Origin of the sequence: Methanomethylovorans sp., from assembly GCF_041447285.1 — an archaeon.
Classification (GTDB): Archaea; Halobacteriota; Methanosarcinia; order Methanosarcinales; family Methanosarcinaceae; genus Methanomethylovorans.
Genome location: NZ_JBGMEB010000016.1, coordinates 1 through 112,732 on the forward strand (window position 1 = coordinate 1; position 112,732 = coordinate 112,732).

General features: G+C 40.0%; 105 protein-coding genes, 1 tRNA gene and 1 pseudogene. 69 read left to right on the top strand and 38 right to left on the bottom strand.

Annotation, left to right across the window (positions count from 1 at the left end; translation table 11 throughout):
- Nucleotides 1–152 precede the first annotated feature (152 nt).
- Entirely contained in the window at nucleotides 153–512 is a 360-nt protein-coding gene (locus tag ACC612_RS09815) for a VOC family protein (protein ID WP_371854352.1), read from the top strand.
- Between the two features lie 719 nt (nucleotides 513–1,231).
- On the opposite strand, the gene ACC612_RS09820 is transcribed toward ACC612_RS09815, so the two are convergent.
- Both ACC612_RS09820 and ACC612_RS09825 read right to left on the bottom strand, forming a co-directional pair.
- Entirely contained in the window at nucleotides 1,232–2,041 is an 810-nt protein-coding gene (locus ACC612_RS09820; RefSeq protein ID WP_371854353.1) for a formylglycine-generating enzyme family protein, read from the bottom strand.
- Nucleotides 2,042–2,206: 165 nt separating this feature from the next.
- On the bottom strand, nucleotides 2,207–2,371 hold the full coding sequence (locus ACC612_RS09825) for a hypothetical protein (RefSeq protein ID WP_371854354.1): 165 nt from the start codon (nucleotides 2,369–2,371) through the stop codon (nucleotides 2,207–2,209).
- Between the two features lie 397 nt (nucleotides 2,372–2,768).
- Between ACC612_RS09825 and ACC612_RS09830 the strand changes: the two genes are divergently transcribed.
- The 17 genes and pseudogenes from ACC612_RS09830 to ACC612_RS09910 all read left to right on the top strand — a co-directional run bounded on the left by ACC612_RS09830 (nucleotide 2,769) and on the right by ACC612_RS09910 (nucleotide 21,503).
- Nucleotides 2,769–3,728 carry a PhoU domain-containing protein gene (locus ACC612_RS09830; RefSeq protein ID WP_371854355.1) on the top strand — a complete coding sequence of 320 codons (960 nt, stop codon included), beginning with the start codon at nucleotides 2,769–2,771 and terminating at the stop codon, nucleotides 3,726–3,728.
- Nucleotides 3,682–4,122 (top strand): hypothetical protein, encoded by a 441-nt coding sequence (locus ACC612_RS09835; protein ID WP_371854356.1) that lies wholly within the window; start codon nucleotides 3,682–3,684, stop codon nucleotides 4,120–4,122. The genes ACC612_RS09830 and ACC612_RS09835 overlap by 47 nt, the downstream gene beginning before the upstream one ends.
- Nucleotides 4,123–4,218: 96 nt before the next feature.
- Complete coding sequence (locus ACC612_RS09840) at nucleotides 4,219–4,437, top strand: hypothetical protein (RefSeq protein WP_371854357.1); 219 nt, start codon at nucleotides 4,219–4,221, stop codon at nucleotides 4,435–4,437.
- Nucleotides 4,438–4,450: 13 nt separating this feature from the next.
- On the top strand, nucleotides 4,451–6,445 hold the full coding sequence (locus ACC612_RS09845; protein ID WP_371854358.1) for a hypothetical protein: 1,995 nt from the start codon (nucleotides 4,451–4,453) through the stop codon (nucleotides 6,443–6,445).
- Nucleotides 6,446–6,596: 151 nt separating this feature from the next.
- Nucleotides 6,597–7,469 (top strand): ribonuclease HI family protein, encoded by an 873-nt coding sequence (locus ACC612_RS09850; RefSeq protein ID WP_371854359.1) that lies wholly within the window; start codon nucleotides 6,597–6,599, stop codon nucleotides 7,467–7,469.
- Between the two features lie 127 nt (nucleotides 7,470–7,596).
- The gene (locus ACC612_RS09855; RefSeq protein ID WP_371854360.1) at nucleotides 7,597–7,746 is read left to right on the top strand and encodes a hypothetical protein; all 150 of its coding nucleotides are present in this window, start codon (nucleotides 7,597–7,599) and stop codon (nucleotides 7,744–7,746) included.
- A gap of 953 nt (nucleotides 7,747–8,699) precedes the next feature.
- Nucleotides 8,700–9,626 carry a PhnD/SsuA/transferrin family substrate-binding protein gene (locus ACC612_RS09860; RefSeq protein ID WP_371854361.1) on the top strand — a complete coding sequence of 309 codons (927 nt, stop codon included), beginning with the start codon at nucleotides 8,700–8,702 and terminating at the stop codon, nucleotides 9,624–9,626.
- A gap of 22 nt (nucleotides 9,627–9,648) precedes the next feature.
- On the top strand, nucleotides 9,649–11,478 hold the full coding sequence (locus ACC612_RS09865) for an ATP-binding protein (protein ID WP_371854362.1): 1,830 nt from the start codon (nucleotides 9,649–9,651) through the stop codon (nucleotides 11,476–11,478).
- A 1,189-nt stretch (nucleotides 11,479–12,667) separates the two neighbouring features.
- Nucleotides 12,668–13,657, top strand: a complete 990-nt coding sequence (locus tag ACC612_RS09870) for a PstS family phosphate ABC transporter substrate-binding protein (protein ID WP_371854363.1) — start codon at nucleotides 12,668–12,670, stop codon at nucleotides 13,655–13,657.
- Nucleotides 13,658–13,744: 87 nt separating this feature from the next.
- Nucleotides 13,745–14,659, top strand: coding sequence for a phosphate ABC transporter permease subunit PstC (gene pstC, locus ACC612_RS09875; RefSeq protein WP_371854364.1), 915 nt, complete (start codon nucleotides 13,745–13,747; stop codon nucleotides 14,657–14,659).
- The gene (pstA, locus tag ACC612_RS09880; RefSeq protein ID WP_371854365.1) at nucleotides 14,656–15,549 is read left to right on the top strand and encodes a phosphate ABC transporter permease PstA; all 894 of its coding nucleotides are present in this window, start codon (nucleotides 14,656–14,658) and stop codon (nucleotides 15,547–15,549) included. Before pstC ends, pstA begins: the two co-directional genes overlap by 4 nt.
- Nucleotides 15,542–17,653 carry a type II/IV secretion system ATPase subunit gene (locus ACC612_RS09885; protein WP_371854366.1) on the top strand — a complete coding sequence of 704 codons (2,112 nt, stop codon included), beginning with the start codon at nucleotides 15,542–15,544 and terminating at the stop codon, nucleotides 17,651–17,653. Before pstA ends, ACC612_RS09885 begins: the two co-directional genes overlap by 8 nt.
- On the top strand, nucleotides 17,650–18,570 hold the full coding sequence (locus tag ACC612_RS09890) for a type II secretion system F family protein (RefSeq protein ID WP_371854367.1): 921 nt from the start codon (nucleotides 17,650–17,652) through the stop codon (nucleotides 18,568–18,570). Before ACC612_RS09885 ends, ACC612_RS09890 begins: the two co-directional genes overlap by 4 nt.
- Nucleotides 18,567–19,946: a type II secretion system F family protein gene (locus tag ACC612_RS09895; protein WP_371854368.1), complete on the top strand. Its 1,380-nt coding sequence runs from the start codon at nucleotides 18,567–18,569 to the stop codon at nucleotides 19,944–19,946. Before ACC612_RS09890 ends, ACC612_RS09895 begins: the two co-directional genes overlap by 4 nt.
- Nucleotides 19,947–20,165: 219 nt before the next feature.
- The gene (locus ACC612_RS09900; RefSeq protein WP_371854369.1) at nucleotides 20,166–20,399 is read left to right on the top strand and encodes a hypothetical protein; all 234 of its coding nucleotides are present in this window, start codon (nucleotides 20,166–20,168) and stop codon (nucleotides 20,397–20,399) included.
- Nucleotides 20,400–20,409: 10 nt separating this feature from the next.
- Nucleotides 20,410–20,580: pseudogene (locus ACC612_RS09905) on the top strand (type II toxin-antitoxin system RelE/ParE family toxin); the annotation flags it as partial.
- A 596-nt stretch (nucleotides 20,581–21,176) separates the two neighbouring features.
- Nucleotides 21,177–21,503: a hypothetical protein gene (locus ACC612_RS09910; protein ID WP_371854370.1), complete on the top strand. Its 327-nt coding sequence runs from the start codon at nucleotides 21,177–21,179 to the stop codon at nucleotides 21,501–21,503.
- Nucleotides 21,504–21,632: 129 nt separating this feature from the next.
- Here the strand turns inward: ACC612_RS09910 and ACC612_RS09915 are convergent, their stop codons facing one another.
- Together ACC612_RS09915 and ACC612_RS09920 are read right to left on the bottom strand one after the other, a co-directional pair.
- The gene (locus tag ACC612_RS09915; RefSeq protein WP_371854371.1) at nucleotides 21,633–22,055 is read right to left on the bottom strand and encodes an EamA family transporter; all 423 of its coding nucleotides are present in this window, start codon (nucleotides 22,053–22,055) and stop codon (nucleotides 21,633–21,635) included.
- Between the two features lie 31 nt (nucleotides 22,056–22,086).
- Complete coding sequence (locus ACC612_RS09920; protein ID WP_371854372.1) at nucleotides 22,087–22,761, bottom strand: RAD55 family ATPase; 675 nt, start codon at nucleotides 22,759–22,761, stop codon at nucleotides 22,087–22,089.
- Between the two features lie 91 nt (nucleotides 22,762–22,852).
- Between ACC612_RS09920 and ACC612_RS09925 the strand changes: the two genes are divergently transcribed.
- Both ACC612_RS09925 and ACC612_RS09930 read left to right on the top strand, forming a co-directional pair.
- Nucleotides 22,853–24,007 carry a hypothetical protein gene (locus tag ACC612_RS09925; RefSeq protein ID WP_371854373.1) on the top strand — a complete coding sequence of 385 codons (1,155 nt, stop codon included), beginning with the start codon at nucleotides 22,853–22,855 and terminating at the stop codon, nucleotides 24,005–24,007.
- 101 nt (nucleotides 24,008–24,108) lie between these two features.
- Nucleotides 24,109–25,131, top strand: a complete 1,023-nt coding sequence (locus tag ACC612_RS09930; RefSeq protein WP_371854374.1) for a PhoU domain-containing protein — start codon at nucleotides 24,109–24,111, stop codon at nucleotides 25,129–25,131.
- Nucleotides 25,132–25,270: 139 nt separating this feature from the next.
- On the opposite strand, the gene ACC612_RS09935 is transcribed toward ACC612_RS09930, so the two are convergent.
- Entirely contained in the window at nucleotides 25,271–28,246 is a 2,976-nt protein-coding gene (locus tag ACC612_RS09935; protein WP_371854375.1) for a disaggregatase related repeat-containing protein, read from the bottom strand.
- 692 nt (nucleotides 28,247–28,938) lie between these two features.
- Here ACC612_RS09935 and ACC612_RS09940 point away from each other — a divergent pair.
- Both ACC612_RS09940 and ACC612_RS09945 read left to right on the top strand, forming a co-directional pair.
- A complete protein-coding gene (locus ACC612_RS09940) occupies nucleotides 28,939–29,772 on the top strand; it encodes a hypothetical protein (protein WP_371854376.1) in 834 nt (277 codons plus the stop codon).
- A 52-nt stretch (nucleotides 29,773–29,824) separates the two neighbouring features.
- On the top strand, nucleotides 29,825–30,022 hold the full coding sequence (locus ACC612_RS09945; protein ID WP_371854377.1) for a hypothetical protein: 198 nt from the start codon (nucleotides 29,825–29,827) through the stop codon (nucleotides 30,020–30,022).
- Nucleotides 30,023–30,464: 442 nt separating this feature from the next.
- On the opposite strand, the gene ACC612_RS09950 is transcribed toward ACC612_RS09945, so the two are convergent.
- Nucleotides 30,465–32,492: an ATP-binding protein gene (locus tag ACC612_RS09950; RefSeq protein WP_371854378.1), complete on the bottom strand. Its 2,028-nt coding sequence runs from the start codon at nucleotides 32,490–32,492 to the stop codon at nucleotides 30,465–30,467.
- A gap of 728 nt (nucleotides 32,493–33,220) precedes the next feature.
- Here ACC612_RS09950 and ACC612_RS09955 point away from each other — a divergent pair.
- The 6 genes from ACC612_RS09955 to ACC612_RS09980 all read left to right on the top strand — a co-directional run bounded on the left by ACC612_RS09955 (nucleotide 33,221) and on the right by ACC612_RS09980 (nucleotide 41,875).
- Nucleotides 33,221–33,508 carry a hypothetical protein gene (locus ACC612_RS09955; protein WP_371854379.1) on the top strand — a complete coding sequence of 96 codons (288 nt, stop codon included), beginning with the start codon at nucleotides 33,221–33,223 and terminating at the stop codon, nucleotides 33,506–33,508.
- A 243-nt stretch (nucleotides 33,509–33,751) separates the two neighbouring features.
- On the top strand, nucleotides 33,752–35,584 hold the full coding sequence (locus ACC612_RS09960; RefSeq protein ID WP_371854380.1) for a CHAD domain-containing protein: 1,833 nt from the start codon (nucleotides 33,752–33,754) through the stop codon (nucleotides 35,582–35,584).
- Between the two features lie 202 nt (nucleotides 35,585–35,786).
- Nucleotides 35,787–37,871, top strand: a complete 2,085-nt coding sequence (ppk1, locus tag ACC612_RS09965) for a polyphosphate kinase 1 (RefSeq protein ID WP_371854381.1) — start codon at nucleotides 35,787–35,789, stop codon at nucleotides 37,869–37,871.
- Nucleotides 37,872–37,921: 50 nt separating this feature from the next.
- Entirely contained in the window at nucleotides 37,922–38,983 is a 1,062-nt protein-coding gene (locus tag ACC612_RS09970; protein WP_371854382.1) for a hypothetical protein, read from the top strand.
- A 1,572-nt stretch (nucleotides 38,984–40,555) separates the two neighbouring features.
- On the top strand, nucleotides 40,556–41,380 hold the full coding sequence (gene nadC, locus ACC612_RS09975) for a carboxylating nicotinate-nucleotide diphosphorylase (RefSeq protein ID WP_371854383.1): 825 nt from the start codon (nucleotides 40,556–40,558) through the stop codon (nucleotides 41,378–41,380).
- A 57-nt stretch (nucleotides 41,381–41,437) separates the two neighbouring features.
- A complete protein-coding gene (locus ACC612_RS09980) occupies nucleotides 41,438–41,875 on the top strand; it encodes a PPC domain-containing DNA-binding protein (RefSeq protein ID WP_371854384.1) in 438 nt (145 codons plus the stop codon).
- A gap of 39 nt (nucleotides 41,876–41,914) precedes the next feature.
- Here ACC612_RS09980 and ACC612_RS09985 read toward each other — a convergent pair whose 3' ends face one another.
- Nucleotides 41,915–42,295 carry a transcriptional regulator gene (locus ACC612_RS09985; protein WP_371854385.1) on the bottom strand — a complete coding sequence of 127 codons (381 nt, stop codon included), beginning with the start codon at nucleotides 42,293–42,295 and terminating at the stop codon, nucleotides 41,915–41,917.
- A gap of 131 nt (nucleotides 42,296–42,426) precedes the next feature.
- Between ACC612_RS09985 and eno the strand changes: the two genes are divergently transcribed.
- The 9 genes from eno to ACC612_RS10030 all read left to right on the top strand — a co-directional run bounded on the left by eno (nucleotide 42,427) and on the right by ACC612_RS10030 (nucleotide 53,782).
- Complete coding sequence (eno, locus tag ACC612_RS09990) at nucleotides 42,427–43,704, top strand: phosphopyruvate hydratase (protein WP_371854386.1); 1,278 nt, start codon at nucleotides 42,427–42,429, stop codon at nucleotides 43,702–43,704.
- A 57-nt stretch (nucleotides 43,705–43,761) separates the two neighbouring features.
- Nucleotides 43,762–44,388 (top strand): LysE family translocator, encoded by a 627-nt coding sequence (locus ACC612_RS09995; RefSeq protein WP_371854387.1) that lies wholly within the window; start codon nucleotides 43,762–43,764, stop codon nucleotides 44,386–44,388.
- Nucleotides 44,389–44,445: 57 nt separating this feature from the next.
- Nucleotides 44,446–44,859, top strand: a complete 414-nt coding sequence (locus ACC612_RS10000; protein WP_371854388.1) for an inorganic diphosphatase — start codon at nucleotides 44,446–44,448, stop codon at nucleotides 44,857–44,859.
- Nucleotides 44,860–45,061: 202 nt separating this feature from the next.
- Entirely contained in the window at nucleotides 45,062–46,390 is a 1,329-nt protein-coding gene (locus ACC612_RS10005; protein ID WP_371854389.1) for an ATP-binding protein, read from the top strand.
- A gap of 362 nt (nucleotides 46,391–46,752) precedes the next feature.
- On the top strand, nucleotides 46,753–48,450 hold the full coding sequence (gene kdpA / locus ACC612_RS10010) for a potassium-transporting ATPase subunit KdpA (protein WP_371854390.1): 1,698 nt from the start codon (nucleotides 46,753–46,755) through the stop codon (nucleotides 48,448–48,450).
- Nucleotides 48,451–48,473: 23 nt separating this feature from the next.
- Nucleotides 48,474–50,525 carry a potassium-transporting ATPase subunit KdpB gene (gene kdpB / locus ACC612_RS10015; RefSeq protein ID WP_371854391.1) on the top strand — a complete coding sequence of 684 codons (2,052 nt, stop codon included), beginning with the start codon at nucleotides 48,474–48,476 and terminating at the stop codon, nucleotides 50,523–50,525.
- Nucleotides 50,526–50,529: 4 nt separating this feature from the next.
- Nucleotides 50,530–51,093, top strand: coding sequence for a K(+)-transporting ATPase subunit C (gene kdpC / locus ACC612_RS10020; protein WP_371854392.1), 564 nt, complete (start codon nucleotides 50,530–50,532; stop codon nucleotides 51,091–51,093).
- 2 nt (nucleotides 51,094–51,095) lie between these two features.
- A complete protein-coding gene (locus ACC612_RS10025) occupies nucleotides 51,096–53,066 on the top strand; it encodes a DUF4118 domain-containing protein (protein ID WP_371854393.1) in 1,971 nt (656 codons plus the stop codon).
- An 8-nt stretch (nucleotides 53,067–53,074) separates the two neighbouring features.
- Nucleotides 53,075–53,782, top strand: a complete 708-nt coding sequence (locus tag ACC612_RS10030) for a DNA alkylation repair protein (RefSeq protein ID WP_371854394.1) — start codon at nucleotides 53,075–53,077, stop codon at nucleotides 53,780–53,782.
- A gap of 69 nt (nucleotides 53,783–53,851) precedes the next feature.
- On the opposite strand, the gene ACC612_RS10035 is transcribed toward ACC612_RS10030, so the two are convergent.
- The 6 genes from ACC612_RS10035 to ACC612_RS10060 all read right to left on the bottom strand — a co-directional run bounded on the left by ACC612_RS10035 (nucleotide 53,852) and on the right by ACC612_RS10060 (nucleotide 58,705).
- Nucleotides 53,852–54,274, bottom strand: coding sequence for a GNAT family N-acetyltransferase (locus tag ACC612_RS10035; protein ID WP_371854395.1), 423 nt, complete (start codon nucleotides 54,272–54,274; stop codon nucleotides 53,852–53,854).
- 30 nt (nucleotides 54,275–54,304) lie between these two features.
- Nucleotides 54,305–55,480, bottom strand: coding sequence for an ABC transporter permease (locus ACC612_RS10040; RefSeq protein WP_371854396.1), 1,176 nt, complete (start codon nucleotides 55,478–55,480; stop codon nucleotides 54,305–54,307).
- Entirely contained in the window at nucleotides 55,455–56,141 is a 687-nt protein-coding gene (locus tag ACC612_RS10045; RefSeq protein ID WP_371854397.1) for an ABC transporter ATP-binding protein, read from the bottom strand. The genes ACC612_RS10040 and ACC612_RS10045 overlap by 26 nt, the downstream gene beginning before the upstream one ends.
- 11 nt (nucleotides 56,142–56,152) lie before the next feature.
- Nucleotides 56,153–57,355, bottom strand: a complete 1,203-nt coding sequence (locus tag ACC612_RS10050; protein ID WP_371854398.1) for a COG1361 S-layer family protein — start codon at nucleotides 57,353–57,355, stop codon at nucleotides 56,153–56,155.
- Nucleotides 57,356–57,378: 23 nt separating this feature from the next.
- Complete coding sequence (locus tag ACC612_RS10055; protein ID WP_371854399.1) at nucleotides 57,379–58,002, bottom strand: YIP1 family protein; 624 nt, start codon at nucleotides 58,000–58,002, stop codon at nucleotides 57,379–57,381.
- Nucleotides 58,003–58,072: 70 nt separating this feature from the next.
- Nucleotides 58,073–58,705: a YIP1 family protein gene (locus ACC612_RS10060; RefSeq protein ID WP_371854400.1), complete on the bottom strand. Its 633-nt coding sequence runs from the start codon at nucleotides 58,703–58,705 to the stop codon at nucleotides 58,073–58,075.
- A gap of 152 nt (nucleotides 58,706–58,857) precedes the next feature.
- Here ACC612_RS10060 and ACC612_RS10065 point away from each other — a divergent pair, with 152 nt between their 5' ends.
- The 5 genes from ACC612_RS10065 to ACC612_RS10085 all read left to right on the top strand — a co-directional run bounded on the left by ACC612_RS10065 (nucleotide 58,858) and on the right by ACC612_RS10085 (nucleotide 63,599).
- Nucleotides 58,858–59,553 carry an ABC transporter ATP-binding protein gene (locus ACC612_RS10065; protein WP_371854401.1) on the top strand — a complete coding sequence of 232 codons (696 nt, stop codon included), beginning with the start codon at nucleotides 58,858–58,860 and terminating at the stop codon, nucleotides 59,551–59,553.
- Between the two features lie 65 nt (nucleotides 59,554–59,618).
- On the top strand, nucleotides 59,619–60,785 hold the full coding sequence (locus ACC612_RS10070; RefSeq protein WP_371854402.1) for a COG1361 S-layer family protein: 1,167 nt from the start codon (nucleotides 59,619–59,621) through the stop codon (nucleotides 60,783–60,785).
- A gap of 8 nt (nucleotides 60,786–60,793) precedes the next feature.
- Complete coding sequence (locus ACC612_RS10075) at nucleotides 60,794–62,008, top strand: ABC transporter permease (RefSeq protein WP_371854403.1); 1,215 nt, start codon at nucleotides 60,794–60,796, stop codon at nucleotides 62,006–62,008.
- Nucleotides 62,009–62,019: 11 nt separating this feature from the next.
- On the top strand, nucleotides 62,020–63,234 hold the full coding sequence (locus tag ACC612_RS10080; protein ID WP_371854404.1) for an ABC transporter permease: 1,215 nt from the start codon (nucleotides 62,020–62,022) through the stop codon (nucleotides 63,232–63,234).
- A gap of 23 nt (nucleotides 63,235–63,257) precedes the next feature.
- Nucleotides 63,258–63,599 carry a YbjQ family protein gene (locus tag ACC612_RS10085; RefSeq protein WP_371854405.1) on the top strand — a complete coding sequence of 114 codons (342 nt, stop codon included), beginning with the start codon at nucleotides 63,258–63,260 and terminating at the stop codon, nucleotides 63,597–63,599.
- Nucleotides 63,600–63,631: 32 nt separating this feature from the next.
- Here the strand turns inward: ACC612_RS10085 and ACC612_RS10090 are convergent, their stop codons facing one another.
- A complete protein-coding gene (locus ACC612_RS10090; RefSeq protein ID WP_371854406.1) occupies nucleotides 63,632–64,810 on the bottom strand; it encodes a type III PLP-dependent enzyme in 1,179 nt (392 codons plus the stop codon).
- Between the two features lie 8 nt (nucleotides 64,811–64,818).
- A complete protein-coding gene (locus ACC612_RS10095; protein WP_371854407.1) occupies nucleotides 64,819–65,829 on the bottom strand; it encodes a DMT family transporter in 1,011 nt (336 codons plus the stop codon).
- Nucleotides 65,830–66,201: 372 nt separating this feature from the next.
- On the opposite strand from ACC612_RS10095, the gene ACC612_RS10100 reads away from it, so the two are divergent.
- The 5 genes from ACC612_RS10100 to ACC612_RS10120 all read left to right on the top strand — a co-directional run bounded on the left by ACC612_RS10100 (nucleotide 66,202) and on the right by ACC612_RS10120 (nucleotide 70,038).
- A complete protein-coding gene (locus ACC612_RS10100) occupies nucleotides 66,202–66,435 on the top strand; it encodes a ferrous iron transport protein A (protein ID WP_371854408.1) in 234 nt (77 codons plus the stop codon).
- Nucleotides 66,436–66,474: 39 nt separating this feature from the next.
- Nucleotides 66,475–68,499 carry a ferrous iron transport protein B gene (feoB, locus tag ACC612_RS10105; protein WP_371854409.1) on the top strand — a complete coding sequence of 675 codons (2,025 nt, stop codon included), beginning with the start codon at nucleotides 66,475–66,477 and terminating at the stop codon, nucleotides 68,497–68,499.
- Between the two features lie 13 nt (nucleotides 68,500–68,512).
- The gene (locus ACC612_RS10110) at nucleotides 68,513–68,959 is read left to right on the top strand and encodes a hypothetical protein (RefSeq protein WP_371854410.1); all 447 of its coding nucleotides are present in this window, start codon (nucleotides 68,513–68,515) and stop codon (nucleotides 68,957–68,959) included.
- Nucleotides 68,960–68,988: 29 nt separating this feature from the next.
- The gene (locus ACC612_RS10115) at nucleotides 68,989–69,333 is read left to right on the top strand and encodes a hypothetical protein (protein ID WP_371854411.1); all 345 of its coding nucleotides are present in this window, start codon (nucleotides 68,989–68,991) and stop codon (nucleotides 69,331–69,333) included.
- A gap of 213 nt (nucleotides 69,334–69,546) precedes the next feature.
- Nucleotides 69,547–70,038 carry an META domain-containing protein gene (locus tag ACC612_RS10120; RefSeq protein ID WP_371854412.1) on the top strand — a complete coding sequence of 164 codons (492 nt, stop codon included), beginning with the start codon at nucleotides 69,547–69,549 and terminating at the stop codon, nucleotides 70,036–70,038.
- A gap of 215 nt (nucleotides 70,039–70,253) precedes the next feature.
- Here ACC612_RS10120 and ACC612_RS10125 read toward each other — a convergent pair whose 3' ends face one another.
- From ACC612_RS10125 to priS, 11 genes are all read right to left on the bottom strand, one after another.
- A complete protein-coding gene (locus tag ACC612_RS10125; RefSeq protein ID WP_371854413.1) occupies nucleotides 70,254–76,448 on the bottom strand; it encodes a PAS domain S-box protein in 6,195 nt (2,064 codons plus the stop codon).
- A gap of 226 nt (nucleotides 76,449–76,674) precedes the next feature.
- Nucleotides 76,675–76,944 carry a hypothetical protein gene (locus ACC612_RS10130; RefSeq protein ID WP_371854414.1) on the bottom strand — a complete coding sequence of 90 codons (270 nt, stop codon included), beginning with the start codon at nucleotides 76,942–76,944 and terminating at the stop codon, nucleotides 76,675–76,677.
- 51 nt (nucleotides 76,945–76,995) lie between these two features.
- A tRNA-Ser gene (locus tag ACC612_RS10135) sits at nucleotides 76,996–77,111 on the bottom strand.
- A gap of 49 nt (nucleotides 77,112–77,160) precedes the next feature.
- Nucleotides 77,161–78,405 (bottom strand): endonuclease Q family protein, encoded by a 1,245-nt coding sequence (locus ACC612_RS10140; RefSeq protein ID WP_371854415.1) that lies wholly within the window; start codon nucleotides 78,403–78,405, stop codon nucleotides 77,161–77,163.
- 4 nt (nucleotides 78,406–78,409) lie between these two features.
- Nucleotides 78,410–79,192, bottom strand: a complete 783-nt coding sequence (locus ACC612_RS10145) for a proteasome assembly chaperone family protein (RefSeq protein WP_371854416.1) — start codon at nucleotides 79,190–79,192, stop codon at nucleotides 78,410–78,412.
- Nucleotides 79,146–79,352 carry an RNA-protein complex protein Nop10 gene (locus ACC612_RS10150; protein WP_371854417.1) on the bottom strand — a complete coding sequence of 69 codons (207 nt, stop codon included), beginning with the start codon at nucleotides 79,350–79,352 and terminating at the stop codon, nucleotides 79,146–79,148. Before ACC612_RS10150 ends, ACC612_RS10145 begins: the two co-directional genes overlap by 47 nt.
- A 7-nt stretch (nucleotides 79,353–79,359) precedes the next feature.
- Nucleotides 79,360–80,157, bottom strand: coding sequence for a translation initiation factor IF-2 subunit alpha (locus ACC612_RS10155; protein ID WP_371854418.1), 798 nt, complete (start codon nucleotides 80,155–80,157; stop codon nucleotides 79,360–79,362).
- Between the two features lie 19 nt (nucleotides 80,158–80,176).
- Nucleotides 80,177–80,353, bottom strand: a complete 177-nt coding sequence (locus tag ACC612_RS10160; RefSeq protein ID WP_333787928.1) for a 30S ribosomal protein S27e — start codon at nucleotides 80,351–80,353, stop codon at nucleotides 80,177–80,179.
- Nucleotides 80,354–80,359: 6 nt separating this feature from the next.
- Entirely contained in the window at nucleotides 80,360–80,638 is a 279-nt protein-coding gene (locus ACC612_RS10165) for a 50S ribosomal protein L44e (protein WP_371854419.1), read from the bottom strand.
- A 24-nt stretch (nucleotides 80,639–80,662) separates the two neighbouring features.
- Nucleotides 80,663–81,409 (bottom strand): hypothetical protein, encoded by a 747-nt coding sequence (locus ACC612_RS10170; RefSeq protein ID WP_371854420.1) that lies wholly within the window; start codon nucleotides 81,407–81,409, stop codon nucleotides 80,663–80,665.
- A 347-nt stretch (nucleotides 81,410–81,756) separates the two neighbouring features.
- Nucleotides 81,757–82,947: a DNA primase catalytic subunit PriS gene (gene priS / locus ACC612_RS10175; RefSeq protein WP_371854421.1), complete on the bottom strand. Its 1,191-nt coding sequence runs from the start codon at nucleotides 82,945–82,947 to the stop codon at nucleotides 81,757–81,759.
- 112 nt (nucleotides 82,948–83,059) lie between these two features.
- Here priS and rqcH point away from each other — a divergent pair, with 112 nt between their 5' ends.
- From rqcH to ACC612_RS10190, 3 genes are all read left to right on the top strand, one after another.
- Nucleotides 83,060–85,051, top strand: coding sequence for a ribosome rescue protein RqcH (gene rqcH, locus ACC612_RS10180; protein WP_371854422.1), 1,992 nt, complete (start codon nucleotides 83,060–83,062; stop codon nucleotides 85,049–85,051).
- An 18-nt stretch (nucleotides 85,052–85,069) separates the two neighbouring features.
- Nucleotides 85,070–86,110: an mRNA surveillance protein pelota gene (locus ACC612_RS10185; protein ID WP_371854423.1), complete on the top strand. Its 1,041-nt coding sequence runs from the start codon at nucleotides 85,070–85,072 to the stop codon at nucleotides 86,108–86,110.
- 483 nt (nucleotides 86,111–86,593) lie between these two features.
- The gene (locus tag ACC612_RS10190; RefSeq protein WP_371854424.1) at nucleotides 86,594–87,166 is read left to right on the top strand and encodes an acetate uptake transporter; all 573 of its coding nucleotides are present in this window, start codon (nucleotides 86,594–86,596) and stop codon (nucleotides 87,164–87,166) included.
- Nucleotides 87,167–87,228: 62 nt separating this feature from the next.
- Here ACC612_RS10190 and ACC612_RS10195 read toward each other — a convergent pair whose 3' ends face one another.
- Nucleotides 87,229–88,164, bottom strand: coding sequence for a DNA integrity scanning protein DisA nucleotide-binding domain protein (locus ACC612_RS10195; RefSeq protein ID WP_371854425.1), 936 nt, complete (start codon nucleotides 88,162–88,164; stop codon nucleotides 87,229–87,231).
- A 114-nt stretch (nucleotides 88,165–88,278) separates the two neighbouring features.
- On the opposite strand from ACC612_RS10195, the gene thpR reads away from it, so the two are divergent.
- Nucleotides 88,279–88,824: an RNA 2',3'-cyclic phosphodiesterase gene (thpR, locus tag ACC612_RS10200; protein ID WP_371854426.1), complete on the top strand. Its 546-nt coding sequence runs from the start codon at nucleotides 88,279–88,281 to the stop codon at nucleotides 88,822–88,824.
- Nucleotides 88,825–88,840: 16 nt separating this feature from the next.
- On the opposite strand, the gene ACC612_RS10205 is transcribed toward thpR, so the two are convergent.
- Complete coding sequence (locus tag ACC612_RS10205) at nucleotides 88,841–89,872, bottom strand: FAD:protein FMN transferase (RefSeq protein ID WP_371854427.1); 1,032 nt, start codon at nucleotides 89,870–89,872, stop codon at nucleotides 88,841–88,843.
- 266 nt (nucleotides 89,873–90,138) lie between these two features.
- Between ACC612_RS10205 and ACC612_RS10210 the strand changes: the two genes are divergently transcribed.
- The 11 genes from ACC612_RS10210 to ACC612_RS10260 all read left to right on the top strand — a co-directional run bounded on the left by ACC612_RS10210 (nucleotide 90,139) and on the right by ACC612_RS10260 (nucleotide 98,951).
- Entirely contained in the window at nucleotides 90,139–90,561 is a 423-nt protein-coding gene (locus ACC612_RS10210) for a hypothetical protein (protein WP_371854428.1), read from the top strand.
- An 11-nt stretch (nucleotides 90,562–90,572) separates the two neighbouring features.
- Complete coding sequence (mmcA, locus tag ACC612_RS10215; RefSeq protein WP_371854429.1) at nucleotides 90,573–92,057, top strand: methanogenesis multiheme c-type cytochrome; 1,485 nt, start codon at nucleotides 90,573–90,575, stop codon at nucleotides 92,055–92,057.
- A gap of 12 nt (nucleotides 92,058–92,069) precedes the next feature.
- A complete protein-coding gene (rnfC, locus tag ACC612_RS10220; protein ID WP_371854430.1) occupies nucleotides 92,070–93,419 on the top strand; it encodes an Rnf electron transport complex subunit RnfC in 1,350 nt (449 codons plus the stop codon).
- Complete coding sequence (gene rnfD, locus ACC612_RS10225) at nucleotides 93,420–94,436, top strand: Rnf electron transport complex subunit RnfD (RefSeq protein ID WP_371854431.1); 1,017 nt, start codon at nucleotides 93,420–93,422, stop codon at nucleotides 94,434–94,436. It abuts the gene before it with no gap.
- Entirely contained in the window at nucleotides 94,429–94,998 is a 570-nt protein-coding gene (gene rnfG / locus ACC612_RS10230; protein WP_371854432.1) for an Rnf electron transport complex subunit RnfG, read from the top strand. Before rnfD ends, rnfG begins: the two co-directional genes overlap by 8 nt.
- Nucleotides 94,999–95,006: 8 nt before the next feature.
- Complete coding sequence (rnfE, locus tag ACC612_RS10235) at nucleotides 95,007–95,621, top strand: Rnf electron transport complex subunit RnfE (RefSeq protein ID WP_371854433.1); 615 nt, start codon at nucleotides 95,007–95,009, stop codon at nucleotides 95,619–95,621.
- Nucleotide 95,622: 1 nt separating this feature from the next.
- Entirely contained in the window at nucleotides 95,623–96,210 is a 588-nt protein-coding gene (rnfA, locus tag ACC612_RS10240) for an Rnf electron transport complex subunit RnfA (protein WP_371854434.1), read from the top strand.
- Nucleotides 96,207–97,013: an Rnf electron transport complex subunit RnfB gene (gene rnfB, locus ACC612_RS10245; RefSeq protein ID WP_371854435.1), complete on the top strand. Its 807-nt coding sequence runs from the start codon at nucleotides 96,207–96,209 to the stop codon at nucleotides 97,011–97,013. The genes rnfA and rnfB overlap by 4 nt, the downstream gene beginning before the upstream one ends.
- Nucleotides 97,010–97,348 carry a DUF4870 domain-containing protein gene (locus ACC612_RS10250; RefSeq protein WP_371854436.1) on the top strand — a complete coding sequence of 113 codons (339 nt, stop codon included), beginning with the start codon at nucleotides 97,010–97,012 and terminating at the stop codon, nucleotides 97,346–97,348. The genes rnfB and ACC612_RS10250 overlap by 4 nt, the downstream gene beginning before the upstream one ends.
- 138 nt (nucleotides 97,349–97,486) lie before the next feature.
- Nucleotides 97,487–98,443 (top strand): replication factor C small subunit, encoded by a 957-nt coding sequence (locus ACC612_RS10255; RefSeq protein WP_371854454.1) that lies wholly within the window; start codon nucleotides 97,487–97,489, stop codon nucleotides 98,441–98,443.
- A gap of 1 nt (nucleotide 98,444) precedes the next feature.
- Complete coding sequence (locus tag ACC612_RS10260) at nucleotides 98,445–98,951, top strand: COG2426 family protein (RefSeq protein WP_371854437.1); 507 nt, start codon at nucleotides 98,445–98,447, stop codon at nucleotides 98,949–98,951.
- Between the two features lie 29 nt (nucleotides 98,952–98,980).
- On the opposite strand, the gene ACC612_RS10265 is transcribed toward ACC612_RS10260, so the two are convergent.
- The 3 genes from ACC612_RS10265 to ACC612_RS10275 all read right to left on the bottom strand — a co-directional run bounded on the left by ACC612_RS10265 (nucleotide 98,981) and on the right by ACC612_RS10275 (nucleotide 100,017).
- Complete coding sequence (locus ACC612_RS10265) at nucleotides 98,981–99,205, bottom strand: histone family protein (RefSeq protein ID WP_321419338.1); 225 nt, start codon at nucleotides 99,203–99,205, stop codon at nucleotides 98,981–98,983.
- A 222-nt stretch (nucleotides 99,206–99,427) separates the two neighbouring features.
- Nucleotides 99,428–99,871 (bottom strand): flavodoxin domain-containing protein, encoded by a 444-nt coding sequence (locus ACC612_RS10270; RefSeq protein WP_371854438.1) that lies wholly within the window; start codon nucleotides 99,869–99,871, stop codon nucleotides 99,428–99,430.
- Between the two features lie 5 nt (nucleotides 99,872–99,876).
- Nucleotides 99,877–100,017, bottom strand: coding sequence for a hypothetical protein (locus tag ACC612_RS10275; protein ID WP_371854439.1), 141 nt, complete (start codon nucleotides 100,015–100,017; stop codon nucleotides 99,877–99,879).
- Between the two features lie 33 nt (nucleotides 100,018–100,050).
- Between ACC612_RS10275 and ACC612_RS10280 the strand changes: the two genes are divergently transcribed.
- The gene (locus ACC612_RS10280; protein WP_371854440.1) at nucleotides 100,051–101,352 is read left to right on the top strand and encodes a Single-stranded DNA binding protein; all 1,302 of its coding nucleotides are present in this window, start codon (nucleotides 100,051–100,053) and stop codon (nucleotides 101,350–101,352) included.
- A gap of 4 nt (nucleotides 101,353–101,356) precedes the next feature.
- Nucleotides 101,357–102,229 (top strand): RPA family protein, encoded by an 873-nt coding sequence (locus ACC612_RS10285; RefSeq protein ID WP_371854441.1) that lies wholly within the window; start codon nucleotides 101,357–101,359, stop codon nucleotides 102,227–102,229.
- A gap of 8 nt (nucleotides 102,230–102,237) precedes the next feature.
- On the opposite strand, the gene ACC612_RS10290 is transcribed toward ACC612_RS10285, so the two are convergent.
- On the bottom strand, nucleotides 102,238–102,558 hold the full coding sequence (locus ACC612_RS10290) for a hypothetical protein (RefSeq protein ID WP_371854442.1): 321 nt from the start codon (nucleotides 102,556–102,558) through the stop codon (nucleotides 102,238–102,240).
- Between the two features lie 153 nt (nucleotides 102,559–102,711).
- Between ACC612_RS10290 and ACC612_RS10295 the strand changes: the two genes are divergently transcribed.
- A complete protein-coding gene (locus ACC612_RS10295) occupies nucleotides 102,712–103,302 on the top strand; it encodes a hypothetical protein (protein ID WP_371854443.1) in 591 nt (196 codons plus the stop codon).
- Nucleotides 103,303–103,361: 59 nt separating this feature from the next.
- Here ACC612_RS10295 and ACC612_RS10300 read toward each other — a convergent pair whose 3' ends face one another.
- Together ACC612_RS10300 and ACC612_RS10305 are read right to left on the bottom strand one after the other, a co-directional pair.
- On the bottom strand, nucleotides 103,362–104,285 hold the full coding sequence (locus ACC612_RS10300) for an aldolase (protein WP_371854444.1): 924 nt from the start codon (nucleotides 104,283–104,285) through the stop codon (nucleotides 103,362–103,364).
- A 64-nt stretch (nucleotides 104,286–104,349) separates the two neighbouring features.
- Complete coding sequence (locus tag ACC612_RS10305; RefSeq protein WP_371854445.1) at nucleotides 104,350–106,596, bottom strand: amino acid permease; 2,247 nt, start codon at nucleotides 106,594–106,596, stop codon at nucleotides 104,350–104,352.
- A 247-nt stretch (nucleotides 106,597–106,843) separates the two neighbouring features.
- Between ACC612_RS10305 and ACC612_RS10310 the strand changes: the two genes are divergently transcribed.
- From ACC612_RS10310 to ACC612_RS10320, 3 genes are all read left to right on the top strand, one after another.
- Nucleotides 106,844–108,091 carry a replication protein A gene (locus tag ACC612_RS10310; protein WP_371854446.1) on the top strand — a complete coding sequence of 416 codons (1,248 nt, stop codon included), beginning with the start codon at nucleotides 106,844–106,846 and terminating at the stop codon, nucleotides 108,089–108,091.
- The gene (locus tag ACC612_RS10315; RefSeq protein WP_371854447.1) at nucleotides 108,092–108,658 is read left to right on the top strand and encodes an RPA family protein; all 567 of its coding nucleotides are present in this window, start codon (nucleotides 108,092–108,094) and stop codon (nucleotides 108,656–108,658) included.
- A gap of 101 nt (nucleotides 108,659–108,759) precedes the next feature.
- Entirely contained in the window at nucleotides 108,760–108,990 is a 231-nt protein-coding gene (locus ACC612_RS10320; RefSeq protein ID WP_371854448.1) for a hypothetical protein, read from the top strand.
- Nucleotides 108,991–108,996: 6 nt separating this feature from the next.
- Here the strand turns inward: ACC612_RS10320 and ACC612_RS10325 are convergent, their stop codons facing one another.
- The 4 genes from ACC612_RS10325 to ACC612_RS10340 form a co-directional block, all read right to left on the bottom strand.
- Nucleotides 108,997–109,527 carry a metallophosphoesterase gene (locus ACC612_RS10325; RefSeq protein WP_371854449.1) on the bottom strand — a complete coding sequence of 177 codons (531 nt, stop codon included), beginning with the start codon at nucleotides 109,525–109,527 and terminating at the stop codon, nucleotides 108,997–108,999.
- Between the two features lie 18 nt (nucleotides 109,528–109,545).
- Nucleotides 109,546–110,334, bottom strand: coding sequence for a winged helix-turn-helix transcriptional regulator (locus tag ACC612_RS10330; RefSeq protein ID WP_371854450.1), 789 nt, complete (start codon nucleotides 110,332–110,334; stop codon nucleotides 109,546–109,548).
- Nucleotides 110,331–110,840 (bottom strand): ArsR family transcriptional regulator, encoded by a 510-nt coding sequence (locus tag ACC612_RS10335; RefSeq protein WP_371854451.1) that lies wholly within the window; start codon nucleotides 110,838–110,840, stop codon nucleotides 110,331–110,333. The genes ACC612_RS10330 and ACC612_RS10335 overlap by 4 nt, the downstream gene beginning before the upstream one ends.
- A gap of 150 nt (nucleotides 110,841–110,990) precedes the next feature.
- Complete coding sequence (locus ACC612_RS10340) at nucleotides 110,991–112,040, bottom strand: deoxyhypusine synthase (RefSeq protein WP_371854452.1); 1,050 nt, start codon at nucleotides 112,038–112,040, stop codon at nucleotides 110,991–110,993.
- 256 nt (nucleotides 112,041–112,296) lie between these two features.
- On the opposite strand from ACC612_RS10340, the gene ACC612_RS10345 reads away from it, so the two are divergent.
- Nucleotides 112,297–112,560: a hypothetical protein gene (locus ACC612_RS10345; protein WP_371854453.1), complete on the top strand. Its 264-nt coding sequence runs from the start codon at nucleotides 112,297–112,299 to the stop codon at nucleotides 112,558–112,560.
- The last annotated feature ends 172 nt before the right edge of the window (nucleotides 112,561–112,732 follow it).

A 112,732-nucleotide genomic window follows, 5' to 3' on the forward strand; every position in this document is an offset into this window, starting at 1 on the left:
TCTGCTTTAATTCTGATTTAAAAATCAGATGGACTGTACTTTTATAAGGGGAGGCATTATACACCTATGAGGTCATAAAAAAGGATGATTATTGCTGTAATAGAGAGGGAATCTCAGAGGACCCTATAACTTACATAGTAAGGAGTGGTTAAATGTCAATACTAGTCCATATCGACATTCCTGCAGATAATCTAGAAAAGGCAAACGATTTCTATTTGAAACTTTTTGGCAGGAAGGTAGAAAAGGTTATGGGCCATGTCGAAGGTCCAGATGAAGACATAGGAAATATAAGTGGCAGTAAAGATATATCATCATATATCGGAGTGCATTCGATAGAAGAATATATACAGAAAATAGAGTCTTTAGGCGGAAAAGCCCTTACCCCAAAAATGGTAGTTCAGGGGTGGGGATATCTTGCCATCTGTATGGATAATGCGAATAACATTTTCAATCTCTGGGAGAAAAGCCTCATTCCAGACAGCCAGCCCGAATGGTTATCAAGCAGTCCATAAAGAAGCAACCATATATAAGTTCATCTTGTTTTTTGATCTCCTATATTTACTTTCATCAGTTTTTGCTCAAACACAAGTTATCCTCAATTGCAAGTATGATTGTGCTGGCATAGAGGCTGTTTCGATGAATGTTGAATGATTAATCGCCAATTGAAGTTATAATATAAATCAAATATATGTGGGCAATCTTAATAGCCCATTAATACACATGCCGGTTCATCAGGAAGTGATGTGTATATGGAGGTTGAAAAAACTAGTGCATCCTTTCTTACAGCTATCTTTGGGTTCTGGGTACTTACTTCTGCTGCTTCAAAGTTTCAATTTTTTAAATTTAGATGTATGCTATCAATGGAAGTCAAATGATGAATGAATTTAGAGAAAAAGAGTATCTACTAAATTGTATTAAGCGTTTGAATAGGGTTCCTGAAAAAATTCTGCAAAATGGTCAGTATATACCAATTTCAAAAACACGAATCCTCAATCAAAATAAACAATTAATAAAATATATTATATTAAATGCATCACCTGAAGTGCTACTTAAGTATGGATACCAAAATTAATACACAGGCAAATCAATCAAGAAGCAAGACATGTTTATTGAGTAGAAAAAATAATCTTGGATTGAGCATTTCTGATTCTGAATTTATAACATCTGTGTACGGTATTCTAAGCAATGTCCTTTAACTGAAAAACAATTGGTTCCTTTGTATAGTCAATGATTATACATCCATTACGACACGGAAACCCAACACATTAACTCCTGTATCAGCATCAAGTTCTCCACGGAAAGAACTCTGGCAGATGTTTGGTCCATCGATCCAGCTACCGCCTCTTCCAACTCTCAGAGTGGTGTTTCCTTCTTCCCAGGCGCTTCCATCCTCTGGTGCACCTTCATAGCTGCTGTGCCATAAGTCCTGTGTCCATTCCCATACATTTCCGTGCATATCATATAATCCCCATGCATTGGGTTTTTTCTCTCCGACCGTATGAGTGCTATCATTGGAATTAATAGCACACCAACCGTAGTCATCAGACCATCCATACCTGTCTAAAACAGCAGTATCATTAGTGAATGAAAACTCAGAGGTAGTTCCAGCTCTGCAGGCATACTCCCATTCTGCTTCCGTCGGTAGCCTATATTTATTCACTTTTTCCTTTTGATTAAGCGCTAATATGAAGGCCTGTGCATCTTCCCATGTTACCTGTTCCACAGGCAAATTGATTCCTTCAAAATAAGAAGGATTTGTTCCCATCAGCGCATTCCACTCTTCCTGTGTGACTTCATATTTAGCCATATAGAATGGTTTTGATATTGTTACCTTGTGCAGCGGATCGTCGAAGCCTACCATCGCTGTTGAATTTGAACCCATATTGAATTCTCCGGCGGGAATGAGCACAAATTGCATGCCTATGGAATTGTTATAAGCGAGAGGAATATCTGATTCATTCTCTATACAGCCTGACAGTAGTGTAATAGATAAAAGTAAAAAAGTGCAGAACCATATTTTTTTGATTGAATACGGAAGCATTATTATTTCTCCGCAGATTTAGCAACAGTGACATTATAAAAAATCTGTTTTTAATTAAATACTCAATAACTACGAAATATATAACAAACCGGCTTCAATGTACCATGAATTAAACATCGTAAGGGATTTTTACTGGAAATAATCTATATGTTTTAAGCTGAGTTTTTAATCAACTTCCATACTTCCTTCGATCTTAGCTCCATCATAATTGCAGCGAGTGTTTATTATTCCCTGAAGCATAGGTTTATAGTCTGCATCATCATCCTTCGAAAATACAAAAGAACCATGGTATTCAGACTCATTTTTTGTCATGTTCTTTAATGATTTCATGCTATCCCTTCATTTGACGGATTTCTATTATTGATGGAAGAAGGATACACATTGAAGGATATATATTTTGTACAAATACTATTAATAGATAACTGCAAGATATAGTGTTCTATATAGGCAATTATCGTGTAGATTTTTTGTTAAAATCTGTTGATACTTTTCTGGCATTCTCTTCCACATAGGCGATATTTCGAAATTTAAGAAATGATCAGTTTCATAGCATAATCTGGGGAGTTGTTAGAGAGCTCTTTATGTATCCATGCATCTAAACGCCCCTCTTAGCTCCTATATAGTCATATATGAGGTATATGTTTCACATGGAAATATTGTGACAAGAGATATACATTACATAAGATATCTTTCCCAGCACTGATTATATGATCTCAGGAGAAAATGTATGGAATCCCGAAAGGTTCAGGTTACAGGCAAGTCAACATATATAGTTACCCTACCAAAGAAATGGGCAAAGAAAGCAAAGCTGGAGGGAGGAGAAACTGTTTCTATGTCGTATCTTGATGACGGCTCTCTGGTGATCGCCCCGCCGGACTGGAAACATGCGGATCGTAACGTAAAGATTAGTTTTGACGATAATGTAAAGAGACTTAAACGTGAGATAGTTGGCATTTACATTCTTGATGAGTATACTTCCATTGAGATTATTGGAAAAAATCTCGACAAAGAAATGAAAAAGGAAATAAAACATCTCTGTAAAGGCCTGATAGGATTTGAAGTGGTAGAAGATATTGATGACAGGATGATTATCAACGATTTTCTTGAAAAGGAAGAACTAACCATATCACGTGCTCTTAAACGGATGTCTTCTATTGTTTATCTTATGATGGATGAGCTTGTAATTGCGATGCAGGAACAAAATGAGGATTTTTTCAATGATGTCATTTCCAGAGATGACGATGTAGATCGAATGTATCTTTTAATATCCAAACAGTATATCAGCAGACTTCACTTGCATCCACCATCTAAAAAAGATAAGCTGAGTCTTATCGAGTCTTTTTATTACCGTATGGCAGCAGAGGATGTAGAAAGTATCGCAGACCACGTGACAAAGATCTCAGCAATCTGCAAGGAATTATCTCTTAACGAAGAACAGAGGTCACTGATCTGCCAGCTTGTTCAGAGTTCACAGCGATATTTCGTGGATATCATCGACATTTTCAGGCATGTTGAAAAGGAAAAAGCTCATTCGGTACTTGACAGCGAAATATCCAGTTCGAATGATCTGCTGGAACTGAGGGATAATGCAGAGCCGGAAATAAAAATAGTAATTGATAGCATTAAAAGGATAAGGGAATATGCAAAGAAAATCACTGAATATACAATCGATCTATCACAATTATAAAATCATTCCTTTATTCCTTTGCATTGCTCTGTTGATAGATTACTCCCTTACTTTCCACTTTGCAGGCAGTTCTGAGAACATATTGAAATATGAGTTCAGTCCCTTGCTCGTCTATGCCCTGGAAAATGATTTTGTGATTCCTTATATGCTAATTACTGCTTCATTCTACTACTTTGCCGCTTATGCCGTTCTGGGTCTGCTTCACGGCAATGAAGTATACCCTATAGGAGTTGCTGTTATTCTGCTCATGAGCATTACTCATGTTCTGGGAGGTCTTTCCTGGTACGTGCTGAAAGAAACTTACTCCAGTGCTGTACTGACCCTTTCACTTATATCTGTGATAATGACCATTACCCTTTTTGCATACGAGGTAATTCGTAGTGGAAATCGATGATATGATTTCCCTGTTCTACCCCTTGCTATATAGTGTCTATTAGGCTATGTATTTCCTTTGTGCAAAGGTTTTATGGTGGCAGGCCTAGGTTCATTCATGAAGAAGATGATCAGTTTGCTGCTGGCATGCGTGTTATCCTTGTTCACATTCTATTCAACATGCTGGTTTTCACCTAACGGTTATTTCAATTTCATCATACCTATTGTATACGTTGCCATATTTGCTTACATCCTTTTCATGTACTTGCTGTATCACCGCCTCAGGAACTTACCTGTAAAAATAGAGACCTGTAAAAAGCAAGATAGTAACATCTGATGAACTGCCATAAATGAAATTGCAGGATATGTATATCATGAAAAACGCCGGGCTTTGTATCAGAGCTATCCCTCTTTTGTTGTTGATTGCTATATTCCTTTCCATGATGCCTCTGGCAATGGCTTCATACGTTTCTCCTAACAGTAGTCTGGAAACAGATACTCAATGGGTGAGCAAAGAGAGTCTTTCATTGCAATGGGGAAAAGCACAAAGAGTTGACATTAATGGTGTAACCTATACTTTAAGAGCCGATGATTTTGATGTTGGCATGAAGGCTGCAAGTATATCCATCGAAAAAGAAGGAGAGATTATAAGAGAGTTTCTTTTTGCAGACCTTGAGTCTGAGAGTTATCTTATCTGGGATTATGAATTTAAAGTAGAACTTACTGATGTGACTGAAGACGGCTCCAAAACCCCTTCTGCAAGTGTTACTGTGTACGAACGTGGGCTGCCTGAATTGAAAGTTGCTCTTTCTACAGAGTCTCAGACTTTTGGAGTGGTTTCTGTGTCTGAAACACAGTATGCCCCAGAAGAAGATAGACTGATCAATGTGGACGTGGAGAATATAGGAGATGCCTGGGCGGAGAACCTGCTTCTTACTATCGATGTCGGTGAAGTTGACCTTAAATCCTACAAAGATTTCGAGTTACGTGATGGAGTCCTTAAAAAGCGTCTTGAATGGATGGACAAGGGAGAATCACAAAGTTATAATTTTACGGTTATTTTCCCGGAGTGGGACGGCGTCACATCACCTTATGCAATCAATTATACAATAAGTGCGATATTATCGGGCAATGATATTAAAGATGAAGCGTGTGAAGGCAATGCATCTTTGAACTTTACATGTACGGACCCAGTGCTTAAGGTAGTTTCCTTTGTGTCTAAAGAAGAGCTCAATATGACTCCATGGTATATTGAGGACGTGACCGTTCATGATGCGTGGGAAACCACTACTTTCAGAGTGGATATTTATAACCAGGGATTCTATACTGTAAACAACCTGGATGTTACTTTTCCTGAAATCCCCAATGAGTTTCTGGTGGACAATATATTTGAGAGTGGTAATCCACAGGTGATATCTAAAAAGGACCCATACTATATCTCCAAAAAGCTCGTGCCCATTCGTCAGGGTAGTTTCAATATCAACACAACTGTTGCAAAGGTTAATTTCTTTGGTAAGAACTTTACCTGGGAATCTGAAAGTAAGGCTATCAACGTACATGGTGCTTATGTGACCTTAGATAAATCCCTTGTGCAGAATGGTTCTGGATATGATGTGGTGCTCACATTGAAAGATGACGGAGACCGGGCTGCCTGGGTGAACATTAAAGATTATGTACCCTCTGTGGTAAACTATGTTGAGGGAAGCTTTGAGAAGAGTCTCCCTGATAGCAATAGGACTTTGAGCGATTGGGACCTTACCGCCACGATTTCTTCTGATGGTTCCCATTCCATTGGCGTTCAGGGTGTGCTGCTATCTCCGGGAGAATCCCTCGACTTTAGTTATCGTATCGAGCCTGATGAGGCTCCTGATCTTCCATATGCAGAATGTGATTTCAAATCTCTTGAAGGTTACAAGGGAACAATACGCTCTGCGTTCTTTGTAGCCGGTGCTCGAGTAGAGCAGAATTATGATGTCGTGACCGGGGAATGGATCGCAGGGCAGGCATCAGCGCCCGAAGCAACTGATATAACAGAGGAAACTGCCTATTCTCCTACTGACTTTTCAAATACATCAGAAGATGATCCTTTTGAGATTATATCTGTAGAAGAATCAACTCCTGAGCCTTCGTTTTTTGGAAGTGTCCTGGAAAAGATAAGCGGAATGTTTGATTCTGTGGAATCGGGATTAAAAAGTGTCTTTGCAGGTGTAAACAGCACGGTTGGACCTGCTATTTCCACTGTGGAATCTGTTGCGGTTGATGCTGTAGAAAATTATCTGTATATAGTGATCGCTGTTGTCGCTATAGGTGCTTTTTTAATAGTTGTCACTTTGATGCAAAGGTGAAACGCCATTCTTTTAACCGATTCTATATATATGTATATAGTACTATTAAATCTGCATTCATTGGCTTTATGTATCCTCAAATTATATTATTAATTCGAAGGATGCATATCCTGAGTACGGCTGAACGAATATCACAACCTGTACGATAAACATGGATACAATGGCCTTTGATGGCTCATGCAACCCTAATCCGGGTGGTTGTATGGGGATGGGATGGGTAGTTACACTACATGACAGTTCATTTTCAATACTCGGAAACGACCGCCATGAGAAAAGCGATTATAACAATGCTCTTTTTGCAGAATATCTTGCTCTTAAAAAAGGTATGCTTGAATATGTCAGGGCTGAGGGTCAAGGTCCTCTTAAAGTCCTTGGCGACAGCCAGACCGTGATATACCAGATGCGGGGCATTTATGCTGTAATGGATGATGAAATCAGGGAAATCCATCACGAGATAAAGAATCTTATTAGAGAGCATGAGCTTGATATTTATTTTCAATGGATACCCAGGGCACAGAATCATAAAGCAGATAAGTTATCTAAAACCAAACATAAGGTCAAACTTGTTTGTCCCAATAGCAGAACATGTATTGCTGAAGTTGGCAGCATAAGGATATCCAAAAACCTCAAAGCAAAGATTTCTGACCTTAACTCCTGCAAAACGCCAACCTCTCTGATGTTCAGGAAACTGCATCCCGGATCAAAGGACATGTTTTCTGAAACACGATTCCATGAACTGCAGGAAATGGCAGGAGCGCATGCTACAAGTATAGCATTAAGGGAATTTCCCGGTGTCAGCAGGAAGAGTAAGCATTGCCAGGCGGAAGCACTGAGGTGGATGCTCAGAGGGCTTGCTGTAGATCTTGCCATCGAGAAGGTAAGATCAGATATCCTAAGAAAGGATAACAGAAAGAAGAACAAGTCTAAGAGAAATAAGGATTCAGAGCAAAAAAGAAGTAAACAAGCTAGCAATGCCAGATCAAAGTACTATTTCAATGTCAAAAGACGCATGTATTACCAGTAAGTGTGTTGCTATGGTCAAGAAAAGATATATATGCTATATATTTTTAGTTGATTACTATACTTTATTTTCATAAAATAAATATACCAATGTGGCTTCTTATCACCTGACGAAAGATAAGGAGTAAAAAATGAGAAAAAATGTATACAACAATGAAAATGAACATCATAAAAGAACATGCGGTTTTCATGATGTAACCAAGGGCCGTATAGATAGATCCTGCACTCCTGAAGAGCTGGAGATCTATTGCTTTATGATGGGAGGAATTCTAGGGAAATAAGATAAAGAGTCTCTTCATTGGGTTTTTACTCAATGGGATACTACGTGCAGTTTTTTATAGAGGCTCTTCGGATTATTCTCTGTGAATAATTTTATGAGAGAAAAATAGCCGGATGAGCTTTTTAACGCTAAGTAGTTAAAATCAGTTTTATGTTTAAGCATATCGCAGCAAAAGTATTCAGTATGATAATTGTGGGTACGCCTACACCTCAAAATGAAACAACAAAAGTCGGTTATTATTACCCGAACTTCGGTATCGATTTATCGTTATACCAAGAAAATAATCGGCGCCTATTACAAATCATACGCTACAAGCAGGCTTGCAGAAGGAGAAAATACAAATGGGGATTGAGAATGAACATAATTGTAACCTGCTACAATTGCAAGCATGATTTTTTTGCAACTATTGGAATAAACCAACATGTCAAGAGATGTCCCAATTGTTTCAAGTCAAACCGAGTGAGAACAATAATTGATGGAAAGGCTTTAGGTGAATACAACTGTTCTGCTGCTAAATTTGAATCTTGTTATGAGCATAACGTCGTTTTTAAATGACAAAGAAGTCAAAATGTTATTCTCTGATTCATTCACTATACCTCCATACAAATTATCAGGGGATCTCAGAGCCCCGCCTCTCGCTACAATATATTCTTTGATAGGTCTACTTTTGATTACCTGATGCGCTTTCATCTAAAATATCATTATCCTTATACAATTATGGGCAGATGGATCGCAGTAGACCAAAACTACTCAGTCTTTAGCTGAACGGTAGTTCACTTTTTACCAGAAACTATTGAAACTGGTGGATATTTCTTGTTTTTTAAAAACTATACATAGAAATACGCATTATTAACTAGTTAAATAGTAAAATATATATCCTATCTCATATAATAGTGCAGTGAACTAAAATGATCCAAATTAGGAATTACTTAGCGTTTTTTAGGTGAAAGAGGAATGAGAAGCAGGCATAGAACAATTTTGATTATTTTTTTCACAATTGCGATTACAATGGTATCAATCTTGTCATGCGGTTGTCTGCTTTTAGAGAAAGAAAAGGCAGTAAAAATATCTCTTGAATCTACCGGCAATGTAATGTCATCCAATGAAACGACACAGCCTTTGCGCTTGGGAGTTTTTTCAGTGGCTTCTCCTAAGACAACGATGGAGTATTATGAAGGACTTAGAGATTATCTCTCTAAAGCCACAGGAAGAGAAGTTGAACTTGTGCAGCGGGATAATCCCCGCGAGATCAACTATTTGCTGGGAAGCGGTAATCTTGATATTGCTTTTGTCAGGGAGGACGCATATTATGACAGCGTGCAAAAGTTTGACATGAATATCATGGCAATACCAATCATTCAGGGGAACACTTACTACCAATCCTATGTGATAGTCCATTCAGGAACCAATATAGAGTCAATAGATGATCTTCGGGGTAAAAAATTCATTTTTAATGATTTCAGGTTCACGAAAGAGAAAGTGAAACCTGATTATATCGAAGTGGCCCTGTCTGAAATGAACGAAACACCATCGACTTTTTTTTCCAGTTATTCGTATAGTGAAAGCCAGGACCGTCTTATTGAGATGGTATCAAAGAAAACCGTAGATGGTGCTGAAGTAGATAGCTTCTTCTGGGCGTACATGAAGCAAAATTGCCCCCTAAATATCTTCAATCTCACAATAATTGATATTTCCCCTGCAAAAAAATCTCCTGCCATGGTGTATAATTCACAGATGGCTCCGGATGAATTGGGACTAATAAAAAACAGTATAGTTTCAATGCACAGGAATAAGGAAGGAAAGCAGATACTTGAAAGTATGGGATTTGACATGTTCATCCCGATGGACAATGCCACATATGAGACACTTGTATATGAATAAGTATGTCCGACTCCCCGGAAACATGTACACCTCAATATCAGGGGTTACAAAGAATAAGAGCATTCGTACTAAAATGATAATGCATTTTGTCATTATTACTCTTATTCTTGGCTTACTTATGGGGGTATATCTCAATTTTGTACAGAGCGGGATACTTCATGATGAACTTGAAAGAAATGGGGTCAACCTCGTGGTCCAGCTTTCTGAAAGCAGTATAAACCCCATGCTTACTGACAACTACGTGAATCTCCAGTGGCTGGTGGAAAATGTTGTCATCACAGAAAAAGACGTACTCTACGTGTTCATATTAGATGAAAATAAGAATGTAGTGGCGCATACTTTTCAGAAAGGGTTTCCTTATCAACTCCAGTACATTAACAGTCCGTCCTATGAAGCAGAGACACTACTTATGGATACGGAATATGGAATGGTGACAGATGTCTCCTATCCCATCTTAGGCGGAAAAAGTGGAGAAGTCCATGTGGGTATGTCACATGCACGTGTGAATGCATCTCTATTTAAGTCAAATGTTTTTCTGTTATTTTTTATTTTATTGCTGCTATTTGTTGGTACATGGGGTTCATATTATTCTGCTGCCAAGCTTTATTCTCCAATTGCTGCCTTAGAGCGAGGCGTAGTGGAATTTGGAAAAGGAAACCTTGAGCAAAATGTAGCTGTCAGCTCTGAAGATGAGATTGGTAATCTGTCACGTTCTTTTAATGAAATGGCGGGTCGTATCAGATCGTTGATAGCAGACAAAGAGCAGTATTCGAACGAAATACTGGAAACCAGGAACTATCTAAATACAATAATCTCAGGAAGCCGTGATGGGATCGTTGTCCTGGACTCAGGAACAAAGATCGAGTTCTGTAATGAAGCTTTCTTTGCTATTTCAGGCTTTACGAAAAATGAAGTGTTGGGGGACTGTATCTCATATTATATTCCTGCCTTCAAAAAACATCTCAGTACTTCATCTGTCGCAAACAAGGTAGGTCAACTAGCTGAAGCTAACATTATTACCAGGGATGGGTCTGTCACTCCTCTTTTTCTGAGTATTCAAAACATAGACTATCAAGGTGATCTGAAATATGTGCTTATAGCCAGGGACATAAGTGAACAGAAAGAGTTCGAATCCCTGAAGAATAATATTGTTTCAAATATCTCTCATGAGCTCAGAACCCCTCTCAATATCATGAGGGGTTTTATGGAGATCGCAATTGCCGAGGATGATAAGGAAAAACGAAATACTTTCCTTGCAAGAGCCATCGAAGCTGCAGACAGGCAGAACTGGATGATACAGGACCTTTTGGAAGTTTCTTCCATTTTGAATGGTACTGATAAGATCTGCCTTGCCGAGGTAAGCGTCAATAGCATAATACATGCTTCTCTTGACACCTTGAGGTCTAAGATCACATTTGCTGGTATCAAGGTCATTAATAACACCGAAAAAGATTACATGGCACATGTTGACCCGGAAAAATTGAAATATGCACTGCTAAAGATATTAGATAACGCGATCAAGTTCAACATAAAGAATGGAACCATAGAGGTTGGTACTAATTCGTATGGGGAGTTCGTGGAAATATATGTCCGTGATACTGGAATAGGCATCGATAAAAAGTATATTGGACGGATATTTGAAAGATTCTATCAAATAGACAGCAGTTCCACGCGTAAATATGGAGGTAATGGACTTGGGCTTTCCATTGCAAGAGATATTGTTCTGTGCCATGGAGGAAATATATGGGTGGAATCTGAACCCGGAAAAGGTAGTACATTCCATATTACTATCAAAAGGTATGTTAGCTCTCCTGCAATGGAAGTAACTGCTCTGCAGCCAGCAATCAATTGAACTTCAGGGATGTTTACGGGATAGATTGTTGATTTTAATAAATGATCTTAATAGTCCATATATAGGGATGACCAAAATACGATTGCCTATATATTTTCCTTTACGTATATACACTATTTGTGAAATCTTAATATAGCATCTCTCCTATGTACAGGTTGAGCGGTACAATCCGATGGCATGACTTGTAATCGCTCAAAAAACAGAAAGGAACGTAAACAAACTAGGACAACAACAACACAAAACCTCTGGGACAAGCTCCACTGAATGAAAGAAGTCTGGATAAGCAAGAGCCTTTGATATAGAAGCGGACCCTGGATACACAGAACATAAAAAACCCCTTTTCCAAAAGCGCCAATTCTATTTGTATTCAGGGAATATCCTTGCAGCGGAAAAAGGCTCTGGCCAGAGTCAACCCACCACTCTGGCAATAATCCTTACTTCTTTCAGATGGAGCTTTTCGGAGACTTTTTTAAACATGGGATTTGCTTCATGGTATTGTTTCTACAAGCAACTGAGTCGGTCTGATGGCTTCTTATATTGCTCTCTATACTGCCCTATATTTGTATTTCAGGTATATACTTTCTATGTGCAAACTTGATATAATTTATTCACCTCTTAACGATATGTGGACTTCGAAACAAGTTCGCTTTCAAACATGTGTACTTCTCGGAAAAATAGTAGGATAGACCTGTGGTACAAAACCACAGGTAGCACTACAACCCTGAATTGATGGTCAGACATAAACACATCTTTAATTGCTTCTGTACTTATCAGCCAGAGAATGTCTTTTTTTTATAATGATATTTGTTAGGAATAATCTGTCCTCTTCGTATTTTGAATACACGTGGAAAACATGCAGCTACTTTGATATTTATCTACACTGGGCGAAAAGTGCAAGGTCACACTCAGACAAGGTTTTTTCAGGATTTCGCATCACTTTTAGGGTTTATTTTTCGGCATCCTATGCTGTTATTATCTCTCCTATTTGTATGCAATTTAAAAATATAATATTAACTCACGGCGATTTATTTGAAATGCACTATGCACTGCCCTATATATCAACTATGCAATCTATAGATATATCTTAAATATATACATCCGTTGTGCAAAATTCATATAACATTCTTGCCCTCTACAGATTGAGCGGTACAAACCTAAGGAGTAACTAGGTATCGCTCAGGTGAATTAAATGATCAGAGAAATGATAAAGAAGTTATTTAATGACGATGCTGGTGTTTCACCCATCATTGCAACCCTCGTTCTTATCGTGGTTGCAATCGCCGGTGCAGCAGCAGTTGGTGTGCTCATGGGATCATTCTCAAGCGATGTTTCCAGCAGTTCCAGCTCCGAAGGTGCAGCAAATGGTGCATCAACCGAGCTCCTCATTGCAGGTTCAACAACAGTCCAACCTGTATCTGAAGTCCTCGCAGAGGCATTCATGAGAGAGAACCAAGGTGTAAAAGTAACTGTACAGGGTGGCGGTTCCGGTGCAGGTATCTCCTCAACCGAAATGGACATTGTAGACATTGGTGCAGCATCCGAGGATGTTGACACAGTCACAACACACCCAAAACTCCAGCAACACCAGATCGGTGCAAGTGGAGTTGTGCTCATTGCAAAAGGTGTAACCTCTACTACAGTTGTCACACCACAGGAAGTAAAGAATCTTTATAACAATGTATCCTCAACCGGTACAGTCAGTGCAGCAACTGCCAACACAGCAGCCGGTTTGACAGCAGCAGCACCAATAACAGTCTACCAGAGAGAAGAATCAAGCGGCACTGAGGAGACCTTCTCCAAGTGGGCAAGCAATTCCAAGACCTGGATGGATGATACAAACGCAACTGGTGCAAGTGGCAATGCAGGTGTTCTTAAAGCAGTAGAGGGCTCAAGCTGTGCTATCGGATTCGTAGACTTCGGCTTCGCTGAGGGCTCCACCAGCGCAACACTCCTCGATGTCGGTGCAGGAACTTCTGCTACAACCGTAAAGGCTGAGATTCTAAAAGCTCTGAAGGGAGAATCCAGCACTTTCCCAGCGGGTCTGACTAGGCCACTCAACTACCTGACCAACGGTGCCCCATCCACTCTAGAGCAGTCCTTCATAGACTTCGCAAGGCAGCCAGCTCAGGATGCACTCTTTGATGAAGTAGGCTACTTCTCAATGATCGATATATCCTAAACGTAAGTCAATGAGAACTATGATTTGTGTGTGAACACAGATCATACCCTTTTTCATTTATTCAAGAAAACGGAACATAAGAATAACATGAGCCGCAAATCAAAATCAGAATCCTTAACGCCCCAATATGTGTTCAGTTCCTGTACAGTTCTAACGGCTTTGATCACTATATACTTTATAGGTTTTATCTTCTATTTTGCTTATCCTACCTTTGCAAGCCAGGGTTTCATCAATTTTATAACAGGCTCCGAATGGAACTATTCTGAAAATATCTACGGAATAAGGATATTTCTTGGAGGAACTGTTGTCCTTACACTGATTACCCTTATGCTTGCTGTGCCAGTGGGTATTTTCACCGGTGTGTTCCTCTCCGAATTTGCCTCACCAAAAGTAGTTTCAATAATGAGACCCCTCATCGAATTATTGGTTGGCATACCTTCAGTGGTATATGGCGTAGTTGGTCTTTTTGTGCTGGGCCCGATATTCGGTAGCTATGTAGCTTCTATCACAGTTTCCATATTAGGTTTCCTCCCTTTTTTCCAGGACCCTGGATCAGAACGGGGAGTAGGACTGGCACTTGCTTCCACAGTACTTGCCATTATGATCCTGCCAACAATAATCTCTATATCCGAGGACTCCATCCGTTCTGTTAAGAGAGAATACAGGGAAGCATCTTTTGCTTTGGGTGCCACTCATTGGGAAACAATAAGTAAAGTTGTATTGCCAGCAGCATCAAAAGGTATACTCTCGGCTGTGGTTTTAGGCATGATGCGAGCCATGGGTGAAACTATGGCTGTGGTAATGCTATTTGGCAGTGCCAAACAGATACCAACTACCTTTTTCGGTTCCGGTTATGCTATGACCTCCAAGATCCTGAATGATATCGGTCTGCATATAGCCGAGGAAACATCCCGAAGTGCTTTGTTCGCCATCGCTGCAGTGCTTTTTGCAACAGAGATATTATTTGTAGGGCTTGCACGGGTCATAGGGGGAAAACTATGAACATAAGGCATCTGAAAGGCAGATTCTTTATATCCCTGTCATACTTATGTGCAATTTTCGTATTATTTGCACTTGTATTCATTCTGGGCAACATCACAATAAAAGCACTCCCAAGCCTGAACCTGCATTTTATATTTACTTCGGAATCAACTGAACCTGGTTATGGTGGTGCCATCGGTAATGCCGTAGTGGGTACAATTATCATTTCATTGTTTTCTACACTGCTGGCAACGCCTGTAGCTGTAGGCACAGCAATATACCTGAAAAGATATGCAAACGAAGGTCCTCTTGTAAGGATATTCAGGTTCATGATAGATGTACTTTCAGGAACTCCTTCAATAGTCCTGGGAGTTTTTGGTTTGATGCTGCTTGTTTTTGTTATGAGGGAGATTACAGGAGGCTTTTCACTTATTTCAGGTTCAATTGCGCTTGCAATACTCATATTGCCAGTTATTGAACGTGCTTCTGAAGAGGCTATCGACAGGGTCCACAGAGACCTTGAAGATGCAAGCTATGCGCTTGGTGCCACAAAATGGGATACCATAAAACATATCACTATCCCCTCCGCCCTTTCAGGGATTTTGACAGGTATAGTTTTAGGAACAGGGCGTGCTGCGGAAGAATCTGCTGTAGTGATCCTTACCGCAGGCTACACTCAGTTCTTCCCAGAATATAAGGTTGCAGCAAGTGAAAAATTATTATTTGGGATTAAGGTCTATCCTTTCCAGGACCTTGTAGCAACTTTGCCACTTGCTGTTTATCATTCTTTTGAATTCCCTCATCTTGTATCTGTTTCAGAAGGTTTTGCGGCAGCTTTCGTGCTGATATTCATAGTCATGATAATAAACGCCGTTACACGGCTAATCGTCTGGAGGCGCAGAATTGGCTGAAATACGTGTGAAATTGAAGGAAAAAGGTGCGCTTGATCTTGAGAAAGACTCTGAGATGGAAGAGTACCTCGCCGAGATAGAAGAGTTTGCCAGGACACACCGTCCAGTTTCTGAGGAAGAGGAAGTAAAGCCGGAAGGGACTTTATCTTCGTCAGACAGTGATGAACATATTGTATTGGATAAATCCTACTTCACACAGAACGAATCACCCGAATCGGAGGAGGATTCAGAAGAGAAAAAAGGTTTCCTTAGACTTAAAAAGGGCGGAAATAAGAAAAAAGACGATGCTGAAAAAAAAGCCGCAAGGGAAGAAGAAAGGAAAAAGAAAAGAGAAGAAAGGCAGGAAAAACGGAAAAATAAAGATAAAGATAAAAAATCTAAAAAAAGCAAAGAGCCTCAGGAAATCGCTGAAGTTATCGAAGATGGCTTGGAAGAAGGTATAATCATACCTGATGAGCCGGGAAAAAAGCCAAAGTCAAAGAGAAAGAAAAAAGAAAGACCTAAAAAAGCAAAGAAGAAGGATGGAAAGCCATCCAAGCTAAATGAAGCCATAGAAAAGATCAAACAGGTCATTTCTCCTGTCATCGACTATGTCGAAGAGCTGCCCTTTGAAGTAGGAGAGGTGCGGGTACCCGTTCCCGGAGTACCCCAGCGCAAGGTGAACATCACATACCTTGTTAAGGCACCTTTCCAGTACGTGCATGTCGAATATATGGTCGAGGAGCTACGCTACACATGTATGGAACCCCCTTTAAGTGAGGGTGAGCAGCAAAACCTCGCTATCGTGGAGAATGCCTTTGACAAGATGGCGCACTCCGAAATTCTGCTGGTGGCCGAGGAAGACCGTGCAGCGGCTCTCAGGGATCGTTTCAACCTTATTCTTGAAATATACAAGATGAAGCTTACAGAGTCTCAGACTGAGAAGTTCTTCTACTACCTTTTTAAGAAATACATGGGTTTTGGTAAGGTCGATATCCTCATGAACGACCCTTATATCGAGGATGTCACCTGCAACGGTCCTCATACTCCTATCTACGTGAACCACAGGGTGTACGGCTCAGTGGCAACAGATGTTGTATTTGAAGAAATAGAGCTTAATAACTTCGTTATGAGGATGGCACAGGCAGCAGGCAGGCACATTTCGGTGCTTCAGCCCATCAGGGATGCTACTCTCATAGATGGTAGTCGTGCCAACCTCACCCTTGGTAAGGAGGTTACTAAAAAAGGTTCCACTTTCACCATCAGGCGGTTCAGGTCCAACCCCGTGTCATGTATCGACCTTCTCAGGTACAACACCTTCGACGCCACTGTGCTCGCGTATTTCTGGCTCATGGTGGAGTATAAGCGCTCCATCCTGGCAGCCGGAGGAACCGCATCCGGTAAAACGACAACTCTCAACGCCCTGGGCGTGTTCATTCCTCATGAATACAAGATCGTCTCCATCGAGGATACTGCAGAAATGAACCTCATGCACCCTAACTGGACCCAGTCCATCACAAGAGCAGGTTTCGGTGGAGGAGGCGAAGGTAACATCGAACTCTACGACCTACTCAAGGCAGCTTTAAGGCAGCGTCCCGAATACATAGTGGTAGGTGAGGTAAGAGGTGCCGAAGCAGGTACGCTTTTCCAGGCCATTTCCGTAGGCCATCCATGTATGGGCACCATCCACGCCGGTTCCATACATGAACTGGTATCCAGGGTGGAATCCGAGCCCATGAACGTGCCACGTAACCTCTTTGCAAGTCTTGACATTGTTATATTCAATGCTATGATCAAGGTAGGTGAGCATTTCCTCCGAAGAGCCCTGCGTATCGTGGAAATAGTGGAACTTGATCCAGAGAGGGGGGATCTTATCACCAACCCCATCTTCAAGTGGGATCCTGTCACTGATACTTATGAGTTCGGTGGTAATAGTTCCATGTTCGATGACATAAGTGAAGAGTTCGGTATCGATCCCAACAGTCTTACGCAGGAGATGCACCAGAGAGCAGATTTTCTGGCAGCTCTTGCAAGGGAGGGGATAACAGACTATAAGGATGTGGCAAGGGCTATCAGACGCTACTCCAAGGATAAAGATGCGCAGATGGAGGAAGCTCAAACATGAGCCCAAAGGCTACTGGTCCCGGTGTGCTGGGGAAGTTACAGCACAATGCTTCCAATAAGTATGTGGAGAAGTATAAAATGTTCTGCTATGGTTTTGGTAAGTATATAGACCGCAATCCTCAGCCGGATATTGCTAAATCCCTTTACCAGGCAGATATGGTGATGACTCCCGGCATGTTCATCTCTCTTGCCCTGGTAACGGCCGTTATTGCCTCCGTTGCAATTTTTGTGATCTCTGTGCTGCTTTTCAGGAATTCGGCCTCTCCCCTGGTATACATAAGCGTGCTTACTTTCCTCACTTTTGGTCTAACTGTAAGTGGTTTTCCCTTTATTCTCTATAACCAGATATCGAACAAGAACATGAATATCCAGCAGGAACTTCCATTTGCTTTAGGTTACATGTCCATTCTTGCAAGTGCAGGTTCTTCTCCCATGGATGTAATACGTACAGTTGCCATAGAAGACTACGGCGATATCTCCAGCGAGTTCGGCAAGGTCATGTACAGGGTGGACGTTCTGGGAGAAGATGGTGTTTCTGCCCTGAATCACCTGACGCGCAATACCTCTTCAGAGATATTCAGAGCAATATGTATCGATCTTGCCAATTCCATGCAGTCGGGAGGCGGTTTACGCACATATCTGGAAATGAAGACAAAAGAATTCATAGAAATGCGCTGGAGGACCCAGAAAGAGTTCGTTGAATCACTGGCAGTATATGGTGAAGGCTATCTCAGCGGAGTGGTAATGAGCGTGGTGCTGGTGGTGCTGCTCATTGTCGTGGGCAGTGCCCTGGGTATTGAACTTGGCATAGCAACTCCGCGCCAGCTGTTTGACATGTTCATTTATTTCTTACTTCCTTTCATTAACATATTTTTCCTGGTATTGCTTGGGATGAAGTACTCAAGGAGCACAATATGACATCCCCTGATCTCAAAGGTTTCAAGGCTCTCAATATTGAGAAGTATCGTCTGATGGCTAAAAGGCATGTTCAGGTCCTTACTGTCAGATACAATCTGAAACGCGAGTATATCACCCTGGGCATTCCTGTATTCCTGGCAATATGCATCGTACTTGCAGGAGTGCTGACCGGTCACACCTTGACCACAAAGGATACAGGTCAATCCACAGAAGTAGATTCTAAGAAAGATGCCTATCAACAGCTTTTAGAGGACATGGCAGCTGAAGATGCTGCAAAAAATGGAAATGTAACGCCAATCGAAGAGCCTGTGGCAGAGGCGGAGGATGAGAAGGACAAAGCGAAGGATGATCTTGATCATATAATGATATATGCAGTGCTTATAGCTATCATTCCTTATTCGATAGATTCTTATATCCAGAAAAAATTGCTGAAAAGAAGGGAAGTCGCATTCAGCGAGTTTCTGTACAAGCTTTCGGAGCTAATGCGTGGCGGTATAGACCCTGTCAAGGGTGTGGTAACTCTTTCAAGGACCACGAATCTGGGTGCAATCACTCCAAATGTGCAGGAAGCAGCATCAGCCATGCTGCTTGGCAGTTCTTTTGAGGATGCCATGCACAGGATGGCAAGGTCCATCAACAGTAAGCTTGTGTCAAAATACATCAACATCGTAGTACAGGCAGCATATACCGGTGGTAATGTAGCAGATCTGCTGTTCAGGACATCCGAAGACATGCGTACGGTAATAGCCATAGAAAAAGACAAGGAAGCAAATCTCAAACAGTATATAGTGATCTTCTACCTGGCACAAGGTATAATCGTAGCTCTTGCATACATTCTATCAACATCGCTGCTTCCTCTCATTCAGGGTGTGGGGCTGGAAATGCTGGGTGGTGGAAATGGTCTTTCAGATATCAACTTTGAACGTGGTTTCTTTCATATGATAGTCCTCAATGCTCTTTTCGGTGGTTTGATAGTAGGTATGATCACCGAAGGAGAGATGAAACATGGTTTGAAACATTCAGCTATACTCATAGCTTTTAGTTATGTTGCCTGTGTTACGCTGATACTATCTGCTGGCGGTGGAATGTATACTCTAAAACTTGTTTCGGGGGATGGACAACAGGCTCTTGGTGGTCTTCCTGTACAGGAACCCATAGTGTTCAATGTTACTGATTTTTCTGGCAAGCAAACTCCTGGCGTTTATGTGGAGATGACAATCACTCCTTCTGGTATAATCTCAGGTGTCATGTCAGGAAAAAACGGAACAGTAGAAGTTACGCCGACTCCGGGAGAAACACCCGGAAACTATACAGTAACGGCAACAACAGGTAAAAGTTCAGCTACAGCGACTATCGAAGTTATGGGTGGCTCATGAGCAGTATAGACACACATAGAAAAGAGAGGTTTGAAAGTAACCTAAACCCTAACTAAAGGAAAAGCTTCCAACAAGCTTTTCAAAAAACCTCTTTTTCTTTATGTTCTATCTCGGTTTTACTCTGCTTCCTGCCAGCATGGAAAAATCTTTCGGGTAAGCTGCATAATCGGAAATGCAAAAAATAAATTCTTATATATCAACAACTTAAGATTAGATACTATGAGTAACACTCATGCCCTTAAAACTCCTCGCGGGTTTAGCGGTAAAAAACCATCCGGCACTTCTAAAACAGTCTACCCTTCTGAAGAATCTTTTAATCCGGAATTCATCAAAGAAGTAGAGCAGAGTATACAAGAAGTTAAAGATGGAAAAGGATCAAATACAATTCATTTGAAGACCTGTTTGCCAGCTACGAGAAATGACCTATTGAGTAGTTGCAACTTCAAATTTTGAAAAAGAGGCAAGTTTCCTCTTCAAGAAAGATCCTGCTCTTTTAGACCGCTTCAAGAAAGCATCTATTGGTATCCGTGAAAATCCGGAATGTGGTGAACCCCTGTGTAATGTACTCAAAGAGTATCGAGGGGTTCATGTAGGCCATTTCGTTTTGATCTATGAAGTAGATGATATGGATTAAGTCATTACCTTTGTAAGCTTCACTCATCACGACAATGCTTACTATTGAAATTTATATCTCCAGATCTTCCTTGGCAGATCTTCCAGCTCGACCCTCTACAAAGGCCAAGATCTGCAAGGTTCCAAGGTAAAATGTTCTCTTTTTTTGAAAAATGGTTTTATTCTTAAGCTGAGTAATTTCTTTTTATATGTCTTCTTTGTGCACTGTGGACATTATTTGCTCTCAATACAAAAAAGAGAGTAATAAGAATGGTCGTAGAAATTGAGTAAATAGCAATATATTGATTTTGAAAATGCTATAATTGTATATACGGGTATTTGGCCTATATTTAATAGAGAGGTTTATTTTTTCTACTGTTATAACAATTAAACTAAGGGAACAAATGGCTTTCCTCTTGCCTTCAGATGGCGTCCTCACAACACAAGTATAGCAAGTTATGGGATTGTCTCGTGGGCTATTGTATGTACAGGTTCTACAATTATCTATGATTTCGGCTTGAACCGTTATTTGATAGATATTTTGAAGACCTTGAATTTGTAATAAAAAATGCGCCAGTTGAAGAAAAAATCATAAAAAAAGATTGAAAGGATGACACAATGCCAATTGAAGACCTTAATGAATTCGATAGAATGCTATTAAGAGATATGATAAAAAAGATCTATACAGATTCTGATAAAATTATAACTATTTTAGAGAATCTGGAAAAAATCCCCCAATATGTTCCAAGTGGTAAAGATATGAAATATATTAATGAATGGGCTCAAAGGGAGGAGGAAAATTCACATAAGAGTGCAAGAGCATTAGTTTTTGTTATATTCAAATGTTTTGAATCCAGAAATCCAAAACTCAGAGAAAAATTGTGCAAGTACGATGATGAATACAGATATGTGAGATATGATCTTCAAACCACTGTTGTCTTTTAGGGGTATATTAGTACATTTTGTAATACGCATGGTTAGGGAGTAAATCTCATTATTTCAGCACATAACAACAATTAAAGCAAATGTAAAATATCTAGAAAGAAGGAATCAAAAACATAATTTCTATTTAGCTTAATACTTCATTAGAACAACTCCTCCTACAATTAAAAATGAGGCAGCAACTTTGTAAAGGGTGATCTTTTCTCCTAATACAATAATGCCTAAAAGTAGTGCAATCAATGGAAATGCTGCAACAAGAGGGGAAATCTGGCTGACCTCACCATACTTCAAGGCATAATAGTAGGCAAACTGCCCTAACAAGGCAGCACAAATACCTTCAATTGCAATATATGTAGCATTCTTTGATGTCACACCTAGAATGTTTTCCCATTGTCCTGACACAGTTACAGTTATTAACAGGATCATACTGATAATTAAACTTCGAATAGTAAGTGCAACCAAAGGCTGTGTGTTACCTAGTCCAAGTTTTCCAAAGATAGGAGCAATACCCCAAAATAGCATTGCAATACCAGCAAACAAATAGGCACTGAACATTTTATCTCCCCTCCCATGTTTAAAAAGCATTTCAACCTACTCGTTCTCTAGTATCGATAGTAATACCCTTTCCGTTAACATTGAAAGGTATCATCCTGTTAAGTGGGGGACTGCCAGGCATTTTTGGAATATTTATATAACGATTTATTTTACTTCCCATATATTCTGTTTTGAACTGAATGATGCCATCTACAATAGCTCTTATAATTTTCTCTGAACGGTCACTTAGAATCCCCATGTCCGAAAGCAACAGAAAGGTCGTATTATTGTCCCTGCTCATCGCAGCAAAAGAACTCAGTGCGTTTTTGATGACGCATATATCTTCATCCATGAAAAGATAAGAAAAAGTGTCAATAATACATATGTCTGCATCCAGGATCTCTCTGAGTGCAGGCTCTGATAATATGTCGGAATCTGAATTGCAGGCAGCTTCTGCTTTCTGGCATAAGCACAGCAGTGAGTTAAGATCATAAAAATATTCCACTAGAATAAATGTATTTATTCTATTAGTTTCTGTAATAAGAAGTGTGTTTCCTTTGATTTCTTCATTTAAAGATGAAGTAGAGAGATATACGATTTTTTTCATGTCTCCAAGCAGTTCCTGTGTTGCCATTTGCACAAAAATGCTCTTGATATTACCCATATCTTCTTCGACCAGAAGTACAGTATTTACGGGTATATTACCCAATCCAAGATTTGCAAGCATCGGTAATCTACAGGAAAATAATGTTACTTAAAAATGTTATCTTTAGTTTATATAGCAATGTTTAGTCTATATCGCCTACTGACTCCTATATATGATATGCAGGGAAGGTATATATCTGCACGTTCCTTCTACATCAAAGATGGCTGGTATGATGAGGTTCCCTGGTATCAATGACGATAAAGCAGTTACAGTTGTATTTGGCACTCTAATGTTGATCTTGATAACCATTACTGTAGCCTCAGGTATAGCTGTAATGGTGTCTGCAATGCAAAAAGATGCCATGGAGCGGGAAGAATACCGTATTGCAGTTTCAAATGAGGACATAAAGATAGTGTCTATACAACCCACAATAAACAAAAATACTTCTCAGTGGGAGAGCGCTAAACTCACTTTGCTCAATCTCAATACCAAAGACTCATCGATCAAAGGCATTAGTTTTAACAACGTCTACGCAACTAATTTCATGGTATATAATAGCTCAAACTTCATCGAAAAAGAGGGTAGCTATCCTGTAGTATACAATTATAACAGGATGATTAAAATCCCTGCACAGAAAACAGTTAGCATCTGCCTCAATTTCTCCAATATCACAATTCTGTCAAGAGAAGAGATAAACACATCCGGATGGAATAATACAAGTCAGAACTATACTATACCGCTTAATAATAACATTCGCGAAATATATTCTCTTTCTGCTTTCCCGGAATCTATTGTTAAAACACAGTTATTCAATAATACAAGAAATGCGACACTAAGCGATTTTGATCTGGATCTAACGGAAGGAACCATCACTTTGTTCGGTTCTCTTGCAGGCGGAGCTCTGGTGAACAATACTAATTACGTTCTCAATTATAACTTATCAATGGAACCTTTCATGAAACCTGTGTCCGTAAAGGATAACCAGCCGGTACAGGTCAAGATTATGACATCATATATCAATACCTTCGAGAAGTTCTTTACTCCGCCAGTACCCATGACAAAGGTCAATTATTATACAGAATACAGGAATGGAACGCTTCAGCCATATTTGATTCTTGATGCATCTGGCTCCTTTGATACGGACGGATATATAGTTTCTTATAAATGGTCCGTAAACAGTACTAACGATTCCTCTGCTCTATCAGGTATTATCGTTAGGTCTAATCCCACTAACACATCAAATCTCACCGTAGATCTTGAACTGACTGATGATACTGGTATGGTTTCCAGACTAAGTGATGTTTCAGGAGCAATAGTCATAAAGTGAGTGTATGGTTTTTGGATGAGCCTATACTCTGCTATAAGTAGATAATTTCTTCAAATTTAGATAATTGAAGATTCTGCATACCATAAAAATATCCACTATACATGGAGTGTATTGACATAGACTACGAACAGAGGAAGATACAGCTAACAGGTGGCTCTACATATATTGTTTCTTTGCCTATTAAATGGATAAGAGAGTGTAATCTGGTTCACGGTGATTCTTTAACACTGATCCCACGTAATGCCCATACCCTTGTCCTGTCTGCAAATAAAAGTATGGAAAAAGAGAAACTGGAATCTACTATGGATATTTCACCAGAAGATCTTCCAGAAGACAATTTCAGGATACTTGTATCGCATTATCTGGCTGGTTATGACCTTATCAGGCTGGTCTCAAGTAAAGGCTTTCATGCTCAGGACCGCAAGTTCTTCAAGGATGTAATCCGCAAGCGTCTGATTGGTATTGAGGTCATTGAAGAATCAAGAAATGAAATATTATTGCAAAGCCTGATGAATTATCAGGAATTGCCGCTGAAAAAGGCTCTCCAGAACATGTCAAGATTAATTCATTCTATGCTTGAGGATGCTATGGTATCTCTTAAGACACATGATCTGGAACTTGCGGAGGATATTATCAACCGTGATAATGAAGTCGATAGATTTTATCTTCTTACTGTAAGGCAACTCAAAGTTGCAGTGGAAGATCCAATAGTTGCAGAAAAAATAGGTATAGAAAGACCTCGTCAATGCCTTAGGTACAGGCTTGTCACAAAGATCATAGAACGTATAGGAGACCATGTAGAGAGAATAGCACAACAGATCATTATTATGGATGCTATTGTTCCCGAAAAGGATGATATCTTCTTAATGGGTACTTTTGCACAGAAGGTTTTTTCAGATTCTCTCAGGGCACTTGAAGAAAATGATATTAATTACTCAAATAAAATAGTCAATAATGCAAGAAGGTTTGAGTACTCGATATTAGGTGCTGAACAGCAAGCTGCCCACAGTTCGTCTATGCAAATGGGCGCGATCAGAGAAAGCCTTAAAAGAATATCTGAATATAGTGCCGAGATAGCAGAAATGTCCATAAACATGATTTCAGAACTCAATAAGAAGAATTAAAACAATCGACATTGTTCTTTGTTATTAGGCTCTACATTAATTCCAGTTAAAAGTTCCTTCTTTGGAATGCTTTTTATCATTTCCTCAAACGATCTTAAAAATATGAACTTACTAGCAATATCTAAAAATAAGTGAGCGATTATTTTACGCTCACTGTCATAGTATCCAGGTCTTTCTGTCCTTTCTCATCAATGACGATCAGGGTTACTATATACGTGCCTGCTTTTGTATATTTCTTAGTAGCCTTCATACCAGTTGCTTCAGTGCTTACACCATTCGACGCATCAAAATCCCATCTGTATGAAACAATACCGATATCATCTGTAGACAAGCTACCAGAGAAGCTAACTGTGGAACCTACGGATACAGTCTTATCTGAGCCAGCATTTGCAACAGGTGGATTATCTCCGGAAGTTGCCAAATCGGTAATAGACACTTTTAATGTATCTGTGGACCTCTGTCCGCTGGTGTCTGTAACTATGAGAGTTACAGTGTAGTCACCGGTACTGGTATATTTTTTACTGGCTGTTTGCCCTGTTGCTTCAGATGTTATACCGTTTAACGCATCAAAATCCCATAAATAAGAAGATATGCCTTTATCATCAGTAGAAGCGCTGCCGTCAAAGCTGATCACAGAACCTATAGTTGCTGCCTTATCTGAGCCAGCGTTAGCCACCGGTGCATTATCTACTTGATTTGTAACCGCTGAAGTCGTGACAGTTAATTTTGGCTTCTGTGCATTGTTAGAGCATTCGTTACTATAGAATGCAATATAGTTACCGTTCTCTGTCTTTGCCTTGATGAAGAAACCAGTGTTAGTGCACTTACCACTGATATATTCCTGCACAAGCTGCGTGACATCAAAGTCATAGTATTTGTTACCCGGCACTGTGCTGGCAGGGAACGTTACTGAGGCATAAGGTGTACTACCCTGAGCAATACCGTTCTTATCATACCAGTTTCCTCCTGCTGTGCTCCAGGCAGTTCCAGTGGCACGATTATTCCAGCTGATATAATTTGGATCCCATGCAACTGGCCTGTAAACTTCAACTACAGTGTCCGAAGTCCGTGTCGTACTTGCAGGGTAATACCAATATAGTGAAAGAGTTGCCTTTGATATTGTATCACTTGTCTTGTAACTGCTCAGGTCGAACAAAATTAAACCTCTGCTGATACCTGTACTTTTTCCAATATCGATAAAATTCGAACCGGAAAGGACGGTAGTTGGAGATAGTTCACGCAACCGATTATCATATGTCGGTGTAAGAATAACAGAACCTGTTGAAGTTACGCTGGAGCTTACGATTACTTTTAAAGTGTCTACTGATCTCTGTCCACTCGTATCACTGACAGTAAGTGTTACAATATATGTTCCTTCTGTGGTATATTTTTTTGTGGCTGTCTTACCGGTTGCTTCAGCAGTTATACCGTTTGATGCATCAAAATCCCATGAGTAAAGGGCTATTCCTTTATCATCGGTAGAATAACTACCATCAAAGAGGACAGTTGAGCCAACAGTAATGGATTTATCAGAACCTGCATTTGCAACTGGTTCAGTATCGATCTCATTTGAAACAGCCGAGCCACTTCTGGAAGCCTGTGCAGTGTTTCCATACCTGCCGATATTGATCCTGCCACCATTGGGTGAAGGTTCACTGCTGTAGGATGAACCTGAATATCCTGCATCTATAAGCGTACTGGAGACTGAATCTGCAACCCACTTTCCACTTGAATAGTGACCTGCTTTGCTTTTTAGGTGATAGTCACGGGAACCAGCGTTTGAATTAGCTGAATCTACGCATAATGGATCAACATTCAGGTTGTTGCTCAGCGTAAAGCCACTGCCATATGTTTGACCATTCTTGTTGTTGTAGATATCGTTATTCTGGACTACAAACTTAGAGTAAGTCGGATTTGTATTCCATATTCCCACACCTGATCCTGCAACAGACGAAACACCATCACTGTTCATGATTATATTGTTTCTGACGTAAGTTGTGAATTGAGTCTGCTGCTGACGTCTTCCCTCGCGCAGGAAATACTTTACGGCAGCATGTCCACCGTCATCAAAGACATTGTTTTCGATAATGGTATTATCAAAATCGCCCAAAACAATAGCAGCATTACTAAAACCAGTATTAGTTGAATATTGACCAACTTTTGTAAAAGTATTGTGGTGGATGTATACGTCTTTAGCATGAATTACATTATCCTGATAGTTTGCAGACATCCAGATACCTGCACCTTTGATACTGTGGATGCGGTTGTTGTATATTTCAATATCATCAAACACACAACTGGAAGTGGAAGAAGTACCTATCTGAATTGCAGGGCCTGTTGAGCCATCAGAAAGAGAAGAATATATCAGATTGTCATGAATTGTAGAACCTGTACATCCATCTGAATACCTGCATGCACTATTAGTTCGTGTGAAAACAGTATTATAAGCAAATTCAACATTGCTGCATCCAAGAGCATAGAGTGCATCATGACCAACCTTATAAACGTCATTGTTAGTGAATTTAATGTTACTGGCTTTTCTGACCTGTAATCCATCCCCACATCCCCATTCAAGACGCATGTCAGACACTTCGATGTTGTCACCACCATCAAAAGCCATCATATTGTAATATCCAGCTCCTAAGGATGTAGCCTGATTAGCACTGTTTCCATCAATAGTAAAACCTGTGACTGTTATATCGCCATCTGTACCTATGTTTGCGATCATAGGCACTTCACTGGACCATCCTGCACTTGCAACTAGTTTAATTTCAGCAGTAGAGTCACCTGTAAGTATTGTATTAGCACCGATGTTAAGAGTGCTGTCTATCCAGTATGTATTAGGACCTCTCAAATATACAGTACCGCCATCCTGGCCGTCTATATATGCAAGAGCTTTGTTAATTTCAACATGGTCATTTGTTCCGTCACATTGGTAGTTTACAGTGCCGCTTGTGCTGCTTGTACCGACATATACGGTTGCTGCAGAAGTTACTCCACAACCGGTAATTGAAAAGCATACAGCAAAAACTGAAAGGATAATAACATAATAACTTATTTTATTTATGCATGTGTAATATTTATGTTCAACGATGAATTGAATGGAGTTTTTCAAAAAGATACTTATTGAAATAACAATTTTTTGGATAAAAAAGAATAACATATGTGTTAGCATGATGTGGCGGGATTTAGACCACTTATGCAAACCAAACCCTTTATTGAGTTTTTTATGAATATATCCAAACATATTTGCTTCCTCTATTTTTCATAAATCGAATATGGTATTAGAAGCAAACATATAGATATAAAAATTATCTATATATATCTGCTTTAAAAAATATAATTTCTCCTTTGGTGAGTTCATGTCAAATCTGAAGATCTGTACACTGCAGATGAAGTGAATGCTATGATCGACAAAGCAATGAACATAGAAGGTCAATGAATGTAGCTACATAGAATAAAAGCAATCATCTTATTACTGATTATATATAGACACATTAGATGTACCTAAAATAATGGTGAAAGATTTATGTTGTTTCATATTGTAGAATATAAATATGGCGTTGCGGCGGAGCGTCACTGTTGCAGTATTCTCCTTTCTATTATCCGCCGCCTTTCTCTTTTCTTTTTACAATTACTGTTAAATATTCAACTAATATTTTGAAAAAGTTGTTATTTATATCTCTAGCCTTGCCTTTTATGCTCATTGTGTTCATCGCTTGATTGGAGCAATTGAAAGTTTTTCAGAGAGCAATCGAGAGCTTCGATAAAAGGACCTATATTCATTGATTCCTATGAGGTGGGAGTATGGGATTTTTCGATTTTTTGAAAAAGAAAAAAGCTCCACAAGCTACTGAGGTAAAAACTTCATCGGTGAATACAATCGATACTATCAGCCAGTCGAAAAAGAAAGCCTCAATCGACAGTGAGATCAATCGTATTAAGAAAAAATATGCATTATTGGAATCTAAAATAGCTACTAAGTCTCCAATATGCCCAGAATGCAAAACAAAACTTGAGAGAATGCCTAGCAAAAAAAGAAGCTGTCCTCACTGTGGAAGTGTAATGATAGTGAGAACATCTCCAATTACCCAAAAAAAACTCCTTTTGACCGAGCAATCCTTTGAGCAGATAGAGAAATCGTGGAAAGAATACAAATATTCACTACGGTGGATGAGGTCGTTAAGCAAGAGTTATAACATAAGTTCTCCTGTTTTCAGTAAGAAGAGAACAGAGTTGTCTAAGAAATTTGGCGTGGAACCTAATCAGCATGATGTAATATTGGATATTTTTAATGACCTTGCTGTTAAAATGCTGAACATAATCCCTATAGACTATGGAAACCTCAGCAGTTTGTACTTCAGCCAAGCTATGTTTTTGTATGAGAATAACAAACCATTTTTTGAAACACTTCAGGAATCCAACAAAATGTGTTTGACGCGTTTCCAGCAACATGGAGTTCGCAAAGTACAGTTAATGAGTGGTAGTGAATCCTGCAAGGAATGTCTTAATAATGATGGCGAAACAATGACTATTAATCAGGCACTTAAAGAAATGCCCATACCTCGAAAAGACTGCACATACGAACTTGAAAAGGGCAAACCAGGGTGGTGTCGGTGCACTTACGTATATGTGGGGTAACAATCTGTTGCCACATTGCCGGAGTTGTAATAGATACCAGTGAGGAGTATAAATGATAGGAATTGAAGTAAAGAGAACCATAGGAAACGACGAAGTTGTTTTAAAAACAGAAGCTAAGAAAGACGATATCTACGAGAAAGTAGCAGAGCTGCGAGTAATCCTTAAAGATATAGATGAAGGCAGAACTAAAAAGAAAGCTGATAGTGCAAAAAAGTACAATCCTGTAGTCGTAAACGATGAAGTCGATTAATGCGAAAATACACATGTGATTATATGCAACTTGCTGTCAGTGAGCTGTATGTTTTGCAGCATTAATAAAGGAAGTTACATGCATTCCTGATGAGTAATAAATACAAAATTGTAGTAACGATTGGATCTTATCTATAAGAAAGGGTGGACAAACTGATAGATGAGGATGGCAGGTAGACCTGTACAAAACATGAAGCATACTAAGACATTGCTGAAACAATGTAGAACGATATTATCTGTTCTGAAAAGGAATATAGGGGAGAACGAAGGCAAAAAAGCATTGTGATCAAGCAAAGAAGTCAAATTGGGACTATAATCGTATTACTTTGAAAGAGATGTAAGGTTTCATCTATCGTCCAATTAAGCGTTTCTATAGAGCCGAAAAATCTAAACCTTTAAGTTTTTCAAACAAAATCTTTGATATAAGTGAACTAGCTAGCAATTTAAGAGTCTCTATTTGTAAGAGGTTTATTCAAGGGAATTGTAAATATAAACGTGGTACCTTTGCCAATTTCACTTTCTAACCATATCTGTCCTCCATGAAGATTAATGATTTCCTTAGCTAGTACGAGTCCAAGGCCTGTGCCTTCATATTTTCTGCTTATTGAGGAATCTATTTGACTGAAGGGCTTGAACAGTTTGTGTTGGTCTGCTTTGGAGATGCCGATACCTGTATCTTTTACAGATATTTCCACCATGTTTGCATCTATTTTTGCACATATAGTTACAAAACCACCACAGTCAGTGAACTTAATGGCATTTCCAATTAAATTATATAATACTTGCTTTATTTTCCCTCTATCTATATCCATCTCCATAAAATCATCATCTATATACATTCTTAAAACAATCTCCTTCTTAGCTGCGAGGGATTGCATACTGGCTAACATGTCTTCAATGAGTGCTTTGGCAGATGTATTTTGCTTATGTAGTTGCATCTTTCCAGATTCTACTTTTGAGATATCCAGAATGTCATTTATAATATTCAGTAGATGTTTCCCACTTTTGGATATATTCTTGATGTATCTCTTTTGTTTTTCATTTAAAAAGCCACAGTTTTCTTCAAGTAGCACGTCTGAAAAACCAATCACAGAATTGAGGGGTGTTCTAAGTTCATGACTCATATTAGCAAGAAACTCACTTTTTGTCCGATTGGCAGTTTCAGTAGCTATATTTGCCTCACGTAATGAATGCTCTATTTTTTTTATTTCAGATATATCATGTAAACAAAAGACTCTTCCACATATAATTCCATTTTTGACAAATGGACTTGAGTACCATTCATAGTAGTATGCATTTTTGAAGTGTAGTATATCTCTGTTTGAATCGGATGTATCTAATAGTGATTTTATTTTCAAACAAACTTCATCTGAGTTGGTAGTTTGGGAAAGGATATAAGATAATAATTTTTTACCATTCTTTTCGGATACTATATTAGATGGTAAGTCCAGCATTTCAATAAACTTTGAATTAATGACTAACACTTTTTTAGTGGTATCAATTACGATAATTCCTTCATCATTTGATTCTAATGTGGTTTCAAACAGATTTTCTTCATCTTCTAGAGATTTTAACATCTCATTAATCTTATTTCCAAGATTAGAAATCTCATCATTGCCATCTATTCTAACTCGAGAAGAAAGCCCTCCCTTTAACGCAATAGCATTAATGCTACTATTAAGTTTGGATAGACGTGATATTACTGATTTTTCAATAGCTATCAGTAGTACTATGCTATAAGTCAATGCAATAAGTAGTATGATGTTATATAGGTATTTAGCAGTGCTAATACCTTGGTGGTAGGTGTCTCTTGGAACTTTAACATCCAAATACAAAACTGGATTTCCATAAACATCATCCAATAATGTAGATGCTATTACAAAATCCTCGTCAAATCTATTTATTGAAATGGAATTTGTACTTGAAACTGTAGAGTTAATCTCATTTGAGAAAGTTGATTTATCTAAAGGGCTTATTTCGATGGACAAGTCTGATGTATCTTCTAATTGCTTAACGAATTCAGAATCTAAAAAACGTAAAATAATCAATGTTCCATTTTGAGAATTTTTTGTGGTTCGATGAGATGCAATAAGCAAAAGACCTTCAGGGGAGTTGATTATGCCAGATACTGTTTTGTTGGAATTTGAGTAGATATTAAGTTTGTTCTGTGAGGAAATGAAATCTACTAAATAAGAAGGCACTTTTACGGATCCACCTGAATCGAGATCAACTCCTTCTACATAAGATAGCTGATTTGAGGAATTGAAAAGCATAATCATATTTACATTTGCATTTGATAGTATTGCAGCATTAGGATTAACATCTGGATAATCTAGGTTATTTCCTTTGACCGAAAAATGAGTATCGTCCCATTCACTCCAATCTTTTGCGATCATACTCAAACGATCAACTTCTAAAAATAGTAACTTATCTACTCTTCCCAAGCTTTTAGTTGCTTCGGCTTTTTCCATATTAGCGAAACTATTCTGCACTGTCTGGACTACAAAAAGACTTGTAAAAGCAAATAGTAGAATAGATATAATACTAATAATTGCCAATGCTTTGTTTCTTATTTGCATGAACTATCAAATTCTATTACTTATACTCTTTTTATGAATTAAGAATTATACATATTCGCTTATTATTATATATACGCAATCTTACGAATTTTTGTGATACTGTTTGCGTTCATCTGCATTAGCAAATAAACATGATTCTCTTCAACATTGAGTAGGTAATTTCAACGACAATATCTAAGCAATCCCTATAAAAGAACAATTCACTTTATACTAGTTATTCTGCTGAAATTAGAAATCCGTATCAAGTGGGACATTATTCCATACATCCGGGACATGATCAGTAAGTCAGAAATTGTAAGCCTATACTAATTTACCCACATAATCCTGAGGAGATACATAAAATTCAGTATTGTTAACTAAAGATAGTTAACTCCTTATTTCTGTTCTTCTACTAATAAAATACAGAAATGAAGAATTTACTATGTTTAGTTAGTAATGCTTCTAATTTTAGTACATACAAGTTTACTACTCCTTTCACTGAAACCTATCTTCTCAAAAGCTCCTATCCCCACATCAAAAATCTCTCCGGATAAACTTATGGTTTGACAAGGTTTATCTATAGAGTTTATATACATCTAATTTATGTATAATATTTGCATACTATTTTATGGTAGAATATAATGAATACCTTCACAGTTCAAGAACAGAAACAAAATGTTCTCCATAGTCGTTTACTAAGTAATGATAAAACAACTGGTTCTGACTCTTTAGAAACGCCAAACTCAAATATTCAATCATTGCAAGATAATGATTATTCGGATAATGTCATAATTCTTGGAAATCCAATCGAATTGATAAAAAGAATTTCAGATGTTCCCTCCTCGAATTTTGCAACAAATGGCTATAAAGCAAACATGGAAAAGAAGGTTTCTGTATTTGCAAGGGTAAAGACATTTTTCAGAATTTAAGATTCCAGTTCTGCAGAATAAATTATTGAAATTAAGGTCTATGTAAATTATCTAATTTCAACGTAACTGTGCATACCTATTAAAGCCTTCAGGAACAGGACAAAGAAGCATAGATTTAAAGGAAACATGACGTTCAAAGTTTGTGAGTTGAAGGCAGAAACCTTCACCATGTACTTCCTATAAAGATCCCCTCAATTTTATTCATGCGAAAAGATTTATTTATTTGAAAGCAGAGAATTACTTATGGACAAAGAGGGGAAGAGCTTAAAATGGTTTTCGGCTTTTGAGATCATTTTCAGTTTGATCTGTGTAGCAGTTGCAATTATATATGCAATATTTGAAAACATCAACCGATTTTCTGAACCGAATCAAATCATCATATCCTTAGGATTTACGGGTATAGGAATCCTAGGTGCTCTGGCAGGCCTGAACATGCTGTTTTCCTTGGAACTGGAATCCAAATTTATTATGTTGCTTGGCTTCATACTATCTGCTTCAGGAATTCTTGGTTTTATTCTTTTTTATCCCGATACTTGGTTTTATCCGAAAGTAGCATATGTAATACTTGCTTATGCTGCAGGTATCTTTCTGCTAGCTTGCAATGTTTTGTTGCAGCAATTGAAGAGCATTTATGTTCCTATGAATTGTAAGGCACGGATAGAAAACAGTGCGAGTGATAACAATATCTTCTTTGGGGAAGGCCAATTAACTGCAGCTGTGGGTAGCATGATGTTTTCTCAGATATTATATCCTCCGAGCGAATTCCATATGTGGAACGCCTCTTTATCCAATCAAGACATCTCTCAAACTAATGCAGACCTTTTCTTGGACCAAACTGAAGAGATTAATGCTGATCTTGTTGGCTCGTTGGTAGAAATGAAGATAGAAGTACTGAACGAAACATACTCAGAATCAGATGATGTTGGCCCAACAACCAAAACTACTGCCAATGATAGAATTTCCGATGCTTTCACTATTAAAGATTCTGATTATGAGCATAACCCTGCAGCAGAAGAAACACAATCAATTCCACCGGTTATAGATACTGATATGGAAGTAAAAAGTAAAGAAATAGAAAGTGTTTCGGCAATGAAAAAAACTGATATAAGACAGGATGACTACATGCAGGAAGCTGCTCGCAAGATTCTTAGGTTCCATTTTGGACGGATGCTTAAACACGAAAGGGGTACAATGATAGGTAAGGATATAGAAGAATTGCATGATATGAGAGTAGCAGCCATGCGCATGCGTTCTGTATTCCAGGTATTCAATGGTCATTTAGATATGGAATTAATGAAACCACATCTAAGGAACTTAAAAACCACACGTAGATCCCTTGGCACAGTAAGAGACCTGGATGTATTCATGGAAAAGATACAGCATTATATTGGCTCTCTTCCAGAACAAAGAAAGTCAGAACTAGATGGACTTATTGAAACGCTTATGATAGAAAGAGATAAATCAAGGGGGATAATGCTTCTTCATCTTGATAGTGACAGATACAATAAGTTCAAGCTCAAGTTTACAAAAATTCTCGAAAAGAAGAAAGGATGGGAAGTTTTTCATGTGGGAAAAGATAGTAGGCCCATTCCTAACAAAGTAAGAGATATATTGCCTCTTTTGTTGTATAATCAACTTGCTACGGTGAGGACATATGATGATTTAATAGACTCAGATGAAATTTCTTCTGAAATGTTGCACTCTTTGCGCATAGATATAAAAATCCTAAGGTACACGCTGGAGTTCTTCGAGGAGGTTATGGGAGAAGATACCATTAGCCTAATCAAAGACCTTAAGGCATTGCAAGATAACCTTGGAGATATCCACGATGCAGTAGTAGCTACGGAATTACTAGAGAACTATCTCAAGTACGGAAAATGGGGCATTGTGGAAAATGAGAAGTCAGAAAAAGAGACTGCCATGGTGATAGATATAGGGATAGAGAATTACCTTGCTTATCGCAGAGATGAGATTGGCATGTTGCTTGAGACTTTTCCTATATTATGGTCTAAGATAATGGATGCAAATTTCGGAATTCGCTTGTCAGGTGCAGTTTCTTCAATATATCAGAATTGAGAACTACCCTTGGTTTGGCGAATATATATCCTATGTATGAGTAAATGTGACTATATATAATATTTCTAAAAAGCTATTATACGTTGGATCAATATTTGATACAGCATCTTTTCAAAATCACTATTAGAAGGTTGTAGCCTGGTTTTGGACAAAGTTGCAATTGAAAGGTTCAAACCAAACACAATTGGATATTGTGATCCGGATGAAAGAAAAAATAATAAAATTTATTAATCGTGAAATAAGCTGGCTTTCGTTTAATGAAAGAGTATTGCAGGAGGCGGCAGATCCTTCGTTGCCATTGTTGGAGCGTCTGAAGTTCTTGGGCATATTCTCATCTAACCAGGATGAATTCTTCAGTGTGAGAGTGGGTACTGTTCACAGAATGATAGATGCTGGTGTGAAATCGAGTGAAATAATTGGTGATTCACCCAAGAAAACAATGAAATTGATCCACAAAAAGGTCTTGCAGCTAAGAGACAGGTTTGATGAGATATTTGCAGGACTTGAAAAAGAGCTTGAAAAGGAAAATATCTTCATAATCAATGAGACAGAGCTTAATCCGGAACAACAGGACTTTGTTCGGGAATACTTTATTTCCAAGGTGCGTCCAAGGCTCGTGCCTATCATGTTCAGGGAACTGAGAAAATTCCCTTATCTGAAGAACCGGGTGATATATCTGGCAGTAGCAATGTACAAGTATCACGATCCTCAGGATTTCAACTATGCTCTGATAGAAGTACCTGCAGATTTACTACCGCGTTACCTTCCTTTGCCATCAAAAGCAGGCACCCAATACATAATTATGCTGGATGATGTTATACGCTTTGGGCTAACAAACATTTTTTCTATATTTGATTATGACTCCATAAATGCATACACTATTAAGCTTACCAGGGATGCCGAACTTGACATCGATGATGACGTGATGAAAAGCTTCTCCACGAAGATTTCGGAGGGTCTAAAACAAAGAGAAAAGGGAGATCCAGTCAGATTTGTATATGATAGAGAAATGCCGGAAGACCTACTGCACGTTATCATCGATGGTCTGAAGTTAAAGAACTTTGAAAACATAGTTCCTGGCGGAAGATACCACAATGCACGTGATTTCATGAACTTTCCTGATATAGGCAACAGTTCCCTGTTATATGTAAAAAATAATCCTCTAAGGCATCCAGATCTGCCAGTGAACCGCAGCATCTTGGATGTAATACGTAAAAAGGATGTTATGCTCTGTTACCCATACCATTCATTCGACCATATGATAGACTTGTTAAGAGAAGCGGCCATTGACCCTAACGTAACAGACATCAAGATGACATTTTACCGGGTAGCTAAGAATTCCAATGTGGCAAATGCCCTTATTAATGCTGTCAAGAATGGCAAATCTGTGACCGTGGTGATCGAACTTCAGGCCCGTTTCGATGAAATGGCCAACATCTACTGGACACAGAAACTGGAAGAGGCCGGGGCTACAATTATAGATGGTGTTCCTGGGCTTAAAGTGCATGCAAAGCTTTGTGAGATAACGAGAATGGAGAATGATGTACCAGTTACTTATGCATGTATAGGTACTGGAAATTTCAATGAATCTACTGCACATATCTATAGTGATCATTCATTGCTAACGTCCAATCCTACCATCGCTAAGGAAGTTAAACATCTTTTCGATTTCTTCGAACATGCTTACAAGCATATCAGCTATGACCACCTTATAGTCGCTCCTCATTACATGCGCAACAACATATATCGACTGATCAATACGGAGATCCGTAATGCCAGGACCGGAAAACAGGCGTATATGCATCTTAAGATGAACAACCTTGTTGACCGCAAAATGATAGAAAAACTCTATCATGCCAGCCAGGCAGGTGTAAAGATCAGAATGGTAATCAGGGGTATATGTTCTCTAGTTCCCGGAGTGAAGGGGCTTAGCGAGAACATAGAAGTCACGAGTATAGTGGACAAGTATCTTGAACACTCAAGGGTATTCATTTTCTATAACGGTGGAGATGAGAAATATTTCATTTCTTCTGCAGACTGGATGGTACGTAACCTTGACAGGCGAGTAGAAGTGGCAGTTCCTATTTATGATAGATCAATACAAGAAGAACTTAAGCAGTTCATGGAAATCCAATTTGCTGATAATTCCAAAGCGCGCATTATTAATAAGGAGCTGGACAACAAATATGTAAAGAGCAGCCGTTCAAGCAAAATAAGGCGTGCTCAGGATGATTTGTACAGGTTTTTTTCCAATAAAGCATCTGTAAAGGATGAAAGTAACAAATGAAAATGTAGAACTATTAAGTAGTTTTATGTCTTCGACAGGAGATAAAATCCTTGATAGCACTTCGATTTTACAGGATATATGATATTGGATGGGAAATCGATCTTGATCAGCTGCAAAGGGAACTTGCCTCTAATTTTCTTACTGCCAGAACAAATTTTGTGCGCGTAAAGCCAAGGTCAATCATCATGGATGTGCAGCCCCTCTTGATCAGAATGGGCCAGTGCAAAGTGGAAAACGAGGACAGGGAATTTGAGTTCAAAATATTTGCCCGTATATTTGACGTAGGTGTTATCAGTCTGTGTTTTGTATATGAGGATAGGGAAGGAGATTATTGTACCCTTGAGGAGATTGCTTTCCTTTTTACCGAACAAAAAGGATTGGAAAATCATTTCCTAGAATATTTGGACAAATTGACCTCTATGCTCAAACCGCATGTGAGGAATTTTTCATTTGATCCCGATTTTTTCGAAGACTACACCATATACATAATGGACTATCTGGATAGTTCCATTGATCCTGTTCCACTTTTGGCTGGTGAAAAAAAAGATTTCTCTCTCCAGATACGAGAAGAGATAATGAAAAGCACTCAAAGTTACACTAAAAACGATATGGCCATTCTTTCATGGGACTCAGCTTTTCTGTGTGATCCAGAAACTCCAACTGACCTTTACGACCTCATAGAATTTGCAAACGTACAGGTACTGGAACTGCGGCACTATGATCAAGAACTCAGCCATCAGATGACAAAGATGTACGAAGATATTATATTCGCTGATAAACTCCCTCCATTTCACAGAAGGAAGCAGTATCGTATGATCATGTCGAATCTCATGGAAACAAATGCAGATATCTGTGATGTAATCGAAAAGATCAATAATCTCATTAAAGTTACAGAGGATGTCTACTATGCCCGGGTCTATGCAATGATGCTTAAAGTACTGCGTAGCGGTCAGTGGAGCGAAAGTGTCAGCCACAAGATAGGTCTCATGCAGGATAACTATTCAATGTTATCAGATGAGGTGCGTACGCAGCACTCCAATTTCCTTGAGTGGATCATTATAGTTCTCATTGCCATTGAAATTATCATGACGATTGTGGAAAACATATTATGAAGTTTAATCCATGCTTGTGTGAGGAACTGTTCTTTTGATGTTGCTTGTGCAGTAATCTCAATTTTATAGGATCATCAGTACAAAGCTTCAACCCATAAACCTGTCAACTTCATGGTTCCTCGTCTCTATGCTTCTCTGTCGTGTCCCATATGACCTTAAAAGGTGGGTGCACAGCCAATGTTACATGTCCATTTTTAAATCTTGCTCTTTCAGGTCCTTGGCCAAGTCTCTTATGTATTTTATCAACAAAGTTGATTTGGTTTTCATAGTGAACAATTACTTATGATCTGTTTCTATAAACAAAATTCATTGCATTTATCTGATGTCTTGTCTCTGTCCGAGAATAGTGGATCATAGAATATAGTTAGATGATATCCATTTTGGAATAAGTTTGGATCATCTTCTATTTTGAAGAACAAAGACTAATTAGGTCTATGGTTTCTGTGCACTTGATGCAGTTTTTAACACATTTGTTATTACTCTTGATTTCCAAAATCTGATCACTTCGATGTAATATCCCTAAAGTTTTAACAACCAACTCTCACTTTAGAATTACAGATTAATTTTAGTGCTAAAGCATGTAGACCTTTTACTTACCCCACAAAGAAATAACATGGGAAGGGGTTTTTCTGATGCTCTGTGACCTATGCAAAGGCTTGCCTCTGGCAAGCCGACCTGGCAAGGGATGCTATAGGTGTGTGAGTGGATGAGGGAACAGTGTGATGTGATAAAATTACTAAAACTCAGATGGAGAAACCCAAATAAGCCCTTGATTTCTGTAGTTTTAGTATTTGTTATACCTTTAATTAACGTTGATGATTGTCTATTGTTCCTGGATAGCCCACTATCAACATACCTCTCTGTCGGTAAACTCATTTATAGTGGCTAAACATGTCCCCAATATTTAATGAACTGTAATGAATCAAGTACTGTGAACAGTTAAGCTTCTTATCTGAAATCTTGATGTTTTCAGTTCATACTCTAATTTTACGATACTCTGGTCCATTGAGGCTCCTGGTATTTTTTGGAATGCTTAGTGTCCTATGCAAGGACTTGCCTACAGGCAAGGACGACCCGACAAGGGATGTATAGGAGGTTGAGTGGATGATGGGGCAGTGTTATGAGTTTCAATTATTAAAACCAAGAAGGAAAAGGTTCAAAAAATCCAAAAATTGATGTATTTATAGTATTTTATAGGCAGCGTATCTAAAATGCTGTAGAGTATGAGAGAACTATTACGATTATAAAAAGGTACGGAATTACAGCAAAATTGGATACTACCTATCTTTCAGAAGTCCAGATTATTTCTCGAGGATGCAAGTATTAGCAAGACCATAAGAACTCATATTTACGTAATAGTTATAACATTGGGCAGTAAAATGTCGTACCTTAATAACCTCACAACTACAATCATATACTTGGGAATTTCAGGGACTTACATCAAAATTAAATGAGCACAATTGGTAAATTTGTCCATCTTAGGTCTCATGTAATATTCAAAGTAAAGCTGTAAAGTTAGAAAAGGTTATTACAATCTACATATAAACCTCTTGAAACATATGGTGGTAAAGTATGCTAAATACTGAATTGGAACGTTTTATCCAGGAAGATCTTGGTCCATATGACCTTTCATGCGCTCTTGTTCCAGATAAAGAAGTGGAAGCTGTAATCTTCCCTAAGGAAGAATGTACCCTGGCAGGTATTGATGTTGCAATGTCTATTTTCAAATATTTTGGTCTGCAAGCAGCAACATCGCACCACGATGGTGATCATATCCCGGCAGGAGAGATTATCTTTTCTATCAGGGGCAGTTCTGTCTCTATGCTAAGAGCAGAGCGTCTGTCTCTTAATTTTCTAGGTCATCTTAGTGGTATTGCCACTATGACCAGTAAATGTGTACAAATCGTACGGGCCTTCTCAGATGCAAGAGTAGCCTGCACTCGTAAGACAATACCTGGTATGCGCAGTCTTGAAAAAATGGCTGTAGTGGCAGGTGGCGGTGATACTCACAGGTTCAGCCTGTCAGACTGCATCATGCTTAAAGACAACCACATCAAGCTAATGGGCTTTGAAGCAGCCATAAAGGAGGCCAAAAAAAGAGCAAGTTTTACTCAGAAGATAGAGGTAGAAGTTGAAACCTTGGAAGAAGCTCTGTTAGTGGCTGGTTTGGAAGTGGATATTATCATGCTCGACAACATGAGTCCGGGCGAAGTCTTGAGAACAGTGCAAGCACTTAAAAAATCAGGTTTGAAAGAACATGTGGTCATAGAAGTATCAGGCAATATTAACCTCGGAAATCTCGAAGAATATGCTAAGACAGGTGTTGACGTTATTTCCATGGGTTCACTTATCCATGCTGCAAGATGGATCGATGTTAGTATGGAGTTCTTAGTATAGTGGCATTTCTATTTGTGATGGCAGATTATTTGAGTATGAAAAAGGTTGATGTCTGACATGGAATATACATCGGGTAATATTGGTAGAGTCTTCTTTCTACGAGTTGATCATGGTGAAGACTTGATAGAGGCTTTACAAACCATTTCGAGGAAAGAGAACATCAAGTCTGCTTTTTTCTTCCTGCTCGGTGCGATTGAGCAGGCAGAGATTGTGGCAGGTCCCAGAGAAGCTTGTGTACCTCCTGTTCCCATGTGGGCTAAAATTGACACTCCTCATGAAATAATAGGTATTGGTAATATTTTCTATGAAAACAATAGTCCAAAAATACATCTTCACTGTAGTATAGGCAGGGATGAAATTGCCAAAACAGGTTGCTTGAGAAATCAGAGTAAAGTATTCATGGTTAATGAAGTGTGCATTCTGGAAATCTCTGGAATGAATGCAGAAAGAATAAATGACAGTGAGAAGGGATATTCACCGGTCATTTTTGGATGATAAAGCAGTTGGCAAAGTGAGTGATTTAATGCCTTGCTCTCAGAGCTTTTTCAGATCCTTTAAATGCCTGAGGGTTTCTTCCATTTCTTTGTTTCTCTGTCGGATCTCTTCTTCAAAAGTCTCTATTATATCTCTGAGCGGGACGATCAGTTTGTAGTACTTGACAGGTCTGCCTTTATCTGAGTTCTTTTTCTCATTGCGTTCTTCTATCCAGCCTCTTTCCCGTAAGGGCCTCATAGCAATGCTTACTTCAGGTTGGCGCATTCCAGATGCTTGTTCAATATCATGGGATGTGATCTCTTTCCCGCAGGAAAGGCATGCGATAGAAATAGCTTCTGTTCTGCTGACTCCAAGATTCTGTAATAATTCGATAATCTGTTTGCTTTGCTCGTCCAGGATCTCAGCATTTTCTTTTTGCATGAAGTATAATATACTCTTTATATTTATATAATTTATCCTGATTCTCTTTTTTGTTTTTTCGATCAAAAAGAAACGCTAACAATATATAGACTAATCGCCTTTTAAGGGGTAGAACATGGAGGTGGAACTGGATGGTTTACATTGCTGATGAACGTAAATTTAAGATAGAAAAAGTGCATGCTAGAGAGATCCTTGATTCAAGGGGAAATCCGACAGTTGAAGTGGATGTTTATACTGGTTGCGGCTTTGGGCGTGCCAGTGTTCCCTCGGGTGCTTCCACCGGTACCCACGAGGCTATTGAGCTTAGGGACAAAGAGGCAGACCGTTACAGAGGAAAAGGTGTTCTTGATGCAGTGGACAACGTGAATACCACTCTTGAAGGCGACCTTGTAGGAATGGATGTCCGACACCAGCGCGGAATAGATGCTCTTATGATCGCCATGGACGGCACTGACAACAAGATGACATTGGGTGCCAATGCTATTCTGGGTGTTTCCATGGCAGTTGCAAAAGCAGCTGCAGATTCTCTTAATATACCGTTATACAGATACCTTGGAGGTACGAATGCACATACCCTTCCCGTCCCCACGATGAACGTCATCAACGGTGGTAAACATGCGGGTAACGATCTTGCTATTCAGGAATTCATGATCCAGCCCAAGGGTTCTGATACTTATGCTGAAGCTCTTCGGATGGGAGCTGAGACTTATCATGCGCTAGGTAAGATACTTGAAGACAAATATGGCGCTTCAGCAACTAATGTTGGTTTTGAAGGCGGATATGCTCCACCATTGGCTATGACAACAGATGCCCTCGATGCCTTGATGAGTGCAATAGAAGAGGCAGGTTATACGGAATCAGATATTACAATAGGTCTTGATGCTGCAGCATCTGAGTTCTTTGATGGCGAAGCATATTCTATTGATGGCAAGTTATTGGATGCAGGGGAACTCACTGATTTCTATCTCGAGTTAATTGATAGTTATCCGATAATGTCCATCGAAGATCCATTCCATGAGGAAGCATTCGAAGACTTTGCGAATTTCACTGCCGAGGCTTGGGATACAATTATAGTTGGTGATGATCTGTTTGTAACTAACACCAACCGCCTTGCAAGAGGTATTGAGATGGGTGCTGCTAATGCCCTGCTTTTAAAAGTGAATCAGATAGGTACGATCTCTGAAGCGTTTGACGCTGCAGCTCTTGCAAATCGTAATGGATATGCTGTAATTGTCAGTCATCGCTCTGCTGAGACTGAAGATACTACTATATCTGATATTTCTGTGGCAATAGGTGCCGATCTGATAAAGACAGGTGCTCCGGCACGCAGTGAGCGTACTGCAAAATACAATCAGTTGCTTAGGATCGAAGAAGACCTTGGAGACATTGCAAGATACTTGCAACTCTAATCTCTTTTTCTAATTTCTTTTGAACTTGCTTTTCTACTTTCTTTGAGGGATGGAGTATTGATCGAACCAACACAACTTCTATATTTCATTGCCGCTTCTGTTGCTCTAACTTTGCTCCCCGGTCCTGATATTCTTTTTGTCCTGTCCATTAGTGTATCTCAGGGAAAAAAGGCTGGAATAGCTACTGCTTCTGGCCTGTGTACGGGATTGCTGTTCCACACAACTGCTGCAGCATTGGGTATATCTGCTATTGTTTATAAATCAGCCCTTGCATTTACAATAGTAAAATATGCAGGTGCCATTTATCTGATCTATCTGGCTTTCAAGGCACTAAAGGAAAGCGGAACTCTCTTTTCATCTGTCGAAGTTAAAGAAACAGATGTGTATCTCCTTTACAAAAGAGGTATTGTAATGAACATCCTGAACCCCAAAGTTTCTCTATTTTTCCTTGCATTCCTGCCCCAGTTTGTAAGCACAGGTGCAGGCAATGTTCCGTTGCAAATGGTAATTTTGGGGGTTATATTCCTTATCCAGGCATTGGTAGTCTTTTTCCAGGTGTCCATATCTGCAGGGTTTATTGGTTCCAGGATCATGCAAATGCCAAATGCAGGGAAATATGTGAACTGGGCAAAGGCTGGTATCTTTTCAATAATCGGGCTAGAGCTTGCTTTTTCTAATCGTTAGTCCTTGTTTTTGCTAGAAGACAACAAACATTTTCAAATATCAGGGGAAATACATCTCATGAAAGTTATCATCGAGACTCCAAAGTATAGTTTCTTTAAATACAATAAGTCCGGTGATCACTATAAAAAGGTATTCTTTTCTCCGTTACCTACAATATTTAATTATGGATATATAGAGGGTGCAAAAGGTGATGATGGGATGGAACTTGATGCAGTTGTTCTGGGACCCAGGATGGCCCAGGGCACGGTAATTGAGTTTCCTCGCTGTAATGGAGTAGTAAGGTTTGTGGACGACTCTACGAAAGATGACAAATATTTGTTCTATATCAGTGGTTATCGTTCTCCTCAGTTATTGTCATGCTATTTCAGGATATACGCTGTTTTCAAGACATTAATATATCTTTTATCAGAAAGACGCATTTCTGAATGTAAGTTTCTTGGCCTAGAAGAAAGAAACATAGATTTTGTTTAATACCTTTATTATATCTTCAACTATAATTACTATAATTATATTCGGTTGCAAACTCATTTATGGGCATTACTCTACTCTTATATAGTAGTTGTTAGGTTATTTATTATGTGTGCAATTGCAGAACTTTAAACACATATTTGCATAATTTGCACATCTTTCATAATCACGATTATTCTGCAGAAAATATGTTAGGGGGAGTGCATTGAAATCTGGTCAAGTACATGGCACATCTGGACAAAATCCGGGCATGAATAATTCTTTAAAGAGAAGCCCCGATGGCAGAGTGGGGATTCTGGATATCACTGATAAAATAGACCTTAGTGATGAATTAAAAGCCTATCATAATCATCTTGAAAATTTGATCCTTGAACGCACGGAAGAACTTCGATATATAAACGAGCAATTACAGAAAGAGATCTCAAAAAGGGAACGCGTGGAAGAACTTTTGAGGCGTGAAAAAGAACGATTCCACAACTACATTGATGTAGTAGGGATCGTGATTCTTGTACTTGATATCGATGGATGCGTCTCTCTCATTAACCAAAAAGGTGCTGAACTTCTTGGTTATGATAAAGGTGCGATAATAGGTAAAGATTGGTTTTCAAATTTCATTCCTGAAGATGAACAAAATAATATAATGGATGCATTTTCAAATATCCTTAAAGGCCATTTTGTACCGAATCTTGAAAATTCCATACTCACACGGTTTGGTAAGAAAAAGCTGATCTCATGGACTAACGTGCCTCTTCTTGACGAACAAGGTTGTGTAATAGGATGCATAAGTGCCGGAGAGGATATTACAGATATCAGGTCATCTCAGGAAAAACTTCAAAAGCATGCTGATGATCTCAAACGCAGTGATGAGCTAAAGTTACTTTTCATAGATATCCTGCGCCATGACCTGCTGAACCCTGCTAACATTATAAAAGGCTACTCTGAATACCTCCTTGAAACAATGGGTAATGAGGAAGAGAAAGATATTGTTCAGAAGATTCATCAGCAAAACGAGAAACTAATCAAAATAATTAATTCTGCGTCAATGTTTGGAAAGCTTGAAAGCACTGAAATGATATGTTTTGAAGAACTTGATCTATTGGAGTTACTTGAAAAAGTTTCCAGAGAGTTCTTACCTCTGCTTGAAAGAAGAAATATTACTCTGGAATGCTACGCAAGTGGTAGTTACCCAGCTTATGCTAATCCTGTGATCGAGGAGGCTTTCTACAATTTGATTTCTAATGCTATCAAGTTCAGTCCCCAAGGAGGCCGGATTGTTTTAGACATAATGGATGGTGGTCAATCATGGAAAGTGACATTCACTGATTTTGGTATTGGCATACGCGATGAGCATAAGAATTTCATTTTCAAAAGATTCAAACGTTTTTCAGGAGAAGGAGTTAAAGGAAGTGGACTAGGTCTTGCCATAGTAAAGAAAATAGTAGAACTCCATGACGGCGAAGTAGGAGTTTATGACAATCCATCAGGGTCTGGTTCTGTTTTCTGGATAAGGTTGAATAAAATACAGCCATCTTAGCATTAAATGATGTTTTCTAGTGGATCAAAGCCAACGCTGCCATATGCAGGGTGAATGTATTCATTAATTGATTCGTTTTCTCTTTTTTTGAAAGTACTGTTTTGAGCTTAATAACGTACAAAAGTATATATATCAATAGTTGAGTAACCTTTTTCCTGTAGGAGAAAGGGTTGACTACTCAATAAATCCCAGTATGATGGGATAATAAGATTCTATAATAAAACAAGAAAGCGAATTCTATCGAATGCAGAATTGCATTGGTGATATCTATGTTTTCAAGTTGCAATCTTTTTGCTCTTGAATCGGTTATTCCGATTTGGTCTGTCACAGTTGTCAATCAACTGGTTTTCTAAGGTGATATAATGATACAAATAGACGCCTTTATGTTTATTTTCCTATTGCTTTTACTTACCACTATATTGTCAATTCTAATAGGAAAGTACATGTGTAATGTCTTTGAGGGTCAAAAAACTTTCATGACTCCATTGCTAAGCCCAATCGAACGGTTCATTTATCGATTGATGCAAGTTGATGAGAAAGAGGAAATGAACTGGAAAAAATATGCTTATTCTCTGATTGTGTTCAATATCATTTCCATAGCGTTCCTTTTTCTGCTTCAGTTATTGCAAGGTGTCCTGCCACTTAATCCTCAAGGTCTTTCTGGTGTAAGGTGGGATACTGCTCTTAATACTGCAATATCTTTTGTCACTAACACTAACTGGCAATCATATGCCGGTGAAACTACCATGAGTTATCTTACCCAGATGATCGGTCTGGCAGTACAGAACTTTGTTTCTGCAGCTGTTGGTATTGCTACTATATTGGTCTTCATAAGAGGTTTTACCCAGAAAAATACAGAGAATCTAGGCAATTTCTGGGTAGATATGACCCGTTCTGTTCTTTACATCCTCTTGCCATTGTCTGTGATACTTTCGATCATATTGGTTTCACAGGGTGTTGTACAGACATTTGATCCTTATGCAACCATCCAAACTCTGGAGGGTTCTGCACAAACCATACCCCTTGGTCCGGCTGCATCACAGGTGGCTATAAAAATGCTGGGCTCAAACGGAGGTGGATTTTTCAATGCAAACTCGGCACATCCATTTGAGAATCCAAACAGTGTCACAAACTTCTTCGAAACGCTCACCATATTATTGTTACCTATGTCCCTTGTTTTTGCTTTCGGGTACATGGTACGGAATTTCAAGCAGGGTGTAGCAATATTTTCTGTGATGATGATTTTGCTACTAATGGGATTAGGGGTGGCATTATGGTCAGAGAGCCAACCAAATCCTTTGATTGAAAAACTGGGTATTTCCGGTGGTAATCTGGAAGGTAAAGAAATAAGGTTTGGAGTGGCTGAATCTGTTCTGTGGGGTGTAGCGACAACAGCAGTTTCGAATGGTGGTGTCAATTCCATGCATGACAGCACAACGCCTCTTACAGGATTAGTATACCTGTTTAACATGGGTACAGGTGAAGTGATATTCGGAGGGCTGGGTGTTGGGTTAGCCGGAATGCTGTTCTATGTTATTTTGACCATGTTCATAGCTGGTCTTATGATAGGCAGAACTCCTGAATTCCTTGGTAAAAAATTAGGTCCTGAAGAGATGAAACTGGCCCTTATACCACTCATATTGCCTCCGGCAGTGATTCTGATATTTTCAGCTATTGCTATATCAATACCTGAAGGTTTAGCAGGTATTAGTAATACAGGTTCTCACGGCTTATCTGAAATATTGTATGCCTACTTCTCTGCACTTGCTAACAATGGTTCAGCGTTCGCGGGACTGAGTGCCAATACAGTCTTCTACAACCTTACAATAGGACTGGGAATATTAATAGGCCGTTTTGCTACTATTATCCCAGCAATTGCTATTGCCAGTTCCTTATCCAGGAAAGGAAAAGTGCCTGTAAACTCCGCAAGTTTTCCAACAACTGGTCCTCTGTTTGTAATAATGGTGGTTGCTGTTATCGTTATAATCGGAGCTCTAACCTATTTCCCTATATTCGCACTCGGTCCCGGGCTGGAGCATTTACTGATGTTTGGGAGATGAATAATTCTTAAAGAGGTGAATACATGAAAGAAGGAACATCAGGCATATTCCAGAAAAAGATTCTATTAGAAGCCTTTAAAGGTTCATTTTCAAGGTTAAATCCTATCAAGCTTCTCAATAATCCCGTAATGCTAATTGTGGAAGTAGGCGCCCTCATTGCGACTTTGCTAACCATTAAGGACATACTTGAAGGCAAAAGCGTATCCTTTGACCTTCAGATCACAATATGGCTATGGTTTACGGTGCTGTTTGCAAACTTTGCAGAAGCTATAGCTGAAAGTCAGGGAAAGGCCCGTGCAGAATCGCTCAAACAAACCAGGAGTGAGGCAAAGGCTAAGCAAATCCTGGATAATGGAAACATAACAGAGGTTTCAGCACTATCCCTGAAAAAGAACGACATTGTCCTGATAGCTGAAGGGGAAGTCATACCCAGCGATGGTGATATCATTGAAGGTACAGCTCTTGTGGATGAATCTGCCATCACTGGAGAATCAGCTCCAGTAGTAAGAGAATCTGGTGGCGACAAGTGTGGAGTTACCGGAGGTACTAAGCTACTATCAGGGACTATCAAAGTTAGAATTACAGTTGATCCTGGTCATACTTTCCTTGATAACATGATCAGCATGGTTGAAAGCGCAAAACGGCAGAAAACACCAAACGAACAGGCACTGGAACTTTTGCTTATCGGTTTGACAGCATTGTTTTTAGCTGTGGTGATAACCTTAAGGGCGTTTTCCGGTTATATGGGCATATCGATATCGGTACCAATTTTGATAGCTTTACTTGTCTGCCTCATGCCTACTACCATCGGAGCACTTTTGCCTGCTATTGGTATTGCAGGTATGGACAGGTTACTTCAGCACAACGTGGTTGCTTTGAGCGGCAGGGCAGTAGAAGCAGCAGGAGATGTAAGTGTGGTGCTGCTGGATAAGACCGGAACTATAACATTGGGAAACAGGATGGCCACTGAGTTCATTCCAGCAGCAGGCATTGGACTAAAAGACCTAACTGAGGCTTCTCTAATGTCTTCACTTGCTGATGAAACCCCTGAGGGTAGGAGTATAGTAAAACTGGCAAAAAAGGAATTGGACATACGTGGCAGAGATATTCATGCTCCGGAAAACTCCCACTTTGTCCCCTTCACTCCAGAAACACGTATGAGTGGAGTAGATATTGGTTCAAGAAGAATTCGGAAAGGTTCTGCATCTGCCATAGAGGATTTTGTGCGGTCCAACGGTGGGAATGTATCTGCTGAAATGCAAAATTCTGTCAGAGACATATCAACGAAAGGTGATACTCCTCTTGTAGTAGCTGATGATACCGGAATCTTAGGAGTCATAAGATTAAAGGATATAGTGAAAAAAGGTATCAATGAAAGATTATTGCAGCTTAGGAATATGGGTATTAAATCCATTATGATTACAGGCGATAACCAGCTTACTGCTGCATCCATTGCTGCAGAAGCGGGTGTTGACGACTTTGCAGCAGAGGCAAAACCTGAAACAAAACTGGCAATGATCCGCAAGTATCAGTCTGGAGATAACCAATATCTTGTAGCTATGATTGGCGATGGTACCAATGATGCTCCGGCTCTTGCCCAAGCAGATGTTGCAGTCGCCATGAGCGCTGGTACTTCTGCAGCAAGAGAGGCTGCTAACATGGTGGACCTTGATTCCTCTCCTTCGAAATTACTGGATATAGTTGAAATAGGAAAAGAGATTCTCATAACTAGGGGTGCCCTGACCACTTTCAGCATAGCAAATGACGTAGCAAAGTATTTTGCTATAATCCCTGCAATTTTTTCAGTTGCTTATCCACAACTTGGCATTCTGAATATAATGGGTCTTTCAACCCCTTCAAGTGCAGTATTATCTGCAGTTATTTTCAATGCCATTGTGATACCACTGCTCATACCCTTGGCACTTAAAGGTGTAAAATATCGCTCGACTTCTTCAGTGTCACAGTTGTTGGCCATGAACATTTTAATATATGGTCTAGGTGGCTTGATTGTTCCATTTGCCGGAATCAAGTTGATAGATATAATTCTAACTTTATCAGGTGCTGCAGGAGGGTGAGAAAATGAAGGAAATCAAAAATGCTTTACTGATGTTCGCAGTATTTACTGTTATATTGGGAATAATCTATCCAGTTGTTATTACTGGTATATCCCAGGTAGTATTTCCTTATCAGGCAAATGGAGATCTGATTACTGAGAATGAAAAAGTGATAGGTTCCGAGCTTATAGGACAGAACTTTACAAGTCCTATTTATTTCCACGGGAGGCCTTCTGCCATTGGATATGATTCAGGTATTTCCGGTGGTTCTAATCTGGGGCCCACAAACCAGAAACTGGTGGATCAAATTGAAGAGAGAGTTCAGCTGATCAGAATTCAGGAATCGTTATCTGAAAACTCTACAGTTCCGGCTGATCTGGTGCTATCTTCTGGGAGTGGTCTGGAAGCCTATATTTTTGTGGATTCTGCCAGATTACAGGTTCCGAGGATTGCTAAATCCAGAGGAGTTACTGAAACAGAAATTGAAACTATCATTGAAAACAACATAGAAGATTCTTGTCTTGGAACAGGTACCCCTATGGTTAATGTATTGAAACTCAATATAGCTTTAGGTAATGTCAGGAGGTGAAAATGAAAGAAGATTATAAAAGACCAGACCCCGATGGACTCCTAAATTTACTAAAAGAAGAGGACGAAAAAAGAGATTCAAAAAGGGGCTACCTTAAAATTTTTTTGGGATATGTAGCAGGTGTCGGTAAAACATACAGGATGCTTAGCGAAGCTCATGTTCTTCAAGAAAAGAGCAAAGACGTTGTTGTAGGGATCGTGGAAACACATGGCAGGATAGAAACCGAGCAACTTCTTGAGAACCTGGAAGTAATTCCACGAGTAAAGATTGACTACAAGGGGATTGTACTCGAAGAGTTCGATATAGACGCTGTTCTAGAACGGAAACCTGCTTATGTACTGGTGGATGAGCTTGCCCATACAAATGTTCCCGGCTCACGCCATACAAAGCGTTACCAAGATGTCGAAGAGTTGCTTAATGCCGGCATAAATGTTTATTCTACATTGAATGTGCAGCACATTGAAAGTCTCAATGACATTGTGCAGCAGATCACCGGAGTTGAAGTCAAAGAAACTGTCCCTGACAGCATCATTGAGATGGCAGATAAAATCGAAGTAGTTGATTTGCCCTTTGATGAATTGATAGAGCGTCTAAAAGAAGGTAAAGTCTACGTTCCCGAAAAGGCCATAAAAGCAATGAGCAATTTTTTTAGCGAGAAGAATCTAATCGCACTTAGGGAAACAGCTCTTAGATATGCTACATTGCATGTGGATTCTGAAATGGGTAGTTATCTAAGGAAAGAAAAAGTAATGGGCCCGTGGGATACCAGCAATCGGATAATGGCATGTGTAAGCTCCAGTCCTTCTTCAAGAAAGCTAATTCGCATAGCATATCGTTTCTCTCACTTGTATAATGTGGAGTGGTTCGCAGTTTATGTTGAGCCTTATGCAGATCTGAGAATGAAAGATGATGCACGGCAACAATTGGAAAAGAATCTAGAACTTGCTGAAGAACTTGATGGGAAAGTAATTCGATTAAAAGGTTCTATAGCGAATGAAATTGTATCCTTCGCGAGTTTAAAGAACATAACTCTTATTTTGCTGGGGCATTCACGTAGGTCTCGCTTACAGGAATTCTTAGAAGGTTCTGTTATCAACAAAGTAATTCAGAAAAGTGCATCCCAGGTTTTGGTAATAGAGAACAAGAACGAATTTGATACTGGTCGTAGAAAAATAAAGAAAACAGATATCACTGGTCTGGAGTCTTTATGGGGGTCCTACTCCATTAGTTTTTCAAGCATCGGCTTTACGACTGTAATATGTTTACTGCTTCGGTCTTTTATTGAAGCACCGAACATACCCATGATATTTATTATACCTATTGTTCTTACAAGTTTAGTAGCAGGAAAGAAGCCAGGAATTCTTGCATCAATACTTGCTGTTGCAGCTTTTGATTTATTCTTTGTTCCGCCTTTCTATACGTTCAGCGTTGCTGATGTTCGCTTCATTCCTACTTTTATTGTATTATTGGTAGTAGGGATAGTTACGAGTTTACTTGCTGATACTGTCAAAAAACAGGTTGAATACATCAGGCAACGGGAAACATTCATTTCGTCATTATATGATTTCAGCAAGGGTCTATTAGCTTCACAGGACTTGAACATTATATTGGGAAGAACTACAAAATACATATCAGATTCTTTTAATTATGATGTCTTGATCCTCCTGCCTGACGAGTCTAATAAATTGTATATAGCATCAAGCAATGACAAAAAAGAAATATTCAGCGAGCATGAAATGGCTGTTTCCAATTGGGTTTTTGAACAAGGCAAAACAGCAGGTTTTGGAACAGATACACTATCTTCGTCACAATGGTATCATATTCCTCTTAAAGTCCAAACAGGAATCCTGGGTGTCATGGCTCTTGCTCCCCATAAAAATATGACTAATGAGCAGAGGCATCTAATTAACGCTTTCGCAAATGTAGTTTCTCTGGCACTTTCAAACTCTATCTATGCAAAAAGTGAGGAGTAAAAATTCTGATGGCTATAAAAGCAGTTTTCTCACTGGAAAGTATTATCAAGGAATTGGAATCCCTCTCAAATCCCTCTTCCCTTGAGGGCATGGCAAGGTTTGGTATCACTCCCGGCAGAGCCTATGGTATTTCTATTCCCAAACTTCGGAGGATGGCAAAGTGCATAGGTAAAGACCACGATCTTGCAGTCAGCCTGTGGGCTCATGGATATCGTGAACCCCAAATTCTTGCAAGCATGGTGGATGATGTGCTATATGTTACTGAAGAGCAGATAGAGCAATGGGTGAGTGAATTTGATTATTGGGAGATATGTGAACAGTGTTGCATGAACTTGTTCGAAGATACGCCATGCGCTTATGAAAAAGCTGTACAGTGGAGCAGAAAGGAAGAAGAGTTCGTAAAACGGGCGGGTTTTGTGCTCATGGCACGTCTTGCTGTGAGTGACAAGAAGGCCGCAGATGAAAATTTTATTGCTTTTTTCCCTATGATCAAAGAAGGGGCATTAGATAAGAGGAACTTTGTGAAAAAGGCTGTTAAATGGGCTCTGCGCCAGATCGGCAAGCGCAATCTTTCGCTGAATGCTCGGGCAATAGAACAGGCTGAAGAATTGCAGCAGACAGGCAATACCAGTGCCAGATGGGTGGCAGCAGATGCCATCCGCGAGCTTACTGGAGAAAAAGTGCAGCAAAAACTGAAATCAAAAAAGGCAAAGTGAGTTTTGCATTTTCTTGGTTTGTATCTTTCCTTCAAAAATAAGAAGATATCCTCTATTACCTTGGATTAATCATTCAGTAAAGCCCTTTATTTGCATTTTCTCAGCATCCCTGAATAGTGCCATCCCTGTTTTCATTCTTTTGAAGTTCAGGGTTTCATAGAATCCCTCTTTACCTGGGGAAGCATATAATATGAAGTTACATTGTGGAATGCTTTTTAGAATGCTACTGACAATAATTCTGCCCAAGCCTTTGCCTTGATATGCCTGCGATACTGCTACATCGTATATCGCTGCCTGGTATGCATAATCTGAAATTGCACGACCAAAGCCGATAAGTTCATCGTCGTCATATACAAATAAAACTACGCAGCTGTTCTCAAATGCAATTTTATGTACCTTGCCTTCAAAATGTGCCATATCAACACTTTCCAAAATTGAAGATACACAATCCCAATCCACATTTGAACAATCGTACTGCAATCTTATAGTCATATCTCTGTCTCTATTTCTCATAATCACATTTTATTCATGTCTCAGTGCATCCAGTGGCCTCATCTGGGCAGCTTTCCAGGCAGGATATACTCCTCCTGCAACACCTGTCAGTATGCCAAATCCAATTCCCAATATGATATAAGCGATGCTTGATGGTGCGAACAGGTATGATGCCTCCTTCATTATAAGGACAGTTATCAAAAATCCGCCTCCAAAACTCAATATTCCTCCTATGAGGCTTGCAGCCGTTCCTAAGAACAGGGCTTCCAGCAGGAACATCTTAAGCACATCTTTTCTTGAGGCTCCTACTGCTTTCATTATTCCGATTTCACGGGTGCGCTCCATGGTGGACATGAGCATCACATTAAGAATGCTGACTCCTGCTACTAGAAGGGAAATAGAGCTTATTCCCATAAGGAACAGTGAAATGTACCTGGAGATCTCATTAATACTGTCAAGGATACTGTTAGTTGCAAGTACGAACACTTCTTCGTCTTTCTTGTTGAGCCTGTCTTCAAGGTTAGTTTTAACGATGTCTATCTCGTTTATATCCTCAACCTGGATTATCACATTAGTATAACCTTCATCTGTGTCCTCGTAGATTCGTGTAAACATTTGGGGATCCATAAAAACAGCACTATCAGCGCTGACATCAAAACCTATGCCACGCTCCTTGAGAATTCCTATTACCCTGAACTTTGCATCTTCTACAGTTATTTTTCCTCCGATGTTTACTCCAAGATCTTCTGCAATTTGTGATCCGATCACGCAATCTGAAGAACCTCGCTTGTACATACGCCCGTTTTCTATCTCCACAAGGTTGAGAAGATCCTCACTTTCTATCCCATATACAGTTGCATAGGTTTCTTCATTCTTGTATTCTGTTTTTGAACCGCTTGAGTAAACGGGTATAAGGTTCTCTATACCTGCAACTTTCTGCATCTTATCCACTTGCTTTTCAGTGATTGCAGTGTCACCAAATCCAGGGTAGACTATAAGTTCGTTGCCGACATCACCCAGAGAATCTGATACTGACATCTTCAGGCTGTTACCAAGTATTCCCATGGAAGAAATTGCAATTACTCCTATGATTATACCCACAGCTGCAAGGACGGTGCGTGCCATATGCCTTTTTAGATTTCTTTTTGCAAGTTCAGCGTACATATTACGTTTGAAATACTTACTCTGAAGTTTCAACGATCTCACCGTCCCTTATGACAACATTAGTGTTTGCATACGCTGCTATCTTTTGGTCGTGCGTGACCACAATAACTGTGGTTCCATGAGAATTCAGTTCTCTTAGAAGTTCCATCACGCTTTTCCCGGTCTTTGTATCCAGGTTGCCTGTGGGCTCATCGGCTAAGAGGATAGGCGGAGAATTAGCCAGTGCCCTGGCAATGGCAACTCTTTGCTGTTGTCCTCCTGAAAGTTCACTGGGTTTATGCTCGGCAAATTCAGGGCCAAGGTTTGCCCTTCTTAAAAATTCCATTGCCCTTTTACGGCGCTCTTGTTCCGGGATTCCGGTAAATATCATAGGCATTTCTACGTTCTCTACGGCAGTGAGAGTGGGTATCAGATTAAACTGCTGGAATATGAAACCAATATTGTTTCTACGTATTTCGGTAAGCTGGTCGTCATTGAGCAGAGATAGGTCTGTGCCATTGATCTTCACCGTACCTTCCGTAGGCTGATCAAGGCAGCCAATAAGGTTAAGCATTGTTGATTTCCCTGAGCCGGAAGAACCCATTATTGTCACAAAGTCGCCTCTTTCAATTGAAAGATTGACACCGTTAAGAGCATGTATTCGGCTTGCTCCCAGCTGGTAGATCTTCTTCACACCAGTGAGCTGGACTATCGGACCTTGCATGGATGCCCCTTTCATTCTGAGTTTTTATTTTTCTTCCAGGAATATACTATAATGCCAATAACTGCAATACACACAACTGCAACAAGACCAATCATTATAAAAGACATTCCACCACTATCGCTGGATACAGGAACTGTTCTTTTTTGAACGGAAATGTTTTCTTTTATGTAAGCATAGGCATTGTTCGTATTTCTGAACTCTATTAACAAGGGTATTTCATCCACATTGCTTCCCTGTGTGGAAGCAGACAGTTCAAAACTGCTGAAATCATCACTTTCCAGAGTGCCTACAAAATACTTTTCATAGGGCTGCACTGGCGTGACATTATCGGTTGCCATTACAGATATCATGACGTTCTTTGCATCTGTGGTCCCGAAGTTATTGATATCTCCTGCAATGCTGTACACGTTTCCGGCATTTTCTACTTCCAGGGCTGAGAGTATAAGTGCGGACTGATCCACCACGTCTATACTGTAGTTAGTATCAGATGAAGTATGCAGATTGTCTCCATTGAAATAACTGGTAGAGAACTGCATTTCTTTATTTCCTCTAGTGGAAGCCATAGTGTTAAGGGTAAATGTTGCTGTGGATTTATTCCCTCCAGCGATGGTGCCTACAAATACATTAGCAGGAAAGAAACCAATATCATTCCCTTTAGGGGTGACAATAACGCCTGTAATATCATTGGGTCTTAGATTCACGACTTCCACATTTATTGTAGAATATTCCCTCATAAGAGTCGGAGGCATATCAGACACAATTATCTTCAAGTCTCTGTCATCAACTTTTACAGGTATCCGGTAGTTGAGATTATACATGTCACTGCCGCCCACGACTTCCAATTCCAGAAAATGCATACCGTTTGAAGCATTCTCATTCGCTTTTATGTTGAAAGTGAGTCTGATGTAATCTCCGGGTCCCAATAATCCTACATCAGTCTGAATTCCATCCAGAATTTTAATAGCCTTATTTCCTTCAAGAGCAGCACTTGCTATATAGGCATTCATATCGAATGTTTCGTCATCTTCCTGGACGTATACTTCTCCTGAAGCCATATTCCTAAGTTCAACAGTCACTGTTCCTGTATCTCCTGGCATTAATATTCCAGGATCAATTGAGTAATTCACTGTGATTGTAGGTCGGATCTCAGTATCAGCACTTGCATACGGCAAAAAAAAAGCCAGTAGAACAGATAAAAGTATAATTGTTCTCATGGATATCAGTTTTCTTTATTTGATTAACTTAATGCGTGATACAAATTATATACCGTATAGATCAGATAGAGTCCTATTGGTATTCCTACGGTGATGATGGCATTTTTCACTGTAAGATTTCTGGAATGCATCATCGCGAATACCCATATGTTTGCACTCCACAATGTTAGAATTATGCCTATGATACTGGAAGCCATTATATAAGGATCAGAGAGCAAGGTTTTTTCAAGAATTGTTGGATCAGTTATGGAAAAATCGAGTGAAGAATAAGCTCTGCTTGTCAGTATAAGGCTTATCAAAGAACCAAGTATTGAAGGCAGGAATCCGTAGGCAACAAACTCAAGAACTCGTTTGAAATTGCCCTGTCCGCTAAAAATCATTGAGATAAGGTAGAAGATTCCGCCGTATATCACCCACATTATGAATACAACTATAATAACAAATATTGCCCCAATAATTGCACCTATCTGTACAAAAGTTGCAGCATCACCTTGCAGGCTTCCTACTATGGTGTTTGCTATTATATAGGCACTGATAGCTGATATTATAGCCATTATTCCAACAATCATAATTGGCGGCTTAAAATCAGCTTCTTGTTTCATTTTATTCTCAAAGAATTCACCAGGGTTTGTAAGAACTTCTAGCATAATTTCACTTCTCATACGTACGAATATTATGTTAAATGCATTTGAAATACTATACTTCTATATTTCTTTCTTACGGCAGACTTAATACTTGATACAATGAATTTAGCATATATATTAGGTAAATTATTATTGGTACTCCCACGGTTATCAAAGCATTCTTAACTGAAAGATTTCTGGAATGTATCATCGCAAATACCCATATATTTGCACTCCATAGGCTCAGAATAATGCTAATGATATTAGATGCAATTACGTAAGGATTTGAGAGCATAACTGCTTCTATTGACTGTAGATCACTTGTTGAAAAATCTACAAATAAAGACATGCAGATCATTAGTACAAGATTAATGGATGAACTCAATATTAATGGCAAAAATCCATACGCTACAAACTCAAGTATTCTTTTGAAATCTCCCTTGCCTGAAAAAAGTAACGATAAAATATAGAACATACTACTGATTGCCACCCACCCAATGGCAACAGTCAACATTATAGCTACTAGGCCCAATGCTATTATGGTTTGCTGAGCGTTTCGGGGCATACCGTTAAATAGAATATTCATCATTTCTTCCATCAAGATAAAAGCAGTTATCACAGTCAGAAGCGACAGTGCACTAATGATGGCGTAAGGCGGTTTTAAGTCTATTTCTTCTTTAAGTTTCTTCTCAAAGAAGTTACCTGGATTAGTAAGAACTTCCAGCATTATTTACTCCACTCTATATAAAATAGTTTCATATAATAAAGATGTCGCTTTAAATAAATTTGTTTAATCCGGTTTATTCCAACCTTTTTCCAAGAATATATATGTCCCTTTCTTCTTATATCTGAATACCAAATTTCTATGGGGCCGAGATTTTGGATCGTAATAAATTGGAAATTGTTTCTCCTATTATTGAATTGAGGGACCTGTGTAAAAGTTACTGGGCAGGTAACCTGGAGATCAATATACTTAAAAGTATCAATCTTAAAGTTTATCCCGGTGAGTTCCTGGCCATAATGGGTCCTTCCGGGTCCGGGAAAAGCACTCTCATGAACATGATAGGCTGTCTTGATAGACCCACCTGCGGTCAGGTGATCCTCATGGGTCAGGATATAAATACAATTACGGACTCAGAACTTGCAAGGTTAAGGGGCCTTGAGATTGGTTTTGTGTTCCAGAACTTTAATCTTGTACCTAGATTGTCTGCAATCCAGAATATTATGCTTCCTACCTATGCTAATGTAAAAAATGGTGTCGAACCGAACAAAAGGGCTAATGAACTTGTCAAGCTGATGGGGCTTGAAGACCGGTTTAATAATCGTCCTTCCCAGCTATCCGGAGGACAGCAACAGCGTGTGGCTATAGCTCGGGCCCTTATTAATGATCCTTCAATTATCCTGGCGGATGAACCTACGGGGAACCTTGATAGCAAGACAGGAACGGAAATTATGGATCTTTTCAGGGAACTTAATAATAAAGGAAGAACTATAATTATGATCACTCATGATGCTGGTCTTGCAAGCTATGCTGACAGAGTGGTACATCTGAAGGATGGGATACTTAATAGTTAGGCGGTGGTATTATCAGAACGATTTTGAAGTATTTTTGCTCAATCTTGATTTTATGCATTCTTTCAATGGGACCCGTATCTGCAGAGGCAGGTTCTGCTTTGAAGGTCAGTGTTCTTAAATATGAACCTGTACCTGCAGAGATCGGTCAATATGTCGATGTCTGGATTAAAGTAGAGAACACAGGTTCAGGTAAATCCGAAGACCTTTCCCTAAAAATGGTCCCTGAGTATCCTTTGTCTCTTGATTCTGAATCAAACGCCATTGAAAACATTGGTATTCTAGGACCTGAAAGTGCGGCAGTACATAAATACAGGCTTTTTGTGGATGAAAATGCAAAACAAGGTGTTGCTTCTTTTGATGTACAGTACCAGAAAGAAAAAAATGGTGCTTGGGTAGAAGAAACATTCGAGCTAACTATAGGTTCTGCGACTTATGAAAGCAAAGGTAATGTTCAGCTGGAAGGCGATCCCTCAAAAGATCCGGAAGTTTTCATGCCAGGAGACACTGGAAATATTGCATTTACTCTTAAAAACAGTGCAACTGCATACTCTGTGAGTATTGATGGAGAGGATTTTGACACAAATGCCCGGGTGCAATCTGCTACTCTTAAAGGAGTTGACGGGATAACAGTGGTAACTGACACATACTATGGCAATGGCATTTTAGGTCCAGGCGAATCCATGACCCTTACCTACAACATAGAAGTTGATGAGAATATATCGGATGGTACTTACTATCTTGATTTTTCAACAATAGGAAGCTCCCACTCCTATAATACCAACTGGCGTATCCCTTTGAAGGTTGACTCTTCATCAGTACGCATTGTTCCTTCCAAACCTCTTAAACTGGAAAATGGGAAAGGAACTCTGGAGTTCGATGTAGCTAATATCCATCCGAACAGCTTATCATCTGTAAGCGTCAAGCTGGAAGCGGATGGTGTGGTTTTCTCCCCTGCTGAATATTTCGTAGGCTCCATGGACCCGGATGAACTCTTCACTATACAGATCTATGGTGAGGCAGAATCTTCCGATGATACTTCGCCTAAGAAAGTCAAGATCACTACTAACTACAGGAATGGCCTTAATGAGCATGAAGAGGTTATCGATGTAAAGGACTTGCAACTGGTAACTGTTGACGAATCCAGTGGTTTCAGTTCTGTGTTCGTACTGGTTCTTGTTGCCATCATTGCAGGTGCCGGATACTTCATGTATAAACGCAGAAAACAAAAGTGAGGCAGTAAATGATAAGCCTCAGGAGATCTATTGATATCTCGATAGGCAGTATCACAAGTTCAAAGATGAGATCTGCCTTGACTACTTTAGGGATCATTATCGGTGTAGCTGCTGTGATCGCTAATGTATCCCTTGGCGCGAGCTTCAATCAGTTCTTCAATGATGAGATAGGTGCTGTAGGTTCCAATTTCATTGTTATCTACAGCCAAGGCGTGAATGTCTTTTTTGATAAAGAGCTTGATGTGATCAAAAATACTCCTGGGGTTGTAGGTGTTTCCCCAATTAACCAGCAGATGGCCAAAGTTACTTATCTCTCTACTTCCAGGCAGATCGATATACAGGGTGTTACAGAAGATTATGATGAAGTTTCCAATATAAAAATGGACGCAGGAACTTTCCTTACTGATAAGGACCAGTATGTAGCGGTGCTAGGATCTGAGGTTGCTTACGAGAAATTCGATAAGAAGATATCTGTGAAAAATCCCATTGACATCACATTCAGAAGAGAGGATGGAGGTATAGTTACCCAAAGGTTCATCGTAAAAGGAATCATACAGGATCCAAATACTGCTTTTGTGCAAACGGGTGTGGAACCAGAGATCCGGGTCTTCATCCCAATATCCACCATGAATCAGATTCTTGGAACAGATGATTATGGTGGTTTCTTTATAAAGGCTTCAAGTCTGGATGTAGTGCGCGAGACTGCCGATGAGATAGATGAGCGTCTGGCAAGGAATTTAGGCGTACCATCAAGAGAACTCGAAAACGATGATACAAAACCCTATGTTATGTTCGATCAACTGGATGCTCTGGAGCAGACAGATCAGGTTTCTACAGGTCTTACCTCTTTATTGACTTCTGTAGCACTGATATCTCTTATAGTGGGTTCTATCGGTATAATGAACATCATGCTGGTGACGGTAACCGAAAGAACGAGGGAGATAGGGCTTATGAAGTCTCTTGGATATACAACAAGAGACATACTTACTCTTTTTCTTATAGAATCCACAGTCCTCAGTCTGATTGGAGGTATATGCGGCACGGTTCTGGGTATTGGTGTAGCGTTTATTGCTAACTATTTCCTTGATCTGCCAAATGTATTTCCGGTGAACCAGATAGCCACTGGCTTTATTGTATCCATTTTAGTAGGTCTGACAGCGGGCATCTATCCGGCCAATAAGGCAGCAAGGATGGATCCAGTGGAGGCTTTCAGACATGAATGAGGTGGTCTTGATTGGTTAACATACGTCAGACCTTTGATCTGGGGATGGGAAGCATCAAGCATGCAAAGCTTCGCTCTGCCCTTACTACATTAGGCATAATCATCGGAGTTGCAGCAGTTGTAGCAAATGTTTCTCTTGGTGCGAGTTTTAATCAGTTCTTTACAGATGAGCTCGGGACGCTCGGATCTAATTTTATTATTATTTATAGTCAGGATGTGAATATTCTCCATGAAAATGAACTTGATGTTGTCAGGAACACGCCTGGCATAGTTGGTGTTTCACCCAGTAATTCACAAATGGCTGCTGTTAATTATTTTTCTTCCAATAGGCAGATAGATGTTCAAGGCGTGTCCCAGGATGCTCAGGATATTTTAAATATCCAGCTTGAGGAAGGCAATTTTCTTACTGACAAAGATAAATACGTAGCCGTATTGGGCTGGAAAGTAGCTAATGAGAAATTTGATCACAATATCTCTCTCAATAATTACATAGATATCACTTTTACAAGAGAGGATGGTTCCACAGTCACTCAAAAATTCAAGATAAAGGGCATTATTGCATCTGAAGAGACTACTTTTGTTCAGGGTGGTCCTGACAGAGACATCACAATATACATTCCTATTGCCACCATGAATGAGTTGCTTAATGTATCTGATTACGGAGGTATAACTGCAAAAACGATCAGTGCAGAATCAGTGAGTTCTGTTTCAGATGAAGTGGACAGAAGGCTGGCTCGTGCTCTTGGTGTGTCAGCAAGGGACATTGAAAATGATGATGTAAAACCTTATAGGATTTTTAATCAGGCAGAGATCATAGAGCAACTGGACCAGCTTGCTAATTCTCTTACTATTCTTATAACTTTAGTTGCACTTGTATCTCTTATTGTTGGGTCTATCGGTATCATGAATATCATGCTCGTCACAGTTACAGAGAGGACCAGAGAGATAGGTCTCATGAAATCATTAGGATTTAAAAAGAAAGATATTCTTTTGCTTTTCATGGTGGAATCTACTCTTCTGGGAAGTATCGGAGGTGTTCTTGGAGTGCTTCTCGGAGTCGTGGGCTCTTATCTGGTGGAAAGTTATCTGGGTATTCCTCATATTTTCCCACCATATCTTATTCTTCTGGGTTTTAGCATAGCTTTTATCGTGGGTCTTGTAGCAGGGGTGTATCCTGCAAACAAAGCAGCATCTATGGACCCAGTGGAAGCACTCAGACATGGATGAAGAAAATTTATATAGAAGTCTTCATGTCTATAATTGGAGGTGCAAATTTGATCATTACCACTACAGAAAGTGTGAATGGTAAAGAGTTAGAGATACTGGGTGTAGTCTTTGGAAATACAGTACGTGCAAAGAACATAGGAAGCGATATTGCTGCTGGTCTGCAGAATATAGTGGGAGGGGAACTAAAGGGTTATTCTGACCTTCTTTCGCAATCCAGGAAAGAGGCGCTGCAAAGAATGGTGGAAGAAGCAGAGAAGCTGAACGCTGATGCAGTTGTGAATATACGTTTCACTACTTCACAAACCATGGCAGGAGCGGCAGAACTATTAGCCTATGGAACCGCTGTGAAATTCAAAAGGATATGAATTTTTAGTTCATATCCCTTTCAGGCTACTTTTTAATCAATGAAATATACCTTCACGGGAGGTATTCCATTGAATTCCACTGAGCAGTATGTATACGTGTATGCTCCAGTAGTGAGGATATATAGCCGGTCTCCTTCTTTTATGTCTTTAGGCAACTCGTATTTGAAATGTTCATATAGTATGTCCATGCTGTCACATGTGGGACCTGCAAGGATCACTTCTTTTCCGCCATTGCCGTTATTTCCCTTTTCAGGGAAGATCGGATACTTTATTGCTTCATCTAAAGTCTCTATCAGCCCGCCGAACTTACCTATATCAAGGTAAACCCATTCATACTGGCTTGAATCAGATTTCCTTGAGATAAGCACAATTTCAGTAACTATGACCCCTGCATCTCCTGCTATGTATCTGCCTGGTTCTATCAGTATCTCCGGTAGTTCTTCACCGAAATATTCATGCAGGTATTTTGTAATGATCTGAGCGTATTTTTCGATACTATGGGTAGGATTAAGATATTTTGCTGGTAATCCTCCACCCAGGTTTACCATTTTCAGTTCTATTCCTTCATAACGCTTTACGTCATCAAATAGATATTTGCACTGTGAAATGGCATGGTCCCATTCTCCTATATCTCTTTGCTGGGAACCCACATGGAAAGAAAGCCCATACGGGATCAATCCAAGTTTTTTTGCTTCAACAATAAGGGAATATATCTGGCCTGTATGTGCACCAAACTTTCTGGAAAGAGGCCAATCAGCTCCATTGCTCTCCGTGAGTAATCTGAAAAAAACCCTTGATCCGGGTGCATTGGCAGCTAATTTTCTAAGGTCGCTGTGAGAATCTGTAACAAAAAGCCGGACTCCATATTCATATGCCTTTTTAATGTCCTTGGCTTTTTTAATAGTATTGCCGTAACTCACTCTTTCAGGGCTAACTCCCATGCTGAGAAGTTTTTCCATCTCATAAATGGTTGCCACATCAAAATTAGACCCTTTTTTATGTAACAGACTTACTACTTCTTCAGCAGGGTTTGCTTTCATTGCATAGTAGATCTTGGCAAAGGGAAGGTTATGCTTCAGTTCATCGAATCTTTCTTCGATCTTCTTTCGACTGACTAAGATAAAAGGAGTTTCTTTGTCCTTTGAGAACTCTCTTATTTTCTGTAACTCTTCTGTAGTTAGGTATTCTGAAATGCTTATAGGGTGTTCCAAGGCTGCTATCACCTCTTTTGATTCTTTAATGGACCTTTACATAATGTTCTGTAGAATGTATGTAAAAGTGATTGCTGATGGCCCGAGGGGTAATACTGATGTTTAAAATATCTTGATAAGCTCTTTTCCCCAAAGTAGGTTTTGCTCTTTGTACTTATGAGGAAAACTCCGGCCAATATGCAGGCACATCCTTCAAGAGTATATGAAAATATTTGCTCGTGCAGGATAAGGTAGCCAAAAAGTATTCCAGCAACTGGCTCAACAAGAGATACGACACTAAGATTCTGGGCTTTCACATGCCTTGCACTTCTGTAGTAGAGAAGTGAACCAAAAGTTGTCATGAGCATCCCAAATAGTATCAGTTCTTGTATGTTCATGGCAAGTATTCCGGGGCTTACAAGACTTGCATAGGGGGATAATAGCACCAGACTTACAACTGTTGGCCAGAACAGAAGAGCAGTGGAAGAGTATGTGTCTCTCAAATATCGGTAGTTGATGGTACTTAAGGCGTATGATATGCCTGATAATAGGCCGAGTGTTATACCCAGCGCATAAAGGTCATTTGTCTGTGCAGAGAAATTACCTACAGGGTGGATCGCTATGATTATTCCTATGGCTGACAACAACAGAGCCATCATATCCCGGCCAGTGATGTTCTCTTTCAAGAGTATAGGCGAAAGGATCGTCACATAGGCAGGAGCCGTGTACAGCAGCAAGGCTGCTATGGATATTCCAACATGTTGTATTGCAGTAAAATAAGCATAGATCGTGAGTGTGTTTGTGCATCCCATCAGAAAGATGTATCTTTTCTTGCTGGTTATCAAAAGTTCATCCAGTTTCCCCGTGAGGGCCATGAATACCAATAGCGTTAAAAGCCCAAAAATGAGCCTGTAATAAATTATAGACCCTATTAGCATCCCATTAATCGATTTAAGGAATATACCTGACAGTGAAAATATAGTAAAGGCCACTATCAGACCTAAATAGGAGCTACGGGTTGTTGTTGCTATTGATGTCATAAAAGCACATCTCAAATAAGCTTTCACGATAAAAAACTAACTGTAATCATCAATAATTAACAATTTAGTCAGATATAAAATCGGAAGGCTTCGCTTTCAATTCAGTTTTCTCTGCCATAATTAATGCTTTGAAGCATATTGACTTATTATATTTGATCAAATATATAATAATAGCCCTTTGCTAAACTTAAGTATGCATCTTGTTTCCTTTCTTTTTTTGACAACTCTCTTTGAATAATTGTTTTATAATCGATCTTTTAGGCTTCTTATTTTTGTCAAAACATTTTTTATTTTGCATCCAAAACCATTTTATAATAGATTACTAATTATAGGTATAACTACATAATTTAGTTGAACAAACCAAGTGATAGAATGAAAGAAAAGACCCTTAACGATATTGAATGCGGCCATGCTGCAAGAGTAGTTTATGTTAAAGGCCAGGGTTCACTGAAAAAGAGAATCCTGGATATGGGTATGGTGCCTGATGTGTTGGTCACTGTAATAAGAAAAGCCCCCATGGGAGATCCGATTGAACTGACCCTCAAAGGATACAATCTGTCCTTAAGACAAAAGGAAGCTGAAACCATTGTTGTGCAGGAACAATGAGCAGTTTTTGGAGCAAAAACGAACTTTAAGGTGATCATTATGACTGAAAAGATCAGAGTGGCGCTTATTGGTAATCCCAATGTGGGAAAGACTTCCGTGTTCAATGCCATCACGGGATTACGACAACATGTAGGCAATTGGCCTGGAGTCACTGTAGAAAAAAAGACTGGAAAAACAGTTCACAAAGAAACTGAACTGGAGATAATCGATCTGCCGGGTACGTACAGTCTGGCTGCTTTTTCAAAGGATGAAATTATTGCCAGGGATTATATCATTGATGAAAGTCCCGATGTTGTGGTACAGGTAGTGGATGCCACAAATCTGGAAAGAAATCTCTACCTGACCACTCAGCTGATGGAACTGGGACCAAAACTGGTGATTGCCCTTAACATGTCAGATCTTGTACAGGCAAAAGGAGACAGGATCGAAGCAAATAAGTTGGAAGACTTGCTGGAGGTTCCTGTAATTCGGACTGTGGGAAGCCAGGGAGAAGGCATAACAAATCTTCTTGAGGCCATCGTATTAGTGGCTAATAAATCTAAGAGTTATGATATTGAACTAACATATGGCAAAGAGATCGAAGATAAGATAGCAGAGCTGCAAAAGCAATTACAGCAAGACAAAGAGCTTGTTGCAAAATATCCTTCCCGGTGGTTCAGCATTAAGCTGTTGGAAGGCGATGACAATGCCCAGGAAAAACTTGCTGTGAGCAGTGTTGCTGATACTATCCGAAAAAAACTGGAAACAATGGATATTGAAAGACTGGAATCCCATATAGCAGATCACAGATATCGTAATATCAGCACAGTTGTTTCTCAGGTCTGCAATTTCAGCAAGAGGAAAATGACTAGTTCCGAAATGATAGACCGAGTGGTCACGCACAAGGTACTGAGTATTCCTGTATTTCTAACCATGTTATGGGCAGCATTTGAAGTTACTTTCAGTTTTGCTACTCCTTTCATGAACATCATAGACCTGGGATTTGGCTGGCTGGCAGGTTATGTTGGCAGCATAATTACTATTCCATGGCTGAGTTCATTGATCGCTGACGGAGTGATTGCAGGTGTTGGCTCAGTGCTCATTTTTCTTCCAAATATTATGTTACTTTTCTTCATGCTCGCATTGCTTGAAGACAGTGGTTACATGGCAAGAGCGGCCTTCATCATGGATAAACCAATGAGTAAGATCGGCCTTCATGGAAAATCTTTCATCCCTATGCTTATGGGTTTTGGATGTAATGTCCCGGCAATAATGGCTACCAGGACCATTGAAGATAAACGTGACAGGCTGGTAACGATTCTAATCACTCCCTTTTCCTCATGCGGAGCAAGATTGCCTGTTTACGTGTTGCTGGCAGGAGCTTTCTTTGGCAAAAGTGCAGGAAGCGTGATATTTGCTCTGTATGCTCTTGGAATAATCGTTGCCATCCTGAGTGCAAAACTTCTGCGAGGCACTGTTCTTAGGGGTGAAGCTTCTCCATTTATCATGGAACTCCCTCCTTATAGGCTTCCCACACTGAAAAATAGTTTCATGCAGATGTGTGAAAGAGGTGTTATCTACCTGCGTAAAGCAGGCGGTATAATTCTTGTGGGCGTTGTCAGTGTTTGGCTATTGGCAGCTATCCCTGCACCTGGGACAAATGGAGTCTTTGCTTCAGAGGATATCTACGGGACTACAGATTCCTTAATTGGTTATCTGGGAAAAATACTGGATCCTCTGGTTTCACCTCTTGGCTTTGATTGGAGGATAGCGGTAGCATTGATATTTGGATTTGTAGCTAAAGAGATAGTTGTTGGGTCCATGGGAACTCTTTATGGAGCAGGCGAGGATGAAGAAAGACTTTCGGAGATCCTCACAGCCGGTGCGATGAGTCCTCTTGCAGCCCTTGGACTTATGGTGTTCACTTTGCTGTATGTTCCGTGTATAGCATGCATAGGGGTAATAAAAAGAGAAACAGGCTCCTGGAAATGGACTGCTTTTCAGGCGGTTTATGGTACGGGTATTGCATGGCTATTTGCCTTCATTATATACCAGGTAGGCAGTAGAATAGGATTCTTAACATAAGGAGGAGCTTAAAATGAATTGTATTAAAAAACAAAACAGTGGCGTAAAGATATTCACCTTATCAGTGAGTTTATTGTACATCATCTTTGGTACAATACACATTGCTGAAGGCATCGGTATAGATACAGGGCTTGCTTCAGCTCTCTTTGTTCCTGCAGATGTTCTGGGAGGATTTAGTCTTCTTGTAATAGGGACTGTATTTTTCTACGGTTTCAAGGAGCTTAATGCGGGAATGGATGAAGGGATGTCTTTTGTGTATGTTGGTATAATAATGTCCCTTGTTTTCATGGCGGTATATGCACTAGTGGGAGCTGGAACTCTATTGGATTCATTCCTGCTTCCGGAAGATTATGTTGACTGGTATATAGTTGATCAATTCAGGCCGGGAGTATATCTTGGCATACCTGTTCTTGCAGCATTTTTAGCTTGGAAGAACAGGTTCACAGCAATCAAACTGTAGAAATCAATAGAATCTAAAGAGGAATGAATATGGTAATTGGTTACAAGTACTTTTTGAGGAGGGTTGCCGGATTGTTGGAATCCGGTGATAACTTCACCGTAGGTGCAGCATCCAGGTCTCTCAATATGAAACCTGAAGAATTCAGGCAGTTGCTTTCATTGATGGAGAACAGTGGGGACATTGAGATACGGGAGGAAAACATAAACAATTGCAGCACCAGCTCTTCCTGTTATAAAGGATGTGGTGCATGTCATAAGAGCAAAAGTGTGATCTTAACGGGGGCTTCATATCGATTGACGGAGGGTGGGAAAAGAAAGTTAACACTTGTTGAGAAAGCATCTAATGTGCATAAAGTGGAAATTCTCGATTTGTAACTTCTTTTCATGCTTGTCTTTTACCCTTACCTGTGCGCCTATATTCGCTTTAAGTTCCAATTTTTTCAGACTGATACGGTATGCGTGAAGGTATTATTAGAGTAATATCCTTAGCAATCATACTCTGAAGACTTCAAATCAATTTGAAGTTTAAGCAACGGATAAATATCAAAATAACGTACATTTTTTGTTTACAGAAATGAGGGTGAATATATGAAATCAATTTTAAAATCATCTTCTTTGGTTCTAGCTCTTGCTCTCATTGCTTCTGTAGCAATGATACTTGGATGTGTAGACCAGGGAAACGAATCTTCTAATACTAGCGCACAAAATGGTGTAGAATCTGTTGATCATGCAAATATCACCAATATCAAGTGGCAGTGGGCCGGAACAATAGACACTTCTTCTAATCAGTCCGTTGTTCCAAATAAGGAGCAATATACATTGGAATTCCTGCCGGATAGTACATATTCAATAACAACCGACTGTAACAGTGGAAGCGGGAATTATACTCTGGATGGGAAAAGTTTGACCTTAGGACCAGGAATGATCACTCTTGTATACTGTGGTGAACAATCATTGGAGCCTCAATACCTGTCACTTCTGGGCAGTGTGACATCAATGACATTGGAAGATGGTCAGCTTTTGTTGTCTGTAGGTAACAATAGCGAAAAAATGGTATTCATCAATCCCAGCAGTGTTTAATGCTGCTGGATCTAGGCTTTCGGATTAAATATAATGTGTTAAGCTCAGTTCAAAGTGTATAGTCCAAAGATGGAATTATGTATTACTAAGGTGCTACAAACAGTTGTACCCAAGTATAACCAGTTTCTATCATCTTCTTATATTTTTTAACCGTCCATTCCACTCATCGCTTGAACTTCGACGTTTTCTATAATAATAAACTCAAAAATATCAAATTATACTTCTTTAAGTTGCTCGATCAGTAATTCATACTGTTTTTCCACTTCTGGCATCAGAGCAGTTATTTTTTCAATTTTACCTTCATTTCCAGCTATCTCCATCTCAGCAGCTACGCTGCTTAGGGCTATACCTCCCATGTTGGATGATGAGCCCTTTATCTTGTGTGCATACCAACTTACCTTGTCTACTTCTCCTCTTTCTATGCTTTCTCTGAGAGCATTGATCTGTTTTGGAGTATCCTCAAGGAAGATTCGTATTATCTTGCTTCCAATTTTCTCATCATTCATTACTCTTTCTAGAAATTCCTCTTTATCAAATATTGGAAAGTTTACTGAGGGCTTTTTCTCTTCTGGTATCATATCATCCAAATAGCCTTCTTTTTGCGGTAGATTCTGCCATTTCTCAAGTAATCTTCTAAGTGATTGCAATGAAACTGGTTTTGGTACGTAGTCATCCATGCCTGCCTCCAGACAACTTTCTTTATATCCTTTCATTGCATGTGCTGTCATCGCAATGATGGGAACATGATGGTCAAGGACTGATGACTGTTGGTCACGGATGTACCGTGTAGCTTCGAATCCGTCCATTTCAGGCATTTGTACGTCCATCAAAACAAGGTCATATTCTATCTTCTCAAGGGCTTCTATTGCTTCAAGTCCATTGTTGGCAATGTCTGCAGTAATACCTAATTTTTGCAACATGCTCTGTGCAACCTGCTGATTCACATAATTGTCCTCAACAAGTAGGATTCTTGCCTTGTTGGTCGGAATAATATGAATCTCGGATCCTTCTGCACTGATCTCAGGCTCATATGCTTGTTTATCAGTGGCAGACATGTCAGATAATTTGTTGAAGAGTTCAGATACCTTTACTGGCTTTGTGATGCATGCTTTAAAGTTGGCCTCGTTCTGCTTCCAGATATCAGACTGTTGTCCTGCAGAACTTAGCAATATCAACGAAACATTATCGAGGTCTTTGTTCGAGCTGATTATACGCCCCAACAACATTCCATCCATACCCGGCATCTGCATGTCAAGCAGAGCTATCTGGAAAGGTTTCCCAGATTCATATGCCTTGAAAAGAGCATTAAGCGCCGAAGGTCCATCTGCAGCTTCCTCTGCATCCATATTCCATGAGCTTAATAGTTTGACAAGAATCTCACGGTTTGTTTTATTGTCATCTACCACAAGTACGTGCACACCATCCAGTTTGGTGCTATACTTTGCCTTTGTATCTTTACCAGATTGTTTCTCAAAAGTAGCTATGAACCAGAACTCAGAGCCTTTTCCTTCTTCACTTTCAAACCCTATTTCCCCATTCATCAGTTCCACAAGTTGTTTTGAAAGGGCAAGTCCAAGTCCCGTACCTCCATAGTTTCGTGTTGTAGAGGCATCAACCTGACTGAACTTCTTAAAAAGCAGGTCCTTTTTGTTCTCTGGAATTCCTATTCCTGTATCTTTTACAGAAAATAGCAATGTAGCCTGTGAGTCTGTTTCTGACTTACGGGTCACGCGGATGACAACTTCGCCTTTATGGCTGAACTTAATAGCATTGGAACCCAGATTGATTAGTATTTGCTTTAGTCTTGTGGGGTCAGCCTTGATATTCGCGGGAACATCAGGTTCCATTGTACAGATAAGTTCCAAGTCTTTATCATTGATCCTTGAAGCCAGCAATGACGCTATTTCTTCCATTATATTGTTAAGGTCAGTGTCAATTTCCTCAAGTTCCAGCTTACCAGCTTCTATTTTGGATATGTCAAGTATATCATTGATGAGTTCAAGCAAAACTTCTCCACTCATTTTAACTGTATCTACATAGTGCCGTTGCTCCTCATTAAGGTCTGTATCCAGTAGCAAGCTTGTCATTCCGATCACACCGTTCATTGGTGTGCGTATCTCATGGGACATATTGGCTAAGAATTCACTTTTTGCTTTGGTGGCTTCCTCTGCTCTTATCAGGGCTTTGTCAAGCTCTAGGTTCTTTACCTTCAGCTCATCAGCATATTCCTGCAGTTTTTTCTCTGCATTCCAATTAGCAGTAATGTCACGACCAATACCCACCAATCCGATTATCTGTCCTGTATAATTGCGCAGCGGTGCTCTGATAAAATAGAGCAGACGCCTTGAACCATCCGGGTAGTCCAGCCACGTTTCATCGTGTCTGATAATACCTTTTTTCATGACCTCCTGGGTAATGTTCATGAATACGTCAGCATGTTCCTTTGTGAAATAATCATAGGCTGTAGTTCCACTTATCTCTTCAACATCCTTCCCCAAAAAGTTTCCAAACTCTGTATTGCCTCCTATGTATGCTCCATTGAGATCTTTGAAAAATATCATATCTGGTATGGAGTCAAAGATACCTTTTAGCAGGGACCGTTCCTTTTCAAGTTTCTCCTCTGTTAACTTTCGTTCTGTGATATCCCTGGCTGCGGCAAAGATGAGTTCTCCTCTTGGCACGGAACGCCATTCTATCCAATGATACGAACCATCCTTTGCACGGTAGCGGTTTACAAAGTTAAATATACATTCTTGTTTATCCAGCTTAGAAACCGTCTCAATAGTAGATTCCAGGTCTTCAGGATGCACTAAATCAAGGAAGGCACGTCCTTCAAGCTCGTCTATAGAATATCCAAGTACCCTTTCCCACTCAGGATTGAGGCGGATGAACTCTCCTTTGGTGTTGGCAATGCATAGAAGGTCCAGGCTGGATGTAAAATAAGCCTCAAGTTCTTCGGTCTTTTCAAGCAAAGCCTCTTCTGTTCTTTTCTGCTCGGTTATGTCCCTGAACTCAGTAACCCTAATCTGTTTTCCTTTATATGGTATATTCCTTGCTTCCAGCCTGATTGGATATTCTGTTCCATCTTTACGGCGTCCCATAGCTTCATATGATTCCTTGTAACCTACAAGGATATTTGCCATCACTTTGTCCCGACAGCTCTCGGCTATCAGTAACAGCCCATCCATTCCTATCAGTTCTTCATGTGAGTAACCAGTCATTTCGGAGAGACCTAAGTTGCAATCAAGGATTATGCCCTTATCATGAAGGCCTATACCACCGAAGGATGCGTTATGCAGTGCTTTGAATCGTTCTTCACTTTCCCTGAGTGCAATTTCAGCTTCTTTACGTTCCGTGACATGTTCAACGAAAATTATAATACCGCCGATAGTACCATCAGCTGCTTCCCATGGTCTGACTTCCCCGCATACCCAATGTACTCTGCTATCTTCTCCCTCAAAAAAGTTTTCTTCTATGGGGACAACTTCTCCTTTCAGAGCTCTTTGATGCATTTCTTTATATTTGGAACCAAGCGGGATAACATCGTAATGATTCAGTCCTATTATATCCTGGTCACCAAGGGAAAAGTCATCGAGGAATTGGCGACTGGCAGCTATATGCCTCATATTGCGATCCAACATAACTAACGATACCGGTGCATGCTCTATGAAAAGTCTTAATTTTTCTTCACTCTCGTGCAGCTTTTCCTCAGCTATTTTGCGTGCAGTGATATCTTCTATGAAAATAACAATGCCGCCAATGGTGCCATCAGCCGCTTTCCAGGGCCTTGATTCCCAGCGTAACCACTGTATAGTTCCGTCGGCCCGCTCGAAACGATCTTCATCGTTGCGAATAACCTCTCCTTCCATACACCGTTTGTGTACTGCCTTCAATTCGTCACTGAGCTCCGGGAATATGTCGTAATGAGATTTTCCAATAATATCCTGGTCATAAAGGGAATAGTCGTTTATCCAACGACTGCTAACGGCTATATATCGCATATCCCGATCGAACATAGCTAAGGAAGCAGGTGCATGCTCTATGAACAATCTGAGCTTTTCTTCACTCTCATGCAGCGAGGTAAGCAGTTCATCCCGTTCTTTCAGTGTCCTTGCAAGTCTGATATTGCTATAGCTCAGTGAGGAGATGAAGGACGTTAATTGAGTATAGAAATTCATTACGGCATTGACTTTTTCTCTACTCCAGCGTGGCACCTTCTCGAGTGCTTCCATATATTCCTTTTCATCAAACCCATATTTTTTAGCCTGAAGCCTGAATGTATCGTGGGGAATATCTTCATCATCAAAGAAGAATTGTCCCAGAAACAGGTTACCTAAATGTTTTCCCGATGCCATTAAGGGTGTTGCGATATCCCACATGTTATTCTTGCACTTGTAGATCTTGAATGTTCCCTTAGCTATATCTTTGGAAAACTGTGAATCACTCTCAACGCAATGCTTACATGTTTCAGGGTGTACTCGATGGAAATTCTTGCAGATGTCTTGCCATCCGGTAGAAACCAGGGTCTTGCCTTTGTTATCAATAATGGCACCACCTATATGGGTCAATCGGTAAAAGTCATCCATAAGAGATTGCAGAGTTTGGCTGTCAATAATATCTGCAAGTTCCAGTTCTCCTATATCCCCCTCTGGCTCCATAATGGCATTTAGCTTCCGCTTTACATGGCTCTCACTTTCCCGCAGCTTTTCTTCAGCCAGTTTGCGTTTAGTGATGTCACGGAATGACCATACACGGCCAACACTCTCTTCACCTATTTTCTGAGGCTGTGAGTATCGCTCAAAAATACGCCCATCCATAAAATCAATGCTATCAAAACTGGATTCATCCGGCTGTGCGTATATGTCTTTTACTTTGGATAAAAATAGATTCGGATCAGAAAGCTGCGATAGAATGCTATTCACTACAGTAGCATCATCCCGAGTGGAAAGTATTTCTTCAGGAATATTCCACATCTCGGCAAATTTTCGATTCCACTGGGTTATCTTCCCATATCTATCCACAATAAGTATCCCGTCAGCGGTCGAATCTAAAGATGCATTAAGCAATGATACTGAATATTTCAGATTATCTTCTGCGTGTTTGCGCTCTGTGATATCTAATGAAAAGAGTGTAAGACCTATAATATTTCCTTCGGAATCCTTAAGTGGACTGTACAAATTCTCATTATATTGCCTGTGATGCAAAGAATCTTCATATTCTTCAAAATGAGTAAATGCTTCACCTGTGAGTGCCCTGTCAAAGTTAACTTTTGCCACTCTTCTCTCAGCAGGGTATTTGATATAACTGAGTATACTAACCCCAACCTCGATCTTGGCATCAAATGTAAGCTCCATTCTTAACAGATGATTTTTATTGAAGGCAATGTATCTGTAAGCTCTGTCAATGGCAAATATGGTAACATCTTTAGGGCTTTCAAAGACTCCCTGCAGGAGACTATATGCCTGGATGTACTCTTCGGTCTGTTTCAGCACTTCTTCAGTTTTTCTCTGTTCAACAACATTCCATACAGAATCCATAAGCAGAGTAAGCTGAAACATATCGTTTTCATTATAATCCGATTCTTTGTTGGCTACTCCGACAACAGCAACTATCTCTCCATTTTTTAACACCGGTATTGTCATGTACTTGTAAAGTTCAACATATCCTTGAGGATACCCCTTTTTCAAAGGATTAGTGGCCTGGAAGTCATTTACTATTATTGGTTTACGCTGTCGGACTGCTTCTCCCCAGATGCCTGTTTTCTCGAGTTTATATATTGTCTGAGGATTAGAAACGGTGCACTCTTTCATCACATCCTTTGACCATGTGTTGAGAGTGAACTCCTTTCGTTGTTCATTATAATGGTATATGTAGCCGATCTTGCTCTGAGTAAGTTGAATCACTTTATTTAGTGCATGGTCAAGGAAACCTTGAACTGAATCCGTTCTATATTGGAGAATTGAAATAAGACTTTTTAATCGCTCTTCTCTAAGGCGGAGTTCTTCTTCAGCCTTTTTGTGTTGGCTAATATCTATTATAACTCCTTCTACACACAAAGGAATATTATCTTCATCGTAAGTTACCTCGGAGCTATCCCTGACACAACAAATGCTTCCATCGCTCCTTAAAATACGATATTCTACAGAAACCTCTCCAATTAGCTCTAGTTGTTTTGCCGCAGTTTCTATAATGTGCATGTCATCAGGATGTACATGTTTATACCAGAGCTTGCTTTTGTTAATAAGCTCCTGCGGGTTCAACATAAATATTTCTTCAGCTGAAGGGCTGATGTAAAGGAGTTTAAGCTCAGGATATGTTGCAGACCAGAATACAATATCCAGGGACTTTTGGAGAATACTTAAGTACTTCTCACTGTGGGCTTTCCTTTCTTGAATACTGTTTTCGAACACATCATCGCCTCATAGCTTAATTACAGGCTAACTTCTTTTGGAGAGTCAATGCATTGGCTAAGTTAGGTTATGAAATGTATAATCGACGATTTTGCCTATTCATGGTATCTTGCAACAATTACAAAAATTTTTTATTAGGTGTGAATAGCATAATACAACGAATGTAGATTACATCTTAAACAAATAATTATCCATGTGTAGTATCTTTTCTTTCTATTTTATTATATTACGCTATGTAAAAAGGATTTCGCTGGAAATATATATTCAAATCCATTTTATCCAATTTCTCCAGTTCAGCCATAAAACGGTACCTATCTGTGATTGTGACCTGATCGAAATCCTTGCCAAAACTCCTACTGATAATGTTCAACTGGCTCATGTATTTAAGAATCCTTGCGTCTGGCAAGCCTTCTGCATACAATACGTTCACAAAAGTAAAAATAGTGTCTTTGTTCTTTTGTGAATAAGCTGCCTCGATAATCCTTTTCCAGGACATATTATGAAAATAAGCAGGGTGAAAGTGTTGGGCTTATGACTGTAATGGTCACGCCGAGGTTGGGATTCGAACCCAAGCACCCCGTCAGGGGAAACCGGTCTCGAGCCGATCGCATATAGACTCCTGGGCATTTACTCCGTTGGATTGGTCCGCTCTGCCACCTCGGCACTGATGCTGCGAACTTGAAGGTATTAATCTTTTATATAGATATCGTGCTCAGAACTCGAACAGAGACTTCTGTTTATCTTTCTTATCCATACTCTTTTTTTCGGTTTTTGATGGTGTAGAATCATCTTTTATTTTTGCAGGCAATTCCAGCCAGCCGTACTGTCCTCCGCCACCAGGATGAATAATTACTTCTTCGTTCCTAAATGCCAGGATAGCATTCACTATTTTGCGGTCCACAAAATCCATTCTCTCAGCCGGGATTTCCAGGAGTACTTTTACTTCACTGCCAAATCTTTCAACCAGCGAGTTCCAGGCTGATTGTACTCCTTTAGTGTTAATGCTGGCATGTCCTAAGGCCATCATTATCACTTCGGAAAGAGGTGCAAGGTGTATATAGGGTGGTCTGTGATCAGGGTGATGAGGTTCATCAAGGTCTGCAAGTTCATTCACTCTGTCCCGCACGCCTTTTTTTATCTGTCCTCTGCACTTACTGCATTTCCATTTCAGTTGCACTGCTTCCTGCATAGTGTAGTGGGTAAAACATTTGATACAGGCAGATTCATTGTATTTACCCTCCTGGGGGTAGAATCCTACGTTAAGGGTAGGCCCATAGCCTTCTTTTCTTAGGATTGCTTTCTCAACACCTTCAAATGTAACCTCAGGGACTTCTAATTGTGTAAATTCTCTGGCAAGTTTATTTACCATTGGAGAATGCGCATCGGAATTAGTAAGAAACGTGAGCCTATGCAGTTCACTGATACGATCCGCGTAGTCACTATCTGCGCTCAGTCCAAGTTCAACAAAAGATATGTATCCCGTCATGTCTCCATAACAGCTTTGAAGTGAATCATGTGCAGCGTACATGGAAGTCCAGGGAGTGAAAGCATGGCAGGGGCCGATCAATGCACCTATATCCTTCGCGATGGACGCAATTTCGCAACCACCTATTCGAACAGTAGGTCTCCCGTCTGTTCTTATGTCCCCATGCTTTTCCATTTCTAACGCTAGTTCTTCTGCTTTGGATATGGAAGGCAGGATCAGAAGATGATGTACCCTGAACTTATCCTCTATCTCAGTTGTAAGTATAAAATCAGTATTATTAACCCTTATTGTTTCATCGTCAAGGGCAGCTTCTTTGATATGCTCAAGCCATTTTGGATGGATACAATCCCCGGTGGCAACAAGATTTATGCCCTTTTTTGAAGCCTCAGAAGCCATAGTTGGCAGTTCCATCCTATCGGAACATGCCATAGAATATTTGGAGTGCAGATGTAAATCTGCATTGATCTTCATGGGATTACCCTATATATCTCAGATCTTCGTCTCCTGTTCCTATTTCCGGTATCATCTGGGTTTGTTGCTGCTGCTGTTCATACTCTTTCAGCCGTGCCACTATTTTTTCCATCTCTTTTGCCCGCTCTTCAAGAGGCCCTGCATCTATTTCCACATTAAATAGCTTGCATACTATTTTCAATAGAGATTGGGCACTTTTTGGGTCTACGACATATCCAGATGTCATTCCCATCAAACATGCAGCATCAATATTTCTAAGTTTACAGAGGCCAAGCATGAGACCTGAAGCACCAACGATACCTCCTCCAGGCTCGTTTGGTTTAAATTGGACTCCTATTTCTTCCAGCCTGCTTTTAAGTTCTGGTTTATTCACTGCACCCAGTACTTCATCAATGTGAGTTAGCTGGCCAGTTGGGAAACCACCTAAAGTGTACACCATTTTTGTTCCCATTTCTTCAGCGAGATCTAAATAAAGTCCACAAAGCTCATAGTGACCATTCGTTGTATTGCTCTGATGATCGCCTATCAACACAAGAAGGTCTTGTTCGCCTGCTTTGCAAACATAGATCTCATTGTTAACTATTCTTATCTCACTGTTCTCATCTACGAGTACTTGAGGAGGAAAATGAGGAGAATATATTTCAATGATCTTTGTAGATTCAAGCTCTTCTACAAGATGTTCAGCAACAAGTTTCCCGACGTGACCTACGCCTGGAAGCCCCACTATCATTATAGGGTTTTTAATCTCTACATTCCTTTCTAGGTGAATTACCCTGTTCTCGCGCATTGATATCCCTATTCCTTGCAATTCTGCGATATTTCCCATAGGGGTCAAGCGGTGAAAAATGCGGGGGCAAAGGGTTACCCGCCTTTCCTCCGCAATGAGTACACACTTCTTTTAATACATACTGCCCACAGAGGAGACACTTTTTTATCCTGGAACCCACCAGTATATCACGCCTTTACAGTTTCGTTATGACGGTGGTACACACCCTGGCCACCCAGTTTGTGTATTGTGGTTATTACAGCATTAGACGAATTCTTCAATACCAGCTCAGCGGTCTTGTAGTCAGGTGCAATTACTTTGATCCTATATCTTGGAGCACCGGTATATGTAATCTCTACCTTTACACCTTCTTTCTGAACCTCATCGGCAGCCATTAATGCTTTCTTTATAATTTCGATCCCATCTGGCAGATAACAGTTCAGATCCACAAAACCCGCAATGTCTACAAATGGCAGTTTTATGTTCTCTTGAGCAATCCTTAGTATGCTCTTTACTACATTCTTCTTCAATTTAAGGTCAGTAAAGGCACCCTCGCCGTTGGTGGCAGCTTCTTCAAAGGCTGAATGAAGGCTTCCAAAAGTCTCATGGAGTTTAACTCTTAACTTATCCAGCTCTTCATCCTTTATTTTAGTTTCCTCTGCTACAAACTGCATCCATTTGGCAGCTTTTTGCTCATTTTTCCACTCTTGGATCTTTGCACGTTTCTGGTGTTCATTGACATCTTTGAGGGACAGATCAATGTGTCTGCGACCAGTATCCACTTTTAGGACCTTACATACTATCTTTTGGCCTTCTCGTACGTAATCACGTACATATTTTACCCATCCGGCCTTAATCTCGGATATGTGGATAAATCCTTCTTTTCCACCATATTCCTCAAGTGTGGTATATGCACCGAAGTCCACTACGTCCTTCACTGTGCATACTACAAAATCGCCAACATCTGGCCACTCATTGATTTCCATCTGATCACTTTAGGTGCACTTATTCCAGGACTTCCAGGATATGCGTTGTTATAGTTGATTTGCCGCCGGTAGGCTCAGCAAGAGTCCTTCCACATACAAGGCATGTTACCTTGGTGCTTGCGCTGCCAAAGATAACCTGTTCGTTCTCACAGTCATTGCATTTAACACGCAAGAATCTGCTTTTTGGTTTTGTCATTTACTCTCACTCCACAAATTCGAATTTCTTTGCTCTGAAACATGGTCTCTGGTGTGATTTATTGCACTCCGAGCAGCGGTACCTGAGGTATATCCTTTTTGTGGGTTTGTCTCCACCAGGAACCTTAGAGAACTTTCCGCTGTTTCCTATTCCTATCTGGCGTTTCTTCTGTCTTTCGATATGTGTCAGTGAAGAAGCTTTTCCTTTCTTCACCCTCTCCGCCACATGTTCGGTGTGTTTTTTACAGAAAGGGCAGTGTGTTCTGAATCTTTTTGGGATCTTCATTATCTACACCTTTATTGATCTGAATCATAGTTTCTTGATGATGTGTGCAACGTTGCGTTTTACAAGACCTTGCGCATTAAGGGTCGGCAAAACAACAACATCTTCAGCACTCAGCGCATAATTACGATTATCTAAAGCCTTAAAGGTAGGTAAGTCTTTCAGTATTCGCACAACAACGAACTCTTCATTTATATTACTTTTGCCTCTTACGTCTGGAATGTTTTCCCTGGAAATTTCCGGTACTCTTCCAGAATCTACTCTCTCGGAGACTTCTTGAGTATCCATTTTGTCTGCTTCATTTCTTGATTCAATTCTATAAGGCTCTTGCAGAACACTGCTTTTTAAGGTGCCTTCTTCAACGCACACACTTTTTTGGGCAGAAGTTACTGTTTCTGGGTTGAGTATTGGGTCTAGTAGCTCTCCCCTTGCGGAATTAATTGCAGATAATACTGAATCATATATTCTTTTTTCAGCAGGCAGCAGTTTATCCAAGTCCTGACTTGGTGACTTTTTGGAGAACGCGTTCGAAGTTGCCCTTGTAGTGATCTTCTTTATCCTGCGCAGAAATATTACTTCGATGTCAGTGATGGCACTTTGAAGTTCATCTTCCAGCATTCTTGATTCAACGGATCTGGGATTGTTGATAAGTCTTATCTCATCTTCAAGTTCCCGGATGTATTTTGCTACACTTTCATAAAAGTCACTGCCAAGTGCTCTGAGAGAAGAACTGCTTTCACTACGCAGGATATCTTTCAATTCTGTCCTATCCATAGTTTGTGACACCTCAAAATATTAGGTGTAATGCTCCATATTCGAGCAGCTCTTACTTCCCTGATTCCACTTTAAGGTCTTTTCCTTTTGTGAACTTCCACTCGGATCGATTCTCAAAAATATGTTCTCCATACTAGTTTTCCTTTCAGCTTTTAGAATACAATAGTCCAGCCTTCTTGCTGGGCCTGCTGGGATGTATATGACACTCCGTCAACCTTTAAACCTTTATTGTTTATTGTATACTCATGAGATATATTCTCATGTTATGCCATACAATCTGTCAAAGTTACTATTTGTGAGCTAAAAAAAGTAATTAGCATCAAGTAGTATGTAAAATTGTTTTCAACTTAAATACGAGGAATTCTGTCGTGTCCATATTCTGCCACACCTCTGCACAATAGGTGTACAGCTGCATACTCCGGTAGTTCCTGCTCTCCCGGCTCCACTTCAATATCCTTTTCTTTCATCTGCACTGCAAAAGGCTTGATCACTTTTAACTTTACTAACCTTTCACCGAAAACCACTGCATCTCTTAAAGGTTCGAACTTTTCCAGCTCATCAATAGTTAAGGACATGACCTTCATCCCCGAGCCACCATGTAAAGACTCAGGAAGCCGTATTAAGCGCTTGATATCAGCTGTAACAGGCTCGTCCACAACTGCCGACATTTTCTTAATCCCTTCCACTATCAATGCATTAATTATTTTTTTATTCACTGCGGACAGAACATCAATGTTACCTTTCTTTAATACTTCCACTTGTGCCTCATCTCTAAAAACTTCGATAATCTGTCGAGCCGTTTTCTCCCCGACTCCTTTGAATCCCCTCAGGATTTCCTCAGCATCATCCCTGGCGACTATATCTTTCATGAAAGAAACAAAATACCTGTTTATTCTTCCTTTCCAGCCACCTTCTGCTTCCGAGGGAAATACCATCATTTGTGCACTCTCTCTTCCTGCATCTCCACTTACTTCTTTTGTGTCAAGTATCCTTTCAAGGTCAATTCCTTTCGCACTCACATAATCAACTATTTCACGCCTTTCAGGGCTTTCAAGATGGAGGACAGAAGGATCGGTTATATGGCAATGGTATCCTCTGCCTCCTGAGAATACGATATGGACATCCTTCTCAGCAAATCCAAAATCATCAAGCAAGAATTCCATGAGCTTAAATGTTTCTTTTTTCCCCTTTTCCAGCATATCAGCATAGGAAGTGATCTTCCCTGGAAGGTGGTCAGAGTCAATATCAAATATCAGGTCTGCCTTCTGCCAGTTCTTCTCCTTCATCTTCGGTGCACTGGGATACTCATAGTATGCAACAGAGTAATATGCATGTGCTGGAGCTATCCCTTTTAGATAGTCCTTTATTTCTCCTTCAGAGCCGAAGGCTATGTGTCGTTTCATAAAGGTTTCAGAGCTATCGCTGAAAGGAATAAATCCCCATTCACGAGATATATGTTCAGGAGGAAGGTGTATCTCAGCCTGTGAGTAGTAGGCCTGGAATCTGTTCACAAGAAAATTTCGTGTCTTTTCATTCATTTTCTCAGTTGTATTGTTTTGTCGCTATTTCTTTGTTTCAATGATTAAATTACCATTAATATTACTTTCTTGTCATAAACCTTATAGTCAACACCTGCATTATAGTCGCTTTATGAAAGAGGAAATGACAAGTGCAGATGTTGCAGCTCTTGTGGCAGAACTTAGCTCAGGTGAGCTCTCGCTTATTGATGCCAAGGTTGGGAAAATATATCAGCCACTGGAAGATGAGATACGTTTCAACCTCTTCGTTTTCGGTAAGGGTAGAGTAGATTTCATTATTCAGGCAGGAAAACGTGCCCATTTGAGCCAATATGCTTCTCCAAGTCCTAAAATGCCACAGTCATTTCCGATGCTGCTAAGAAAACATATAATGAGCAGTAGGATCGTTTCCATTAAACAGTATGATTTTGACAGGATAATCGAAATAGGTTTTGTCAGGGGCGGTGTGGAAACCGTCTTAGTAGCTGAGCTTTTTGCCAGAGGCAACATTGTGCTCATTGATAATGAAAGGCGTATCATTCTCCCGATGAATCCTGCAACATTCAAAGGCCGCAGGGTGAGAAGCGGTGAAATCTACATTTATCCGGAGGCACAGATAAGCCCTCTTGACGCAAACGAAGAACAGATGCTTGCAGTTTTCAGGTCCTCGGATTCAGACGTGGTACGTACCATAGCCACCAGATTCAATCTGGGAGGTCTTCTTTCTGAGGAAGTATGCTCCAGGGCAGGGGTCAAAAAGAACCTTCCTGTTGCAGAAGTAGGTCTGGAAGAAATAAATCTGCTTCTTCGGGCTATGAAGGAAATGTTCTCTCCACTGCAGACAGGGAAATTGGATCCATGTGTCATCAAAAAAGGTGAGGGGGATGCCTCCCAGTCAATAGATGTTGTACCGTTTGAGCTGGAAGTTTACCGTGGACTGGCAAAAGAGCGCTATCCATCATTTAACAAGGCTCTTGACGAATATTTCGGAAAAAGAGAAGCTGCCTCCATTACCGAGCAGGTAGTTGCAGTAAAGAAGGAAAAAGTTGACCTTCTGGAACGCAGGTTAAAACAGCAGGAAGAAGCAGTGGAGAAATACGGTAAGGAAGCTGCAAAACAGACATCTATCGCGGAGAGTATTTATGCAAACTATCAGGCTGTAGAAGACGTTCTGAATGTACTTTCCAATGCAAGGGACAAAGGTTACTCGTGGGATCAGATTAAGTCTATTCTTAAAGCTGCAAGGGATTCCGTTCCTGCTGCAAAGTCCATATTGAGCATAGATCAGGCAACTGGGACAGTGGTACTTGATCTTATGGGCATGAAAACGAGCATAGATGTCTCTAAGACAGTTCCGCAAAATGCTCAATTATATTATGAAAAATCCAAAAAACTGGCAAAGAAGCAGGAAGGAGCCATAAGGTCTATAGAACAGACAAAACTAGCAATGCAGAAAAAAGAGAAACCAGTTGCTAAAAAAGGTACAGTTCGCATTAAGAAGCACTGGTATGATAAATTCAGGTGGTTTACGTCATCCGATGGCTTCCTGGTAATAGGTGGAAGGGATGCTGATACCAATGAGGAAATATTTACCAAGTACATGGAGAAGCGAGACATTGTGTTGCATACTCAGTCTCCGGGGGCACCATTGACTGTGATAAAGACAGGTGGTAAAGATGTACCGCCTCAGACACTTGAAGAAGCAGCTCGTTTTGTGGTATCTTATTCCAGCATCTGGAAATCTGGTCAGTTCAGCGCAGATTGTTACTGGGTAAACTCGACGCAAGTTTCAAAGACTCCCGAATCCGGTGAATATGTAAAGAAGGGTTCTTTTATAATCCGTGGTGAGAGAAACTATCTAAGAGACGTGCCAGTAGGAGTTGCAGTTGGGATTGAAATGGGTGCAGAAACCAGGGTCATAGGTGGTCCCTTGTCTGCGGTCAATGGAAGAGGGAAACACATCATAGAGTTGGTGCCTGGAAAGTTCAACCAGAATGACATAGCAAAGAAAATATACAGAGTCTATGTTGAAACCATAGGTGATGCATCATTTGTAAAACAGGCCGCTTCTCCTGATAAAATTGCCATGGTGTTACCTCCTGGTGAATCCGACATAAAGGTCTGATCCTTTCAAGGTGTTATTATGAGAGTGATGAAAAAGAATCTAAGAGATAAAGAGGGTGAAATTTCTATCTTAGCTGAGACTCTTGATGACCTCTGGCACCTTAAATATATTATTGAGACGGGAGACCTTGTCTTTGCTGTAACTAAAAGAAAATCTGACGTTGCAACCGATAAATTACGTCCTGAAAAAGTAGAAAAGAAAATTGTGAGGCTTGGTGTACGCGTGGAGAGCTTAGAATTCCATAAATTTTCCAACAGGCTCAGGGTACACGGTGTCATAGAGCATGGAATGGATATTGGTTCTCATCATACTTTCAATATAGAAGAAGGTACTGAACTGTCCATCGTTAAAGTCTGGAAGAAAGATCAGCTTGAACGGATAGAAGAAGCTGAAATTGCTTCTAAGAGGCCATCTGTTATAATTGTTGCAATCGAGGAAGGAGATGCGGACATTGGTCTTGTCAAGCATTATGGCATCGAGATATATTCTCACATTAATCAATCGGCAGGTAAAGCTGAAGGTAATCTGAGGAATGTTTTTTTCCAGGAGGTACTCGATCAACTAATGCATGCTATTTCCGGGTCAGAATCTATTGTGCTGGCCGGACCAGGCTTTACAAAAGAGGATTTTCTAAAATATGCTCAGCAAAAAGAACCTGAAATGGCATCAAAGCTCGTCTTTGAAGACACGGCATCTATTGGCATGTCCGGTTTTCAGGAGGTGCTACGAAGAGGTGCAGTTGACAGGATCATGGAGCAGTCCAGGATAGCACGCGAGTCTAAACTAATGGAAGATCTCTTAAAAGAGATCGCGGTGGATGGCAAAGTAGCCTATGGTATGTCTGAAGTAAAAATGGCTCTGGATTATGGTGCAATTGAGGTACTGCTAATCTGCGATGAGTTGCTCAGGGAAGAGCGAGAAAAAGGGGAAATAGATTCTTTTTTGCAGGAAGTGGAGCATTCACAGGGAACTATAGTGGTATTTAGTACGGTTTTTGAACCAGGCCAGAAATTGCTGGCTCTTGGAGGGATTGCAGCTCTATTGAGATTCAGAATATGATTGATGTGCACTTCTATTCATATCTTGATTCTTAAAAGGCAATTATCATATTGTTTATTGTATTTAAAAGTGTCGAGATAGCATATTCTCTATTTTATTATATATTTACAAATAAATGATTACAGGTACAAGTACCCCATTTTTAATCGTTTTTAATGGTAATAGCACGTCAGATGCTGTTTATTTGTCAATACGCCTCAATTGCATCTTAGAATGCGGTATAAAGTCCAATATTGGTTAGATCTATTGTACTTTCTTTTCTGATTTTCTGCCATGCATGAAAGAAACAAAACACATATATACTGCTATTAGAAAGTGTCTTGTGTAGGAGGTGTTTGGCTAAGTTTGGATAGCTTACAGTGTATGTGTAACTTTGGATTTATCATTATGTAGCCCGTTTTCTTTGAAGGGTGGTATAACTATACAGTAAAAACAATCTATGATCGTATTAATCATTATATATTATTTGGGAAGTGACAAACTATGGAAGGAGAAGTAACAATTAAAGATACAACTGCAGGAAGCCCGGCAGCAGTAGGTTTCTACGGCCTTGGGTTTGCAGCTACATTTGCAGGACTTTTAAATATGGGAGTACTCCCGGATGGACTTATGGTAATTGCAATGGCAATTATGCTTGGTGGTTTTGCAGAAGTAATTGCAGGTATGCAGTTATGGAAGAAAGGTGACACCTTTGGTGCAACAGCGTTCACAATATTTGGTTTCTGGTGGTTCGGCTTTTCATTTATACTCCTTGCACCAGCAGGACTTTTCAACCTGACAATGGATGCAGCAAGCAATCCATCAATGGCATTTTTCACGCTTGTATGGGGTATCATAGCAACTTTGCTCACACTTGGTACACTAAAGATTGGTCTAAAGATGCTAACCGTTGTCTTTGTAGTGCTTGACCTCACATTCTTCAGCCTTGCCGCTGTATTCTTCGGAATGCTGCCACTGGGAATCGCAGGCGCAATTACTTTAATCACAGGTCTTGCAGCACTTTACCTTGCAACTGCACTGGTTCTGAATGCAGTTGGAATGAAAATGCCAATGTAAAACAGGAATTGTAAAACATGGCCGGATTTAACCGGTCCATTCTCTTTTTTTAAAAAATTACCTTATGCTGGGATGCATCTTTGCGGGTTATCTATACAGATTATATCTTTTCCATCTTTGTATATTCTGACCACACCGCCAGATTCTGATACAATGAAGGCTACTGCAACAGTATCTCTTGTAATAGCTGCTGCGGATACATGTCTTCCTCCAAGGCCTTTATCGATGTTTATATCTCTGGCATCCACGTCCAGATATCTGCCAGCGGCGTGAATTCTGCCCTGTTCTGAGATAACAAATACCCCATCCAGTTGTGCAAGTTCTTTCACTGATTCCCAGTTGTGTTCTTCAAGAATATTACTGTCTTCCAAAGTTTGCCCCAAGTAGGGGTTAATGATCAGTGGATGCGATCTATTCATAACTTCATCCACATCGCCTACTATAAATGCAGTACCTACTTTTTTACCTTCGCGCCCCTTTGTAGCAACGTCAAAGCAAATGTTCAGCACAGCACGCACAACCTCTGGAGATATGCGTTCCTCACATTCCCGTATCTTTTTTACCATTTCGTTTTCTTTGAGGTTGTGGACCACTACAGCACAAGAATCTACGCTGCCGACAATTCCTATCACAGTTCCTTCGGGTATATTACCCAAAAGGTGTCCGATAGCTGCTATGCTTTCTAGACTCTCTAGTTTATTGTATGATTGGTTAATTATGCTATCTGTGAAAGTTCTTGTTCCCTTGCCCAGGTTCGAGAATATAAGATGATCTATCAGTCCTTTCTGATCACCAAAAGAATGGTAAATGGGGACAGTTGTTTTCATTTCCTGAAAACATATGTCTCCGGACAGGATTATAGCTGAAGACCCCAGTTCCTCCGCAAGTTTCACGGCAGTTTCGATGATTATTATATTTTTTCCCATGTCATCTTCTCGCTTTTCCGTGGCCTCCGTTTCACGGTTTGGGTAACCAGCTATTATTCCCTTTTGATCCATTTTGTCCCCTCTATATATTATTATATAAACACCTTATCTCTATTAAAGGTACCTATTTGTGTCTACAGCGTCAGTATTTTATGTTGAAAAAACTACTTCTATAAAGGTGTTAATATGATCAGAGCATTCATAGCGATTGATCTTCCAACTGAATTTCATGCAAAAATCTCTGATATCCAGTCAAAGCTTTGTTTTCAGGGCTTAAGGCTAGTTGATCCGAATTTAGTGCATATCACTCTTAAATTCTTAGGAGATGTGGATGTAGCACAATTGTCTGAAATCAATAATGCACTTGATAACCTGTTTTGTTCTTCTTTCGAATCACATGTATGTGGAGTTAATGTTTTTCCTGGAATCAAAAGTCCCGGAATCGTTTGGATAGGAGCTAATGGTGATTATTCTTGCATCTATAAACAAGTTGAATCCTCAATGTATGAAATAGGGTTTAAAAAAGAGTCACGTAAGTTTACGCCTCATGCGACTATTGCCAGAGTTAAACATTTATCCTCTTCCCAAAATAAAGAACTTGCCTCAGTAATAGGAGATCTCCGGGATTTTGATGTAGGTTCAATGCATGTGGATACAGTCAAACTCAAAAAAAGCACTCTTACTCCACAGGGTCCCATTTACGAGACCCTGCATGAAGTTCGATTGCCTTGAGGTTATATAGACCTTTTTAATTTCCTGTTGAATAGATTTCGTATTTATCGAATCCACTGGATCTTACTATTCTTTTGTCATTTGTTATTATAAGACATTCAACACCATCGAGTTTCTCGATCATTTCAAGGCCATCTTTTTCTCCTAATACGAACACGGAAGTTGACAACGCATCAGAATCTATTCCCACAGGAGCGATGACTGTAGCACTGATGAGGTTCTGGGACGGATATCCCGTACGTGGATCTGCAATGTGTGATACCTTTGCCTCCTCACTGAAATATCTTTCATAATTACCGCTGGTAGCTATAGCCATATCACTGATTTGTACAACGGTTATTACTTGCTCAGTCATGTTGGGATTCTGCAGTCCCACTTTCCAGCTAGTTCCATCGGGTTTATGGCCAATATACAGACCGTTGCCTCCAGCATCAACAAAACCGGATTCAATCCCATCATTGCGAAGTGACTCGATGGCTACATCAAGAGCATATCCCTTCGCTATTCCACCCAGAGTTATTTGCATCCCTTTTTGTAGAAATATATCATTTTCTCTTATTGTTATATTGCTGGCGTTTACATACCTGAGTGTTTCGTTCAATTCCTCTGGAGTAGGCGGTTGATGTGTTCCTCCTGCTGAGAATTTACTTTTCCACAGATCGAGCAAAGGAAGGACTGTAATGTCAAAAGCGCCGTCGGTAATATGCTGATAATATATAGACTTATTGATTACATACGTTAGGTCATTGCTTGCATTGAGTATTTGTGAATCTTTGTTTAGTCTGCTCAATTCAGTTGTGTTATCAAAGTAGTCCATGCTAGAGTCTACATATTCCATCTTTTTGAAAGCGTTATCTATAGCCATCTTAGCATGTGTGCTATTTGTATCCACAACGTGAATAGTCACTACAGTGTCCATTATATTTCGGCTTTCGTTGTATGTCTGTTGCAAACTTTCCTGGCTCGATCCATCTTTGTCGATGCAATTTATCACGAATGATACTGATAAAATCATTATCAGCAGAAGGGTAACAATTTTATACTCCATAGTTCATGCAATGACATTAACAATCTTAAACTTAATTCAAATGGTCCCAATTGTCATGTATTATCATGTAAGTTCTTTAATGGCCATCTTTAATAAAAGGAAGTGTAATAATGATAGATTACAGTGGAGATTTGTCGGCAGGCTGGTATTCCAATAAAGATACATATCTTCTGCTATTGAAGCATCAGACATTGGGGATTCAGACAGGGGTAATTGAAAAGTAATCTGGAGATGTGAAACAATACTTTTCTAAGGGTGTGTAACAAATGAAGGATTACAGTGGAGATTTGTCGGCAGGCTTGCATTCCAGCAAGGATAAATATTTAGTGGTAGCGATCCACCAGATTATGGAAGAGTGTGGATGGAGGGGCATTGAAAAGCAATTTTCTGATATGAAACAACATATAATTTATGTAAAATCTGCTTCTCTTCTTGAAAAAATAGAAGTCAAATCAAACATCGTTGGTAATCATATAGATGTCGATTTTGTTGGTGTGACTCATAAAAAAGGATTTCTGGACAAGGTTTTTGATTTTAATGTAAGGGTTGTACGTAAAACATTCGAGATTGATAAATACGTCACTAATGACTTCAAGATCACGAATGAACAGACCCTGAGGAACACTGTTATGGTTGTTATAAAAGAGCTTGAAGTTATTGCTACCCAAAAGCCCGAGAATATATCGTGAGTGTGATTAATATGAAAGCCAGTTTTCTCATTATCATTGCTATATTAATGCTTTTCATATCCGGCGCATATGCTTATATTGGATATAGCGGAAATGAGGTCCTTTCATCGCATTATATGACGGATCAGAAATGGTCCGATAATGTGTGTATGGGCTGTCATTTAAGTACAAAGGAAGAAGTCAATGGTTCTTTCCATGTGCAGCAGGACATGGCTGAATGGTCTTCGTTAATGGGCCAAGGTGTCTTGTTTAGTAACATGGACAATGAAACATGGCTCCAAACTTATGCCCCGCTGCACCCAGGGGGGGGAATTCTTGAAGAATATGGTGCAGATGTGGATTGCATGGTTTGCCATGAACAAAAAGGATTATACTCTTATCAAGCACGCGTTGAAAGTATCTCTTCTGGAAATATCTCCGACGCAAAAGATGCAGCAATTGAAGAGGCCAGGAGAGAGGCACAGCAAGATCCTCTATACGTGGCCAGTTATGCTTTGAATATTCTTACTCCTTTACCCATTGTTACTGAAATTCATGACGATGTCAATGGTGCACCCACTAAAGAACAGTGTGGTACTACTTGCCATCAAAATGAAGCATCTACCAGTGCAGTGGCATGGATGTCTGAGAACTATTCTGAATATGATGTTCATGCCAATGTAAATTGTGTTGAATGCCATGAAACAGATGAGCACCAGATAGGCCGCAGGATTCCTCTTGATTCCACTCACGAAGACTATGTGGAGGTAAAGAGCTGTGATTCAGAAGGTTGTCATGCAGGCATTTCTCACGGAGGCATTGTTGACGCACATCTTGAGACCATTGAATGTGAAACCTGTCATATCCCCATGTTGCCCGGAGGAAATATCACCGGCAAAGCTCCAATAAGTAGTTTCAGCTGGGAAAATGGAGTTCTTGAGGAAACTTATCACGAGTCAAATTTCACTCCAACTCTTGCCTGGTCAAAGGGAATATACAACGAAAAACTACCGGTAATGGGCAGTAAGGATGAAGAAGGCGTAAAGCTGAAAGCTTTCAACCCGATAAATGGTGTATGGTGGGACGAAGGATTGGATCAGGATGTTCTCGCCAATCCAGGTAACAGTTCTTCATTGGGTAATCCGATTTCACCATCTGTTGTAAAAGCAGCTGATTCCAATGGTGATGGTAAGGTCACATCTTCTGAAATGCGTTCTTATGATGGGAACCTTGACAAGCAGCCTGATTATCCAAATGCCATCCTCAGGCATGTTGATCTTCTGTATCAGGTAAGCCACAACATTGTAAGCAAGGACATCGGAATGGCCGATCCTCTGAAATGTGACGACTGTCACGGCGTGTCTGCTTCAGGGTCTTTGCATGTAAACTGGACACTTTTGGGCTATGATAAGGATCCAGCAGAAACAACACCACCAACTAACTTCTCTGAAAAAGAAATCCCAGTGACCATACCGGGACAAAAGCCTGTTGAGGTAGAGAGGGAGCCAGTGCTTTAAGGAGTGATCGTGATGGAAATCAAAAGATTAGACAAATTGCCAAAGAGGGTGATAATTCCCCTCGCCCAACACAAGGGAACTCCTTGTATCCCAATGGTCAAGAAGGGAGATTCAGTTGTCATTGGCCAGAAAATAGGCGACTCTAAGGACAGCTACTCTTCTTCTGTCCATTCTAGCGTATGTGGTGTGGTCCACTCTATAGAGAAGGCTCCACATCCCGATGGTAATAAAGTGTTAAGCATTCTGATAGATACCATAGAAAGTGAGGAAAAAGTACCGTTCTCTCCAATGAAGAACCCTTCCCAAAAGGATCTCATTGAAATAATTAAAAATTCGGGTATAGTAGAACACTATGGTGTTCCCACACAGACTGTTCTTAAGCCAGAGGGAAAGAAGATAGACATAGTATTGATAAACGCCACTTCTTCGGAATGGATTGGTGGGAAGTTCAAAGCTCCGTTAGAATACAGTACTCAAATGCTTGATGCACTCCAGCTTCTAATGAAAGCAGCAGGAGCCTCTAAAGGTGCGATTGTTATCCGAAGCGATGACCATGAGTCTATAGCAGCTTTTGAAGAATTTAAGTTGAAAGGGAAACAATTGATCGTAGCGCCCCTTATAGGAAACCGCAGGATAGGGTACTACTTGAAGGATCGTGAATCTAACATTCTGGTGGTTTCCCAGGAGAGGATATATGGAAAACGTATCCTCAACTTCTTCACTTACAATGTTACAGGTAGAAAAGTTCCACAAGGCTGCACTCCTGCAGATGTTGGTGTAGCTATATGTAGTGTAAAATCGGCAAAAGCAGTGTATGATGCTGTACACGAAGGGAAGCCCTATTATGAGACCTATGTTTCCTTAGAAGGTTTTGTGAATTGTCCATCTCATGTAGTCGTCAGAATCGGTACACCTTTTAAAGATGTAATTGAGGCATGTGGTGGCAATTCAATAACCTCTGGAAAACTTATCGCTAATGGAATGAGAACCGGAGTTGCCCAGTATACCGACGAGGTTCCGGTCACAAAGACCACTACTCGAATAACTTTCCAGAAACTTGAAGACGTAGACATTGATGAAACAATTGCCTGTACTCATTGTGCAGCATGTGTGGATGTATGTCCTGTGGAACTGCTTCCAAACAAGCTTGCAGCTTTGGCCGATCAGGGTCGTTTTGATGAATGTCATCAGGTATATATTGATAATTGTATAGAATGCGGAAACTGTTCAGTGGTCTGTCCTTCCAAGATCCCTATTCTGCAGTTGATAAGATACGCAAAGGATGCCATTGAAAAGGCCTATGAAGACATTCCTGGAAAAGAGTCTTCGAACCTTAAGCTTGGTTGCTGCGGAGGTGAATAAATGACCTTTACTATATCTGCTCCCCCTCATAGAAAATCAAAAGTTTCGTTCCGGTCTATAATGTGGAGCAAAGTACTGGCTCTTTTGCCGGTGAGCCTTGTGTCCATATATTTCTTTGGCATACCTGCTTTAAGTATAATTCTTGTAAGCGTACTGGCGGCAGTAGCAACAGAATTTGGTGTTCAGGCACTGTTCAAGCAGAAAGTGACTGTAAAAGATGGCAATGCGGTCTTTATAGGACTTATGCTGTCTCTTTTAATGCCCCCTGAAGTTCCTTTATGGATTCCTGTAGTGAGTTCTTTCTTTGCTATAGCAATTGCAAAACTTGCTTTTGGTGGAATTGGTTCATATGTGTTCAATCCAGTGCTTGCAGCCTGGATTTTCTGTAAAACTGCATGGAGCGGTTATATGGCTCCAGTCTCTATTCCTCACATAGGACAGTTATCTGATTTATTGCTTGAGAATGGTGCTGGATTATTGGTTGAAGTATCTCCAATTGCCATAATTGTTGGAGTGTACCTTATTTACAAAAAGTATGTAGAATGGAGAATACCGGTGGCATTTTTCGTTACAATGGTAGTGTTCCCACAGGTCCTCAACGTTTTGTTCTCAATGGCAGAACTGGCAAGTAAAGGTGTACTGAATCCTTTGATGTACATGTCTGCGCTATTAGGCTTTTTCGACATCAGCAGCGAACTCAACTATTCAATGATAGGAATTGTATTCTTTGGTATATTGTTCATTGCCACAGATACTCCTTCCTCGCCAGTTTCCAAGAAAGGTCGTCTGATATATGGAATAGTGTGTGGTTTGTTGGTATCAATCTACGGTTATTTCGCGAATTATGTAGATGCTACTATCTACGGTTTGTTCCTTGCAAACTGTGTGGCATCTTTCATAGAGGTCAATACTGCTCCAGCTTCCTTTGGAACAGAAGGGTTACTTGGGAAATGGCGTTCTCGTATTATGAAAAAAATGCCTTCCGGTTTAAAGATAGAGGTGCTGTCAGATGAGTGATGGTAACAAAGAATTCGTTGTCGTAGTAGGCAAGCTTGTGCTGATTTCTGTAGTGGCAGCTGCACTTCTTGGTATCACTTATATGCCTACTCAGGCACAGCTACAGAAGAATGAACAGGAAGCAATGAATCTAAAGCTTCTGGAAGTAATGCCAGATGCAACCTTTGAACCTGTATATGGTGATCAGGTGAACGCTGAAACCGGTGAACAAGAGATAATCTACTACCGTGCCAAGGATACATCTGGAAATCTCATGGGATATGCATTCTTAAGCTCACAAGCAGGTGCCAAGGGTACAATTGTGGTTGTTGGCGGTGTTGATTCCTCATTTAGCACCATCACCGGAATGAGTGTCCTTTCCCAGGAAGAAACGCCAGGGTTAGGGTCAAAGATAGCAGAGGATGCTTTTAGAAACCAGTTCAATGCTCTTCCGCTTAGCCAGCTTAGCCTTTCAAGCTCAGGTGGTTCTATAGACTCTATAACAGGTGCTACGATCTCTTCTAAGGCCGTAGTAGATGCCCTTAATTCAAAAGTAGAATCAATAAAAAGTGCTGAGGCATAGGTGAGATAATGGACCCAGTAAGTGAATTCATTCGAGGTTTAACTAGGGACAACCCAACATTTGGCCTGGTACTTGGCCTTTGTCCCACTCTTGCAGTATCAACATCAGTTGAAAATGGAATAGGGATGGCAGCAGGAACTGCTTTTGTGCTGATTTTTTCCAATCTCTTTGTATCGCTCGTAAGAAAACAAACACCTCCACAGGTAAGGCTTCCAATCTTTATTATCATCATAGCCACATTCGTGTCAATTGTTGATATGGTCATGGAAGCATTTTTCCCCCCTATGTATGAAGCTTTGGGTGTATTTATTCCACTCATTGTTGTCAATTGTATCATTATAGGTAGGGCAGAAGCTTATGCCAGCAAAAATAATGGTTTTTACTCTGTAATTGATGCACTTGGTGTATCCACGGGTTTCCTCCTGGTTCTTATGCTAATAGGCGGGATACGCGAGTTACTTGGTACAGGACAGATCGTAACATTTGGACAAACAATCATCAGTCTTCCTGTAAATCCCTCTGTTACAACGATGATCCTTCCAGGTGGTGCTTTCCTTACCATCGGTATCCTGATGGCTATAATCAATTACCAAAAAGAGAAAAAGCGTGTGAGAGGTGAATAAAATGGTAGAAAAAGCGCTTTTCTCCATTTTCATGGATGGTTTATTCCTTAATAACTTCCTTCTTGTTCAGTTCCTTGGTCTATGCTCCTTTGTGGGCGTAACGAAGGATGTAAAAAGTGCCGGGGGTATGTCTGGTGCCGTTATCTTTGTGATGACCCTGTCTGCAGCGGTATCTTACCCGCTCTATACATACGTACTAGTCCCTCTTAAGTTGGAATTCCTCGGGCTGATTGCTTTTATCGTTGTCATCGCAGCCCTTGTGCAGCTTGTTGAGTTTGTTGTCAGAAAAAACATTCCTTCACTTTATCGTTCCTTAGGCATATACTTGCCTCTGATCAGTACTAACTGTGCTGTGCTTGGTGCTGTGCTACTGAACGTAAGGTCGGATTACAACTTTGTGCAGAGTGTGCTCTTTGCTTTTTCTGCGGCTCTTGGGTATACGGTTGTGATGTTAATGATGTCCTCAATCAGAGAGCGTTCCACGCTTGTCACCATTCCGACATCTATACGTGGTCTTCCACAGGCATTCCTTTTGGCTTTGATGTTATCAATGGCCTTTGTTAATTACTTCTGGGTGATACCTGTATGAACCTTACTACTTTACTAATACAATCGGTAGCTGTCCTTGGTGGTCTTGGTCTTGCCGTGGGAGTCCTCCTTATAGTTGCCTCCCGCAAGTTTAAGGTGGAAACTAATCCTCTTGTAGATGAGATCTTAAGTGTGCTTCCCAATGCCAACTGCGGAGCATGTGGTTATGCAGGCTGTGCAGACTTTGCGCAACGTGTAGTGAATGAAGGTGCTCCTATCAACGGTTGTCCGGTTGGCGGTTTCGAGATTGCCAAACAGATAGGCGGTATAATGGACCAGGACGTTTCAGAGTCTGAGAAACAATATCCTTTTGTGGTCTGTAATGGCGGAGTAAATTGCATCAACAGATTCGAATATGTGGGCATGGAGGACTGTAAGGCTGTCATGATGTTATCAGATGGTGAAAAAGGCTGCAGCTTCGGTTGTATGGGCCGCGGTACATGTGTGCGTGCCTGTCCATTTGGCGCAATATCCATAGGTGAAGACAGACTTCCACATGTCAACAAGAATCTCTGTACAAGCTGCGGAATTTGCATCTCTTCCTGTCCCAATAATATCCTTGTTTTTGCGAAGGAATCTGAAAAAGTGCATGTTAAATGCCGTTCTCATGATAAGGGTAAGGATGTTAAGGCTGTATGTAATGTTGGATGTATTGCCTGTAAGATATGTGAAAAGAACTGTCCGGAGCAGGCAATAACAGTTACTGAATTTCTTGCTGTCATTGATCAGAGCAAGTGTACTGCCTGTGGCATCTGCGTTGAGAAATGTCCTCAGCATACAATACATATAAGGGGTGTACTATGACATACAAGACATCGATAGGGCTGAACGAGAATGTTGTTGGAGCATTATGCTACATTGGGTTCTGGTTCACTGGAATACTTTTCCTCTTGATAGAAAGGGAAAACAAATTTGTCCGTTTCCATGCCATGCAATCTGTCTTAGTATTCATGCCACTGGCTTTGATAGTATTCCTTATCGGATGGATCCCCTATTTCGGTTGGGTGCTTGCAGACTTTGTAGGAATGTTCGCTCTCTTCTTGTTGCTGGCTTGCGTTATAATGGCATATGAAGGAGGAAAGTTCAAAGTTCCTCTTGTCGGTAAATATGCTTATGACTCAGTGTACAAGAATAAGTAACCAATAAGTAAGGATGTTGTGTTTCACAACATCTTTTATTAATTTGATTTTTTCTTCTCTTTCATTGTGGCTTCGAAAGTTTAAAAAATACCTATCGCCATCTATGGACTACTCATTTTCCGGAAGGGAGGGTAAATTATTAAAGAAGAGATATGGATCGAAAAATACCGGCCTATGCGACTTGATGATATTGTAGGTCAAAAAGAGGCTATTGAGAGACTCAAATCCTATGTAAAGAGTCGAAACCTTCCACATTTGCTTTTTTCAGGTCCCCCGGGGGTAGGAAAAACAGCTACTGCTGTTTCCATCGCCAAAGAGCTTTTTTTAGATTCATGGAGGGAGAACTTCACTGAGCTGAATGCATCTGACGAAAGGGGAATTGATGTTGTGCGCACTAAGATCAAGAACTTTGCTAAAACATCTCCAATCGGCGGGGCTGATTTTAAGATTATCTTCCTAGATGAGGCCGATGCTCTGACATCAGATGCTCAGGCAGCATTGCGAAGGACCATGGAGCGTTACACCAATAATTGTCGTTTCATTCTTTCTTGTAACTATTCTTCAAAGATCATCGAGCCGATACAGTCAAGGTGTGCAGTTTACAGGTTCCGTCCTCTTTCGGATCATGCAGTCACTGAAAGAGTGTTGTTTGTGGCCAGCAATGAAGGACTTGAAGTTGCAGACGATGGTATAGAAGCTATAAAGTATGTAGCTCAAGGTGATATGCGTAAAGCTATCAATGCATTACAGGCGGCTTCACTAGTTGACAAGACTGTACATAAAGATACTATTTACAAAATAACTGCTACAGCGCGTCCTGAACAGATCGCAGATCTGATCAACACTGCCCTTACTGGTAATTTCATGGCTGCACGCAAACATTTAGATACGCTTCTTCTTGACCAGGGGCTTTCAGGAGAAGATATAGTAGGTCAAATATACCGTGCGATGTTCAATCTTTCAATTCCTCAGGGGAAAATGGTTGAACTGATTGATGTTATAGGAGAAGTGGATTTCAGAATAGCTGAAGGAGCCAATGAAAGGATCCAGCTTGAAGCATTGATTGCACATTTTACGTTGAGAGGAAGGGATTAGAATGGCTCTTCAGGAATTGCTCACAAACATCTTTGGAAACTTCCCTGAATGGCTTGCCACAGTACTCATAAGTTGTTTACCTGTGGCAGAATTAAGGGCTGCCATACCGATTGCAATACTGCAATATCAAATGAATCCAGTTGAGGCGTATATACTTGCAGTTGTGGGTAATATGATACCAGTGATTCCTCTTCTGTTATATCTGGATCCGGTATCTAGTTATTTAAGAAGATATAGGTTATGGAACCGGTTTTTTACTTGGCTTTTTAGCCGCACCCATCGCAATCATTCAGACACATTTGAAAAATATGGCACTTTAGGGTTAGCTATCTTTGTTGCCATTCCTTTCCCAGCAACAGGTGCCTGGTCAGGTTGTGCTGCAGCTTTCGTTTTTGGAATAGGCTTTAAGCACGCCCTTTTGGCCATAACTGCAGGAGTTCTCATTGCAGGTCTAATTGTGACAGTCGTTACTCTCGGCGGGGTAAGTCTGTCTAACCTGTTTCTTTGAATATTAATATGGAAAAATATAAACTGTAATTACTTGTACATCTTCTTGGAAAGCATGTCCTTTGCAAGGGCGATGTCTTCAGATTTTACAGTTTTCCTTCCTGCATGTTCGGCTAGCTTTATCGCTTCTCTGGAAATATCCAAACCATACTCTTCGAGTATCTCGGATAGAGCCATTGCTGCGGATTCACTAACTCTTTGGGAACCAGCACTTCTTATAAGCCTTTCTATTGGTGCAAGTGGAATTATTGTCAATTTTTGTCCTCCTAAATATGCTAATTTCAGATTGGATTCCTATTAAGTACTTGATTACAAAAATGCATTATAAATAGTTATCTTCGATGATTTATAATGCATAATTGTCTTTAAGTGTTGAACAACGGTATAATAGGGTAAATATGTTATAAATAATGTACTATTAGCACAATTATCCAATTTTGTGGCATCATGATTCTAAAAAGAAGCAATAGGGTGCTATTACTCTTTTCCGAGTTTTTTCAGTTTTGTAGCAATATCCTTTCCCAAACGCTGACACTCTTTCAAGTCTTTTTCCTCGGGGACATATTGTACCCTCAGAACAGGGTCTACTACTTTCATACCTGCCTCACGCATTTTTTCCGCTATCATAACAGGTGCTTCTCCACTCCATCCATAAGATCCAAATGCAGCCCCTACTTTTCCTTCGACTCCCTCAGTTATTAATGCATCAAGGAATTTTGCAATGGGTTCAAGCATCTTATAATAAAATGTCGAAGAACCTATAGCTATGCCATCGTAACTGGCAGCATCTTTTGGATCCCACTCATAGAAGTTATCCACTCTTACTTCTATATGTTTCTGTCTTACACCTTCAGCTATAGCCTCAGCCATCATTTGAGTGCTTCCCTGGGTACTAAGATAAACTATTGCAAGTTTAGTCATTTTGTTTATCCCCTGTTTTCTTCTGAGGACTCAGGATAAAATATAATCTCAAACAAGTCCCCTATTTTTAAATGGATTTTTTTCTTTGATAAATCTTTCCAGATCTCTACATTCAGGATATGTTTATTGCCTATCAGGTTCATCATGAACCTTAACCCTTGTTTAAAGGAGGTTCATGGATGAGTGAGAAATATGCGCCTCATATTGAAGAGCTGGCAAAGGCGCTTAATGGCATTGATCAAGATGATATAAAAAACGAATTCAATAAACTCCTCAAGTTCCGTGTACCTCTTGACGAAGCAAAAAGAACAATTCTAAATAAATTCAGCTCAAAAGAAGGTCCGGAGATAAAAATCAAGGATATTTTCCAGGCGCCAAAAAGTTTCACTTTAAATGGAAGAGTTCTCGCAGTCGAGAAAAAAAGTTTTGTTCTTAAAGGGGAGACTCTGAATCTATATTCAGGCAAGGTCGCAGACGAAACTGGTGTTTGCTTTTTTACTGCATGGAGTGATTTTTCTTTAAAGGAAGGGGACATTATCAGAGTACATAATGCCTATATGAAACATTGGAATAATCGTCCTGAACTCAATTTTGGACAACGTTCTGTTGTAGAGAAGCTCCCCGAAGACCCCTCTATGCCGAGAGATGAACAGCTTTTTACTCAATCTAAAAAGATCATTGAAATCAATTCTTCAGATATGCTGGTAAGTTCTAAGGGAATAGTCACTGAGATGTATCATCGGGATGTCAGCATCAAAGGGACTGATACAAAAATTATAGAAGGAGTTGTCGCAGATGAAACTGGAAAGCTTCCTTTTACTTCATGGCTGCCCATGAAGGGTGTGGATATTGGCAGTTTCATTAGCTTCAAAGCTGCTCAAGTGAGGCTTTTTAGGGGAATTCCATCTTTAAATTTCACAAATGAAACGTCTTGGGAAATACTTCCTAAAGACCAATCTCCTTTTTCAAAAAAGGACCTTATAAGTGATGAATCAACTTCGGTCCCTATATCTTCCGTTCTTGAAAAAGATGGTATTTTTGATGTGGTGGTTACAGGGAACATAATTTCCGTGCGCCCGGGTTCAGGAATAATAGAGCGGTGTCCGGTCTGTAATCGAGTTATACAGAACAATATTTGCAGAGCACATGGGAATGTTACCGGTATCAAAGACATGCGTATCAAGGCAATACTTGATGATGGTACAGGAGCTGTCTACATTATGCTGAACAAGGAACTTTCGGAGATTGTTTTTGGTGAATCTATGGAAGAAGCTGAGAACATTATGAAAGATTCCTTATCAAAGGATGCTGTTTATGAAAGCATGAAAAGATCTCTTATCGGAAGTTATCTCACTGTAAGAGGTAATTCTTCGAAAAACGAGTTTGGTACAACCATCGTTGCGAGGTCCGCCTGGCTGCCGGAAGATGCTCTCCTTTCCCGTTTAGAATGCTTATTGCAAAAATTACCAGAGGATAGCTGATATTATGTCTGAAAGGGAAGTGGCTCAGAGAGTTTTTGCAAAAGAGTTCAATGATTCTACTTTGAGTCTTGCAAGTGTTTCTGCGGATGATTTATCTGATGTGAATTCTCCCAATCTCCTAATATCTCCCACGGGTGTGCGCATTAATAGGGTCTTTGTGGCCGGGGTAATTACAGAGGTTGAGAATCTAGGTTCAGAAGCTGGAAAAGAACGAGAGCTTTGGAGGGCTCGTATATCTGACCCAACCGGGGTATTTATAGTATATGCAGGTCAATATCAGCCCGAAGCTGCCATTTTTCTGTCGACGGTGGAAGTGCCCTCTTACGTTGCTGTGGTTGGCAAGGCGAGGATTTATGAACCTGAGAAAGGTTCAGTATTCATTTCTATAAGGCCAGAAGAGATCAACAATGTAACAAGTATCATTCGGGACAGGTGGGTAGTAGATACTGCAGATCTGACTTTAAAAAGGTTTGATCTTCTAAGCCAATTCTTGTCAGGTGGAAATAGGGATGACCTGGCAGATTCACTTGAAAAAGAGGGAATAGATTTTGACTCAAGTGAAGCTATTCATGATGCTATTGAATTCTATGGTACAGATATGGAATACATCTCTGGGTTTAAACAAATAATTCGTGAAGCTCTGCTTTCCATTAAGGAAAATGCAAGCGTTCAGAATAAGCAAAATGAAGATACTGAAAATGTAATTCTTGAGATCCTTAAAGAACTAGATAAAGGTAAAGGTGTGCAGTATAGTTGCTTGCTGGAACGGGCTAAATTAAGAGGTATCCAGGAAGAAGTTTCTGACATTGGGGTCAAGTCTCTCCTTGCTAAAGGAGAGTGCTATGAACCCAAGATTGGTATTTTGAAACTCATTTGATGAAGATCTCATTCGAATTCAATACTGATGCCCCCTGAGTTCTTTGCTAGTGTTTTGGAGATTGTGCCCATATCCATTCTGCATACATGCATTATCCCACAAGGTACAAGGCACGTGGAGCACCATTTTGCCTCTTTGACCTTTTGAAATACAGGATTATCACTATATAGTGGGTCATAAAGTTCTTTCATTGGAATCTCCATGTGTGAGGCTGAGCTTATCTTTTTGCAAGGGGTTTCGATATCTATTATCATGTTCTTACCTTCTACCTTGCCACTGATCTTATGAGTAAAGCCGCAGATTCTGGAGTTTACTTTTACTTCGGTCATTATTTGCACCAATTAATATTGTCCAAATACACCTTATATACTTTTGTGTTTGTCTTTATGATGATGAAGGCTCAATATCCCGGTATGCTTAAATAATGAGACATTGACTTAACAATCATCTTAAGTCTGATGGTTATAAAAGGAGGCACTATGATGCAACGTGAAGAAATAATCGAAAGGGTTCGGCAGCGCCTCAAGGAAATAAAGGGTGTAGGTGAAACCTATGTCCTTCTTGAAGAGGACAGGGAAAACATCAAGGAACTCGAAAAAAAAGCAGATGAAATGACTCTTATGGGTCTTGGCCGTGGTGATAATCGTGGTGTTAAAGAGGTACTCAAGAAAGACGTGGTAATTCCATTCACTACTAGTATGGATTATGTATGGCCTGCTTGTCCCAATGTCGTGCTTATGCATCATGATCGGGTGGTTGGAGAAGACATGGATGATGAATGTAAGCTCAATGAATTAAAATCCTGCAGGGATAATCTTGTCATTGGTAACATTGTCATCTACGATAAAGAGTTACTAAAGTCGATTGATCCAAAGAATGATCCTCTCATTGTTGTATTGCCGCCAAAACCATGTGCTGAGGTAGATGAATTACCTCATATCTGCAATGTTGCTCTCGCTTCTCCATCTCCTCCTACGGATGAATATCTTAAGCAAAAGATGGGATTGCCTCAAAGCCATGGAACAGGAACTTTCATTCTGGGCTTTGACTTTGAATGTTCTTGCGGAAACTGAAAGCCGCAATTTTATTCTTTTATGTGTTTTTAAAAAAGAAAGGCTGGAATTCCAGCCTTTTATTTCTTATTGTATATAGTGAGAGCTTCTTCTATAGTTGCTCCTTCTACAGTTATCGCATATATAGCATTACACATGCGTACTGCCTCATCCAAGGTTTTCTGGTGAATGTTGCGGCCAGTAGCGTTGCCCATTGCACCACTTATGTGTATCTGGTCATGGAGTTTCTTAAGGAAAGATTTTGGATCATCGCTTGACCCTCCGGCACATACTACTTTTGTCCTGCCAGCAGCCAATACAGCTTCTTTGAATATCTCTGCAGATGAGCAGCCTTCTTTCTTTGGATAGTTAACTTTAACAAAATCAGCGTTCAGGCAAGCACCTACGCCAGTTGCACCTGCAATAAGGTGAGGGTCTTTCTCATCAGCTACAGCAGCACCGCGTGGGTATATCCAAAGTACCGTAACCATTCCATACTGGTGTGCATCGTAGACGATTTGTGCAGCCTGTGCAAGCATATCTGCTTCAAATTCACTGCCCAAATAAATAGTATAACCTACTCCAAGTATCTTCAGTTTGCTATTGTCCCTGAACTCTGCTATCTGATCCACATCATACCACTGGTTGCTAAAGGGGTCCAGTTGCTTTGTTGGAACCAGATGAGTCTTAGAGTTGATCTTCACAAGATATGGCACATCTGTATAATCCATTCCATATCTTGCAATGAGCCCTAACTGGGTGGCGAAAACACCTATTTTTCCTTGCTGAGCTATTCTAAACAGATGTTCGGGATCATTATCATCTGCAGCAGTATCTTCTCCAAAGAAGTCATCATTCAGGTGCTCTACTTTCTGGTCACCTGCAAAAAGCATGAGTTTGCCTGTGTTCTTTGTAATTTCCATATAATTCTCAATATACGTTTCACGAGCCTCTTTTGGTACATCCAGAGGCACCTTAATATCACTGGGTTTGATCGAAATCATGTTCTTCACCTAATTTATTCTCGTTGATTAATAGGCGTATTTAAATAATGAATATTTCTATCTATCATTGTTTTTTATGGACCATTTTGAATCCCTTCCTTATAGGTGTCATTTTTATAATCTTTTTCATAAGTGCATTACTAATGCCTTCTCTTGACAGTGGTTTATGTCGTTTTACTATTAATACAGGTCGATTTGATCTCTTGGCTACATTGTATGATAACATTCCAAGCAAAGAAAGTCTAAATCGTTGGCTTGAATCTCCTATTATCAACATATCAGCCTTTTCAACTGATCCAAGTATGCCATTCTCTACAGAATAGTGTTCTTTCATTTCGTAGCTGATGAGATTGTCCTTATCCCCTTTGACTATCTGTTCGAGTTCATATCTAATTTTAGTTTTCTTCTCTTCTTTATCGTTTGGCTTGACTACTCGCAGTATATGTATTTTTGCTCCTGTATTCTTTGCTAATCTTTTTGCAAGGGTAAGTCCATATTGTGAATTCTCTTTATTATTATAAGCAACCAGTATTCTCTCTATTTTCTGAGGGAAGTACCCATTCAGCATAACTATGTTGTTCTTTGCGAGAGCAAGCACTTTAGTTGCAACGTTTCCCATGGAATAATGTAACCTATTTAGTTCATGCCAGCCTATTACTATAAAATCAACATTTTCAATGTCTGCCTGCTCTATTATTGAATTTGCAACACTGTGATCAAATGCTATTATATATTCTCTTTCATGACCAACTATTATAGGGAACTCTTCAAATTTTTCTATTAGGAGGGTTTCCATAGTATTCTTGCTGGTATGAAATGCATCTCTTGCAGCAGATAAGCTTGTTTGTTTTGGGATTCTGATCACATTAAGGCCAATTATGTCGTCTCCAATATTATCAGCAAGTTGTAACAGATCAATCTCCTGTTCTGGGTTAGCTATGGGGACCAGTATCTTAATTTGTGAATTAGTTGTCACGTTTTTAGGATATACGTTGTTTTCAAGCATATCAAATATATTATATTTTGGAATAGCTTTTCCTAATCCATAATACTTGTACCAGATTGCTCCCACAAATACTACAAATAATGTGAATAGTATGGGTAGCAATCCCATTAAGGGCAATAACGCAAGACTTCCTATAATGCCTATTATTTGTGTATAAGGGTATAACGGGTCAGTGAATGTAGGCTTGTAGCCTTTAAGTGATCTTTTCCTCAAAATTATTACGGAGGCATTGATCAGTACATATATCAAAATATTAAACGCACTTCCCAGTTTAGCTAATTGCTCTACATTGAATATCAGCAAAAGCGCTATCATTACAATTCCACTAACTATAATAGCACGATGTGGTGTTTCGTGTTTATCATGTATCTTGACAAACCATTCTGGTATGAGTTTGTCTCTTCCCATGGCAAAAGGAAACCTTGATGATGAGAGCACAGCGGCATTAGCAGTGGAAATTGTAGCAAATAGACCTGCAAGGACTATCATGACTTTTCCAAAGGTTCCATCCATCATTATAGCAACATCTACAAGTGGTGTATTGGTATTGATCGATTCTTCAAAAGTTAAAGTACCACTTATTACTATCATTATAGCGGTATAGATTAGCGTCACAGTTACAACCGAAGCAATAAGAGCTCTTGGGAGGTTTTTTGCTGGATTTTTGACTTCTTCAGAGAGGGCCGCGAGCTGTGTGATTCCAAGATACGAAATAAATATAAGCCCAGTTGTCGCGAATATAGAAGTAGGACCAAAGGGCATGAAAGGACTGAAATTTGAAGTCTCAACCATTAAAGATCCTTGCATTATAAATATTGCTAATATCGCCAATAAAAAGATCACAATTATGTTCTGTAAAGATCCACTGCTCCTTGCACCCCGATAGTTTATCAATATTAATATCAATCCCGACACAATTGCTGTGATCAATATGGGTATTGGGTATAATACAAAAACATAATCTGCAAGGCCTACAAGTGCAAAGGAGCCTTTGAATACTAATGCAAGCCATGCTCCAAAACCAATGATCGCACCAAAAGAAGCACCCATAGCTCTACTTATGAAATAATAACTCCCTCCGGCCTTTGGCATCCCTGTAGCCAGTTCAGCTACACTGATGGCTGTTGCCATAGAGATTAATCCTCCTATCAGGAAAGAAATGATAGACGCAGGACCGGCCTGGGAAATAGCTATTGATGGCAATATAAATATGCCTGCACCTATCATGGTGCCTGTTCCTATGGCAAATGTTTCAAAGAAACCAAGGCTGCGCCCAAGCCTTTCTTCTGACTTAATTGCTACCATCCACTATCTCCATATTAAGCATATACTAAACCCCAAGAACCTTTTATATAACTTACGGAAAATTTATGTATCTATGTATTCTGGTTCTTTACTTGTCTCTTAATTTATCAATATGCCTTTTCAGCATATTTGCAGACTTACCTTTGAAGGAATACTTTCACCATGCTATACTGTCTATATTTATACTTGTACATGATACTTCTATTTGCCTCTCTATAAGAAACAACCCAGAGGCTTGAGGTAGAAAATGAACGTAATGGTAGCAGACATTAAAACTAAGTTTCAGGAACTTGGTGTGGATATCCCGGCTGAAAAGATAGAAGAAAGGCTTGAAAAGCTTATAGTAAAATTTAAGGTTCCTCAGGAAGAGGCTAAGAGAAGTGTTGTCAATTTTTTCTTGAAGGAATATAGTCTTTCTAAAGACAAGTTCTATGGTGGCCAGGGAGAAGCGACCTTTTCAAAGGTGGCTGACATCTCCGAAGATGGAAAATGGGTTAACTTAAAGGTAAAAGTTGTTCAGATATGGGAAAATACTCATGGATCCATTTCTCAAGTTGGATTGCTGGCAGATGAAACAGGGACTATAAAATTCATTGCCTGGGCGGCTGCAGAGGTACCGGCTGTTGAAGAGGGAAGAAGTTATATTTTCAAAAATGTTGTTTCAAGCGAGTGGAATGGCAAAATGGAGGTAACTCTCAATAAGAGCAGTTCTATTGAAGAAATAGCTGATGACATACATGTCCAAAGTAGGTCAAAGGGAGTTGCTTCTCTTGTAAAGGTCGCTGATATTTCTGAGGATGGAAGATGGGTTGATCTGAAGGGAAAGATCGTCCAGTTATGGGAAAATAATAAAGAATCGATTTCCCAGGTAGGTCTCATTGGTGATGAAACAGGAAGTATCAAGTTCATCAAATGGGCAAGCGCTGAGATCCCTGTAGATCTAGTTGAAGGAAAGAACTATCTTTTCCGAAATGCTGTGACCAGTGAATGGAACGGAAAGTTTGAGATCACTCTGAATAAGAGTAGTTCCATTGAAGAGATATTTGATGAAATAGAGGTCAATACCAGAGATACTGTTCTTACAGCTGCAATGGTTGATATTCAATCAGGGTCAGGGCTCATAAAACGTTGTCCTCAATGTAATCGCTCCTTAACTAAAGGTGCATGTGCGGAGCACGGTAAGGTGGATGGTGTTTATGATCTGCGCCTCAAAGCTGTTCTTGATACGGGGGCCATTACTCAGGATATACTTCTTAAAAGGGACGTTACAGAAGATGTCTCCGGGATCACTCTGGAAAGTGCCATAGCTATGGCTGCTGATGCACTTGATCAGGGAGTAGTCCTGGAAGCTATGAAACAAAAGCTTGTAGGTAAGTATTATAAAGTTTCAGGGCCGCGGGTTGACAGGTACATACTTGTAGAATCTATTGAACAGGAGTCTGTTCTGGATCAAAAATTGCTTGCTGAGCTCATAAAAGAGGCTGAGGTGATCTAAATGGCAGGCTATACCCGTGAAGTCGCAAGAAGACTGTTCGCTCAGGAATTCAGGGAATCCAATCTGACTTTCAAGGATGGTGATGATCAGTATTCTCCTCAGTACTTGTTCACTCCGACTGGTGCAAAAGTAAACAGGATGTTCATAGTTGGGACCCTTACTGAAAAAGAAGATATTGGCAGTGATTCTGAATACTGGCGTGGGAGAGTGTCAGATCCAACCGGTTCTTTCTTCATATATGCGGGCCAGTACCAGCCAGAAGCTGCTCAGGTGCTTGCAGAGTGTGATACTCCGGAATTTGTAGCCATCATTGGAAAGCCCAGTACATATACTACTCCAGAAGGAGATATCAGGACATCTGTAAGGCCGGAATCAATGTATATTGTAGATGGTGAAACAAGGGATCTATGGGTACTTGATACTGCTAAGGCTACGCTGGAGAGACTGAAAAGCCTATCTGAATCCAGCCCCGATGCCTTAAGGGCAAAAGAACATTACAAGACCGATACAAAGCATTACGCTTCCATGGTTTTGAAGGCTCTTAGGTCTTTGCAGGAAGAATATTGATCTTGCAGGTTTGATAACCTGCAATTTTTATAATTTCTTATTATATTTCCTGCGGAAGCAAAAGAACAATAAGCAAGACAATCAATAACTTATTGATCAATATGAAGACATATCTTCTGATTTGGTTCAGTAGTAATGGGGCAAGACCCTCAGAGGTTACTCGTAGTCTGATGTCTATGGGCTTTACTCCAGTGAAGGGCTCTTATGACTATGTTTTCGATTGGGGAAATAACGTAAACACAGATGAGATCGTCAATTTTGGGGACAAAGTACAAATGACATTGAAAGATACAGGTGTCATGTTTAAGATCGAAACAGTCAATGGTACCTAAATTGTCTCACTTTCCTTCTGCAAGTTTGCGCGAGTACTCAATATAGTCACAGGACTGACCAACTATTTCAATTATTTCACTGGATATTTTTCCGTCTTTTATTTCGATCTCTACTGCACACGGGTCAGACATCCTGGGCTTGGTAGGCGATCCTGGACATATCAGAAGCACATCACTCTTTTCTATAAGAGGTCTGTGGAGATGACCAAAAATGAGTATATCGACTTCCATCTCTAAAGCAAGGTATCTAAGAGCGGTAGTATCGTTCAGAGACAATGCTCCTTCATGGACTATTCCTATCTTCATGCCTTCTACTTCAAAAGTAACTTTTTCAGGAAGCACCTGCTTTATCGGGGCATGATCTGCATTTCCGTGCACAGCTTTTAGTTTTCCGGTAGCTTCAAATTCCTTGTAACATTCGTAAGATGTAAAATCGCCCGCGTGAACAATTATATCATAATCTCCAATTACATCTGCCAGATACTTTGGTATTACTCCGGTTTCGATGTGTGTATCCGAGATAGCTATGATTCTCAATTGCTTCCCTCTGTAATTTTAGTGTAGAGACAGATCAACAAGTTCGTACTCTAGATCCTCACTTTCAAGACGGCTTAATATGCCGGGAACCTCTTCGTCGATAGCAAGTACTAATGAAGAAAGGCCGTGGAATGCTGCCTCTATTACAGATTCCTTTGCTCCAAACATTACATCTGGCTCCCTTCCTACTCTTCTAAGAGCTATCAGCGATTCGACTCCAATAGTAGCAAGATATGATTTTGATTTGACAAGATTCTTCAACCTCTCCAGGTCAACATTCTTGGATCCACCTCGCTCGACACGTGGTATCTTACAGACGGTAATGCTCGCATTTTCCAGGTCTATGAGTCCCATCAGATCAGTGACACCTACATCCTCTCCTTTCAATGCATTGGAAATGGTTGTACCAGTAGCATTGGTGACATCCCGTGTGCTCACGTAGAGCAAGCCTTTCCTCATTGTCAGATATACTTCCTGCTCTGCATCCACATCTTCATCGGCGATGGCAGTCCAGGTGGATACATGGCTAATGATATCACTCATCACAAACCTGGCATACCTTTTCATCTCGGCGGCATTTTCCAGAACCCATTCGACACCTTGTTTTGTGATCCGATACCTTACTCTGCCTTCGGAACTCACCAATCCTTCTGCAACAAGCTCTTTTATGTACTCTGAGACTGCCTGAGGAGTTACACCGATCTTTTCGGCAATCTCCTTTTGACGCACATTTGGCTGGTGTGCAGCTACTTCGATGAGTATCTGAAACTTAGTTATGCCACTCTTACTACTAAGAAGTTCGATCATTCCTTATCCTCGACTTCCTTAATACGTTGCCCCATCACTGCCAATTTATCAGATCTTCGTGCAACTGCACGGATATACATCGGGCTTTTATTCAATGCTCTTGTCAGGCTACTCATGGATTCATTCCCTTCAAGCACAAGTTTCTCGAGTTCTTCGATAGCATCTTTTACTTCTTCATAGGGCTTAAATGTCAGCATTATTATGTCACTCATATCTTCCACAGAACATTGAAAATTTGTCTGAACCTTTGAGTAAGAGCTATGGTATTCTTTTTGTGGCGTCTTTCCCGGTTCCGGCATGTGCCACTGGCTCTCTATCAAACCACTTTTCTTAAGAATCTTTATACTCTGTGCGACATCCGTTCCCAGTGTTTCCTCGAGTTCATCCTTTGTCATCCATAAATTTAAAAGGGCATCGAATACTTTTTTGTGCCGCTTCGACCCAAAAATTTGGAGGAGTGGTACAAGTTCGGAAGGATCATTAATAATTCTTGTCCGTTTATTCATAGCATTAACCTCTGAATGTACCTCATATGGATCGAGACAAGTTCTATCTAGAGACTCACAAGTACAACCGATCCAAAAATACAGTTAATCCATCAGAACACTTTTTGCCAATATTATATGTTCCTTAATCTTAATAAAGGTGTTGTGATTTCAGAATGTGTTGAAATCGATATCTAAACACCCATTTTCCTTCCAAATGAATAGTGGGAATTTTCGTTTATCGTTCAATTTTTTCTCATGCAATGCATGTACCACAATAGGGAGTGCAATTGTAGCATCTACAAAGACCTGAACTTTCTTTGCTTCTGCAGCTATTTTACCCCAGGAAACCGCTTCATCAAAAGTACATCCAGATAGGCCGCCCCAGTGAGGGACGTCTGTAGTATATTGTATTGCGTAATCATGTCCTGCAATATCCGCACCCATTATGGAGGCCACAACTTCTGTCTGCTGTATGAAATTCTTAGGCACTCCGCCGCCGACGTAGACTACTCCGGTTTTACCAGACGCTTCCACAATACGAGTAATTTCATCTACATCCTTGATCTGATCCACATCCACATCAAACCCTTCTCTTCTTGCAATGGTCAATCCAATTCCAATTGAACTATCCCCAAGAGCAGGTACAAATATGGGTACACCATATTTGTAAGCGCTTCCAACTATGGACTCATCTCCATTGCCTTCTTCACATATTTTCTTTCCAAGCAGGGCTATGAACTCTCTTGAAGACATTCTTCTCCCATGAAGTGTTTTTGCAAAATTAGCTATCAGGTGATCTGTATGTCTGAACTCTTCTTCAAAAGCGAAAACATCATATATTCTGTCGACTCCATGCCTAAAGAGTTCTTCATCGTTGGCAAGGTGAGAACCAACATAATGCTTTTTTCCTAAAGCTTCGTGACAGTCATGGAATAGATTTGCCCCTGTGCTCACAAGGCAGTCGATCATCCTGTTCTTAATGAGGTGTACTATCACTTTTCTCATGCCTGCTGGCACCATTGCACCTGTAAGTCCCATCATGACAGTAAGCTTCTCTTCTTTGAGCATATTATCCCATGCCTGTACAGATTCAGCAAGTTTCCTGCCCTGGAATCCAGTATATAGCATTCCATCTACCAGCTGGCCTATAGACTTGGTTGTGACATCTAAAGGTCTCGTTGGGTTTTGAGTGAAAACATTGATCTTATGCGGTTCCATCCTTGTACACCTCTAAATGGACAGAATCATGAAACTCTGATGTGTCTGCAATTCAAGTAGCAGTAAATGATCAGAGAAACACATCTTTTGGAAAATATATCTTGTGCACCATCGTAATTAAGCGTAACCTTCGGGGCCAAATTAGAGTTAAGAAATTCTGATAGCCTACTGATACATAATTATTTATCTCTTACTCCAAATGTGGGTAAAGTACAAGTAAAAAACAGTGTTTAATTATATTCTAAAAGTGGTGCTAATGAATTATAAAAAAATATTTCTAGCAATGATTGTTGTCTTAATCATATTAGCAGTTGCTATTGTTTATCCATCTTATTCAAGGGATAAATCACTTCCATTTTTTAAAGTACACAATGAAGATAATGGAGTCCATAATATAAAAGTAGAAATAAGTACTTTATCAAATACCGAAATTTATAATAAAGAGCATCTTTTAAACGGTTCATCTGATTTATATATTGATATAGGGTCCTCTGAGATTCCCTCTCTATTGCAGCAATAATCATCCTTTTTTAGGACCTCATAGGTGTATAATACCTCCCCTTACAAAAGTACAGTCCATCTGATTTTTAAATCAGAATTAAAGCAGAATAAAATCGTAATATTTATTGAGGAGGACGTATAATCCTCCTCTGTGATATATTATGCAACCTCCGCTTATACCACTAAACGAA

What these genes read in the sequence shown, in the direction of transcription:
- ACC612_RS09815 (WP_371854352.1), top strand. Translation starts at nt 153, where the DNA reads ATGTCAATACTAGTCCATATCGACATTCCTGCAGATAATCTAGAAAAG.
- ACC612_RS09820 (WP_371854353.1), bottom strand. Translation starts at nt 2,041, where the DNA reads ATGCTTCCGTATTCAATCAAAAAAATATGGTTCTGCACTTTTTTACTT.
- ACC612_RS09825 (WP_371854354.1), bottom strand. Translation starts at nt 2,371, where the DNA reads ATGAAATCATTAAAGAACATGACAAAAAATGAGTCTGAATACCATGGT.
- ACC612_RS09830 (WP_371854355.1), top strand. Translation starts at nt 2,769, where the DNA reads ATGGAATCCCGAAAGGTTCAGGTTACAGGCAAGTCAACATATATAGTT.
- ACC612_RS09835 (WP_371854356.1), top strand. Translation starts at nt 3,682, where the DNA reads ATGCAAAGAAAATCACTGAATATACAATCGATCTATCACAATTATAAA.
- ACC612_RS09840 (WP_371854357.1), top strand. Translation starts at nt 4,219, where the DNA reads ATGAAGAAGATGATCAGTTTGCTGCTGGCATGCGTGTTATCCTTGTTC.
- ACC612_RS09845 (WP_371854358.1), top strand. Translation starts at nt 4,451, where the DNA reads ATGAAATTGCAGGATATGTATATCATGAAAAACGCCGGGCTTTGTATC.
- ACC612_RS09850 (WP_371854359.1), top strand. Translation starts at nt 6,597, where the DNA reads ATGGATACAATGGCCTTTGATGGCTCATGCAACCCTAATCCGGGTGGT.
- ACC612_RS09855 (WP_371854360.1), top strand. Translation starts at nt 7,597, where the DNA reads ATGAGAAAAAATGTATACAACAATGAAAATGAACATCATAAAAGAACA.
- ACC612_RS09860 (WP_371854361.1), top strand. Translation starts at nt 8,700, where the DNA reads ATGAGAAGCAGGCATAGAACAATTTTGATTATTTTTTTCACAATTGCG.
- ACC612_RS09865 (WP_371854362.1), top strand. Translation starts at nt 9,649, where the DNA reads ATGTACACCTCAATATCAGGGGTTACAAAGAATAAGAGCATTCGTACT.
- ACC612_RS09870 (WP_371854363.1), top strand. Translation starts at nt 12,668, where the DNA reads ATGATCAGAGAAATGATAAAGAAGTTATTTAATGACGATGCTGGTGTT.
- pstC (WP_371854364.1), top strand. Translation starts at nt 13,745, where the DNA reads ATGAGCCGCAAATCAAAATCAGAATCCTTAACGCCCCAATATGTGTTC.
- pstA (WP_371854365.1), top strand. Translation starts at nt 14,656, where the DNA reads ATGAACATAAGGCATCTGAAAGGCAGATTCTTTATATCCCTGTCATAC.
- ACC612_RS09890 (WP_371854367.1), top strand. Translation starts at nt 17,650, where the DNA reads ATGAGCCCAAAGGCTACTGGTCCCGGTGTGCTGGGGAAGTTACAGCAC.
- ACC612_RS09895 (WP_371854368.1), top strand. Translation starts at nt 18,567, where the DNA reads ATGACATCCCCTGATCTCAAAGGTTTCAAGGCTCTCAATATTGAGAAG.
- ACC612_RS09900 (WP_371854369.1), top strand. Translation starts at nt 20,166, where the DNA reads ATGAGTAACACTCATGCCCTTAAAACTCCTCGCGGGTTTAGCGGTAAA.
- ACC612_RS09910 (WP_371854370.1), top strand. Translation starts at nt 21,177, where the DNA reads ATGCCAATTGAAGACCTTAATGAATTCGATAGAATGCTATTAAGAGAT.
- ACC612_RS09915 (WP_371854371.1), bottom strand. Translation starts at nt 22,055, where the DNA reads ATGTTCAGTGCCTATTTGTTTGCTGGTATTGCAATGCTATTTTGGGGT.
- ACC612_RS09920 (WP_371854372.1), bottom strand. Translation starts at nt 22,761, where the DNA reads ATGCTTGCAAATCTTGGATTGGGTAATATACCCGTAAATACTGTACTT.
- ACC612_RS09925 (WP_371854373.1), top strand. Translation starts at nt 22,853, where the DNA reads ATGATATGCAGGGAAGGTATATATCTGCACGTTCCTTCTACATCAAAG.
- ACC612_RS09930 (WP_371854374.1), top strand. Translation starts at nt 24,109, where the DNA reads ATGGAGTGTATTGACATAGACTACGAACAGAGGAAGATACAGCTAACA.
- ACC612_RS09940 (WP_371854376.1), top strand. Translation starts at nt 28,939, where the DNA reads ATGGGATTTTTCGATTTTTTGAAAAAGAAAAAAGCTCCACAAGCTACT.
- ACC612_RS09945 (WP_371854377.1), top strand. Translation starts at nt 29,825, where the DNA reads ATGATAGGAATTGAAGTAAAGAGAACCATAGGAAACGACGAAGTTGTT.
- ACC612_RS09950 (WP_371854378.1), bottom strand. Translation starts at nt 32,492, where the DNA reads ATGGAAAAAGCCGAAGCAACTAAAAGCTTGGGAAGAGTAGATAAGTTA.
- ACC612_RS09955 (WP_371854379.1), top strand. Translation starts at nt 33,221, where the DNA reads ATGAATACCTTCACAGTTCAAGAACAGAAACAAAATGTTCTCCATAGT.
- ACC612_RS09960 (WP_371854380.1), top strand. Translation starts at nt 33,752, where the DNA reads ATGGACAAAGAGGGGAAGAGCTTAAAATGGTTTTCGGCTTTTGAGATC.
- ppk1 (WP_371854381.1), top strand. Translation starts at nt 35,787, where the DNA reads ATGAAAGAAAAAATAATAAAATTTATTAATCGTGAAATAAGCTGGCTT.
- nadC (WP_371854383.1), top strand. Translation starts at nt 40,556, where the DNA reads ATGCTAAATACTGAATTGGAACGTTTTATCCAGGAAGATCTTGGTCCA.
- ACC612_RS09980 (WP_371854384.1), top strand. Translation starts at nt 41,438, where the DNA reads ATGGAATATACATCGGGTAATATTGGTAGAGTCTTCTTTCTACGAGTT.
- ACC612_RS09985 (WP_371854385.1), bottom strand. Translation starts at nt 42,295, where the DNA reads ATGCAAAAAGAAAATGCTGAGATCCTGGACGAGCAAAGCAAACAGATT.
- eno (WP_371854386.1), top strand. Translation starts at nt 42,427, where the DNA reads ATGGTTTACATTGCTGATGAACGTAAATTTAAGATAGAAAAAGTGCAT.
- ACC612_RS10000 (WP_371854388.1), top strand. Translation starts at nt 44,446, where the DNA reads ATGAAAGTTATCATCGAGACTCCAAAGTATAGTTTCTTTAAATACAAT.
- kdpA (WP_371854390.1), top strand. Translation starts at nt 46,753, where the DNA reads ATGATACAAATAGACGCCTTTATGTTTATTTTCCTATTGCTTTTACTT.
- kdpB (WP_371854391.1), top strand. Translation starts at nt 48,474, where the DNA reads ATGAAAGAAGGAACATCAGGCATATTCCAGAAAAAGATTCTATTAGAA.
- kdpC (WP_371854392.1), top strand. Translation starts at nt 50,530, where the DNA reads ATGAAGGAAATCAAAAATGCTTTACTGATGTTCGCAGTATTTACTGTT.
- ACC612_RS10025 (WP_371854393.1), top strand. Translation starts at nt 51,096, where the DNA reads ATGAAAGAAGATTATAAAAGACCAGACCCCGATGGACTCCTAAATTTA.
- ACC612_RS10030 (WP_371854394.1), top strand. Translation starts at nt 53,075, where the DNA reads ATGGCTATAAAAGCAGTTTTCTCACTGGAAAGTATTATCAAGGAATTG.
- ACC612_RS10035 (WP_371854395.1), bottom strand. Translation starts at nt 54,274, where the DNA reads ATGACTATAAGATTGCAGTACGATTGTTCAAATGTGGATTGGGATTGT.
- ACC612_RS10045 (WP_371854397.1), bottom strand. Translation starts at nt 56,141, where the DNA reads ATGCAAGGTCCGATAGTCCAGCTCACTGGTGTGAAGAAGATCTACCAG.
- ACC612_RS10050 (WP_371854398.1), bottom strand. Translation starts at nt 57,355, where the DNA reads ATGAGAACAATTATACTTTTATCTGTTCTACTGGCTTTTTTTTTGCCG.
- ACC612_RS10055 (WP_371854399.1), bottom strand. Translation starts at nt 58,002, where the DNA reads ATGCTAGAAGTTCTTACAAACCCTGGTGAATTCTTTGAGAATAAAATG.
- ACC612_RS10060 (WP_371854400.1), bottom strand. Translation starts at nt 58,705, where the DNA reads ATGCTGGAAGTTCTTACTAATCCAGGTAACTTCTTTGAGAAGAAACTT.
- ACC612_RS10070 (WP_371854402.1), top strand. Translation starts at nt 59,619, where the DNA reads ATGGGACCCGTATCTGCAGAGGCAGGTTCTGCTTTGAAGGTCAGTGTT.
- ACC612_RS10075 (WP_371854403.1), top strand. Translation starts at nt 60,794, where the DNA reads ATGATAAGCCTCAGGAGATCTATTGATATCTCGATAGGCAGTATCACA.
- ACC612_RS10085 (WP_371854405.1), top strand. Translation starts at nt 63,258, where the DNA reads ATGTCTATAATTGGAGGTGCAAATTTGATCATTACCACTACAGAAAGT.
- ACC612_RS10095 (WP_371854407.1), bottom strand. Translation starts at nt 65,829, where the DNA reads ATGACATCAATAGCAACAACAACCCGTAGCTCCTATTTAGGTCTGATA.
- ACC612_RS10100 (WP_371854408.1), top strand. Translation starts at nt 66,202, where the DNA reads ATGAAAGAAAAGACCCTTAACGATATTGAATGCGGCCATGCTGCAAGA.
- feoB (WP_371854409.1), top strand. Translation starts at nt 66,475, where the DNA reads ATGACTGAAAAGATCAGAGTGGCGCTTATTGGTAATCCCAATGTGGGA.
- ACC612_RS10110 (WP_371854410.1), top strand. Translation starts at nt 68,513, where the DNA reads ATGAATTGTATTAAAAAACAAAACAGTGGCGTAAAGATATTCACCTTA.
- ACC612_RS10115 (WP_371854411.1), top strand. Translation starts at nt 68,989, where the DNA reads ATGGTAATTGGTTACAAGTACTTTTTGAGGAGGGTTGCCGGATTGTTG.
- ACC612_RS10120 (WP_371854412.1), top strand. Translation starts at nt 69,547, where the DNA reads ATGAAATCAATTTTAAAATCATCTTCTTTGGTTCTAGCTCTTGCTCTC.
- ACC612_RS10130 (WP_371854414.1), bottom strand. Translation starts at nt 76,944, where the DNA reads ATGTCCTGGAAAAGGATTATCGAGGCAGCTTATTCACAAAAGAACAAA.
- ACC612_RS10140 (WP_371854415.1), bottom strand. Translation starts at nt 78,405, where the DNA reads ATGAAGATCAATGCAGATTTACATCTGCACTCCAAATATTCTATGGCA.
- ACC612_RS10145 (WP_371854416.1), bottom strand. Translation starts at nt 79,192, where the DNA reads ATGCGCGAGAACAGGGTAATTCACCTAGAAAGGAATGTAGAGATTAAA.
- ACC612_RS10155 (WP_371854418.1), bottom strand. Translation starts at nt 80,157, where the DNA reads ATGGAAATCAATGAGTGGCCAGATGTTGGCGATTTTGTAGTATGCACA.
- ACC612_RS10160 (WP_333787928.1), bottom strand. Translation starts at nt 80,353, where the DNA reads ATGACAAAACCAAAAAGCAGATTCTTGCGTGTTAAATGCAATGACTGT.
- ACC612_RS10165 (WP_371854419.1), bottom strand. Translation starts at nt 80,638, where the DNA reads ATGAAGATCCCAAAAAGATTCAGAACACACTGCCCTTTCTGTAAAAAA.
- ACC612_RS10170 (WP_371854420.1), bottom strand. Translation starts at nt 81,409, where the DNA reads ATGGATAGGACAGAATTGAAAGATATCCTGCGTAGTGAAAGCAGTTCT.
- priS (WP_371854421.1), bottom strand. Translation starts at nt 82,947, where the DNA reads ATGAATGAAAAGACACGAAATTTTCTTGTGAACAGATTCCAGGCCTAC.
- rqcH (WP_371854422.1), top strand. Translation starts at nt 83,060, where the DNA reads ATGAAAGAGGAAATGACAAGTGCAGATGTTGCAGCTCTTGTGGCAGAA.
- ACC612_RS10185 (WP_371854423.1), top strand. Translation starts at nt 85,070, where the DNA reads ATGAGAGTGATGAAAAAGAATCTAAGAGATAAAGAGGGTGAAATTTCT.
- ACC612_RS10190 (WP_371854424.1), top strand. Translation starts at nt 86,594, where the DNA reads ATGGAAGGAGAAGTAACAATTAAAGATACAACTGCAGGAAGCCCGGCA.
- ACC612_RS10195 (WP_371854425.1), bottom strand. Translation starts at nt 88,164, where the DNA reads ATGGATCAAAAGGGAATAATAGCTGGTTACCCAAACCGTGAAACGGAG.
- thpR (WP_371854426.1), top strand. Translation starts at nt 88,279, where the DNA reads ATGATCAGAGCATTCATAGCGATTGATCTTCCAACTGAATTTCATGCA.
- ACC612_RS10205 (WP_371854427.1), bottom strand. Translation starts at nt 89,872, where the DNA reads ATGGAGTATAAAATTGTTACCCTTCTGCTGATAATGATTTTATCAGTA.
- ACC612_RS10210 (WP_371854428.1), top strand. Translation starts at nt 90,139, where the DNA reads ATGAAGGATTACAGTGGAGATTTGTCGGCAGGCTTGCATTCCAGCAAG.
- mmcA (WP_371854429.1), top strand. Translation starts at nt 90,573, where the DNA reads ATGAAAGCCAGTTTTCTCATTATCATTGCTATATTAATGCTTTTCATA.
- rnfC (WP_371854430.1), top strand. Translation starts at nt 92,070, where the DNA reads ATGGAAATCAAAAGATTAGACAAATTGCCAAAGAGGGTGATAATTCCC.
- rnfD (WP_371854431.1), top strand. Translation starts at nt 93,420, where the DNA reads ATGACCTTTACTATATCTGCTCCCCCTCATAGAAAATCAAAAGTTTCG.
- rnfG (WP_371854432.1), top strand. Translation starts at nt 94,429, where the DNA reads ATGAGTGATGGTAACAAAGAATTCGTTGTCGTAGTAGGCAAGCTTGTG.
- rnfE (WP_371854433.1), top strand. Translation starts at nt 95,007, where the DNA reads ATGGACCCAGTAAGTGAATTCATTCGAGGTTTAACTAGGGACAACCCA.
- rnfA (WP_371854434.1), top strand. Translation starts at nt 95,623, where the DNA reads ATGGTAGAAAAAGCGCTTTTCTCCATTTTCATGGATGGTTTATTCCTT.
- rnfB (WP_371854435.1), top strand. Translation starts at nt 96,207, where the DNA reads ATGAACCTTACTACTTTACTAATACAATCGGTAGCTGTCCTTGGTGGT.
- ACC612_RS10250 (WP_371854436.1), top strand. Translation starts at nt 97,010, where the DNA reads ATGACATACAAGACATCGATAGGGCTGAACGAGAATGTTGTTGGAGCA.
- ACC612_RS10260 (WP_371854437.1), top strand. Translation starts at nt 98,445, where the DNA reads ATGGCTCTTCAGGAATTGCTCACAAACATCTTTGGAAACTTCCCTGAA.
- ACC612_RS10270 (WP_371854438.1), bottom strand. Translation starts at nt 99,871, where the DNA reads ATGACTAAACTTGCAATAGTTTATCTTAGTACCCAGGGAAGCACTCAA.
- ACC612_RS10275 (WP_371854439.1), bottom strand. Translation starts at nt 100,017, where the DNA reads ATGATGAACCTGATAGGCAATAAACATATCCTGAATGTAGAGATCTGG.
- ACC612_RS10280 (WP_371854440.1), top strand. Translation starts at nt 100,051, where the DNA reads ATGAGTGAGAAATATGCGCCTCATATTGAAGAGCTGGCAAAGGCGCTT.
- ACC612_RS10285 (WP_371854441.1), top strand. Translation starts at nt 101,357, where the DNA reads ATGTCTGAAAGGGAAGTGGCTCAGAGAGTTTTTGCAAAAGAGTTCAAT.
- ACC612_RS10290 (WP_371854442.1), bottom strand. Translation starts at nt 102,558, where the DNA reads ATGACCGAAGTAAAAGTAAACTCCAGAATCTGCGGCTTTACTCATAAG.
- ACC612_RS10295 (WP_371854443.1), top strand. Translation starts at nt 102,712, where the DNA reads ATGCAACGTGAAGAAATAATCGAAAGGGTTCGGCAGCGCCTCAAGGAA.
- ACC612_RS10300 (WP_371854444.1), bottom strand. Translation starts at nt 104,285, where the DNA reads ATGATTTCGATCAAACCCAGTGATATTAAGGTGCCTCTGGATGTACCA.
- ACC612_RS10305 (WP_371854445.1), bottom strand. Translation starts at nt 106,596, where the DNA reads ATGGTAGCAATTAAGTCAGAAGAAAGGCTTGGGCGCAGCCTTGGTTTC.
- ACC612_RS10310 (WP_371854446.1), top strand. Translation starts at nt 106,844, where the DNA reads ATGAACGTAATGGTAGCAGACATTAAAACTAAGTTTCAGGAACTTGGT.
- ACC612_RS10315 (WP_371854447.1), top strand. Translation starts at nt 108,092, where the DNA reads ATGGCAGGCTATACCCGTGAAGTCGCAAGAAGACTGTTCGCTCAGGAA.
- ACC612_RS10320 (WP_371854448.1), top strand. Translation starts at nt 108,760, where the DNA reads ATGAAGACATATCTTCTGATTTGGTTCAGTAGTAATGGGGCAAGACCC.
- ACC612_RS10330 (WP_371854450.1), bottom strand. Translation starts at nt 110,334, where the DNA reads ATGATCGAACTTCTTAGTAGTAAGAGTGGCATAACTAAGTTTCAGATA.
- ACC612_RS10335 (WP_371854451.1), bottom strand. Translation starts at nt 110,840, where the DNA reads ATGAATAAACGGACAAGAATTATTAATGATCCTTCCGAACTTGTACCA.
- ACC612_RS10340 (WP_371854452.1), bottom strand. Translation starts at nt 112,040, where the DNA reads ATGGAACCGCATAAGATCAATGTTTTCACTCAAAACCCAACGAGACCT.
- ACC612_RS10345 (WP_371854453.1), top strand. Translation starts at nt 112,297, where the DNA reads ATGAATTATAAAAAAATATTTCTAGCAATGATTGTTGTCTTAATCATA.